Below are 113,226 nucleotides of genomic sequence, written 5' to 3'. Positions count from 1 at the left end.
GCCCTTGGGGTCGCCCGCCGCCGGTGACGATGCGCGCGCCTTCCTCAACGCCTTTCTGGATGTAGCCCTCGACGCGATCACGCTGCTTCTCGCTGATCAACGGGCCGATCGCGGTCGCCGGATCATCGGGCAGGCCGACCGGCATTGCCGACGCCGCGGCGGCGATCTTGTCGACGACTTCGTCGTAACGCGATCGCGGGGCCAGAATGCGAGTCTGCCCGATGCAGGCCTGCCCGGCGTTCATCAACCCGGAGAACACCAGCATGGGCAGCGTGGAATCGATATCGGCGTCTTCCAGGATGATCGCCGCCGACTTGCCGCCGAGTTCCAGGGTGCACGGCTTGAGCTTCTCGCCGGCGATCTTGGCGATCTCCTTGCCGACCACGCTGCTGCCGGTGAAGGTGAACTTGTCCGGCTCCGGGTTCGACGTCAGCGCGCGGCCGGTCTCCGGCCCGCCGGGTACCACCGACAGCACGCCTTCGGGCAGGCCCGCTTCGGCGAACAGTTCGGCCAAAAGGTTGGCCGACAGCGGTGTCTCGGCGGCCGGCTTGAGCACCACCGTGCAGCCGGCCAGCAGCGCAGGTCCTAGCTTGTTGCATGCGAGGAAGAACGGGACGTTCCACGCCACCACGGCCGCGACCACACCGATCGGCTCCCGCAAGACCAGGGTCTGGCCGTAGACCCCGTCGCGCACCTCTTGCCAGGGGAACTTGTCGGCGGCGTTGGCGACGAACTGCAGCGCCGAAACCCCGGGACCGAACTGCAGAATATCGATGATGGGGGCGGGCTGGCCGGTCTCCAGCCTGAGCAGGTGCTTGAACTCATCGGCGCGTTCCTCAACCGCCGCGGCGACCTTGGCCAGCACCGCCTGGCGTTCGGCCGGGGCCATCCTGGGCCACGGCCCCTCGTCGAAGGCTTTGCGCGCGGCCGCGCATGCGGCGTTGACATCGGCTTCGGCCGCCAGCGGAACCTGGCCGACCTTCTGGCCGGTGGCCGGCGAGAAGACCTCGATGACCTCGGATGTCGACGGTTCGGTCCACACGCCACCGATGAAAAGCCGAGCGTAGTCGGTGGTGGATGTGGTCGATGTGTTACTGGTCATGACACGCCTTCCGGTCATTGGATCAACGAATCCTATTGTGCTACTTGGTTATCAGATTGCAATACGGCGCGGGCAAGGTCGTTGATTTCCTCGACGGACCTCGGTCCGACCACCACCATGGTGACGCCGGACCGCTCCCACGTGGCGAGCTGTGCACGGACATAGTCGATGTCACCGACGATGGCGGCGTCGTCGACGAGCTCGTCCGGAATGACCGCGGCGGCCTCGTCTTTGCGTCCTGAGCGGAACAGCTTGGTGATGTCGTCGACGACCCGTTCGTAACCCATCCTCCGGTATAGATTGGCGTGAAAGTTGGTGTCCTCAGAGCCCATCCCGCCGAGGTACAGAGCCAAGTAGGGTTTCATTACGGCCAGTGTGCCCGGGCGATCGTCGGTGACGACAACTTGTGCGGTGGCGCAGATCTCGAAGTCGGCGCGGCTGCGCCGAGCGCCCGGACGTGCGAAACCCTCGTCGAGCCATTCGTTGTACATCGGCGCCAGCCGCGGACTGTAGAAGATCGGCAGCCAGCCATCGGCGATCTCGGCGGCCAATGCAACGTTTTTGGGGCCTTCTGCGCCCAGCATGATGGGAATGTCGGCACGCAACGGATGGGTGATCGGCTTGAGTGCCTTGCCGAGTCCGCTGGTCCCCTCACCAGACAGCGGCAACGGATAGTGTGGACCACTGCTCGTGACCGGCGCCTGACGTGCCCACACTTGGCGAACGATGTCGATGTATTCCCGAGTGCGCGCCAACGGCTTTGGGAAAGGCTGGCCGTACCATCCTTCAACGACCTGCGGCCCCGACACCCCCAACCCGAGGATGTGCCGGCCGCCCGACAGGTGGTCGAGTGTCAGTGCGGCCATCGCGCACGCCGTTGGAGTGCGCGCGGACAGCTGCACCACCGACGTGCCCAACCGCAACGTTGTGGTGTGTCTGCCCCACCACGCCAATGGTGTGTAGGCGTCCGAGCCCCACGCTTCGGCGGTGAACACGGCGTCGTATCCGACACGTTCGGCGGCGGCGACCAACTCGGCGTCGTTCGATGGCGGTTGGGCACCCCAATACCCCAGCTGCAGACCGAGCTTCACCAGCACCACCCCTGCGGCACCATGACGTCGAGGTGCCTCACTTTGCGTTGAACCGTACGGGCATCGCGGTGATGCCGTTGATCCATCCGTGCCGCATTCGCGTTAGCGGGCCGGTTATTTCGATGTCTGGAAGGTAGTCGGCGATCATGTTGAACATGATCGTCAGCTGTTTGCGCGCCAGGTTTGCGCCGATGCAGTAATGCGGCCCGTTTCCGCCAAATCCCAAGTGCGGGTTGGGCTCGCGCTGAATGTTGAACGTGAAGGGCTCATCGAAGACGTCCTCATCGTAGTTGGCCGAGCTGTAGAACAATCCCACTCGCTGACCTGCTTTGATCCGCACATGCCCGATTTCGGTATCCCGGCGCGCCGTGCGTTGGAAAACATGCACGGGGCTTGTCCAGCGGATGATCTCATCCGCGGTGGTTGCCGGACGGGTCCGCTTGTAGAGCTCCCACTGCTGGGGATGGTTCAGCATCGCGACCATGCCCGCCGACGTCGCATTTCGGGTGGTCTCGTTGCCGGCAACCAGCAACAGCAACATGAAATAGCCGAATTCGATTTCAGTGAGTTCATCACCGTCGTCGTCAATGGCGACTAGCCGCGAAATGATGTCGTCGGCGGGGTTCTTCTTACGTTCTGCTGCAATCTCATACGAATAGCCCATCAGTTCCGTCATCGCCAGCATGGGATCCTCGACGCAGTCGGGATCTTCGGCTGCCATGATCACGTTCGACCAATGGAACAACCTCTCATGGTCGGCCTCTGGGAAACCGACCAGATCAGCGATGGCCTTCAGCGGCAGCTGGTGAGCGACATCCTCAACGAAGTCACCTTCGGAATTCTCTGCTGCGGCCATGACGATCTCGCGGGCAGCCTGGGTCAGCCCGTCCTCAAGCTTGGCTACGCTGCGCGGCGTGAAGAGCCGCGAGATCAGCTTGCGCAGCCGCGTGTGCACCGGCGGGTCCGAATTGTGCATGAGGATTTTGGCTGTCTCCAGCTGCTCGGCCGGTATGTCGTTGGCGTACCGCATCACGCAGCCATTGAGATGCGACGACCACCTCTCAGGGTCGCGTGAAATCTCCCGAATGTGAGCATGTTTCGAGATCACCCAGTACCCGCCATCGCGGAACCCCCCGCCTCTGTCGGGGTCCTGCGCGTTCCACCACACCGGCGAGGTCCGCCGCAGCCGCGCGAACTGCTCCACGGGCAGCCCGCGAGCCAGCAAGCCGGGATCGGTGAAGTCGAACCCGTCGCCGAAGTCGAGGTCGGACTGCACTTCCGGTGATGTCGTCATGATGAGAGCTCCTGAGCCGGCGCTTGCTACGCGTCTACGGATGGGTGACAGCTGCACCTTGTCCGAGTTAGCTTACATCACGTAAGGTAACCGTGAGAGACCGCACAACGCAACGATTGGGAACACGGAACTTGACCAACGATCCCCTGCACAGGCTTTTCGACCTCAAAGACCGCACGGCGATCATCACCGGCGGAACCCGCGGCATCGGCCTGGCCATCGCCGAGGCCCTGGTGAGCTGCGGCGCGAACGTAGTCGTCGCAAGCCGGAAAGCTGAAGCGTGCGCCGCAGCGGCCGACAAATTGCAATCCCTGGGTGGCGGCAACGCATTGGGGGTACCCACCCACCTGGGCGACATCGACGCCATCAACCGACTGGTCGCCGCCACCGCGCAAGAGTTCGGCGGCATCGACATCGTCGTCAACAATGCGGCCAATGCATTGGCGCAACCGCTCGGTGAAATCACCCCAGAAGCCTGGTCGAAATCCTTCGCGGTGAATCTGCAAGGCCCGGTATTCCTGGTCCAGGCGGCCCTGCCCTACCTACGGGAGAGCCAGCACGCCGCGATCCTCAACGTCGTCTCCGCCGGGGCCTTCATCTTCTCGCCCATCGTGTCGATGTACTCGGCGGCCAAGGCCGCCATGGTCTCCTTTACCCGGTCCATGGCCGCCGAATTCGCCGCGCAGGGAATCCGCGTCAACGCCCTGGCCCCGGGATCGGTCGACACCGACATGGTCCGCGGCAACCCGCCGGAGTTCATCGATGCCATGAAGGCCTCCGCGTTCATGGGCCGCATAGCCGATCCATCCGAAATGATCGGCCCTGCACTGCTATTGGTCTCCGACGCCGGAAGTTTCATCACCGGTCAAACCATCATCGCCGACGGCGGCATGGTGGCCCGCTAACCGCCCACCCAAGAAAGGCCCAACATGACTGTTGACAGCGCAACGACGCGCGAGGCGAACAAGCAGACGTTACGGCGAGCGATGAGTGGCATCACCGCCCTCGATACCGACGCCATCCGGGCCGAACTGCACGACTCCGCGATACTGCAGCTGCCCTTCGAACCTGCGGTGCCCGACTCTGACCGCGAAGGCTTCCTGCAGCTGCTGTCGATGATGTTCGTAATGTTCAAGCAGTTCACCATCACCATCACCGACATTTACGACCTCGTCGACCCGAACATGCTCGTCGCGCGCTACCGCAGCGACGCCGAGGGCCGCGACAAACCGGTCAGCTACCAGAACGAGTACATCGGTGTCTTCCACTTCGTCGACGGAAAGATCACGCTCTGGCTGGAATACGCCAACCCGGAGGCCTCCCATGCCGCGATAGCCAAGTTCGCCGACGATGTTCCCGCGGTCAGCGTATGAGCGCCGACCCTGGCCCCCCGGCTACGCGACCGGCCATCGACATCGAGTACCTCGACGACGGCGCCATCGCCGTCGTCACCCTCAACCGCCCCCACCGCCGAAATGCCCTGGACGCACAAACTTTGGCGGAGCTGCATCGGCTACTGGACACTCTCAACGGGGATCCCGCCGCGCGGGCGGTGGTCATCACCGGCGCCGGCGACGCCTTCAGCGCCGGTGCTGACATCAAGGCCCAACCCGACGATCTGCGCGACACCTCGGCCACGCCGCAAACCGCCCTACACGCCGCAGCCACCTCGAGGGTGGCCATCACGCTCTCCGCACAGGAACTGATGGCCTCGGCATTCGAGAAGATCCACCGGCTCCGGCAGCCGGTGATCGCTGCGGTCAACGGCTTCGCCCTCGGCGGCGGCTTCGCGCTCGCATTGGCCTGCGACATCCGCTACGCGGCCCCCCAGGCAACTTTCGGGGCGATCTTCATCCGGCACGGTGTCTCCGCATGCGACATGGGCACCAGCTACCACCTGCCGCGCCTTATCGGTGCATCGCGAGCGGCCGAACTGATGCTCACCGGGCGGGTCTTCGATGCCGCCGAGGCCGCGACGATAGGCCTAGTCCTGGATGTGGTTGAGCGGGACGATCTGCTCGCCACCGCCGTCGCCAAAGCGCGCGAGATCGCCCGCCATTCGCCGCTGGCGGTCTGGATGACCAAGGAAACAATGTGGCAGACCGTCGATGCGCCGAGCCTGCGCCACGCCCTCGACATGGAAAACCGCACCCAGGTGATGTGCACCGCCAGCGGCGATCTCGCTCAATCCTTCGCCGCCTTCCGTGAAGACGGCACACCCAAGTGGACGCCGCTGTGAGCGGCTTCAATCTGTCAACGCTGTTCAACGCAGTCGCAGAGGCGATACCCGGCCAGACGTTCGTGATCTGGCGTGACAAGCGCCTTACCTACCGCGACGTGAACTCTCGCGTCGACGGCATAGCCCACTACCTGCGCTCACAAGAACTGGGCTGTCGGATCGAACGTGCCGATCTCGCTGACCACGAATCCGGCCAGGATCATCTGGCCCTATATCTGCGCAACGGCAACGAGTACCTCGAAGCCATGCTCGGCAGCTACCGCGCACGGGTGGCACCGTTTAACTGCAGCTTCCGCTATGTGGAGAGCGAACTCTATTATCTGCTAAACGACTCCCAAGCCGCGGCGGTTGTCTACAACGCCGAGTTCGCCCCGAGAGTTGCCGCAGTCCGCGATCAGCTGCCCACTCTCAAACACCTCATCCAGGTCGAGGACCAATCGGGAAATCCGTTGCTGCCGGGCGCCGTTGCTTACGAGTCCATCGTCGACACGCCGCCACCAGCATCGCCGATGCCCGACCCGACGGGCGATGACCTCTACGTCCTCTACACCGGCGGCACCACGGGAATGCCGAAAGGTGTGCTGTGGCGTCAGCACGACATCTTCGTGTCGGCCATGGGTGGTCGGCCCCACAGCTCCACAGTGCCGTTCACGTCCTATCACGACATCACCGAACAGGCCTGCGCCGCAGCGGGATCCATGTCGTTTCTGTTGCTGCCCCCGTTGATGCATGGCGCCGCGCAGTGGATGGCATTTCAAGCGATCACTCTCGGCGGCCTTCTTGTGATCCCCGATCGAGTGGACCGACTGCAGCCGGCAGAGGTGCTGCGGTTGGCCGAACGCGAAGGCGTGCGCTGCATTCCGGTCGTCGGCGATGCGATCGCCCGCCCCTTGGTGGCAGAGATACAGGCCGGTGACTATGACCTATCCAACGTGCTGTTGGTGACCAATGGCGGAGCAGCGCTCTCCCCCACCGTCCGCGACGCGTTGAATGCCGTGCTCCCGCAAGCGGCGTTGCTGGACGCCGTCGGTGCATCGGAATCTGGAAGCCAGATGAGCGTCGTGATATCGGCAGACCATAACGACGAGGTGTCCGTGTTCACCCCGCAGCCCGATACCGCGGTGCTCGCCGAGGATCTCAGCAGCGTCCTAATCGGCGGCACAGCTGGCGAAGGCTGGTTGGCCCGGCGAGATTACATCCCACTGGGTTATTTGGGCGACCGCGCCAAGACCGACAAAACGTTCCCGACGGTCGACGGTGTCCGCTGGTCGGTCCCCGGCGACCGCGCAAGAGCGCTGCCCGACGGCCGCATCGAGCTGCTGGGCCGGGATTCGGCGACGATCAACTCCGGCGGCGAGAAGATCTTCGCCGAGGAGGTCGAGCGCGCAGTTGCCTGTCATCCCTCTGTCTACGACGTCATCGTCGTGGGACGCCCATCGCAGCGATGGGGCAGTGAAGTCGTGGCAGTGGTTCAACTCGTCGACGGCGCAGAACCGACCGACGCCGAACTGCGCGAGGTCTGCGCGCAGCACCTAGCCGGCTACAAAATTCCGAAATCCTTTGTGCGGACCACGAAGGTCGTGCGATCCCCGGCGGGAAAGGCCGATTACCGCTGGGCTGAACAGGTGGCCGCCCGTGACACCCGCACACACCACGACGACCGCGACACCGCCGCGGCACTTTGAGGAGCAACAAATGCCACCAATCATCAACTACGAGAACAAGACTGTCGTCGTCACCGGCGCGGCAACTGGCGTGGGCGCCGCGCTCGTCGACAGACTGCGAGCCGCGAACGCCGGGCAGATAATCGCCCTCGACATCAAGCCATGCAACGGGCCGGTAGACCAGTTCATTCTCACCGACCTATCCGATCCATTCGCGATCGACGACGCTATTCATCGACTTCCCGACAGCATCGATGTCCTGTTCAACAACGCCGGTGTCGCGGCAACACTGCCCCTGCGGATTGTCATGGGCGTCAACGTCCTCGCACCGCGCCGACTCATCGCAGGCCTTCACCAGCGGATGCCTCCGGGCAGCGCCATCGTCAACACCGCGTCGACCGCCGGCGGCGGATTCATGGAGCGACTGCCGCAGATACTCGAATTGCTTGCCATCGACGACTGGCACCAGGCGCTGGACTGGGTCGACGCACACCCCGGGCTGACCCAAAACGCCTACGGGTTCTCCAAAGAGTGCGCACAGGTCCTCACCCTGCTGCAGGCTACGCCACTTGCCAAGCACGGCATCCGCATCAACAGTGTATGCCCGGGGATTATCGACACCCCACTGGTCGCCGACTTCCAAATCACCATGGGCACACCAATTATCGACTGGATGGTCAGCCAAAGCGGCGGACGAAGAGCCGCGCCAGCCGAAGTCGCTGACGCTTTGGCTTTTTTGGGCTCCGACGCCGCCAGCTACGTCAACGGAACCAACTTGCTCATCGACAACGGTTTCTCAGCGGCCGTCACCACCAACCAGATCGACTACTCGAGCATGCCAGCTGTCGACGCGCTGACCAACGCACCGGCCTAACCACCGTGCGGGCATCGATAGCGCCTTGGCCACCGAGTTGGTAATCCTTCATGTCCGTTAATATCAGTACCCCAACGTATTCGACGCCAGCCTGCCGGTGCTTTCGTACGAGTTCGAGGAAAAACCCGCTGACGTGTACCCGCGAATCCAGGCGGCGCAGCGGCAGGCTCCCATCGCTCTCGGGCCCTACGGACCCGAGTTCTGTCGTATGAGCTCGCGCGAACAGTTCTCCGGGACACACGGTTTCAGATTCCGCCTGGCTTGAGTCTCATGCTGCAGGGAATTACCTCGGGTCCGCTGTGGGACAAGATCGCCAACAGCCTGTTGTGCTTGGAGGGCGATGCGCACCGCCGCCTCCGCAGCCTGGTATCCAGAGCATTCACTCCGCGTGCAAGCGAGCGTCTGTACGAGACGATCGTGTGACGTTGTCGAGAGGCAGCGAAGATGACAAGACACGCCGCGCTACGTTGACAGAACTTCGGCGTGTCGCGGAAGCCTGTTAATCTTCGCTGCAAAAGCGCAGGTGAACGCTTTCTGGAATCAGATCAGCCGTGGCCGTCTGCCGCCATTCGGCTCACAGCCCGGAGAGCGTCGTGGCTCGATTGTCGGTGAGCTCTTGTTGACTGTTTCACCGACCAGCGCATGCGCTGGCCAACGCTCAGGTCGACCATGCGCGCGAGAGGATGCAAGACGTGACTGGAGGCAATCAGTCCGCTTTCGGGTATCGGTACCAGTATCTAGTCACGATCGAGCGATTTCTCCGGTACACACTCGGGACTGCCCCGCGACCGTCTCGGCCAAATAGGTGCGATCGCTCTTCATGTCGAGCCGACGACGCTGGCACGCGAGGGCGTCGCGCGGGATGAGGACATCATCGACTTCGCGATCGAGTTCGACAGCGCAATTGCAGAGCGAGTCCAGGTTAAGGGATCGAGTAATCCCGAGGCGAACAAGCCTTTTCACGGCGAAGCAGACGACGTTTTCGGACGCCTAGCCGGCGAGACTGCCGCACACTCGGTGCTTCTGACGAATCGCTCCTTGGGGCCGGGCCTTCAAGGTAAGTGCTCGCAAGCCCTAGATGCTGACGCTGTCGAACAATGGCATTACATCGGCCACGAGTACGACGATGCCGTCACCGACACAGAAGCTACGATCATCGTCGACAAGCGCTCGATTGAAGCAGTCACCGAGTCCCTTGACCTAACCTCTCAGGTCAGAACAGCTAGATCGCAGATCTTAAGTCGAGGGTAAGTCTCCCTGCCAGTCCTCGACTACCCGATCGATAACACATCGCCGGGCGCCTCCAACGCGATGCGCTGCATGAGCTCGGCGATACCAGCATCGGGCCGACACGCGAACGGCACGTCGACGAACATCGAATCCACACTGGGGCCGTAAAGACCGACTTGCTCGAATAGCACCTGACGCTTCACGCTCGTAACGGTGCGCTACATATTTACACCTGTCGTCGAGGTTGCGCAGGTGCTACTCGTCGCTCCCGCCACCATCCTTGGTGTTTGCCGCGCAGACCGCAGGCAGAATGAGCGTGTCGATGACCTGCCGGGCGAAGTTCGCGTCGACCCTCTGACCGTTGATGACCCGCATCAGCCCCAGCCCCGTCAAGGTGTCGGCGATGAGGGACCAGTCCCGGTCGGGTCCGACTTCGCCGCGGGCCGCGGCCTGTTGGAGGATGGCCGTCACCACGCGCCTGCCCTTCGGCAGCATCAGGTCGTCGAGGGCTGAGGCGAGTTGCTGATCGTGCACCGCCTCCATCGCCACTCGCAGCACCAGATCGTTGGAGATCAAGTCGTCGTCGGTACGCGCGACACGTTCAACCAACGCGTCGAAATCGCCGGTAAGGCTGCCGGTGTCCGGGACATCGTCCTCGACGAGGTCGGGCCGCCAGTACACAAGCGCATCGGTCATCAACGCGGCCTTCGACGACCAGCGGCGGTATATCGCGGCTTTACCGACACCGGCTCGCGCCGCGATGTCGTTCATATTGGTGTCGTTGTACCCGTTCTCGGCCAATGCGGCCAGCGCGGCGTTGAGGATCGCGGGATCGCGCGATCGATCGAGCCGGCCTTGGGTACGTTGGCGCAGTTTCGATTCGGCGTCTGCCTGACATCCCGATCCACCGACCAACACTCCATCACCACCCTGCCTGACCAGTCCGCGACACTGACGCGGTCGTTGCCATGGGCGCGGTGTTGTCGTCGGCCGGCGGTGGTTCGGACCCGCTGCGGCCACGCCTGGTGATCTCAAAGGTGTTGAGCGGCCACCAGAACCAGCGGCCCAGCGCCGCAGCGATCGATGGCGTCATGAACGCCCGCACGATCAACGTGTCGACAACCAGGCCGATACCGATGGTCATGCCGAGCTGACCGACCACGCGCAGGTCGCTGACGATCATCGCCATCATGGTGAAGGCGAACACCAAGCCGGCTGCGGTGACCACGCGTCCGGTGGCCCCGATGCCTCGGATGATGCCCGTGTTGAGCCCGGCGTGTATCTCTTCTTTGAAGCGCGAGACCACCAGGAGATTGTAATCCGAACCCACTGCCAGCAGGATCACCATCGACAACGGGATCACGATCCACTGCACGCCCAGGCCCAGGATGTCCTGCCAGAGCAGCACCGACAAACCACACGCGGTACCCAAGGATGCGGCCACGGTCCCGACGATCACGAGGGCAGCCACCACGCTGCGGGTGATCAACAACATGATCGCGAAAATCAGGATCATCGCTGCGATGATCGTAATCGCGAGGTCGGTGACGACGCCGTCCTGCATATCGGCATACAGCGATGCGGTGCCGGCGAGTGAGACCTTCGCATTACTCAGCGGGGTGCCCTTGAGGGCGTCTGCGACCACACCTTTGAGGCCCCGAACATGTTCGATACCCTGCACCGAGGCGGGGTCGCCCTGATGGGTGATGATCATACGGACCGCCTTGCCATCGGGCGACATGAACATCTTCATCCCACGTTTGAAGTCAGGATTGTCGAACACATCCGGTGGCAGGTAGAACAAATCGTCATTCTTGGCCTGATCGAAGTACAGACCTATCTCCGTCGCGCCTTTGGCCAGCTCCTGTTGCTGGGCCTGGGTGCCGGCCTGGGTGCTGTGGGTCGCGATCATGAAGTCACGCATTTTTGTCATCGAGTCGATGGTTTTCTGCAGAACTGGCAACATCTGCGGCAACAAATGATCCAAACGGTCCAAATCGCTAGTGAGACCTTGGATTTGGTCGGCAAGTGCGTCGATCCCATCCAGTGTGTCGAAGATTGACCGCAGTGAAAAGCAGATCGGGATGTCGTAGCAGTGCTTTTCCCAGTAGAAGTAGCTGCGCAGCGGGCGGAAGAAATCCTCGAAATCGGCGACGTTCTGGCGCAATTGATTGGTGATGTCCGCCATCTCGTGGGTCCTGCCAACCATGCTGTGCGTGACTTCGGTCATCTCTCTCGTGATGGCGTACATGCGTTGCATGTTGGCGATCGTCCTGCTCAGCTCATCGGCCTGTTCGAGCATCTGCGCCGAGCTGTCATTGTTGAACTTTGCGGCCTGCAGAGTGCCGGCGTTCTGTGCGCCCAGCAGGAATGGGATAGAGCTGTGCTCGATCGGTGCGCCCAGCGGGCGGGTGATGGTCTGGACCCGATCGATGCCCCGCATGCGAAAGACGTTCTTGGCGACCTTTTCGATCACGAGCATGTCCGCGGGGGTGCGCAGGTCATGATCGGCCTCGAGCATCAACAGTTCGGGGTTCATGCGGGCCTGGGAGAAATGGCGATCGGCGACGCCCATGGCCTGGTTGGCGGGCATATCGGCGGGGGTGAACTTCTGGTCGTTGTACTGGGGCACGTACGTCATCAGGGCGACGAAGCCCACGATGGCGATCACGCAGGTCACCAAGACGATCGGAATGGGCCAGCGGACCACGGAGGTACCGACCTTGCGCCAACCCGGCGAGGAGACCACGTTGTGCTTGGGATCGAGCCGACCGAACTTCGACGCCACCGTCAGGACCGCGGGCGCCAGCGTCAGGGCTGCGGCGATGATCACCCCAACCGCGATCGCGCAGGGCAGGCCCATGGTCTGGAAGTAGGGCAGCGTGGTCATGGTCAGGCACAAGCAGGCACCGACGATGGTCAATCCGGAACCCAGGATGACGTGCGATACACCGCTATAGGCGACATAGAACGCGTCTTCGGAATCGAGGCCTTTCGACCTTTCCTCGTGATATCGCCCGAGTAGGAAAATCACATAGTCTGTTCCTGCGGCCAAGGACAGCATGGTCACCATGCTCACCGCGTACGGGGTCAAGCCGATGACGTTCAAGTTGCCTGCCGTGGCCGTAATACCCTGTGCGGCAAATAGTTCCAGACCGATGATGCCCATGGACACGAGCATCGTCACGGCGGAGCGGTAGATGACGAGCAACATTGCGATGATAACGCAGACCGACACCACCTCCATGGTCGCCATGCTTTGATGCCCGGCCACGCTGGTGTCGGCGTTGAGCACGGTATTGCCGGCGACATGGGCCTTGATACCCGGCGGTGCGGGTACCGAGGCGACGATGTCACGCACCGCTGCCACCGACTCGTGGCTGGGTGTCGTGCCCTGGGGGCCATTGAGGAAGATCTGCACGTAGGCGGCCTTGCCGTCTACGCTCTGCGAGCCCGCCGCGGTCAGCGGATCACTCCAGAAGTCCTGGACGTTCTGCACATGCTTGTGATCCGCGTTCAGTTTGGCGACGATCTTGTCGTAGAACTTGTGCGCGGCATCACCGAGCTTGTCGTGGCCCTCCAGCACGACCATTGCCGTGGAATCCGAATCGTACTGCTGAAACACCTTACCGATGTGCAGCATCGCCTGATACGACTCCGAATTGGTGGGGCTGATCGGCACTGAACGCGTTGCCGCGACAGCATCGAGCGACGGGGTCAGGATGCCCAGACCCACCGCCACCAGAACCCAGAACACGATGATCGGTAACGAGAAGATCCGAACCATCCGACCGATGAACGGACGATGGGCCTTGGTGTGCGCGTTGCTCATTCGCTCGCTCCTCGCTCCTCGTGCCTCGGAGCGCATCGTCGGCTCGCGTTGCTCATACGGATTTCACCAAGCAGTAGATGAACGGTTTGATGGTGTCGGCGCTCGCCCGGTCGTCGCGCACCTTGCCGTCGACGGTCACTTGACACCGAAGGTCGTGGGTGTTGCGATCGCCCTGGGCCAGGATGTTGGCCGACATCGACGGCAGCGTCGTCACGATCGTGAACGACCAAGGCAGCGGGGTGTTTTCGATGAGATGGGGTTGGCCGTTCTCGTCGAGGTAGTTGAGGTTCGCAGTCCCGCCCGTCCCGGTGATCTCGTATCTGATGTGCTTCGGATTGAAGTTCGCGGTAATTCCGGAGCCCTCCGCCAAATTCGGGCCGTGATGGCCCGTGGACTCGCGAATGCGGGTAATCGCATACGCGCCAACTGCCACGACGACCACAAGCAGCAGCGGGATCCAGAACCGCTTCAACACTCGAAACACCGCGCGCGTTCCCCCAGCTCTCTCGTTTCGTTCAGACCAGACGCAGGACAATCGGGTTCAGGCGAGAAGATGGGCCGCCATCGCTATGGAACTCGAGTTCCGAATCTGCGACGGTCATTACCGTACCCCATTCCGCCAACCAGTCCTTCGCAAAATGCCGAACATCCGCTGCCACCTTGGCTTTTCGTCGCAGCGAATGGGTACACCCCGGACGGCGACAATCGCCGAAACGCCGCCCGGCACACCCCCAAGGCTTGGCCGGAACTCAAGTTCCGAGAGGGGGCTGTAGGAACTATACAGCACGGGCAGACGGTTTTCTCGCCAGAACCCTTAGTCCGGAGCCAGGCGTCAACGTCACACCCAATTCCCACGTTCGGACAATCACGTGCGAGCGGCGGTCTGGTCGTCACGTCGAATGCCGGGACAGTTTCTGAGTGAGTACGAGAAGGTTGACTCAGTAATAGGTACCGGGCGCGGCCGCTCCGCCTGGCGGTTGGTAGCCAGCGGCTGAGTTCCGCAGTTGCCATATCAGCTCAGGGCAAAGCAAATTGACCGCATACGAAACCAGGTAATTAGCCGCGAACTCGTCGTTGGGGGTGACGTCACTCTTGACGTCGCCCATGACGTGTCCATAGTCCTCGCCACGGCCGACCTTGTCGCAAATTCCGTGGCCGTAGCTGAGCGCGTCAGTGTTAGGGAATCCGTAATGCCGCCGCACCACCACGTCGTAGACGTACTCGACCTCGGGCGCCGGAGCGGCAGATGCCCGCGGTGATGACGTCAACAGGAGGCCGCCGACGACAACTGTGCCGACGGTCAAGGCGACCGGCGATTTCCAACTCTTCATGGCTGGCGGCTCGAATGAGTGGCCAGCGTTCCCGGAGTCGGCCGATGAAAGGCCGACGTGTTGACGACCGAGCTCCGCACGGCTATCGACATAGATCCAGACGTTAAACTATATAACGGATAAGATCCAGGCCCGCCACCATACAAGTCCAGTCAGAACCGACTGACTCACCTCAAGTTGACACACCGTGCTGACGCTGCAGATGTGACGCCCGAAGTGTGGGGCGAACAATCTTGCCGGCACTGTTCAACGGCAGCTCGGCGACCGAATACCAATACTGCGGAATTTTGAAGCCGGCGAGCTTGACACGGGCGAAAGACCTTAGCTCTTCGGGCGGTGGCGGGTGAGCCAAGTCCGTCGGAACTACGAACGCGGCCAGGGTTTCTCCGAGTCGCATCTCTGGCACGCCCACAACGCCGACCGCCGCAACCCCGGGATGGGCGCTGAGCACATTCTCGACTTCGAGCGGATAAATGTTCTCCCCACCACGAACCACCATGTCGTGTCGACGACCGCAAAGACGGAGATAACCGTCAGCATCCACCACACCCAAATCCCCGGTGTGCAACCATCCATCGGCGGAATGGGCGGAAAGATGCGCCGCAGCGGCGAACACTTCGCCGATTCCTGCCGGGTCCGGCTGGTCGATCTCCAGGCGAAGGCCGTCCACCGGCCGGCCGACGGTAGACAGAATGTCGGGATCCTTGACCGCGGCCAACCGGTGGTCCGCTGGGCCCAAGCTGGTGATCGGACTGCCCTCGGTTTGGCCGTAGAGGCTGACGATCGCGACGTCGGGCAACACGTCAAGAACGCGTCGCAACGTGTCGACGGTGATCGGCGAGGCACCGTAGATCAATGTCTTCAGCGGAACCGCGTCAAGAAGCCCCTTGCCGAGCAACATCTCGATCATGGTCGGAACGAGTAGGCAGTGGGTGGCACCGAGTTGCTTCAGGCTGTGCCACCAATCGAAAGAGAATCTGCTGGTACAGATTACTGCCGCCCCGGCCGTGAGGGCCACCAGGACGTTGCCCAATCCCCCGATGTGATGTAGCGGTGAGCCGGTCGCATAGCGGTCGTCGGGGCCAATCCCGATCAGGCGACGCAAAAGCGTAGCGCGAGCGTCGAGCACTGGATCGGTCAGCGGTACCCGCTTGGGGACTCCGGTAGTTCCCGCGGTGTGCAAGTAGATCGCCGTGGGGCCTGGTTCTGGCTGCAACGGACACCCCGACACCGGCAAGAAAGGTATCGTCATCGCCCGTATCCCAACGGCTTCAGCAACCTGCCGAGCCGTCCCGGCGAACGCGTTTTCGGCGAGAAGGACCGGCGAGCCGCTCCTACCCACCGTTTCGGCCAACTCCGCAACGGTCTGCCTCGGTCCGAGCGGAGCGAGCGGTCGGTTGACGGCGGCACCGCCGAACAGAAGTGCCAGCGCGTGCGAATTAGTGGTGAGCAACGCAGGAATCGGCTGACCTGACTGCGCGTCGAGGTCGACGAGCAGGTCCGCGGCCGCGACCGCCTTTCCGATCAGTTCGCGACCACTGACAGGGCCCACCTCACCTATGACAGCCGCGCGTTCACTACGTTCGTGGACTGCGCAAATCCGCTCTAGCCACGTCATGCGAGCGCTTGAACCGCACTGGGGTGAGTATCTATCAACGTCTCTCCTCACGGTTTTGCCAAAGCGATAAATAGTTTACTGTTTGGGTAAAATGACGCGAAGGAGGGCACGGCGACGTGCGGATCATGGTCACAGGCGGGAATAGTGGCGTCGGGAAGGCGACCGCCCATGCGATGGCCGCCGCCGGCCATGAAGTGATGATCGCTTGCCGGACCCCGGCGAAGGGGTACGAGGCCGCTTCGTCGATGCCCGGCGACGTCGAAGTGCGGGAACTGGATCTGGCCGACCTCACCAGCGTGCGCAAGTTCGCCGACACCGTGGATTACGTCGACGTGCTGGTCAACAACGCCGGCGTGCTGGGTTTGCCACTGACCCGCACGGCCGACGGCTTCGAGGCTCACATGGGCATCAACCATCTCGGCCATTTTGCGCTCACCTGCCTGCTCGGCGACCGGATCCGCGATCGGGTCGTCGCGGTCGCAAGCACCAACTACAACACCGCCCGCATGCACTTCGACGACCTCAACTACCACCACCGCCGCTACAACCCGTGGTCGGCCTACGGGGAATCAAAGCTGGCGAATTTGTTATTCGTGCGCGAATTGGTCGCCCGAGGCAAGACCGCCTACGCCTCCGACCCCGGCATGACGGACACCGGAATCACCCACAACGGTTCGGGCGTACTGCAGTGGGCCGGTCGAGTGCTCTCGCCCCACATCGCTCAAAGCCCCGCCGACGGGGCGCGCTCGACCATTCAGGCGATCACCACGACCCTGCCGAACGGCACCTACATCGCGCCGCGCGGCCTGATGCACCAGTGGGGCACACCGAAGCCCACCAAACTCAGAGACAAGGCGCGCGACGCGGACAGCGCGCGACGGTTGTGGAACATCTCTGCCGAGCTGACCGGTTGCGAGTGGCAGGATGGCCGTCCATGACCGTCGAGCGCCTGCTGCCGACAGCCGACGCACGCAAGCTCGTGCGGCTGGCCGCCGACGTCGCTGACAAGGTGCTCGATCCGATCGTCGACGAGCACGAAAAGAACGAGACCTATCCCGACGGCGTCTTCGCGACGCTGGGTGAGACGGGGCTATTGACATTGCCGCACCCGGAAGAATGGGGTGGCGGCGGACAACCCTACGAGGTATACCTTCAGGTTCTCGAGGAACTGGCAGCTCGATGGGCCGCAGTCGCTGTGGCTGTCAGTGTCCATGTGCTGTCCTGCCATCCGTTGATTGCGTTCGGCACCGACGAGCAACAACAGCAGTGGCTGCCGACCATGCTCGGTGGTAACACCATCGGTGCCTACAGCTTGTCCGAGCCGCAAGCCGGTTCCGATGCAGCCGCTCTGACCTGCAAGGCCACCGCGACCGACGGCGGTTACCGCGTCAACGGCGCCAAGGCCTGGATCACCCACGGCGGCATAGCTGATTTTTACAGCCTATTCGCTCGCACAGGCGAAGGCGGACGGGGTATTTCGTGCTTCCTGGTCGATAAGGGCACCGACGGCCTCACGTTCGGCAAACCCGAGGAGAAGATGGGTCTGCACGCCATCCCGACGACTACGGCACACTACGACAATGCGTTCATCTCCGAGCAACGTCGGATCGGCGCCGAGGGCCAAGGCCTCCAGATCGCCTTCAGTGCACTGGATTCGGGCCGTCTGGGCATCGCCGCGGTAGCCGTCGGACTGGCGCAGGCCGCGCTCGACGAAGCGGCTTCTTACGCCCAGCAGCGAACCACGTTCGGCCGCAAGATCATCGATCACCAAGGTCTGGCGTTCCTCTTGGCCGACATGGCCGCCGCGGTCGACTCCGCTCGCGCCACGTATCTGAATGCTGCGCGGCGCCGAGACGCGGGACTGCCGTACTCCCGCAACGCCTCCGTGGCGAAACTGATCGCCACCGACGCCGCGATGAAGGTCACCACCGACGCCGTCCAAGTCTTCGGCGGCTACGGATACACCAGGGACTACCGTGTCGAGCGCTACATGCGCGAAGCCAAGATCACCCAGATCTTCGAGGGCACGAACCAGATTCAGCGGCTGGTCATCGGTCGATCGTTGGTCGGATCATGACCTATCAACGCCCCCAATTGCGCTTGGCACCTAGTCCAACCGCGGAGTCGCGGCCGTTCTGGACGGGCGGGCGTAACGGCGAGCTGCTGATCAGCCGGTGCCACAATTGCGGCCACTTCTTCCACCCGCCCGGGCCGGCCTGCTGGCGCTGCAGAAGCACCCACGTTGCGCCGGAACCCGTTTCGGGGCGAGCCACCGTGGCGGCGTATACGGTCAACCGCCAGAATTGGATTCCCGGTTACGAACCGCCTTACATTGTGGCGATGGTAGAGCTTGCCGAGGAGCCCGATACCCGACTGATTTCCAACGTGGTCGACGTCTCCCCGGACGAGATCCACGTTGGGATGGCCGTCGAGGTTTTCTTCGAAGACTGGACCGCGCTCTCGGGCGAGGACGACAGTCGCGCGTGGTTACCGCTGTTTCGCCCCGTCAAGAATTGATCATTCCGCTGGGCCAGATACTGCTAATGTGACAGTCAACTGTCAAACCGTCGGTTAGGACGCGACATGACCAGCCAAGCCTTACCCGTCACCCTGCGGTCTCCCGAGGACCTGACTCCGGCCGTCCTGACCTCGCTGCTGCGTCGCCACCGGCCCGCGGTGACGGTCACCGATGTGCGGGTCCAGAGCACCTGGCAAGGGACCACCTCACACATCCACCTCGACGTGGACTACGCCGACGACGACACCGACTTGCCATCAAAGCTTTTCGTCAAGACACAACTTGGTACGGTGCACGATCTTCCTGCCGCGGTCGACGAGTCGCTATCGGAGGGCGGCGGCGGGACGGTTCTGCTGGATGACGAGACGACGTTCTATCGCAATCTTCGCGACGACCTCGACGTCGAGACCATGACGACCTACTTCGCTGAACATCTCGACGGCCCGTCACAGTTCATGGTGATCGGCGAAGACATCACGATGCGCGGAGCGCGGGTGCCCGACGCGGTGGCCGGTCTGCCCGTCGAGCAGGTCGACGAGCTGTTGGCGACGTTGAGCCGCGTGCACGCCCCGTTCTGGGCGAATCCGAGGCTCGATGCGAGCGGCGACCTGGCGTGGCTGCAGCATCCCGTCACCGGCGGGTTCGCAGAATTCCTGCGCACCAACGGTTTCGCGATCATCCGCGCGTTCGTCGACATTCCCTATAAGCGGGAGCTTCTCAACAAAACCGGTGCCGACATGGACGCCATGGAGGCGGCGTTCTGGACCCTGCAGGACCGGGTGGCTCACGAACCGATCACGCTGCTGCATGGGGATCCGCACCCACGCAACACGTACGTTCTACCGGACGGCCGCGTGGGGCTCCTGGACTGGCAGTTGGTGCGACGGGGTTCGTGGTCCCATGACGTCGGCTACGCGTTGATCGGCGCGCTGTCGCCTGCTTCGCGTCGCGAGCACGAGCGTGAACTCCTCGACAATTACCGCGGGCGACTGCTCGACGCCGGCGTCTCGTCGGTGCCAGACCGCGAACAGATGTGGAGCGCCTATCGGCAGAGCCCGGCGTGGGGGTTCTGCATGTGGGCAATCACGCCCGACCAGATGTATTCGGTCGAGGTCGTGCGCGCTGTGCTCGGCCGCTTCGCCGAGGCCTATGCGGATCTCGGCACCGGCAAGTTGTTGAGCTGAGGAACAGCACCAACTTCCTTGGTCGTCGGCCACGTCGACCGGTCACCGGTGCAGTGGCGCAAGACATTTGGCGCGCAATCCTCGAAGTTCGGCCCTATCGGTTGTTCCAGACGGTCTCCGGCCTGGCCTGCAGCAGGTGAACCTCGCCGTCGGCGTCCACGGCCCACTCAACATCCACGGCGTACCCGGCGTTCTGCTCGATTTGTAGGGCGAGGCGTGCGACCTTGAGCAGCGTGTCGTCATCGATGCTGGGTGCATCACCCTCGCCGGGGGCGAGATGGACAATTCTGACCGCCCCGTTTTCGTACCGATGAGCGCGAGTCTGGCGCGCAATCTTTCGCTTGCGCACGCACATGCGGGCCTTGTCGACCCAGGCGCTATCGGATTCCACGTCGCCATTGACCACGCCTTCACCCAGGCCTAGGGCCGACGCGACAAAGATCTGGCCACGGTCTCCCGTCACCGGCTCCAACGTCATCGTCACGCCCGCTGCGACTGCCGGCACCATTCGCTGAACAACGACCGCCATCGCCACGTCAACGGAAGCCACGTTGAACCGCCGGCGATACGCGATCGCCCGCGGTGTGTAAAGACTCGCCCAACAACGCACAACGGCCTCGAGCAGCGCGGGCGCACCCTCGATCCACAGATAGGTATCTTGCTGACCGGCAAACGACGCCTCGGCCGTGTCTTCGGCAATCGCGCTGGACCGCACCGCTACCGGCCCGCCACCCATCTGGGCGTAAGCCTCCACAACTTGGACAGCGAGGCTCTCCGGCAGGGTGACTTGGTCGAACAGCGTCATGGTTGCCGCCGACCGGTCCCGGTCGGTGCCCGTTGTCGCCAGTGATTCCGCGATGCGTGGCGCGACTCCTGCGGCGGCAACTGCCTCGCGGTAGGCGCTCACAGTGACGACAAACCCTGGCGGAACCGACAGACCTTGCTTGGTCAGCGCCCCGAGGCCGGTAGCCTTGCCACCGACCTCGTGACTCAGCTCCGGACTGCACCGATGCAGCGGAAGAACATGCGTCGCCATGTGTTCCGGCCGGTGCGCACCTTCTGCCGAACCCCGGCGGTCAACCGCGCCGACGGGCTTTTGATCAGTTGTCATCGCGGGCGCCTACTTGATCACGAATTCCGGTATGCGATAACCGGTGTCACCGAGGTCGACGATACGCATCTGCACCGGCTGCCCGATTCGCACGTCGGCTGGATCCGCGTCGATGACCGCGTTGATCCGCAAGCCCGGCTGCTCCACCAGTTCGACGAGCCCGACGACATACGGGGGCACCCGACCGGGAACGAGGGCCTGGCGCACGACGATGAAGCTGAAAATTGTGCCGTCCCCACTGACTTCCTCGAAGTGCACGGGGCCACCGGTGTACCGGCTGCGCTCCAACGGCGGATGGATCCATTTCCCAGTGTCGTCGCAGCGGCATAACATCAACGAACCGTTCTTCAGACCCTCCCAGTAGGGCGCCGAATCGGGGTCAGGCACCGGAATCGGTGCCGCCAACGCTGGACTCGTCATGGCTTCTCCCTGCTGTAGACGTTGGCGCCACCGAAGGGCCCTCCACCGGCAGTGACCAGCGCGAGCTGGGCATCGTCGACCTGACGCACGCCGGCAGCGTGGCGGAGTTGCAGTGCAGCCTCGTAATGATGGTTGAGGCCGTGAATGTAGCCCTCGGACAGCAGCCCTCCATGCGGGTTCACCACCACGTCACCGCCGTAGGTGGCGCGCCCGGTCGAGAAGAACTTGCCGACTTCGCCTTTCTCGCAGAAGCCGAAGCCCTCCATGGTGGCCATCACCGTGTAAGTGAAGCAGTCGTACATGCAGGCCAGATCCATGTCCGACGGACTCAGGCCTGTCTTTTCCCAGATCTTGGGACCCGCTGTGCCGGAGTACATCTCGGTTGGGTCGTCCCACTCGCTCCAACCGGCGCCGCCCTGCGAATTCGACGATCCGACCAGCCACATCGGGGGCTGCTTGGTATCGCGGGCGATGTCCTCGCCGACAATCAGCACCGCCACCGCACCGTCAACCTCGGATGTGCAATCCAGTACCCGGAACGGTTCGTTGATCCAGCGGGCGGCCAGATAGTCATCCATGGTCAGCGGTTCGCGTCGCAGCGCATGCTCATTGGGGCCCGCGTGGCTTCGTTGAGTGATCGCGATCTGACCGAGATCCTCACTGGTTGAGCCGAACTCGTGCTGGTGCCGACGGGCCCACATCGCGAACCACTGCGGCGGCACCATGAAACCGGAGGCCGTGTCGAACTGGTCGTGGTGCTGGACCCGCATGGGTCCCTCGATGTGACCGAACCGATAGCCGGAGCGTCCGTTAAGCGACCGATACACCAACACGGCCTTGCACATACCGGCCTCGATGACCGCGGCAGCAGTGGCGATTTGGTCAGCCACGAGATTGCCGCCACCATACATTGCGTTGGCCCAAGCTAATTCGTCGATGCCCAGCGCCCAGCCGACGTAGATCGGCTGTTCGGAGTCGTTGGCCATGAAAGTGCAGATACCATCGACATCGGCCGCCGTGAGTCCGGCATCGGCGATGGCGTCGCGGCAGGCAGCCACGGCCATGCCGCGGGTCGTGCGGCCGGAGTTGCGGGAATACTCGGTACGGCCGATCCCGACAACTGCACAAACCATATGTCTCTCCGATCTACTTAGGTGCCGGGTCGCGTGGCAGGCCCAGAATGCGTTCGGCGACCAGGTTTCTCACAATTTCCGACGTGCCGCCCGCGATCGTCAGGCACCGGCTGAACAGATAGTCGTGTACGACGTCGGGTTCCTCTCCGACCAGGATGGCCCGGTCGGCAATTCGCAGCGCCAACTCTGCCACCCGCTGAGCGTGCTCGGCCCCGAACAATTTGGCGATGTTGCCTTCGACGCCGGGCCCGGCGTCGAAGACGGCTCGGGCGGCCTGTCGCAGATTCAGCGTGGCCAAGGTGTAGGACTCGATCAGCAGCGCACCGACCTCGCGGGCGATGCCAGTGTCACCGGGCCGATGGCGGGCCAGCAGATCGATCAAAGCGCCGGCGGTCATGGTGACCGAGCCGCCGCCGATCGACACGCGCTCGTTGCCGAAGGCAGCCATCGCTACACTCCACCCGTCGTTGACACCGCCGACCACATCACGATCGGGCACGAAAACGTCGTCGAAGAAGACTTCGTTGAATAGCGTCTCGCCGGTGATCTCGGTGAGCGGGCGAATGCGCACGGCCGGGTCGGCGAGGTCGATGATCATCGCCGTGATGCCTTTGTGCTTGCGCACGTTCGGATCGGTGCGCACGGTGGCCAGACCGCGTTGGCAGTTCACCGCATCACTGGTCCACACCTTCTGACCGTTGACCACCCAGCCACCGTCGACCCGACTGGCCTTGGTAGCAACCGCCGCCGCGTCCGAGCCGGCGCCAGGCTCGCTGAACAGCTGGCACCACCGCAGGTCACCCTCCAGGCTCGGCCAGATCAGTCGCTCGACTTGTTCAGGACTACCGTGTTGCAGCAGCGTTGGGACCACCCATTCACCGAGACCAAGACTGGGTTTATCCAAACCGTCCAGGGTGTCCTCGATGATGAGCTGCTCTACGCTGTCGGCGACCCGGCCGTACGGAGTGGGCCAATGTGGTTGAAGATAACCGCTGCGCGCCCAGAGCCTTTGGTGATCGTCGGCGTCGGCCGCCTCCAGTTCTGCCCGGAAATCCAGTGCGGCCTGGCGATACTGTTCGGCGCCCTCGGGCAGGTCGACCGACTGGCGTCGGCGAACGCCGTCGCGTTGCAGCGCGATGACTTTGTCCCGCAACGCATCCTGGTCGCCGGCGAAGGTTTGCAGGACGGTAGCCCGTCTGATGTAGAGGTGAGCGTTGTGCTCCCAGGTGTACCCGATGCCGCCATGCACCTGCACGTTCTGCAAGGCCACCCGCTGATAAGCGGTCAACGCATGTCCGGCCGCCATGGTCGCGGCCAGCTCGGCCTCCGCACCATCGGCACGAGCCGCGTCCCAGGTCGCGGCGACTGCGAGTTCGGTGTCGACAAGCATGTTCGCGCAATGATGTTTGACTGCTTGAAACGAGCCGATAGTTCTGCCGAACTGCTCGCGGCCGGCGGCGTAAGCCGTCGCCATCTCGGTGCACGCGCTCAACCCGCCAACCGCCTCGGCTGCGGCCAGCAGTCGAAGGATCCGCGTCGCCGTCCCAGCCGCGCCCGGGAGGATCTCGAGTACCGGTGCCGAGTTCAGGCCGAGTACCACCACCGGGGCCAGCAGCCGATCTACCGATTCGATAGTCCGAACGCTGACGCCCTCACCGGCTGCCAGCAGCACCAGGTCGTCACCGGCGGGAAGCAGAAACAGGTCCGCACCTGACTCGGCCAGTGCCGGTACCGCAGCGGCAGTGACCGCCGAATCCCTAACGACAGCACCGCCGTCGGTGCCGATCCCTGTGATCACGTCACCGGACACCAGCCGCGGCAACCACCGTTCCCGCTGCCCGTCCGTCCCGACTTCAGCGATCACCGCAGACACTGCGACCGTGGGCAGGAAGGGTCCGGCCATCGCCGCGCGGCCCAGTTGCTCCAACACGATCGTCAGTTCAGGCAGACCGTAACCCTGGCCGTCGAATCGTTCGTCGATATGCAGGCCAAGCCAGCCGGTGGAGACCATCTCTTTCCAGAGTCCGTCGGTGGACCACCAGCGGTCGCTCTTCTCACGGTCGAGCAGGATCCGGCGGGCGCCCGCGGTGCCGGCACGCCCGGCGACCATTGCGGCCGCTACTTCGGCGAGGGCGCGATGATCTTCGGTGATCGCCAATGGCATCAGCGGCTCTCCAATCTGCTCACCAGGGTGTACCGAACCGCTCGCGGCATGTCAGCGATGTGGCCGGGCGGCGGCGAGGCGGTGAGAGCTTGCGTCCGGGCAGACCGACATAGACTGCGGCCATCGGGATCAGATTCTGTGGCAGTTCCAACAGCTCCCGCACCTGATCGACACCAAACGTGGTCAAGCCGGTGGTCAAACACGAACCGTAGCCAAGGTCGGCGGCAGCCAGAAGCATATTCTGCACAGCCGGGTAAATCGACGGCGGCGCATAGATCTCCGGCACCCGGTCCGTATCAGCGCATACCACGATGACCACCGGCGCCGCAGCGAAACCGCCTTTACTGCAACCGAACTCGAGGTCAGCAACCAATGCCTTGTCTTCGACGCTCTGCTTGACGAAGTCACCTCCGCCCGCGTTCCATGTTTCTGTCCACCACGCCGCGAGGAGAGCGCGGTTGCGGTCGTCGCGGACTACGATGAACGTCCAAGGCTGGGTGTTTTCCGCGCTCGGTGCGTGCACCGCGGCGGCGAGCATCTGCTCGACGTCGGAATCGGGTACCTTGCCGTCCGGATCAAAACGACGACACGCGCGTTGAGCGTGGATGACAGCAAGTAAGTCGCCCACTAGCTGTCCGCCAGAACGCGTTTGCCGCGTGGCGCCCATCCGGTGAGAGAGATGGTGGTCAGATCGAGCCACTCCCCTAGTGACAGCGTTCCGGCCATGACCCGTTTCAAGAATTCCGCCATCACGACGTCGGGTTCGTTGTCCAGCTCGTAAATCACCATGTAGCGGTGCGTCGGCGGCGGCAACTGAGCGGGCAACTCCTGGTCATCCGGGACTTTCAGTTCGACGATGTCGTAACGCTGGGCGGCAACAACTCCCGGGACGTCGAGAACCTCCGGCAAGTGCTGAGCGTCGTACCACTTGTTGAAGGTGTCATCTTGACCCTCGATCGGGTTGGTGAGCGCTATGAACAGATTCGGAGCCACGTCGGATACCTTTCGCAACGGCCGGGATCACCTCACACTATGACAGTCAACTGTCATAGTCAACGCGGCGGCGGGCCGGTGAGACTCGACCTCTCGAGGTAGGCGTAGCCGGTCTCCCCGCCCCACGTCACCTCGGCCCAGCTGACGGTGTAGGCCTGTGCCGGATTCACCAGCCCATAGGGCAGGCCGTCGGCCATCGACATCCACAGCGATGAGCAGACGGTGGCCTCGATAGGCTGACCGTCGAGCTTGCAGCCAAATTGCTCACCGTCGCGCTGCAACACCGCCGGCGGCGGAATCTCCTCCAGTGTCACGTGTCGCAGTGAACCGTCGGTGACCGCGTAAGCACCCTGCAGCGTGATACGCCCGTCGCGGGCCCAATACCTGCAGAACCCGAATGCGCGGCCGCTGGGCATGACTCCCCCGGCGATGACGTGGCCGCCCCAGTCGCTGAGAGTGTCGGCCCCGCGTGGCCCACGCGAATGATCGCGCCAGCCACCACCATCGAACCGGAAGGTCTCCGATCCTACGGTCACCTCGCCGACGACACGGGTGAGTTGCTCGTAGTGTTCTCTGGCCCAGCTCTGTTCGGCGATTCCGGCGCCCGAGTCGGTCGGCGGACCGGCCTCGGCGTCCCACACCGGAGTCACACCGTGCACCTCCAGATCCAGGCGAACGTGGGTCTTCGGCCCGTCGGGCAATGGTGCGGAGCGCATCGCGTCATAGGGAGACCGCAGACAGAATCCGTCAAAAGTAATGTGCCATTTCACGAACGGCTCTTCACACCGGAAAGCCAGATTGGCTCCCGCGGGCCGGCGCTCGGGCACAGTGCGGTGATACGCCCACATGGACAACACTCCCTGATCCGCGGGCAGCGCGATGAGGACGCGGTCCTCCCACATCTCCCACATGTCGGCAACTGTGCCCAGATGCAGCCACATGCCGATATCGTGCCCAGGGTCGTAGGGCGTGAATAGCAGATTCTCGGTCCAGCCCGGCACCGGCGGGCAACTGGTCACGACTTGCTCTTTGGCCGCGGGCAGACCCGAAGAGAGCGCGCTCACTTCTGCACCGCGGACCGGGACCGGGCCAGCACCGCGATCTCACCGGTGGTCCCGTCCACCCGCACGAGGTCGCCGCTGCGTAATGCCGTGGTGCCGTTGCCTGTTCCGACCACGCACGTGATACCGAGCTCGCGCGCGACGATCGCCCCGTGACTGGCGGGACTGCCGATGTCGGTTACCAGGGCACCCGCCAGCGAGACCAAGGCGGTCCAGCCAGGGTCGACGAACTTGCAGACCAGTACCTCGCCGTCGTCGAGGGTGTCTTGGGATTCCGGGTCGACCACCACTCTTACGATGCCTTCGAAGATCCCTGGGCCTGCGGGAGTTCCGCGAATGACGGCATCTTGTGCGGGCGGCGCGGCCGATCTTTGGATGGCCTCCGGCATCCCGGTGAAAACCGACGGCACCTCAAGGCTCCGGTACGCCTCGCGCCGGGTTCGGCGAAACTCCACCAATTCGCGCACGTTCGCGGGCAGCGGAGCCAGCAGTTCGTCCACGGTCAGGTAACAAGCGTCGTCAACCCGATCCAGCGTCCCGGCGTCGACCAGCTCAGCACCGAACCCGCCGGCTGCCGCGCGGCATCCGTCAACGGCGGTCAAGAACGCGGCCTTGGTCAGTTCTACGGCTCGCACCTGAGCCCCCGTCGATGCCAGCAGGCGACACACTAACAGGCGTCGCGCCGCGGGAAGCGTTGAGAGCAAGTCGGCCTCGGCTTTCCGGCGCGTCGCGGCTGCACGTTCTGCACGCACCGCCGGGCGGTCGGACTCGGGCCTGCCGCTGTGCGCGGCGGCCGCACGCAGGACCGCGTCTGGGTCCTCCCGCCACGAATGACCGATCACATTGCCCTCGTTAGGACCATGAAAACCGTGCCGAGAAACAAACTCGTCCAACGTGATCCGGCCGTGCCCCAACGACCACACGTCATCGGCCAATTCGGTTTCGATCACGCCGCCATACCCGGCCAACAGCGCCGGCACCAGATCACCACGACCCGCCTTGACGGCAATCGATTCGACCTGTGCGCGAAACACATTGAGGATGAGACGAGTACGAACATGCACCCGCATCGCCGCACTGAACCGGTAGGAGGAATCAGTGAGCAGATTGCGCGGGTCAGGCCATCGTCCAGTTAGTACGGTTGCCCGCCACCAGTCCATCTGGCGCTGGTGTAGGCGGCGCGGAGCAGACCGCGCTCGTGCCAGCACCAACGGCGCCTTGACGATGACTGCCGGTAACCGGCGGGGGTCGCTACGGGTCGGAGCCGCATCAGGCCGCACTGCGCCCAACAAGTCGCGTTCGAAGTCATCCCCGGTCATTCCGGGCAGCAACCCGGCGAGTTCGCGGGCGCGATCGACATTCATAGCCTGTCTGCCGAAGAAGCAGGCTGTGCTCCACTGATTCGGGTCGTCCGGTACCCGAAGTGCCGATGACCCCAGCACTCCGAAGTCGTAGAGGCCGCCGCGGGAAGCGAACTCGACACCGGTCCCCCAGAGTGACCAGCACAGCGGAGAGAGGATGTCCGGCGTCGCTTCGCCAACGTTCGTCAGAGTCCAGAGGCGATGGGGTTCGCTCCTGCCCCGGATCGGATCGGTCAAGGGCACCTTAGGGCCGGTGTGCATGGTTCTCCTAATCGTATCGCTTGACAGTAGACTGTCATATCACCAGCCGATTGTCGCACCAGACTAGCTGCCAATTCCGCCAATTTGAATCCTCGAACGCAGCGGACTCAGGTCTTGACGGGTGACAGTAGACTGTCATAATGGGCGAGCCGGGACCCAGGTACGATCGGGTCGCCAGTCGGCGCTCCGCCACCGGGCCATGAAATCGGAAGGCGCCAGATGAGATTCACCGTGTACCTCCCCAACTGCATGCACGTCGCCGCGATCACGCAGCCCTGGGAACACCAACTCACCGGCGCCCACATCGCGCGAGTTGCCCAGCATGCCGAGCAGCTGGGCTATTCGATGGTGTTCCTACCCGAACACTTCCTCACCCCGAGTGGTCACGTCGCGTTGTCCGGCGACCACTACTTCGACGCCACCACCGCCCAGGCCTTCGTCGCGGGCGCAACTTCGACGATCACCATCGGATCGATGGTCACGATCTTGCCGTTGCACAACCCGATCATCGCCGCGAAACAGATCGCAACGTTCGATTGGCTCAGTGGCGGTCGGGCCCAGACCACTGTCGGTGTCGGTTGGCTCAAGGAGGAGTATGACGCGATCGGCGTCCCCTTCTCCCAGCGTGGCCGCATAGCGGACGAGTGTCTTGAGGCGATGTTCGAGTTGTGGCACAGCGATTCGCCAAGCTTCGACGGCGACTTCGTCAAGTTCGACGACATCGCGTTCGGGCCCAAGCCCATCTCCAAGCCCCACCCGACGGTGTGGATGGGTGGGGACGCCGACGCGGTGCTGCGCCGCGCGGCTCGGTTCGGTAACGGCTGGGCACCATGGCTGACCAAGCCCGACGAGCTGCCTGCCAAGATGGACTACCTACGCTCGCAGCCCGGGTTCGACGACCGGCCGTTCTCCCTGTTCTACAGCCTGGCAGTGCTGTCGATCGGTCAGGAGCACACCGTCGTCGACGACCCCAATGCGCATTTTGGCCAGAGCGCCCAGCAGGTCATCGACAACTGCAACATGCTGGCCGAGCGCGGCGTCACGGATACCTGGGTGAATCCGCCAGAGCTGAAAGGTCTTAACGCCTACCTCGACCATATGCAATGGGTAGCGGAGGAAATAATCCCGAAGGTCGGCTGAGCCTTAGCGGCAGCCGCCAGATTACTGGCGCCGCGCCGACGGCGTGATGCACAGCGGTACCGATTGCAGGGACATCGTCCCGGTCGGCCACGGCATCTGTGGCGGCTTGCCCAGCGCAAGAGTGTATTCGGGGATGCGTGAATGCCACTCCTCGAGGATGAGGCGGAGCTCGAGACGCGCCAGGTGTGAGCCGAGACAGCGGTGCGGTCCACGCCCGAAAGCGAAATGCACGGCCTTGCTGTCGAGATGAATCTCGTCGGCGTCCTCGTATCGGCGCGGATCGCGGTCGGCGCTGCCATAACTGAGCATCACCGTGGTGTCCTTCGGCACCAACCTGCCTGCCACTTCCACCTCCTCGGTGGTGACACGTGGCGCGAACGGTACCGGGCCGTCGACACGCAGAATCTCTTCGACGAACGCCGGAATGAGTGTGAAGTCGTGCGCGATACGCCGGCGCATCTCGTCGTCGGCCGCCAGCCGGGCCAGGGAGAACCCGACGGCAGAGGTGACGGTATCGAGGCCGGCCAGCACGAACATGAAGCACAGACCCAGGATTTCGTTGTCGGACATTCCGCCCTCGTCGGTGTCCTGGATCAGCTGGGTGAGCATGTCGTCACCGCTCGCATCGGCGCGCCGCTCGGCGATGTGCTCGGTCAGATAGCCGAATAATTCCAGCGCATGAGCCATCACCTCCGGGGTAGCCTCGGTGCTGCTCGGATCAGTGAACTGCAGAATCGCATTCTTCCACTGCACCAGCCGGTCGCGGTCGGCCATGGGCAGCCCGAAGAGTGTCAAAAAAACCTGCGAGGGAAACGGTGTCCCGAGATCGGGAACCACGTCGCACTCGCCGCGAGCAACAATCGCGTCGATCAATTCGCCAGCCTGCCGGCGTAACTCGGGCTCACGCTCGGCCATCTTCTTCGGACTGAAGAACGGGTCGAGCATGCGCCGGAAGCGGGTGTGATCTGGTGGATCAATCGCGATCGGTACCAACGGAACCGGACTTCCCAGCCGGTCAAAAGCCCTTGCCGAAGAGAAGATTTCAGGCTTCTTCGCCGCAAACTCGACAGCCTCGGCGCTGGTGAGCACGATCTCCTCGCCCGAACTCACCGCCTCACCGGCCTCCCGCAGCTCGCGCCACCCACGCGTGCGGTCTTCCGCAAAGGGCAGATCGTTGATGTTGAACGTTCCGGTTGTGCCGAGCTCGGTCATCGAGACGGAGATCCTCTCTACCCCGCGCCAGCCGGCGCTTGGGTCGTTTGACAGTCAACTGTCATAAATTGGAAGTATCGTTGGTGCAACGGCAGGTGTCAACGATGTGCCGTCACCCGTGATCGTTGTACTGTCGGGACAGTCGTACGCAGGAGGAGGTTGGGCAATGGCCCGGGGCGACCGATCACCGCGCGACGCGCACGCGGACCGGGTCCGCAATGCTCTGCTCAACGCCGCCCTGAACCTGTTCAGCACGAACGGGTACGACGAGACCACCACGGACCAGATCGCGGAGAGCGTCGGCGTCTCACCGAGAACCTTCTTCCGCTACTTCCCCACCAAAGAGTCGGTGCTCTTCTTCGGTGAGTACGACTTCATCGACGCGGTCAGCGGCGTTTACCTGGCTCAACCGGAGAAGGCATCCGATTTCGAGGCATTGGCCAATTCGTTCGCTCTGCTGGCGCCGGGCCTCAAGCGCATCCGCAAACGGATCGCGCAATACCACGACGCCGTTGCATCGTCGCTGGTGCTGCTGGGCCGCGAGCGTAAAAACCATGAGGCCAACGCCGAGACCGTCGCCAAGGTGATCGCCGAACGACGCCGATTGCCGGCACCCGACAGCGAATGCCGGCTCTTGGCGGCTGTCGGCATGCTCCTGGTCGAGCGCGCCCTCAACCAGTGGCTGTCAACACCGGGTCGCTCGCTTGATGACTTGATCCGCCAGGAATTCGCCGCGCTACCCGCGGTCCTCAAATAGCCGTAGCCTAACGATCGGCCATCCGGGTGCCATCGGGGCAGTGGCGGGGCGTCCCCGGTCCGCAGTACTGAGTACGCAGATAGCTTGGATAAGTTTGGGTCGGACCGGCGTAGAAGCCGGCGAGGTTCACCGGCACGTCGTACACACCGATCGCCACCACGTGCAAAAAGCCGGTCACCGCCAGCACCCTGAGCAGTCCTCTGATCCCTGGCCCGGCCCACCGCAACGTTTCCACGCCCGCCTCGACCCGGATTCTGCCGTCATGGTTGCGGAAAAACATCAGCGCGCCACTCGAGCTCAGCACCAGCGACCACAGGATGGGGCCGTACAGCGGAATCTGCACGGTTTGACCCGCCCACAACGTGACGCCGGGAATCGACGCCGGGTAGCCGAGCAGACCGTGGCGCACGGCAAAGATCTCGAGCGGGAACTCGATCACGTACACCGTGAGCCAACCGGCACAGAAGGTGCGGACGGGTCCCAATGTCGGCCACCTGTTCCGGGCCCGACCCATGCCCCAGCGGGCGAGCGAGCCCATGGCCAGCGGCATCCAGACGTAGATCATTCCGATCATCAGCACAGGTTCGGCCATCAGTCGACCGTCGGGGCTGAGCCAGCCGGGGATGTTCTGCGTCCAGTTGCCGAAGTTGACCAGCCCGGCGTTGTAGAACAATGCCGGCTGAAACCAGTTGATCAACGGGTCGTGCCACCAGGCGATCGCCGAGCCGATCACGATAGCGGCTTCGACACAGAGTTGACGCTCGTGGATGCTCTTGCGGACTACGTAGACGATCGCGATCAACGCCAGTATCGGACAGCCGATCTGGAAGGCGGTCATCGCCAAACGAGTGGCTCCGGGGATCGGGTCCGGCCCCGGATTCACCGGTGTCGCATTGCCAGACGCTATCCAAGAGATGTAGACGTAGGCGGCGATGACGACGAAAACCGCACCGACGCTCGACCAGAACAGCACCGGCCGAATAGTCTTGATCCGCGCGGGCTCGATGGCCGGCGACTCTGCCTTTTCAGGCGACTTCAGATCCGTCACTGCGCAACTCCTTTGGCACGACTAACCAAAGATGACAGTTCACTGTCACAGTGTCAACATCCTGCATCGGATGCCAGATGCGGCTATCGGTACAGGCGATTCATCAGTGCAGCGGCGTCAAGTTCCTCGACGGCCGCACCGGCCCGCCGAAAGGCGGCGTCGGCATTCTGTTGCGCCTGCAGACCGGGCCAATTGATCGTCATCGCCGTGGCATCCCAGGCTTCGGCGGCAAAAAGGCGATACCGGTCGAACGCGGCGTCGAAGGCCGGTACGTCCTGCACTCCACCGGCGCGCAGACCTTCCAGGTACTGCTCGATGAGATCGCGCTCCGCTGAACGGCGCATCTCGGGTTCGAGGCCAGTGGTCATCCAGTAGGACACCTCCCGTAGCCCTGGCCCTCGCCAAACCACTTGCCAGTCAAGAAGTCCGGACCATCCATCAGCCCACGCGAAGGTGTTGCCCAGATGCGAGTCGCCGTGCAACAGGGTCAACGGCCCGGACTCGAACTCCCGGTAGTACGCATCGGCGTGCCGGTCGAGAGCCGCCGCGACAGCGCGCACCGCGGGCGTCACCTCGGGACGTTCCCGGCGCAGCGCGCCGCGGCGCCCACGAGAGTAGAACGTCTTCAACACGCCGTATCCCGGCCGGGTGCTCCACGTTCGGATCCAGGACAGGTCCCCGACCAACCGCGGGCTCTCCCAAAATCGGGCATGCAACGTCGCAAAGGCGTCGATCAGTCCCTGCGCGTGGCCGATGTCGCACCTGTCGGCCAATGCGTACGGCCGACCGCCGGCGGCAACGACATCCTCGACGAGCACGATCAGGAATCGAGCTCCCACCCCGGCACGCGCATACCAGGAGCGCGGGGTGACGCCGCCGAGTTCGTCGGCAGCCTCGTTGTAGAAGCGTGCCTCGTTGACGGCCATTCCCAACGCCGCCACCATGGTGCGGTTCTTTGCCGACAGCGGGGTGCTCTTGAGGAACAGATGCTCGGGCAGTCCCGCCGCCCGACCCGCGTCGTTCCATTCAACCGCCATGCGCCGACGGTCTGTCGTGCCCGTTGTGCCGTCCAGCGGTGAAATCCGCTGCGCCACAGCACCTGGCGTCGTGCCTGCTAGGTGTTTCGTCAACCATTCGGCGGTGACATCCGCTGCTGACGACGGGCCGGATCCGGGCAGTGTCGGCAAGACTGCGGCGACAAGCTCCCCCGCCGCGGTGAGATTCGCTGCCGCCGCACTGGCACGGTGACGCAGCGTTCGAGTCGACATACAGCGACGCCCCCATCGCAGATTCTGGTGACAAACCAAATATAGTGAACTAGGTTACACACGTACGAAGAACGTGATGGAGCCCGATCCCGCCCTTGCTTGCTGAGAGGCAACGATGCTTTTCGCCATGTCACAGCTGGCGCCACCGGCGACCCTCCATCCATCCGGTGTCTGGTTCTTCAACTGGGTGATACCGATCGCCGGCAGCATTTTCATCGTTCTGACGATCGCCGATGTCATCCGGCGGCGTCGCCTGACGTGGGGGTTTCTGTTCCTGTTCAACAGCCTCGCGGTGTACTGGATGGAGACGATCGGTGACTGGGGCCAGATGCTGTTCTACAGTCCGGCTTTCGCACAACACCATCTGCTCGAGTGGCTGCCGATCAAGACGCCCAACGATCCGTTGTTCATGCCATTCGCGTACGCGGTGTATTGGGGAGTGCACGCGATCCTGGTGCTGTGGCTGAGTCAATGGGTATCCACGCGGTTCGGCTGGAGCATGCTCAAATCCATGCTGGTGCTTGCGATTCCGGTCAACTACGTCTGGGACTTCGTGGTCGAGGGCACCGCTACGGCATTGGGTTGGTGGACATATGATCCCGGCATCGGACCCGTTCTCCAGTGGGGCAACGGGGGTCGCATCACGCTGCTCTGGACCATCGGCATCATGTGTGTGTGGCCCAACCTGATCGCCTACTGGGCCGGTAAACCGCCGGTTCGCGGCCTCAACCATTTCGAGCGATTCTGCCGCTTGGATCGTTTCACTGTCCCTCGGACCGGGTCGCATCCGACCGGCCACGCCGAAAGTCGGGGCGGAACGGCCTTGGCTGCCAGGCAAGCGGTCTTGACCAAACAGCAAGAATTCGACGGTTACCTCAACTACGACGTGGTGATTCCGCGGTGGCGGTTCGAACTCATGCGGCTCGGCGCGTGGTTCATCGTCTTCCAAGTCACCTTCTTCGTCTTCCTGATCATTCCGCTGGTGGTGTTGCGCACCGTGACCGGCGCCGACAGCCCCTACGTTCCGTGATCCGAAAGGAGTCGCGGTGGCAAGCGACCGCATGAAAGATCTGGCCCCCGAGTTCTTCCTGCCTCCGCAGACCGATGCAGCGCTGCGCCGAGAGACCGTCCGTCTTGTTGCGGCATGCGTGGCGTTCATCGTGATTCTCGGCGCCGTCGTGGCGCTGACGCAAGGCATCGTCATCACGGTGTGATGCCATGGCCGGACGGCGACTCATCTAACATTGGTGTCACTTCAAGCGAAGAGGTGATGAGTGTGACGTCGGAGCGTTTGGTGGTCTGCGCGAGCCACAGCCCGGGCAAGGAACGCGATGTCGAACACGCCTTCGGTCGCCGGTTCCGCTCGGCACTGACATCAGCGGCCGAGCAAGCGCAGAAGTTCGATCCCGACGTCGTCGTTGTGTTCGGCGGCGACCATCGTCGGGCATTCCGCCACGTGGTGCCCGCCTTCGGGGTGGCGCTGTCCGCGTCGATTCTGGCCGAGGGCGGCCATCCGTCCGGCGACCTGGATGTCCCGTCCACGTTGGCACGCGAGCTGTGTGAACACCTGCTGTCGGCCGGGTTCGACGTCGCCGCATGTCGGGACATCGGGCTGGATCACGCGTTCGCGCAACCTGTTCGGGACTTACTCGGGGAGTTGGCCATCAAGCCGGTGATCCCGGTGCCGGTGAACTGTGCCACAGCTCCGCTGCCCAACGGTCGCCGGGTCGCTGAATTCGGCGCGGAAGTCGGCCGGTTCCTAGACGGGATCGCAGAGCGGGTGCTGGTGATCGGCACCGGAGGGTTGTCACATTCACCGCCGAGTCTCGAGGCCGACACCTACGACCTCAGCGACGAAGACCGGGCGCGCATCATCGCCGAGGGTATGGCGGACGCGCGTACCAAGATCCGTCCCGATTGGGACGGCGAAGTGTTGGATGCAATGTCGACTTGGGATGTCGCCGCGTTGGTTCAACTCGTGGACACCGCCCACGCCCGCGCCGGTGCGGGCGCCAACGAGGTCCGGACCTGGCTTGCCGCCGGCGCGGCAGGTGGCGGCCGGCCGGTCACGCCGTTGGTCTACGAGCCGGTGCCGGAATGGATCACCGGAATGGCCGTCGCGGCCTCCCACCTGACCAGTCCAGCCGTCATCTGACACTGCGTACACATAGTTTTTGGGTACGTAATATGCTATTCGGATTGAAGACCACAAACTAATATCGTTCTTCTGACATCTTCGTCATATCATCCGGAGGCACCGCATGACGAATGCCCCGTTGGCGGGCATCACTGTGGTGAGCCTCGAACAGGCAGTCGCGGCGCCATATGCGACCCGCCAACTCGCGGATCTCGGCGCGCGGGTGATCAAGGTCGAGCGACCGCAGGGCGGCGACTTCGCCCGTGGCTACGACCGCGCTGTACACGGCGAGTCGAGCTATTTCGTCTGGCTCAATCGCGGCAAAGAGTCGTTGACCGTAGACGTCAAACAACCCGAAGGCAGACGCATCGTCCATCGTCTGCTGGAAAGCGCCGACGTGCTGGTACAGAACCTGGGACCGGGCGCCGCGGCCCGGCTGGGATTGGACGCCGAATCGGTTTCCCGCACGCACCCCCAGACCGTTACGGCCACCATCAGCGGCTACGGTCAGGACGGCCCATGGAGCGACCGCAAAGCGTACGACCTCCTTGTACAGGCCGAGGCGGGACTTTTATCGGTGACCGGCTCGCCGGACGAAGTGGCGCGCACCGGTGTATCGATCGCCGATATCGCTGCCGGCATGTTCACCTTCTCCGCGATCCTCACCGCCCTCTACACGCGCGCCACGACCGGTGCGATACATCCGGTATCAGTGTCGTTGTTCGACGCGTTGGTCGAATGGATGTCCCAACCGCTCTACTACGGTCGATACGGTGGAACGGCGCCGAAACGTACGGGCGCGCGACATCCAACGATCGCTCCGTACGGCCCGTTCACGGCGGGCGACGGCGGAACCGTGTTGCTCGCCGTACAGAACCCAGCCGAATGGCAACGGCTCTGCGAGACCGTCTTGGACAGAGCGGGTCTCGTCGCCGACCCGCGATTCGCCACGAATCCCGATAGGGTGGCGAACCGCGACGAGTTGGAGGCGATCATCGCTGCGGCGGCCGCGCGGCTGAGCGTTGAAGAGCTCGAGAAGCGCCTACAGACGGCCGGCGTGGCACATGCCCGGATGAATGATGTGGACCAATTGTGGCTGCATCCAGTGCTCGTCGGCCGGGACCGGTGGCAGGAGGTTCAGACACCGGGCGGTCCGGCGGCCGCGCTGCCGCCGCCCGCTGCCTTGGCCGGCGTCGATCCGTTGATCGGCGACGTGCCCGCGCTGGGTGAGCACAGCCGAAAAATATTGTGCGACTTGGGATATTCGATGAATGCGATCGATCAGCTGGTCGCCCAAGGTGTTACGACCGCATAGCGGAGCCCGTTTTACTTCTTGCGTCCGAAGAACCCGCGGCGGATGCAGGTGATCAACACATCAATGAGTTCGTCGTCGTTGATCGGCTCGGGCAGATCGAGGGCCGCCTGCGGCACACGGGTGACCAGCGCCCGTAAGATCAGCGCCGAGACCACCGGATCGAACGGGTACCGATCCGCTCCGCGGATCAGCATCCTGGCCGCCCCGACGTCCATCTGCACTTGTCCGTTCTCGCCGATGCTGACGATCGTGGGATCGTCGGCGGCGCCCTCGGCCCACGCCTCGATGCAGCCCGAATACTTGTCATAGAACTCGACGTAGGTGCCCAGCCAGGGCCGCAGCGTAGACGTTTTGCCCACAGGATCCAGTTCGGCGATCCGGTCGGCGAACGCCATTCCTGCGCTGTAGATTTCGGCGGCCACGGCAGCGAGCAGATCTTGCTTGTCTTTGAAGTACTTGTAGAACGTGCCTCGCGCCACGCTGGCCGACTCGACGATGTCGTCGACACTGGTACTGCGGTAGCCGCGCGCACGGAATTGAGCGGCGCCGGCATCGGCCAGAGCATTCACCGTGATGACGGCACGCTTACTGAGGCTGGCGGTGCGCTCGCTGACCGACAGCCCCGAAACGTCTGGCGCCGGAGGCACTTCGAGCGCGTCCACGTCCGCAGCCGGGTCTGCGCTGGCATGCAGACCTAACGACGTCAACACCGACCGCGGCGTATCGGGGAACAACATCAGCTGCAGGAACACCGACAGCGTGTCAACCGCGTCCTTGGCGCTGCGACCGTAAGCCCGGTCGGTGTGCACGAACAGATTGAGGCGGTGCACCAGCGCGGTCATCGTCATGGCCGCGACCTCCGGGTCCAGCCCCGTCAGGCCGGAGGCGGCGAGCCGCTCGGCGATGCGATGGTTGTAGCTGCGCACGAAGCGGGTGATTTCGGGACGCACCTTGGTGTCCGACGAGGCGATCGCCGTCCACTGCACGAACATGGTGGAGTACTTGTCGAACACCCAGCTCCACTCGCCCAGCCACCAGTTCAGATTGTCGAAACCCACCTCGTCCGGCCCGAGCGCGCCGATGCGGCGCGCCACCCGGAACAACGCGCCGCCGCATTCATTGAGCAGCTCCAGAAAAATCTCGTCCTTGCCGTTGAAGTACTGGTACAAGGTGGCCCGGGACACCCCCGCTGCCTTGGCGATCGCGTCGACCGACGTGTCGAAGTACCCCAGCCGACCGAACAACTCCAGCGAGACCTCGGCAATCCGGCCTCGGGTGCTGGCACCGCGAGCGCCCACAGCGGGGCTGGACGGGCCGTAACTGGCCCTGCGGACGATCGAGGCTTCGGACATGGCGTGTTAAGCCTATGGCCCATCTGGGCGGCCCGCGTCGCGCCCAGCGGCGTTTCTCGGAACGAGGAACTCAGCGGAGCCCGCAATTGCGATCCCGCCCGTCTGTCGTGCGGCCGTCAACTCCACGCTCACCCGGTCGGCGTCGGCTTCTGCCGACACCGCGGTCACCGTGCCGGAACAGGTCAGCACGTCGCCGGGCCAGACCTGCTCGCGGAAGCGGACACCGAAACGGCGCACGCAGCGAGCGCCCAGCCAGTCGGTGGCGAACCCGGCCAGCAGTGCCGCAGAGAACATGCCCTGCGCGAACACCGAGGGATAGCCTGCGGACTGTGCGAGCTGATCGTCGTAATGCATGGGGTTGAGATCGCCCGACGCGCCCGCATAGCGGACAAACATCTGCCGGGTCAGCGGCCCAAAATCACGGGCCGGCGCACGTGCGCCGACACTCACAGCAGTGGTGGTCACCGTCATTGCTTCGCCGCCGTCTCGATGAAGGTGGCTTTGGCCTCGGCGACAAGTTCTCCCTGCGCGTTGCGATATTCGGTGACCACAGTGGCGAAACGCATGGTGCCCCCGCGCCTGCCGGGCTTCGAGTAGCGATCGACGATCCGCTCCTGCGCGGTCAGCACGTCACCGGCGGCGGGCGGAGCGGCGTGGAAGGTGTATTCCTGCTCCCCGTGCAGCAAGCGCTTGCGCTCGAACCCCACGTCCACCCTGGCGCCGGCCGGCGCCCAGCGTCCGCCGCTGGTCAGGAACGTCGGCGGGATGATTGCGTCCGGACCGCGATACGCCGGATCGTCACACAACATGGCTTCGGCGAACTCGGCGATCTTGCCGCGTTCCACCACCAGCTCCCATGGCCGTCCGGCGCTGTCGTCAGCGACACTGTCAGGCGAAGCGTTCATAGTGACCAATAGTGTCAGAAAAAATACAGCACTGGAACAAAATCCTCGCTTCACGGCCAATGAACCGCTTGTCCAAAGATGACATAGCTGCCAGAATCGGTGGCCATGGTCGAGTTGGCGGCGAGCTATGTCGCAGGCAAATGGGTGTCGGAAGCGCACGCCGCGACGCTGGATGTGATGTCGCCGAGCACCGGCGAGCTGCTGGGCACCGTGGGCCTCGCCGGCCGGGCGGACGTGGATTCCGCGGTCGCGGCCGCCCGCGGCGCCCTGCCGGCCTGGGGGCGGGTGCCCGCCGCCGATCGCGGCGCGGCGCTGGGCCGACTCGCCGACGCGCTGAACGCCCGCAAAAGCGAACTGGCTGACCTGACCACCGCGGAGATCGGCTCGCCGCGATCCTGGAGCACGTTCGGTCAGGTCATCACCGCGGTCGGTGTCCTGCGCGCCTACGCGTCGATCACGCCTGACTATCCCTTCTCCGCCACCCGTCCCTCGATGACAGGCGGCACCGTCGAGGTGCGTCAGCTCCCTGTCGGAGTGGTGGGCGCGATCGTGCCCTGGAACACGCCATTGTTTATCGCCGCGTTGAAACTCGCTCCGGCCCTGGCGGCCGGCTGCACGGTGGTGCTCAAGCCGGCGCCCGACGCCCCGCTCGAATTCGGTGTGCTAATGGAGGCGATCGAGGAAGCCGGGCTGCCCGATGGAGTCGTCAACGTCGTCAACGGCGGCGCTGAAACCGGCCAGCTGCTGACCGAACATCCGGGTGTCGACAAGGTCAGCTTCACCGGCTCGACGGCCGTCGGCGCCAGGATCGCAGCGTCGTGCGGCTCCCGAATCCGACGCTGCAGCACCGAACTGGGCGGCAAGTCGGCGGCCATCGTGCTGCCCGACGCGCCGCTGGAGACGACGGTGTCAGGTCTGGTCGCCGGCGTGATGGGCAACAACGGTCAGCTCTGCGCTGCCCTGACGCGAATCTTGTTGCCGCGCAGCCGCTACGAGGAATTCGTGACCGCACTGACTGCCGCCGTCGCCAGGCTGATCGTCGGGGATCCCGCCGACCGGGCCACCGACATCGGCCCGCTGATCAACGAGGCTGCGCGCGACAGGGTCGAGGGGTTCCTGCGGCGCGCGCGGCAGGACGGCGCCACCGTGCTGATCGGCGGCGAGCGCCCCGACCGCCCAGGGTGGTTCGTTTCTCCCGCGCTCGTCGCTGCGACCAATGACATGGAGATCGCCCGCGAGGAGGTCTTCGGACCGGTCGCGGTCGTGATCGCCTACGACGACACCGGCGCCGACGACGCCGCTGAGGCGGTGTCCATCGCCAACGACTCCCGCTACGGCCTGGTGGGTGCGGTGTGGTCCGCCGACGAGGAACGGGCGGCCGCAGTGGCGGCCCAACTTCTGGTGGGTTCGGTGGCCGTCAACTCGACGGCGGTGCTCGACTTCGCCAGCCCGTTCGGCGGATTCAAGCAGTCCGGCATCGGCCGCGAGGGCGGCCCCGAGGGCATCGCCGGGTTCGTCGAACATCAAGCCATCATTCGTTGAGCCGGAAGGGTTTTCACATGCACACCCAAGCAGCGGTGCTGTTCGAACGCAACACACCCTGGTCCATCGAGACGATCGAACTCGACGCGCCGAAGGCGACCGAGGTATTGATCGAACTGCACGCTTCGGGCATGTGCCACTCCGACGACCACCTCGTCACCGGCGACATGCCGATCCGACTGCCCTGCATCGGCGGTCACGAGGGTGCCGGCGTGGTCAAGTCCGTCGGCGAGCACGTGGCGTGGCTGTCGCCGGGGGACCACGTGGTGTTCAGCTTCATCCCGTCGTGCGGCCGGTGCCCCTCATGCTCGACGGGACACCAGAGCCTGTGCGACCTTGGCGCAAAGATCTACTCGGGCATGCAGATTCACGACGGAACCGCCCGCCACCATCTCGGTGGCGAAGACCTCGCGCTGGCCTGCGGTGTCGGCTCGTTCGCCCACCACACCGTGGTGCATGAGGCGAGTTGCGTGAAGATCCCGGACCACTACCGCCTCGACCTGGCCTGCCTTCTCGGCTGCGGCTTCATCACCGGGTGGGGGTCATCGGTCTACGCCGCCGACGTCCGGCCGGGCGACACGGTCGCCATCGCCGGGGTCGGTGGCATCGGCGCCGCGGCAGTCCAGGGAGCGCGGCTCGCGGGCGCCCGCACGATCACCGTCATCGACCCTTCGGAGTACAAGCGGGCCGAAGCGGTGAAGATGGGAGCCACTCACACCGCGGCGGACTGGGACGAGGCGAAAGACATTGTCGCCGAGGCTACCTGGAACCGCGGCGTAGACAAGTTCATCTGTGCTATGGGAGTCGGTGACGGCCGACTGATCGGCCGGGCGTTGGCCATGACGGCCAAGCGTGGCCGTCTGGTTGTCACCAACATCCACCCGATGCTGGAACGCGAGATCCGGGCCAATCTGATGGACCTCACCCTGACCGAGAAGCAGATTGTCGGAACCCTCTACGGCTCGGGCAATCCCCGTGCCGACATCCCGAAGATCCTCGAGCTGTACAGCGCCGGACAGGTGGACCTCGAATCCATGGTTACCCGCACCTACCCGCTCGAGAAGGTCAACGACGGCTACGCCGACATGCACGCGGGCGCCAATATCCGTGGCGTACTGATCTATCCGCCCGCCGAGGGACTTCTCGCCGGAGAAGGTCGTGACCAGTAGACGTCTCGCGGGCAAGGTGGCGCTCGTGACCGGCGCAGCCAGGGGTCGCGGTCGAAGCCACGCGCTGCGTTTGGCGTGGGAAGGCGCAGACGTCATGTTGGTGGATCTCTGCGACAACATCCCGTCGTGCGACTATCCACTCGCGACGAGCGAAGACCTCGACCGCACCGCTACCATGATCGAGAAGCTCGACCGAAAAGCACTGATGTATCGGTGCGATGTCTGCGATCGAACCGAAATGGAGAGCGCCGTCGACACCGCGGTGCGGCAACTCGGCGCACTCGATGTCGTCGTCGCCAACGCCACCATTGCCCCGACCCAGCCGGACGCCCCAATCGCAGCCTTCATAGACACCTTCGACGTCGACTTCATCGGCTTGGTCAACACTTTCAGCGCCGCGATGCCCCGGTTGGTCGAAGGCTCTTCCCTCATCGCATCTGGTCCCACCTTCTCCCCGCAAGGACCTTTTCTCGATCGACCGCAAGGACTCGGTGGGCCAGCATATGAGCTCGCTCAATCGATGGTCTCGCAGTACGTGAAAACGCTGGCCAAACAACTAGCACCACAAGGCATCCGGGTAAACACCGTCAGCGGTGCGGAGGATGCCGGCGATGTGCGGCGTGCCGGGCGGTTGCATCGGCCCGTCATGCTCGACGTGGATTGCAGAGGCAATCACGCTGGCGCGGCGTCGCTTTCGACGATGCTATGGCCAGCTGCGACCTGGGCTGACACTGACGCATCCGCTGCGGTGGCGTTCTTGGCAGCGGACGAATCACGAGCGATAACCGGCCGACACGTCACGGTCGACGCCGGCTCGTCCCTCAACTAACTCCGACGACAAGCACGACACCCGAGCGGCTCAGGTCGACGCCTTCCAGTTGGTGGTCGATGAGGTGAATGGCACACCTAGTTTGGCAAGTATCCACGGCGGCAAGCGTTTTGGCATCGGCAAGGGTACCGATCGGGCGCCTCGCGCCTCGAGCAACGCTTCGTACGCGGTGGTATCGCCGCTGAACGGTTGTCCCTCACCGGCGATGAACCCGTACAGTTCGCATCCCTGAGGGCCGGCCTCCCAAGGTCCGAACACGTCCCCCCACTCGAGCATGATGTGCGTACCAGCGCGGGCGACTACGTCACTGCAACGGATCTCGCCAGCCAGAATGAAGTTGCTGTGATCGCCGGTGTGGCCGTGCTGCGAGGAGATGGCACCCGGGTCCCACTTGTTCCAGAACGCGAAGTAACGGGGAGAAAGCTCGATCCACTTCTCCCAGATCGACGCCGTGCGACCATCGGCGAACTCGTAACGCAGCATTTCCTCGGCCGGTACATCGTCGAGATGCTTGATCGACGGTCCACCTTTCATCGGTCAGTTCCCTTCCTTTGATTGCTCGACCCGCGCCTCAGGCCTGCACGGGCTCCCAACCACCGCCTTCAGATGAACGATGCGCAGCATCGATCACCGCAAGCGACAGCAACCCGTCCTCGAAGGTGGCCGCGCCGCTGGGCCCCCCGTCGAACGCGGGCAGCCAGTCCTGCAGCATCAAGGCCATCGCCCGGCTGGCGTGCCCCGCCAATCCCCCGGGCAACCGCTCGGGGTGTGCGGGCTCGCGTTCATCGACCGTCAGGGGACTCAATCCCGCATCGGTGGCGGCGCCGAGACTGTATGCCGCGGAACGCAAGTCGCCGTCGCCGATGATGGTGCCATCGGAACCGAACAATTCGAGGCGATAGTGATCGGCGTGGGCGCCCATCACCGAGAGGCTCAGAATGGCGGTCGCCCCGGACTCCATGCGCATCAGCAGCGCCGCGGTGTCGTCGGCGGTGACGGGCAGGGTCCCGCCGTCGGGCAGTTCACGGACGGGATCGCTGGTACGGACCTCCGCGCACACCGACACCGGGCGCCCCAGCAGACTGCACAGGAAGTCCAGGTCGTGCACCAGCATGCCGGCCAGATACCCGCCGCCCTGCTCGCGGTCGTACATCCAATGGGCCTGCAGCGGATGACTCGGATGCCAGTATGACGCGCTGCGGCTGACCCGCGCGAGGTACTGCGAGCCGAGGAAGCCCGAGCGCACCCGGTCCGCAACGGCCAACCAGTCCGGGTTCCACCGGTTCTCGAAACAACAGGCAGTGGGCAGCTTGGAATCGGTCGCGGCACGCACCATGTGGCGGGCCGCTTCGAGGTCGCCCGAAAGCGGCTTCTCGCACAACACGGGCTTACCCGCCGCCAGTGCGGCGATCGTCATTTCGTGGTGTAGCACGGTGGGAGTCGCGACCGAGATGACGTCGAGGTCGTCGCGGGTAACGAACGACTGCCAATCGGTGGAGGTCTGTTCGATGCCCAGTTTGGTCGCCGCACGCTCCAGCCGATCGGGTGTACGCGCACAGAGCGCGACGGGCTCGAAGCCCTTCGCCGCCCGGAAACCGGGCACCTGCACATGCGCGCCCCACCCGACGCCGATGATGCCGACCCGTAATGTCATGCGCTCTCCTCGACCCGTTCGTCCACCCGTTCCCGCTAGTGACACTAATGTTAGATACCTGTCGGGTTCAAGGGTCCGACCCAGAGGCATTCAACGATATCTACCAGCACCCCGCCATTGCCTATAAGTGACATGGGTGCCAGAATCGGGTGCTGTGGGCGCAATCGACACCGAGGAGCAGCAGTTCGCACCGCTGATCGATCTGCGGTGGTGGCAGGAGCGACCCGCTGATCGGAGCGAGCTCTACCGGCGCCTTCGCGAGGCCGGCGGCCCGGTGTTCGTCCGCACCAACCGACCCGACTCACCGCGGCCCCGCGGGTTCTGGGCGGTCGGCGCCCACCGCGACGTCGTCGACATCAGCCGCCGCCCCGCCGACTTCAGTTCCGGGCAGGGCACGCAGATTTTTGACCAGACCGCCGAGATGCGCGAATACCGCGGCTCCATCATCGACATGGACGATCCCGAGCACATGAGGTTGCGCAAGATCGTCTCGCGGGGCTTCACTCCCCGCATACTCTCCGAACTGCGTGGCCTGGCTGAAGAGACCACCGCCGAAATCCTCGACGAGATGCCCCGCACGGGTGAGTGCGACTTCGTCTCGTCGTTCGCGACGCTGCTGCCGCTGCGCATCATCGACAACATGCTCGGCGTTCCACGCGAACACGAACAGTTCATCCTGCGGGCGACCAACATCGTGCTCGGTGCCTCGGACCCCGAGTACGTACCCGACCAGACCGTCGCGGGTATCGGGGCCGCCGTCACCGAGATCAGCGAGCAGCTGATCGAACTGCTTAAGCGAATCGCCGAGGACCGCATCGCCCATCCCCGCGACGACGTGATCAGCAAGCTGGTCACCTCCGACGAGGAGAACCTCACCCCGCAAGAACTCGCGAAGTTCTTCATCCTGCTGGTCGGCGCGGGCAATGAGACCACCCGCAATGCGCTGACCCACGGGCTACTCATTCTCAGCGCGCACCCTGAGCAGCGCGACCGCCTGCTGGCGAACTACGACGAGATGGCGCCCGCCGCGGTCGAGGAAATCCTGCGGTATGCCAGCCCGGTAATCCACTTTCGCCGCACGGTGACCCGCGACGGGGTGACGCTGACCGACGCGCAGGGCGAGGTCACCCATACCTTCAACGCCGGCGACAAGGTCGTGGTCTGGTATCCCGCCGCCAACCGCGACCCAGCGGTCTTCGACCAGCCGGAGCGCTTCGACATCGCACGAAAACCCAATAACCACATCGCCTTCGGCGGCCCGGGACCGCACTACTGCCTTGGCGCTCATCTGGCCCGGTTGGAGCTGAACGTGGCGTTCGGAATGCTCTACGCGCGCTACCCGGACATCGCCGCCGCGGGCGAACCGGTCATGCTGAGGTCGAACTTCGTCAACGGGATCAAGCACCTGAAGGCCACGTACACACCATGAACACGCAGGCAGCAATTTTGTCCGACGTCGGGGACGGCGTCATGACGATCACCTTGAACCGGCCCGAAGCGGCCAACGCGGTACGTCCCGACGACCGCGATGCCCTCATCGCGTTACTGGCCGCCGCCGACGCCGACGAGAAGGTACGCGTGGTGGTGCTGCGCGCCAACGGCAAGCACTTCTGCTCCGGCGCCGACGTCGGATCGCTGGCCGAACGGCGAGCCAAGAGCGAGAAGCGGGTGTTGGAGCCAACCCGGCGCATCATGAACGGCGCCCAGAAGTTGGTGGCCAGCGTGTTGGACTGCAATAAACCGGTGATCGCAGCGGTGCACGGCGCGGCAACGGGCCTGGGGGCCCACGTGGTGTACGCCTCCGACCTGGTGATCGCCACCGAAAACGCCTACTTCGCAGAGTCGTTCGTCAAGCGTGGTTTGGTCGTCGACGGTGGCGGTTGCTATCTACTACCCCGTCGCATCGGCATGCAGAAGGCCAAGGAAATGGCGTTCTTCGGCGAAAAGCTCTCAGCCACCGAAGCATTCACGCTGGGACTGGTGAACCGGGTGGTCGGCGCCGCCGACTTCGACGCCACGATCGCCGATTTCGCCGGCCGGCTGGCCGCAGCGCCGACCTCGGCGATCGCATTCACCAAGCGGCTGCTCAACGACTCTCCCGACACCGACCGCTCCGGCGCATTCGTCGCCGAGGCCATGGCGCAGGAGATCCAGTCGTATTCGCACGACTCCACCGAAGGTGTCCAGGCGTTCATGGAGAAACGACCGACCGAGTTCACCGGGTGGTAGAGGTGGCCCGCGCTGACATACCCACGATCGACGCGGCCAGCGCTCCCTACTGGGAGGCCGCCAGGCGGGGTCAATTGCTGATCGCCGAATGCGCGGGGTGTGGCAAGGTCCACCACTACCCGCGCCCGTTCTGCCCCTTTTGCTGGAGTGAAGACGTGCGGCCGATAAGGGCGAGCGGAACCGGCACGCTGTATACGTATTCGACTGTCTACGTGAATGATCTGGCGCCGTTCAAGGAGCGCCTGCCGTATGTGGCCGCGATCGTCGAACTGGCCGAGGGGCCGCGGCTGATGACGATGATCGAAGGCGCCGACGGTGACCACCTTCGGGTCGGGATGCCGGTGACCGCGGTATTCCGCCCGGTCGACGACACCGATCCCGACAGCCCATTCCTGACGGTCTTCACACCTAGCGAGGAGAGCCCATGACCGGACTGCTCGACGGCAAAGTCGCCCTGGTGACCGGGGCGGGGCACGGCATCGGCCGCGGCCACGCACTCGAACTCGCCAAACACGGCGCCACCGTGATCATCAATGACCTGGGCACCAGCTTGTCCGGCGAGGGCACCGGCAAGGTCGCCGACGAAGTGGTGGCAATCATCGAAAGCCGCGGTGGCACCGCGGTTTGCGACTTCAGCGATGTCGGCGACGAGGAGCAGGTCTACCTCGCCGTCGAGCGTGCCTACTCGCAGCTGGGGCGGCTGGACATCGTCGTCAACAACGCGGGAATCGTTCGCGATAAAGCGATCTGGAACATGACCGCCGACGATTTCGACCTGGTGATGCGGGTGCACGTTCGCGGTAGCTGGCTCACCAGCCGCGCGGTCGCCCGCAAGTGGCGCGCGGAATCGAAGGAATCCGGCGGAAAGGTCTACGGCCGCATCATCAACACCACCTCCGGCGCCGGTCTGCACGGCCACTTCGGGCAGACCAATTACAGCGCCGCGAAGGCCGCGATCGTCGGCCTGACCCAGACGCTGAGCCTGGAGTTGGCGTCGATCGGCGCCACCGTGAATGCAATCAGCCCGGGTGGGCGCACCCGAATGTCAGCGTCCATGCCGGGCGCGCAGGCCCCGATCGAGCCCGATGAGCGCGCCGAGGACGAGTTCGATCCCAAAGATCCGTCACTGGGCTCGCCGGTAGTGGCCTGGTTGGCCAGCCCGGAGGCCGGTCACGTCAGCGGTCAGGTCATCCGTGCGATGGGCGAACATCTCCAACTTCTCAAGGGCTGGCATCCTGTCGCGTCTGTCTCCAATGGTGAAAAGCGCTGGGATGCTGAGAAACTCGGTACCATCATGGCTACCGACGTGTTCGGCACCCGCAACACCGGGCTGCGACTCGGCGGCTGAGCGCGATGGCAGACATTGCGGAAGTCGAGCGGGAATTTCGGCGCTACTTCATGACCGGCCCGGTGCTCGAGGACTGGCAAGCCTGGGCACACCTATTCACCGACGACGCAACGTACTTCGACCACTTCTACGGAAAGTTCACCGGTCCGGCGGAAATCACCAAGTTCCTCGAAGGGACGATGGGCGCCGCACCGCAGGTCTACAGCCCGCTGGTCTGGTACGTCGTCGATGACACGCGGGTGGCGTACAAGGTGCTCAATCGCGCCGACAATCCACAACCGGGCGGAGCACCCATCGACTTCCCGTCCTATCAATTCATCGAGTACGCCGGCGGTGGCAGATGGCGTTCCGAGGAAGACGTCTGGCTGCTGCCCGAGATGAAGGGCTTCGCTGCTCGCTACGCGGCCGCCGAGGCCGCACACCCGCAGACGCTCGAACAGAAGCTCCGTCGCGATGATTGGGGTTCGTGGGTGGACTGGGCGCGCCCGGAGCCGGGACACAAAGCCGCCCCGTCATGGCTGGATAAGGTCGGCTTCACGCCATTTTCCGGCATTCAGGACATCGACTTCGGGGTCCGGTCACACTGACGCCCGGTGAGTGTCATTGCGACTGGTGGCCCGTCCTCAGCCCGCCCGCGCGAAGAGGGGGCCGAGCCGGTCGGGTGTACTGCCATGCAAGATCAACTCGTCGACCCCCGCCTCTCGGTAGCGGTGGAATACCTGGTGGCAGGCGGACACCGATCCGATCGCCGCCGCGTCGCCGGTCCATGCCGCGGGCAACAGCGATGCGACCTCGGTGAGTTGCTCCCGGGTGAGCACGGAGTCCGCCGAGCCTCTGATCCCGTCGAGCAGGGGATGGGATCGCAATCGACTCAACGGCTCCGGATCCCATCCGTTGACGGCCGCCAGTCGTTCTCCGAAGCCGGGAATCTGGTAGTAGGTCACCGCGCGGGCGCCGACGATCGCGAGTTCCTCGTCGGCAGGGAGTTCGCAGGCCACTACCACGGTGGCGTATACCCGCACGCTGCCCGTCGGCCGCCCAGCCGCGCGTTCGGCGCGGCGGACGAGCTCAACCGATCGGCGCACGGCGGGAGTGGTCAGGAACGGATGCAACAGCACCCCGTCGAAGTGACGGCCGGCGAGCGCCAGGCCCTTGGGCCCGATCGCCGCGAAGACCACTGGTGGCACCGGCTGATCGGGTAAGTCGTTGAGCCGCAATGACGGGTAGGTGCCCGCGGGTCCGTCGTAGCGCACCTTCTCCCCCCGGCACAGCCGACGGAAGATGTCGGCGTGGTCGACGATCGAGGCGTTCGTGGAGCTCGGCAACCCGACGGCCTTCCACATGGCGTCCACCGAGCGGCCGACGCCGAGGACGAACCTCCCGCCCGAGAGCGCCTGCACCGTCATCGCCAGCGACGCCAGCAATGCGGGATGCCGCGATTGCAAATGTGTTATACCCGAGGCGATTCCGATTCCCGACGTGACCTGGCTGATCGCGCCGGCGATCACGCCGAGGTCCTTGGTACCCCACCGCTCGCTGAGCCACACCGTGCGCAGGCCGAGACGCTCGGCGGCCTGCGCCTGGCCGATCACGGCGCCGGAATCGGTGACACGTCCGGGAAGCACGTAGGCCCCAAGCGCCGGACTGCTCAACCGACTGTTGTCCATGACCGCTATTCTGACAGTAGTGTTCAGTACTTGGGGCAAGGGGTTCTTCAGATGGCGTACACCTCGACGCGCGGCGACGTCGGCGACCGGGTGGGCGAGGTGCTGCAGGGTTGGTTGCCTCTTCGGCTGGCGGCTGTGGAAGCGACAGCCTTCGTGGTTTCCGATTTCACCGCTCCGCCAGCCGGTTATTCCGGGCGAACGGTGTTCTTCACCGCCGCCTGGACCGACCGGGCCGGCGTGCGCCATGCCGAGGATCTGGTGCTGCGCGCACAGGCAGAAAGCCACCAGTTGTTCACCGTGCCCGACGCCCCGCGACAGGCCGAAGTGATGCAACGACTTGGCGCGCAGGGGATTCGAGTTCCGCACATCGTTGGCATCGAACGCGACGCCGCGGTCCTGGGGTCGCCGTTTTATGTGATGCGCCGAGTGCGGGGGCGCACACCGTCGGATGTTCCGAGTTGGCACAAGCGTGGCTGGACTGTCGACCTGTCCGCTGCCGATCGGGGGCTGTTGTGCGACAACGGACTACGCGCACTCGTCGACGTGCACCGCGTCGACGACCCAGAGACGTTGCGTTTCCTCCGCGGCGCCGGCCAGACCCGTACGGCATTGCAGCGCTACCTCGACAAACTCGGCGGCTGGTACGAGTGGTGTCGCGCCGATTTGGTGGTCGGTGCGGATGTGCTCGCACAGGCCCTGAAGGTGATTCTCGCCGCTGCGCCTCACACCGATGCCGAGACGGTGATGTGGGGCGACGCCCGGGTCGGAAACATGTGTTTCGGCGACGACTTCTCGGTGGTCGCATTGTTCGACTGGGAGACCGCAGGCACCGGGCCGCCGGACATCGATCTCGGTTGGTGGCTGATGTTCGAGCGTTTCCTCTGCGAAGCACTGGGATTCACTCGCCTGCCCGGAGTACCCGACGACGTCGAGACCGTCAGGCGCTATGTGCAATTCGGCGGGACCTTGACCGGCGACATCGCCTACTACCAACTGCTGGCCGCCTTCGTGTTGTCATTGATCAACAACCGACTCGCCCGGCTTTTGGTGCGCGACGGGCTCGATGCGGCCACAGCTCGCAGCTACCCGCAGACCTCAGTCGCGTTGGTCGAGCGGTATCTCGGCCAGATCTGACACTGCCTTCCATGCGACAGCGCTAAAACTGTGCCATGCCCTGATCAACTGACAGCCGAGTCGCGGTCACATAACGCGACTCGTCGGAAGCTAGCCAACATACCGCTGCCGCAACGTCTTCCGGCTCGCAGGCCCACTGCGGCAGGAACGGCGTGCCCATGTTGTTCAGTGCGGGGTTGGTGTCGATGGCGGCAAACAGCGCGGCAATCATGTCGCCACCGCCCATCGGCGTATTCACCGGCCCCGGGTGCACGCTGTTGACCCTGATGTCGTGCTTGCCCAGTTCTGCGGCGAAGGCCCGCGCCATGCCCGTCACGGCATGCTTACTCGCGGTGTAGTGCACCATATACGGCTGTACCTTCACCCCGGCATAAGAGCTGATCAGAATGATCGACCCGCCCCGGCCACCGTCGATGATCCGCTGTGCGCCGGCCATCACCGTGTTCCACGTACCAGTGACGTTGACGTCCATGATGTCGCGGAACGACTCCGGGGTGATCTCGTTCCACGGTGACGGGATGCAGATTCCCGCATTGGCCACAATGACGTCCAGTCGCCCGTAGGCCTCGACACCCGCGTCGACGGCGTGCCGCAGCGCGTCCAGATCGCGGATATCGGCTGCGGTGGCCATGATTCGGCCACCTGCGGCCTTCACCATCTCCACAGTCTCGGCGAGGTCGTCGGGGGTGGCCGATGGATAACGTACTGATTGGGGTAGCGGGCCGGCTAGGTCGACGGCAATGATGTCGGCCCCTTCTACTGCCATTCGCACTGCGTGTGCGCGGCCCTGTCCCCTGGCGGCCCCGGTGATGAACGCCACCCTTCCCGCGAGCCGACCCGTCATCAGGGTGTCCCAACACTCGCGCGGTCCAGGACTAACGGCCCCTCCCCTACAGCGGTGCCCAACAGTCCGAGTTCCACACCCGCCACGGCCGCGGCCTCGCGGCACGCCGCGATGTCTTTGCGCAGGAATGGGCCGGCCAATTCGGCGAACCGGTCCATCCCGCCGATGCGGTGCGCCTGCTCGGCCGCATGGCTCCTTGCGCTGCACACCTGCAGCGTGGACAACAGCACCTCCGGTGCGACCCCCAACCGTTCTCCCAGTTGCGTTGCCGCGGCAAGGAGCTGGGCGTTGGCCGCAAACAACAAATTGTTGATCAGTTTGAGCGCCAGCGCACTGCCCAGCACGCCGGTCGCCACCACGGGATCGGCGTAAGCGGCCAGAATCGGCGTGACGGCGCTGACAGCATCACTCGGTCCGCCGACCAGTACGGTCAGTGCGCCTGCGGCGATGTCTTCCGCGGTGCCGCTGACCGGCGCGTCCACCACTACCGGCGCCGCGGGAGAACTGTCCCGCAACGCCTCGAGGGTAGACAGTGTGCCTGTCGTGTGGGACACGAACACGCAACCCGGCTTCGCGTTAGCGATGAAACCGGCTGCGCCGAACCCGGTTTCGCGCAGCTGCGCGTCAGAGAACAGGCACGAAATGAGGACATCGCTGCGGCGTGCCAGATCGGCGACCGAATCGGCCAATGCCGCGCCCTTCGATTCCAGTCGCTGGCCGGCCTCCTCGCGCCGGGCGTAGACCAGGACATGGTGGCCGGCGCCGAGTAACCGCTCGACCATGGGCTCGCCGAGTTGTCCGGCGCCAAGGAATCCGACGGTGTTGGGCACTGCGCTAGTCAGGACCAGGTCAGCTTCAGCGAATCGACGCCGAACACTTGACCACCGTGCTCGATAGGTTGCCCGGAGACCTCGTAGTCTGGAATGCGCTTGTGCCACTCCTCCAGCACCACCGCTAGCTCTTGTCGCGCGAGGTGGGAACCGAGGCAGCGGTGCGGCCCGCCGCCGAAGGATAGGTGACGTGTGACGCCACGGTCGAAGTTGACCGTGCGGGCATCGTCATAGGCCGATTCGTCCCGGCCCGCGAACGCGAGCGAGAACGACGCCATGTCGCCCGCCTTAACCGGGCATCCGTGAAAATCCATGTCTTGGCTGGCCTTTCGCGCCGTCTGCACGATCGGGTAAACCCGAAGGAGTTCCTCCACAGCCTTCGGAATGAGCTCGGGTTCGGCAACGATCCGTGCGCGGTCGGCCGGATGGGTGGCCAGGTGCAGCATCGCGTACGACAGCTGGTTGGAGACTGTGTCGAGCCCGGCCATGAACAACAGCAGGAGACAGTTGAGCAGTTCCAGGTCGTTGATGGGTTCGCCGTCGAGCGTCCAGTCGATGGCCTTGCTGACGATGTCGTCCGCATGCGGGTCACGATTCTCGCGCCGCTCCGCAATCAGGCCGGAGAAGTAGCCCATCACATGCGTCATGCCTTCGAGTCGGGCCGCGTTGACTTCCTCCCCTGCCCCGCTCTGGTGCAGGATCATGTCCTCCCAGGCCAGGAACTTCTCGAGATCCTCGACGGGCATGCCCATGATCGTCAGGAAGACCGTCGACGGGAACACCCGCGAGATCCGCGTCACGAAATCGCACCCACCCTCGCCTGCTACTTCATCGATCAGTCGCGCGGCCAGCTTCTGCTGCGCGTCGCGCAGGCCTTTGACGCGGCCAGGCGAGAAGTACTCCGCCAGCACATGACGCCATTTGGCATGGTCGGGCGGGTCGAGCATGATCGGGATCCACTTGTACGGCGGCTCTGGATCCGTCGGCACGATCACGCTGCTGGACCAAAGCTCCGGGTGCTGGAGCCCGTCCAAAATCACCGAGTTGTCGGTGAATACCCAGTAGTCCATATCGGCCTCGGTGTTCCGGAAGACCGGTCGGGCCTCGTCCTGGCACTCGTCGAGCAAACGGAAGTGAGTCAGCGCAGGCGAGTCCGGAGTGTTCATGTCGATCTGCTTCATGGGACACGTTGCCGTGGGCTGATTCTGGATCATGATGTCCTTCCGTGCGGCTTCGAACGGGCGCGAACTCCAAGCACTCGCGGCTCGCATACTACGACAGTCCACTGTCAATCTGGACCGATTGGGGCGACGGGTCGAAGAGAACTCGTCAAACTAGGTTAACTATGTCGTGTGACGGACGCAATACTCCTCGACATCCGCTGGGACTGTCAACGGACGGCGAAGCCGGCGTCGAGCGGCCACGCGGTGCCGGTGATAAAGTTCGCCTCGTCGGACACCAGGAACGCCACCGCGTTCGCGATATCCTCGGGCATCAGGACCTGGATGGGCAGCGCGTTCTGCATCGCCGCGACCGCCGTGTCGTTGGCCGCCAGCAGCTTGCCCATGGTCTCGTTCATCACCATTCCGGTGGCGACTCCGGTTGGATGGATGGTGTTGACGCGGATCGAGTACTGCGCGAACTCGTTCGCCCACACCTGCATCAGCCCGACCAAGCCGCGCTTGGCCGCGGTGTAGGCCTGTCCGCCAGCCCGATCCGTGCCGGTGCCCTTGAGTCCGGCACTCGACGACGTCAGCACGATCGATCCGCCGCGTCCACCGTCGATGAGGGCTGGGATCGCCGCTTCCACGGTGTTCCATACACCGATGAGGTTGACATCAATGATGTCGCGGAACGTCTGCCGCCGGTCGCCGCCGGGGCCAAGTCGAATGACGCCGGCGTTCGCGATCACGATGTCGAGGCGTCCGAACTCGGCGAGTCCGTCGGCCACTACCTGCTCGACGGCGTCAGCGTCGCGCACGTCGGCCTGCCGGGCGACGATGCGTCTGCCCTCCTTCTCGACGAGCTTGACGGTTTCGTCGAGGTCGTCGGGGCTGGCGTTGGGATAGTCGATGGAGTCGATATCGCGGCAGATGTCGAGCGCGACGATGTCCGCACCGTCTGCCGCGAGTCGGACCGCATGTGCGCGACCCTGACCGCGGGCCGCTCCGGTGATGAAGGCGACTTTGCCATTCAGATTTCCCACGCGTTTGGCTCCTCTTGTTTCAGTTGGCAACGCTGCCGGTATGAATTCTTGCTTGCCGCAGGCCTTCCTGCGGATCGTCGACTTCGACGTCCCAGTCGCCGCACGAGCACGTACAACGGAAGTGACCATTGACGGGCAGGATCGCCTGACCGTCACAAGATCCGCCCGTGTTGGCGATGCTGGTGAGGAACTCGAGGGGCTTCTCGTGCAGAGCGCTGTCATCGGACACGGTGTTACTCCTTATCCTGATCGACGACGCGAAAGACGGGCAGCAGCCAGCCGTCGGCGATCGGTGAGAAGTCAACGTGGACAGGCATTCCTATCGTCACGTCGGCGGGTGCGATGTCGACCACGTTGGAGACCAGCCGCGCACCGGGTGCGTCCGGCAGGTCGAGGACCGCCGGCACCAACACCAGATCCGGCATGCCGGGAAAACCGTGCACCACGGCGAAGCTGTAAACGACGGCATCGCCGCTGAGGTCGACCCAATTTACTTGTTTCGATTGACAATTGGGGCAAAACGGTGTCGGGGGCAACCGAAAGGTCTGACAGTCGCCGCACTGCGGCGCCACCAACCGCCGTTCCTTCGCGGCGATCCAGAACGGCTCGGTGTCCTTATTGACCGCGATCCGCACGTGTTCGCCCGGAATGGTGGTGGCCAGCGTGACCGCCGCGGTACTCATGCGGCGCGTCCCAGAATCAGCCCGCTCACTGGCAGGCTCGCCGGCCCACCCGTGATCAGGGCGAGTTCGGCGTCGGCGACCTGGTTGATGGCGGTGCCGCGCATCTGCTCGACTCCTTCCACGATGTGGGTCATTCCGATGATGTAGGCCTCGGAGAGCTGGCCGCCGTGCGTGTTGACCGGAATCGAGCCGCCGTCGTACCGGATCGCTCCGCTTTCGACGAACGTGCCGCCCTCCCCCTTGCCGCAGAACCCATAGTCCTCCAGCTGCATGAGCACCATCGGGCTGAAGTGGTCGTAGAGCAGTGCTACGTCGATGTCGGCAGCGCTGATACCGGCCCGCTCGTAGAGCCGTTTGGCGATGGGTGCATTGCCCGAGGAGGCGAAGTATTCGTCGGGCATCCCCATCCAGGCGAAAGCTCTACCCCAGTCGCGGACACCACCGTGGGCGGCGGCGACCACCGGCACCGGCGGTTGCTTCAGATCCTTGGCACGATTCATGCTGGTGGTGATCACGGCCACGGCACCGTCGGTCTCCTGACAGAAGTCGTAGAGGCACAAGGGTTCTGCGATCATCCGCGCATTGAAATAGTCGTCGAGCGTCAGCGGTTGGCGGTGCATGGCCTTCGGTCTGTTTGTCGCGTTGGCCCGCGTGGAGAGTGCAATCTCTGCGAATGCCTCGCGGCGGGTGCCGTAGAGGTGCATGTGCCGACGAGCCATGACCGACATCAGATGTCCCGGGCCGAACAGCCCGGACGGCTGAAGGAAGGAATTGATCGGATCGGGCTCCAATGCCGAAAACACCGATCCGAGACGCTGTTTCGCCTGCTGCAGCGCCATCACCGTCACCACCACCGAGGCATCCCCGGCGACGATTGCGGCCCGCGCCAGCCCGATCGCACCCGCCGAGCCGCCGCCGCCGGAGGTCAGTGCGGCGGTAAACCGGACTTCCGGAATCCCAAGGGTCTCAACGAATTCAGCGGTGTCCATCTTTTCGGTATAACCGGCACTGGCGCCCGAATAGTAGGCGAAGCCGTCGACGTCGGTGATGCGAAGGCCTGCGTCCTCACACGCGGCCAGGATGGCCTCACCGGCCAGCTCGGTGATCGACTTGGGCAGCGAGCCGCCGCGCTTGTAGTAGGGCGTGGCGCCGACACCGACGATGGCGACGTCGCGAAGCCCTGTTGTGTTCGCCACGCGCTCAGGAGTTTTCGACCGGGATGGGTGGCACGTCGGGGAACAGTTCGTAGAACGTGCCCTGCGTGATGCGCAGCCGCGTCTCATCGCTCACGCCGTCGAAGAGCCCCTTGAGGGTGTCCTGGGTATGGCCGAAGGTACCCTCCATGTGCGGGTAGTCGCTGCCGAACATCACGTTCTTGTAGCCCATGTGCTCGTACGCGGCGACCGCGGTCTCGTCGTGCTGGAATGACGCGTATACCTGACCATAAAGGATCTCCTTGGGACTGCGAGTCAGCTTGGGCCGCACCGCCATATGGTGTTGGCGGTAGCCCTCGACCATCCGGTCACCGAGGAACGGCACCCAGGTGGCGCCCCCTTCGGAGATCAGCACCCGAAGGTCGGGGTGGCGGTCCAGCGCGCCGGAGGCGACCATCTTCATCGCCGCCCGCTGCCCTGAGAAGGTGGTCTCGGCGTAATTCATCACCGCTCCGCCCGGCCCGCGGTACACCATGCCCGCCCCGCCGCTGGCGCCACCGACCGTCATGTCGACCGGATCGGTGCCGATGTGGAACGCGATCACCATGCCCGCTTCCTCGGCCGCCGCCCAGAACGGTTCCCACTCCTTGCGATGCCAGTCCGGGGCGCTCGGGTGGGGTGTCGTCGGCAAGAACACCGCCTTGAAGCCTTTGCCTGCGGCCCAATGCAATTCCTCGACTGCGTCTTCGACGATCAGCGTCGACACCTGGGCGGTCACCACATAGCGAGGCGACACAGCGCAGATCTCCTCGAGCGCCCACTCGTTGCTGGCCCGCATGCATGCCTTGAGAAGTTCAGGGGTGCGGAAGGTCGAGCCCCACATGCCCAGCGAGGGGAAGATCACCTCACCCCAGACGCCCTCCTTATCGAGATCACCGAGCCGCGCCCGCGCGTCCCGGATCCCCTGCGGCTTCATGCTCTCCTCGATGAAGGCCTCCATCGCCGATGACGGCAGCTTGCGCCGGAAGATCTGCCCGTCGACCGAGACGGTCTCGTACTCCCCGTCGGGATCCTTCTCGGCGTGCGGCGTCAAGTCGGCGAGCGCCTTCGGCAACCGGGACTTCCACAGATCGTCGGGCTCTAGAAAGTGCGAGTCACCAGAATTCGTCCAGATCATGCTCATTGGCCCTCCACGGATCCGTCGCTCATTCGAATGATGCCAGCTGCTCCGACGCAAGTCCAGTATTTTTAATGACTAGCCATTACTATTTGGCTTGACGGGCGACGCCGGTAAAACTGAGGCGGACTGGAGGAGGCCCATGCCGGAGCTGGGAACTGAGTCGCCCGCGGGCGAGCGGAGGCGCAACGCATCGGGTGAGTCGACCCGGGTGATGTTGATGGAGGTCGCCGAGCGGCTGTTCGCCACCCGCGGCATAGAGGCGGTCACGCTGAGGGAGATTCAGCAGGCGGCCGGGCAGTCCAACACCTCGGTGATCCGCTACCACTTCGGCTCTCGCGAGGGCCTGATCCGCGCGCTGATCGCCTACCGCCAGGCGTCCCTCGGGATCGACCGCCAGGAGATGCTCGCGCGCATGCGCGAGCAAGGCAAGGAGGCAGACCCCCGCGCCGTGGTGTGGCTGCTGGTGCGGCCGCTGGCCAACAGCATCGCCGCGGGCGAGATGTTCGCGCCGTTCCTGGCTCGGCTCATGGAGGATCCGCGCGCACGCAGCGATTACTGGCCGGATCACGTCGACGATGAGTGGACCCAGGAGAGGCTGGAAGAACTGGTCGACGCCGCGCTGCAGGACCTGCCCGAACGGATCCGGCGCGGCCGAACCTTCCAGCTCTACATCAGTCTGATCAACGTGCTGGCGGCATCCGCCCGCTCCGGGCACGGACTCAGCGAAGCGCAGCTGCACAATTACGTGGACACCTGGGTCGGAATGCTGACGGCACCGGTGTCCTACGAAACCCGCGGGCTGATCGCTGAGCACGACTGAGTCGTCAACTACCGCCGACGATCTCTTTGGCTCTCAGGTCGGCGATCGCCGCCTCGTCCAGCCCGATTTCGCGCAGCACCGCATCCGTGTGCTGCCCGACGGTGCACCCGGCGTCGGCCCGTGTCCGCGATCGCGAGAACCGGCACAGCGGTGCGAGCCGACGATGCTCCTCGAAAATCGGGCTGTGGGCGTCCACGGCATAGCCTGCTTCGTAGCACTGGTCGCCCTGCAACACCAACTCGGAATTGGCCTCCACCACCTCGACGCACCCAACGTCTTGAGCCGACAATTCGTGCTCCCACTCCAGCTTGGTCTTGGTTGCGAAAACCGTTGTCAGTGCGGCGATTAGCTCTTCGTCGTACTGCGTGCGAGATTCGGCGTCGGCAAAGCGCTCCTCGGCGTGCAAGTCGACGTACGGTGACATCGCTTTGGCCAGTGCCGGCCATTCGCGCGGCAATGGTGCGGCGAGAAAGACATAACCGTCGGCCGCCCGGTACATCCGGTACAAGGCATTCATGCCGAAAAACTGTTCGTCGGCGGGCGTTTCGGCGGGTCGGGACGCATAGCTCGCGTTGTAGGCGATCAACGCCTGCTGCACAGTGCCGAGCATGGTCGTGACCACCTTCGTCAACGTCGTGCCGCGACGCTTGGCGTACAACGCGACCAGCAGCGCCGAACCGACACCGTGCGCCGCGATGCCGTCGGACTGAACGGCGGGGACAGCTCCGCCGGAGTGGAGTTTGACCGCCCGCCGGTGCAAGTCGTCCAGGTCGGTGGGTGGCTGGCCCGTGTCGTGGCTGTCGACCTGCGCCAGGCCGGACGCCGCACCGACCGACGGCGCGTAGGCCGCGCGATGTGCGAACGGTCCGTCGACCCCGTAACCCGAGGTCGTCACGAACGCCAAGTCCGGATTGACGGCCCGCAGCGAAGCTTCGTCGATCTTCGCTCGTTCTGCGGCTTTCCCGCGGAAGCACTGCAGCACGACGTCGGACCGCTTGGCCAGTTCGTACACCAGCTCGAGGCCCTCGGGTCGGGTGAAGTCGATCGCAATACTTTCCTTGCCCTGCAACACTTTTGCGCCGCCCGCCTCAGGGAATGCGACCAGGTTGCGGATGTTGTCGCCGTCGAGCGGCTCGACCTTGATGACGCGAGCACCCAGGTCGGCCAGCAGGGTCGCGCCGTACGGTCCGGCGAACATGCTGCCGAACTCCAGGACCGTCACACCCTTCAGCGGCGGGTCGTCGTGGGCTTCCCGCGGAGCGGGCAGGGCGGCGCCGCCCACTTGATCGAAGGTGACTGAGTCGTTGTCCTCGCCGATTCGCGGGGCCGGCCGAAGCCGGGTCAGCGGTTTGCCGTCTGCATGAATAAGGGTCGACGGCTGTCGTACGGGTCCGAGATCGGGGTCGATGACGGTGGTGGCACGCCCTTCGTGCGCGGTCTGCGGGTGGTTCAGCGAGTCTTCGGGACTCCGGAACAGCTCGCCGCTCAGGTCGAGGTTCTCCGTCATGGCCTGCTGCCATTCGGCGAGGGTGCGGGCGCCGACCCGTTCGATCATGATGTCCCACCACTGCATGCGAAGTTCGGGGGTCGGCAGCATCGGAAAGCCCTGCCACTTCGGATCGGCGAGCTCCCCGAGCAGGTCGAGTTCGGTGAGCCAGGCGCTGATCAGCTTGGGCGACACCTGAGCGAACTGCAGCCAGCGGCCGTCCTTCGTCGGACACACCAGCAGTGCATAAATGAGATACGCCTGGGGCCGACCCTGATCGTCGTATGCGGCGTCCATCGGTTCGAAGGCGCCCGGATACCGTTGCAGCACCATCTCGTAGAACCAGTTGTAGGGATCCATCGAACCCATGCCGGTCACCAAATTGGTCTCGACGGTTTGGCCGCGCCCACTGCTCTCCCGCTCGAGGAGCGCGGCCAGCACACCTTGAACAGCGGCATGGGCGGCGCCCCACGACGCATAGGTGAACGTAGTGAACGCCGGGCCGGGCCGCGGCGCGAGGCCGCGCTTCTCGTGCATGACGCCGGTCTTGGCCATGACCAGCGCCTCCCAGCCCTTGTAGTCGCGAAACGGCCCGGTCGAACCCCACCCCGTGATCGTCGCCACGACGAGTCGTGGGTAGGCCTTCGACAGCGCGTCGTGAGCAAGTCCGATGCGCTCGGCGGTGGTCGGCCGCAACGTATTCACCATTACGTCGGCACGCCGCAACAGAGCACGCAACCTCTCGAGGTCAGCGTCATTGTGGAGGTCGAGGGTCACGCTGCGCTTGCCACGCAGCAGCGCTGGCCAGCCAGCTAGATCACGCAGCGGACTGCCGTCGGGCGGCTCGACCATGATCACCTCGGCACCGCAGTCGGCGAGAAACTGCGTCGCCTGCGCGCCGGGCAGCGTCGTCGACAGGTCGACCACCACCAGGCCGGCCAGCGGCCCGTCCGACGCGACTTCCGACATGTTCGCTCCCTAGCGCCTGCGGGCGGATCTCATGAAGACGTGAAGTGACGCACGCCACGTCAGCATCGCAGCGATCAATATTAATGTCAATGTATTAGTCTTGCGGGATGACGGAGACCGAAGACGCGGAGTCACGGGGCGGGTTCCCGCCGATGCGTACCTGGCAGGAGCCGACGGTACGCAGCCCCGGTGGGGGCGCCGAATACGGCGACATGATCGCGGCGCTGCGCGATTTCCTCGACGATGTGGCCGCGGCCGCTCCGGACGCGGCGACCACCCTGGCGCTGACGAACGACTTGAGCAGCTGGGCCGAACGGCTGGCCCAATCCGCAGTCCCCGAGCGACGACAGATCTTCGCCCGCCGGCTCGACCTGCCAGGACGCGGACAAACCATGTCCCCCAACTTCATTCCGACCGCGGGCGACCATGAGAAAGTCGAGGGGTCGGTGACGTTCGGCCGGTATTTCCTGGGGGGCGGTGGAGCTGTCCACGGCGGGGCCATCCCGCTGTTATTCGATGAAGTGCTTGGCCGCCTGGCCAGTAGCGGCGGCCGTGCGCCTGCGCGAACCGCGTATCTACACACCGACTTCCGGTCCATCACACCCGTCGGTGTAGAACTCGCGGTGCGGGCGTGGTTCGTCGGCGAGCAAGGGCGCAAGCGGACTCTCCGTGCTCAACTCACCCACGGGGACACGCTGTGCGCCGAAGCCGAGGGCCTGTTCATCGAGCTGCGCCCCGATCAACCATGAGTCGCCTCAGCCTGGCGGTCGTTGACGTTGAATATCCCCGTCGTGCAACCTAATCAGCTCACGCAGGGCAATCCGGTCAGGCTTGAGCATCGCTGTCAGTGGTAGCTCATCGACGATGAGAAGCTCGTCGGGCGCCTTGTAGTCAGCCAGTTCGCCCGCCACATGAGTTCGCAACTCGGCCAGCGTCGGCGGCCTGGCGGCGTCCGCCGGCACGACACAAGCGACGCCAATCTCTCCGATCACCGGGGCCGAACGCCCAACCACGGCTGCTTGTTTCACGCCCACGTGACCGGCAAGTACCCGCTCCACTTCACCGGGATGCACGTTGTAACCGCCGCGGATGTACATGTCGCCGCCACGTCCGACCAGGGTGAGGTTGCCGTCGGCGCCGAGCGCGCCGACATCGCCGGTGTGCAGCCAGCCGTCTTGTAGCACCTCTGCGGTGAGTTCCGGGTTACGCCAGTAACCACGCATCACGCAGGGACCACTCACCTCAACAACGCCGTCGGGACCAATGCGTACGTCCATTCCCGCCGCGGGCCGGCCCACCGTCCGGAACTGAATCTCAGGGGCGTCGTCTGGTTCGGTGCCGCTGATGGTCGGGCACTCGGTCATCGCGTACCGCACGACCAGCGGAACCCCGATGCCCTCGGCGACCCGCCGCACCAGTTCAGGGGGCGCCGGAGCGGTGGCGACGACCCCGATCCGCAAGTGCGGCAACGCCTGCGGGCTCACTCCATCGACATCGAGCAGCTTGGCCCACTGGGTCGGCACGGCGCCGGCAACGGTGACCCGCTCGTCGCGGAGCACGTCGAACATGCCCCGGGCCGACCATGGCGTCGGGGGCACCACCAGTGTGCTGCCCCACACCAACTGATCCCAGAGCTTGAACATGTAGCCAGCGTGGGCGAACGGCGTCGATGTGAGGCGCCGGTCGTGGGGCGCGCTCATCACCCCCGCCGCTGCCGCGCCCGCGGCCAGTCGGTCGGCATCGAAGGCCGCACCCTTCGGCGTCCCCGTCGTGCCACTGGTGAAGATCAACGCAACCAGGTCGCGGCGGTTCAGCTCCACGGCAGGTGGTGCCGATCGCGACGTGTCGCTGCACAGCGCATCCCGCGGCAGCAGCCGGTACCCGGTGTCGGGTAGCGCACCGAGATGCTCGTCGGCGACGATCAATGCTGGATCAGCTTGCTGGAGAATCGATTCGATCTCCCGACGACCGAGCCGCGGGTTCAGCCCGGTGGTGATCGCGCCGATCATCGCCGCAGCGGCGTAACACGTCGCATAGTCGATACCCGACGGCAGCCACAGCGTGACGACGTCGCCCTTGCCTACGCCGAGGTCGGCGAACTGCGATGCCACCCCACGGGCTCGGCCGATCCAGTCCGCGAACGTGATTCGGGCGCCGGGCTCGACGTAGGCCTCACGGTCACCGTGCACGTTAGCAGCGCACTCCAGCATGGACCGTGTGTCGCTGACGTCAGAATTCAAAGGTGCGCGCACCGGCTACGGCTCCTCCGCGCCGAGAATCATTGTGCCGCTAGAGCAGAACCAGCCGCCGGTGCCGCTGACGCAGGCGATCCGGGCGTCGGGCACCTGCCGCGGCCCGCATTCGCCGCGCAACTGGCGCGCGGCCTCGACTAGCAGGAACAACCCTCGCTGACCCGGGTGGCACGCCGATAGTCCACCGCCGTCGGTGTTAGTCGGGAGTTCGCCGCCGAGGCGCAACGAGCCTTTCTCGACGAATGGGCCGCCTTCCCCCTTGGGGCAGAAGCCGAGGTCCTCGAGGGTAAGCAGCAACATGTAGGTGAACGCGTCGTAGATTTCAGCGACGTCGACGTCGGACGGGGAGATCCCGGCCCGTGCAAAGGCCAGCGGCCCGCTCACTGCGGCCGGCCCGACTGTGAGGTCGTCCCACTGGGAGGTGAGCATGTGCGAGGTGGTCTCGCCCGAGCCGAGCACCCATACCGGCTTACTACGTAAATCCTTCGCGCGTTCCGCGCTGACGAGGACGGCGGCCGCGCCCCCGTCGCTGCGAATGCAGCAGTGCAGCTTGGTAAACGGGTCGGCGATCATCGGTCCGCCGAGTACGTCGTCGATGGTGATCGGATCGCGGTAGTAGGCCTCGGGATTGTCGGCCGCGTTGAACCGCGCGGACACGGCGACCTCGGCCAGCTGCTCGATCGTGGTGCCGTAGGTGAACATGTGCCGCCGCGCGGCCATGGCGTACTTAGAGATCAGGGTGTGGCCGTAGGGCGCTTCCCACTGCAGTGGCCCGCGTGCGCCCCAGTTGATGTTGGCCCCCCGCAATCGCTTTCGAAGATCCGAGCGGGCGGTCGATCCGTACGTCAGCAGCACCACGTCGGCGTGCCCGCAGGCGATCGCGTCGGCCCCGTGAGCGGCCATCACCTCCCACGACGCTCCCCCGACCGCGGTGGAGTCGATCCAGCGCGGGCGCAGCCCCAGGTACTCGCCGACATCGACGGGGGGCAGTGTGCCCTGACCGGTGGAGGCCAACCCATCGACGTCATCGGGTGTCAGTCCGGCGTCGGCCAGGGCGCGGCGGCTGGCCTGGGCGATCAGCTCGTAGGGCCCCTTGTCGTCGACCCGGCCGACGTCGGACAGGGCGACGCCGGCGATGGCTACGGCCCCAGCGGTGCCGCTCACTGGGCGCGGTCCTGGGCCAGCAGCTCGGCCAGCACGTCGGTGGGCTCCCCGAACAAGTGCCGAAACACATGGGCGCGCTTGAGATACAGGTGCATGTCGTTCTCGAACGTGTACCCCATCCCGCCGAACACGTGGATACCTGCGGCCGCATTGTCGACGGCCGCCGAGCCGGCCACCGTGGCGGCCGACAACACCTGCAGCAGTGCGTCGGCCCGCCCATCCGCCAGCGCGATCGCGGCGAAGAATGTCTGCGCCTGTGCGGCCTCGGCAGCGATCTCCATGTCGACGCAGGCGTGCTTGATCGCTTGGTGCACGCCGATCGGTTTGCCGAACTGCTCACGAGTCTTAGCGTGTTCGGTCGCCGACGCCGCCGCGGCCGCGGCCAAGCCGGTGAGATATCCCGCCGCGAGCACCATGGCGCGCCCCCAGATCCATTCGTCATCGGCGGGCAACCAATACACCGGCTCGGCGGATTCGACTGTGGCGGAAGATATCCGAGTACCTGGGTCGGCTGCGGCCACGGGTGTCAGCGGACCGAAGGAATCGATGTCGACCAGCGCGGCACCGCTGCGGGCCACCAGCAGGGCGTGCGAGGCACCCGCCGGTTCGAACAAATCGAAAGTGCCTTTAATGGACCCCGCCGGGCGCACGTCGCCGTCGCCACGCAGCACCGCCAGGGCCACCGACGCCACCCCGGAGCCGATCCGCTGCGCCAGCGCGTCGTCGCCACAACGGGCAGCCACCCGGGCACCCAGCGTGCATGCCAGAAACGGCCCCGGCGCAAGCCGCTTGCCGAGTTCGACGAATAACAGTGCCTCGTCGTCGAAGGGACGGCCCGAGCCGCCGAACTCCTCGTCGAGTCCGAGGGTGAGCAGGCCCAACTCGGCGGATTCGCGCCACAGCGACTCGGGTATCGGCGCTTCCGCGTGGCGATTAGCGCGGATCCGTTCAACCGGCATCCGATTGGCGAGGAATTCTCCTGCAGCCGTGATGATTTCGAGTTGCTCAGCTCCGGGCAGCAGATCCACCGTCGTGTCCTCTCATCGTGGCAGCCCCAGCACGCGTTCGCCGACGATGTTGCGCTGAATCTCCGACGTTCCGCCACCGATGGCTTGGGAGAAGCTGTAGTAGTAGTAACCGACCCAGCCGTCGACATCCCACCGCGACGAATACCGGACCGAGGCGGGACCGACGACATCCATCGCCAATTTGCCGATCTCCTTGGCCAATTCGGCGTACATCAACTTGACGATCGAACCCCGCGGGCCGGGCGTCTCAGTCTTCATGGCCTCGCAGATGTTGGTGTAGGTGAGCGCCCGCAGCGACGCCACCGAGGCGCGGGCCCTCGCCAGCCGTCGCGCGATGTCGTCGTCGGCGATGGCGGGCCTGCGGCCGTCCGGCCCGACGTGGTCGCGCGCATAGTCGATGAGGTCCTCAATGATCTTCGCCAGCCGCACCTGGTTGGCGGTGAACGCGGTGCCACGCTCAAAGGACAGCGTCGCCATCGCGACCGACCAACCTTCGCCCAGATCGCCGACCACGTTGCTCAGCGGAATCCGCACATCGTCGTAGAACACTTCGCAGAATTCCGAGCCGCCCTCGATGGTCTCGATCGGGCGGACGTCGATCCCCGGGGTGCTCATGTCGCAGATCACCCAGGTGATGCCCTTGTGCTTGCTGCCGGTGTTGTCGGTGCGCACCAGCAGTTCCTGGTAGTCGGCGACGGTGGCGAAGCTCGTCCACAGCTTCTGCCCCGACACCACCAGGTGCTCGCCGTCGATCACCGCCTTGGTGCGCAACGCCGCCAGATCCGATCCGGCGTTGGGCTCGGAGAAGCCCTGACACCAAATCACCTCACCACCAAGGATTTTCGGCAAGTGGAATGACTTCTGTTCGTCGGTGGCCCTGGTGATCAGGGTTGGCCCGGCGTGCGAGTTACCGACGAAGCATGCGTCGATGCCGGGGAATCCCCGCGCGGCGTACTCCTCGTACCAGATCAACTGCTGAAGCAGCGTCAACCCCTTGCCGCCGTATTCGGTGGGCCAGGCGATGCCGGCCCAGCCGCCTTCGGCCTGAGTGCGTTGCCAGGCGAGGTCGTATTCACGGATACCCGCGTCGTCGCGTGGGCGCGGTTCGGCCGGTTTGTTCTCGTCAAGCCACGTGCGGACCTGGTCGCGGAACTCGAGCTGGTCAGGCGTGAAGTCGAGGTCCATGATCCGGAATTCTAGGTGACGCCAGAGTCAGAAACAACGCGTCGGTCATCGGCTGCGATACCTCGCGGCCAGTTCTTCGGCACCGCGGGCCAGCAGTGCCACGTCCGCCCCGACGAGCACGAAGCTCGCACCGGCCGTCACGTAGCGGCGTGCCAGCGGTTCGCTGAACGCATTCACCCCGGCGCGCTTGCCGTGTTCCACGATGGTCGCCAACGCGGTTTCTATGGTGCTCACAATCTCTGGATGCTCCGGCCGCCCAAGTTTGCCCATCGAGGCGGCCAGGTCGGCCGGACCGATGAAGACGGCGTCCACCCCGTCGACGTCGGCGATCTCGCCGAGCTGCGCCAGACCGGCCACACTCTCCACTTGGACGGTCAACGAGACCGTTGCGTCGGCGGTGACAAGGTAGTCAGAAATTCGGTTCCAGCGCGACGCCCGGGCCAACGCGCTGCCGACCCCGCGGATGCCCTCGGGCGGGTAGCGCGTGGCGACAACCGCCGCGGCCGCTTCGCCCGGGCCATCGATCATCGGAACGATGATGTTCTGCGCGCCGATGTCGAGCAGTTGCTTGATGAACACCGGGTCGGCAGACGGCGGACGCACCAGGACGTCGACGTCCGGGTAGCCGGCCAGCACCTGCAGCTGCTCGAGCGTGGTGCGCAGATCGTTGGGCGCATGCTCCTGGTCCAGCAGCAGCCAGTCGATTCCGGACCCCGCGCAGATTTCGGTGACGTAGCCGCTGCCCGAGGCCACCCACATGCCGATCCGCGGGTCGCCGTCGCTGATGCGCTGCGTCCACCGGTTCGTCACGATGCCTCCGAATCGAACGTCACCGACACCGTGCCCAGCGGTCCATAGTCGGCGACGAAGCTGTCCCCCGGCTCGGCGAACACTGGCTTGGTGAACGATCCAGACAGGATCACCTCACCGCGTCCCAGCGAAACACCATGTGGAGAAAGGTGATTCGCCAGCCAGGCCACACCGTTGCCGGGATGGTTGAGCACCGCCGCGGCCACCCCGGACTCCTCGATGGTGCCGTTGCGCAGCAGCAAGGCCGCCACCCAGCGCAGGTCGACGTCCAACGGGCGGAACACCCGCCCGCCCAGGACCAGACCGGCGTCCGCGGCGTTGTCGGCGATGGTGTCGACGATGGTGCGCAGATGGCCCGTCTCGGGATCCGACATCTGCACCCTGGCGTCGAGGATCTCGAGCGCGGGAGTGACGAACTCGGTGGCCCGCAGCACATCGAACAACGTGACGCCCGGGCCGGATACCTGCTCGCCCAGCACGAACGCCAACTCGACCTCGACGCGAGGACGGATGTAGCGGCCTAGCGGTATGCGGCCGCCGTCCTCGATGAACATGTCGTCGAACAACGCGCCGTAATCCGGTTCGTCGATCGACACCGCCCGCTGCATCACCTTCGACGTCAGGCCGATCTTGCGGCCCTTGACTTCCCGTCCGTCGGCGACCTTCAACGCCACGAGTGCCCGCTGCACCGCGTAGGCGTCCTCGATGGTCATCTCGGGATAGTCGAGTGACAACTGCCGGATCGGCGTGCGGGTCTGCTCGGCCTCATACAGCCGCCGGGCTATGTCGGCGAGCTCATCCTCGGCGGGTCTGCTCATCTGGTGAGAAACTCGATCGCCGCAGCGTTGAAGGCCTCGGGATCCTCAAAATGCGGCCAGTGCCGCACCGAGGGCATCTCGAACACCTCTGAGTTCGGGATCAGGTCCGCGATGGTGCGCGCGGTGTCCTGATAGACACCGTGGTCCTTGCCCGAGGCCACGATCATCACCGGTGCGGTGATGCTGCGCCACTTGTCATCGGGAATCAGGTTGCGGTTGCGCACCTTCTCGTCCTGCAGGATCAGCAGCCGGTCAATGGTGTTGCGGGTGTCCTCGCGCCGATAGACGGCCTGGCGCAAGCCGATGAGATCGGGCAGGCGATTGGCTTCATCGGCGATCAGGTGGGCGAACACGGCGTGCAGCGATTCCCACGTCGGCTCATTGACCGCCTTGGTCCGTTCCGCCCGAATGCGCGCCATATTCGACGCCGACGCCTCCCGTCCGGCCGGCGACATCAGGATCACCCTGTCCACCCGGTCGGCGTGGCCGACGGAGATCGCGGACGCAACGAACGCGCCCAGCGACATGGCGATGAAGCTGGCCGACGTCATGCCGAAGTGGTCCATCACCCCCAGCACGTGTTCGACGTAGACCGCGATCTCGTAGTCGTAATCCGGCTTGTCGGAGAACCCGTTGCCGACCATGTCGATCGCCACGCAATGGAAGTGCTGCGAGAGTGCGGCGAGGTTGGGCGCGAACGTCTCCCAGTGCCCCCCAGTGCCGTGCAGCAAGATGGCGTGCGGCTTGTCCGGGTCGCCCGCCTCCGCATAACGGGTACGGACGGGCACGCCATTGACTGTGATGTCGACGAACCCCTGCCGGAACTCGAGCTCCTTGAGATACATCCAGACGGAGCGATAGTTCTCCGTGTCGACCCGGCTCACGTCGACCGCCGCGGCCGGTGCTTGTACTTGGCTCATCTCGCCTTCCCGCATCTGGAATATCTGACACATCTGTCATCTAGTGCTGACGTCGGTCCACCCGTTCCCCATCGTCGCATGAACTGTATGTTCCCATGTGAAGAACGGCTCACACCACTTGGCCCGCACGCAATACGTCAGTCGTCATTCCGTCTTATTTCATTGATTCTGACACTTGTATGCGGTAATACTGAGCAAGTGAACACTCCGGCCGGACGCCGCGTCCTCGCCGATCTGGTCAACGAGTTCGCGGCCGTGCGGTTGTCGTTGGACGTCAACGGCAACGGCCCCCGCCTGCTCGTCGAGGACCTCGAGGGCGGAGAGCAGGTCTTCTTGTGTCCCTTGGAGTTGGCCAGTTTCACGTTGGCCACCCCCGAAGACCGCGAAGAGTGGGTGCGGGTGGGCAATTATCGCGGCGAACGCCGGCCAACGGAGCGGCCATGAGTGCCGCCGAAGCAGACCTGGTCGGCCTGGGCATGACCGCGATGTCGCTGCGTCCGGGCGCGACACCGCTCGAACTGGCCGTCAAGGCGAGCGACGCCGCGCTGATCGACGCCGGACTCGGGCGTGCTGACGTCGACGGGATCCTGGTCGGCTCGTCTCAGGGTGTCCGGCCGGAACGGCTCGGGGTCGGCTTCGCGGCCGCGGCCGGCTTCGCGGACCTGCGCCTGCTGGAACACGTCGAGATCAAAGGCGCCACGACCATCGCCATGATCCAGCGCGCGCGCCACGCGATCCTTTCCGGTGAGGCGGCGACCGTACTGTGTGTATTCGCCGACGCACCCTTGGTGGCCGGCCGCGGCGCAGGCTCGACTTACGCACACAGCGGCGGCAACGTCGGGGTGCGCGGGCTGGAGCGGGCCTCGGGGCTGCTTGGCTCGGTGCCGACGTATGCGCTGCTGACCCAGCGCTGGTTGCACGTCACCGGCACCAGTACCGACGCGCTGCGCTCGGTGGCCATCACAGCGAGGGATTGGGCGCGCGGCAATCCCGACGCGGTCAACAGAGAGCCGCTCGACGACGCCGACTACGACTCTTCCCCGATGATCGCCGAACCGCTTCGGCTGCTGGATTGCGCTCGGCCGGTGAACGGCGCGGTCGCTGTCGTGCTCACCGGGCGGCCCTCGGTCGGCGGCGCCCGATTGCGGATCCGCGGCACCGGGCGCGAACATCCGGTACGGCGCCGTCGTGCGGGAGCCGAGTCGTGGTTCGGCGGCGGTGGCCGCGCGGTGCAGGACGCCCTCGAACAGGCCGGCATGGTCCGGTCCGACCTGCACGTCGCCGAACTGTACGACCCGTTCTCGATCGTGACCCTGGTGCTGCTTTCCGAATACCAGCTCACCGGTGACGTTCCCGCGGGTGTATTCGTGCGCGACGGCAACACCGGGCCGGGCGGCGCGCTGCCGACCAACACCGGCGGTGGCCAGCTGTCCGGCTTCTACCTACAGGGCATGACGCCGTTGGCGGAGGCGATGATTCAGCTGCGCGGCACCGGCGGGCAACGTCAGGTTCCCGGGGCCGCGGTCGCGCTCGTCGGCGGTATCGGCGGCCGCTTGGACCACCATGCCGCGCTGGTGCTGGAGCGCGCCGCATGACGGCCACCGCGGTCGAGGACTGGCTGCTGGACAGCGCGCTGACACCCACCGCCGACGACGACATCCTGGCGCCGCTGTACCGGGCGGCCGCGCGCGGCGAACTCGCGATGCCGTTCTGCGCGACGTGCGCCCTACCACTCGAGCTCGACCAAGAGGTCTGCGACAGTTGCGGCAACACCGAACGCGCTTGGCGCACGGTCGATTTACGCGGGACGGTGCACGCCGCGACGCTCATGCATCGGCGCGAGCCCGGCCTGGTGCAGGGCATGGTGCCCTACCCCATCGTCGACGTCGAGCTGACAAGCGGGCACCGGATAATCATGACCACCGTGCAACCCACGGACACCGCTCCGCATATCGGCACGGCGGTGCGCATCGGTTTCCGCCACCTCGGCGACGTCGCCATCCCGGCCATCGACATCCTGGAGGACCAGTGACGACGCTTGAATCCCCCGCTGCGACAGACACCTTCGACGTCGGGTCCGTCATACGCAGCGACCGCGTGCACGGCAGCGTGTACACCTCCGCCGAGATCTTCCGCCGTGAAATGGACACCATCTTCAAGACCGGATGGGTCTACGTCGCGCACGAGAGCGAGGTCAGCGAGCCAGGCGACTACCTCACCCGGATGATCGGACATGACCCGGTCGTCGTGGCGCGCGGCAAGGATGGCGTGGTGCGGGTGGTGCTCAACCGCTGTACGCACCGGGCCAACAAGCTGTGCAACGCCGAGAAGGGCAACGCCAACTCGTTCCGGTGCCCGTATCACGGCTGGACGTTCAGCAATACCGGTGCGCTGCAGGGTGTTCCGATGCGCGAAGGTTACGGCGAGGCATTCAACCAGGTGCGCGCTGAACTGGGCCTTGCCCAGGCACCCCGGGTGGACAGCTACGGCGGATTCGTCTTCGCGTCGCTCGCACCCGAAGGCATCTCGCTGCCCGAGCATCTCGGCAAGGCGACGCGCGCCATCGACCGGCTGCTGAATCTGTCCCCCACCCGCGAGATCGACCTGCGGGCCAACTGGATGAAGCACTTGCATCACGCCAACTGGAAGATGGTGGTAGAGAACAACGTCGACGGCTACCACGCACTGTTCACCCACGCCTCGGTGTACGACGCGATCAAGCCCGCGAAGGTGTCGCACGTGCCGACCAAGGTCGACGTGCTGGTCCGCGACCTCGGCAATGGCCATTCCGAAATCGACTACAGCGACGAATACCGCAAGCTTGACCAGGAATTCGTCTGGTACGGCCGCATCCCACGGGCCAAGCTCGCCGATTACGTCGAGGCACTCGAGGGTGCGTACGGCCCCGAGCAGGCCCACGACGCGCTGGTGGTGGGCCCACCACACACGTTGATCTGGCCGAACCTTTTCCTCGCCGAGATGAACGTCATGTTCGTCGAACCGCAGGCCCCCGACCGCACCATCGCCTACACCACTGCGGTATTGATACCCGGCCAGGATGAGTTGAACGAGCGCACGCTGCGCCGTTCCGAGGGGGCGATGGGCCCGGCGGGATTCCTGATCGCCGACGACGGAGAGATCGGCATGCGCAACCAGGCCGGGCTCGCGGCGGAGCTGCCCGAGTGGCTCATGCTGGCCCGCGGCATGGAAAGCGATGTCGACGACTCGACAGGAATCATCAACCGGGACAAGAGCGCCGAGACTCCCCAGCGCGGTTTCTATTCACACTGGGCCTCGGTCGTCGGCGGGGCGGCGGGCGCATGACCGTCAACTCCGAAGCCCAGGCACGTCCGGCGCTACGTCCGCTGCCGGACCCCGAGGTCATGTCGTTTCTGTATCTGGAGGCGCGGCTGGCCGACGAGGGCCGCTACTCGGAGTGGGAAGCGCTGTGGGCCGATGACGACGACAGGGTCGAGTACCGCGTCCCGATGCACCCCGACGACGACCCCCGAACCACGCTGGCCTACATCAACGACAACCGGCGGCGGATCAAGAGCCGGGTGGCCCAGCTCAACACCGGCAACCGGCACTCCCAGACGCCTCCGTCGGTAATGCGGCGCGTGGTCTCCAACAGCGAGGTGGTGGACGCGGGCGCCGACACCGTCACGGTCGAATCCAACTTCGCGTTGTTTGAATACCGTGTGCGGCAACGCTTCTGGGCTGGCCGGGTAGTCCACACGATTCGCTTGTCGCCGGACGGCCCGCGGCTGATTCGCAAGATCGTGCACCTGATCGACGCAAGCGGCCCGGTCGAGACACTCGCCTTCCTGATTTGAACGGACTTCATTTGATGCTCATCGGTGACATCGCAACCAACAACGCCCGCCGCTACCCCGACAAGCGTGCGCTGGTCGACGCCGACCGGGCGCTCACCTGGTCACAGGTCGACGAGCGGGCCCGTCGGCTCTCCAGCTTCCTGATCGGCCGTGGGCTGGCGCCGGGTGATCGGGTGATGGTGATCGCGCGCAATTGCCTCGAATGGCCCGAGATCTCGTTCGGCCTGGCCAAGGCCGGGCTGATCACGGTACCGGTGAACATTCGGCTGGCGCCCGACGAGGTCGCCCACGTACGCGACGACTCCGGCGCACGAGCGGTGATCATCCACGCCGACCATGTGGAGAAGTTCCTGGGCGAATTGACCGAACTGGGGCTGATATTGGGCGTGGGTGCCCGCTCTACGCTCGGCACGAGTGAGTTGGTAACCGATTACGAGACGGCGCTGGCGCAAGCCCAGCCCGGCGCCGGGCGCCGCGACATCACGCCGGACGACGTGGCATTCATCCTGTACACCAGCGGCACCACCGGTCGCGCCAAGGGCGTGATGCACACCCACCGCGCCCTGCTCTACCAGGCGGCCGACACCAACCTCGTGACCGAAGCCAACCGCTCCGACGTCATGCTTGCGACGACGCCGTTCTTTACCGCGGGTGGCATGGTGCGCACTGTGTCGTGGCTGTATCTGGGCCAGACCATGGTGATCCACCAGAAATTCGACCCGCAGGCCGTGATCGACGAGATCGAGCGCAGTGCCATCACATTCACGACGTTCATCCCGACGATGCTGCACCGGACGCTGGCGATCCTCGAAGACGGCCCACCGCGGGACATGTCGAGCCTGCGGCGCATCTCCTACGGTTCGGCCCCCGTGCCGCCGGGCTTGGCGCGTAAGGCCATGGACCTGCTCGGCTGCGACCTGCAACAGCGCTATGGACTCACCGAATGCGGCGGACAGGCAACGATCCTCACGCCCCAGGATCATCGTGACATCGTCTCTGGCAGAACCTCGATCGCGACCTCATGCGGGCAGGAAACCCCGATGTGCGTGATCCGCGTCATCGACGTCGACGGCGAAGATGCCCCGCCCGGCGACGTCGGCGAAATCGTGATCACCAGCCCCGCCAACGCGATTGGCTACTGGAACCGGCCCGAGCAGACCGCCGAGACGTTCCATCCCGATGGGCTGCGCTCCGGCGACTTGGGCTACCTCGACAAGGAGGGCTACCTCCATATCACCGGCCGGAAAACCGATCTCATCATCTCCGGCGGGTTCAATATCTACCCAGCGGAGATCGAGCGGGTACTCGGCCAGCACCACGACGTGGACATGGTGGCCGTGGTTGGGGTGCCCGACCCCGAGTGGGGTGAGACGCCGGTGGCCGCCGTGATTCCCAAATCCGATGTCTCCGACCAGGACGCTCTGGCCGCCGAACTCGCCGCGTTGTGCCGCGCGGAATTGGCCGGTTACAAGCAGCCGCGGCGATTCGTGTTCTGGCGCGAGTTCCCACTGGGCCCCGCGGGCAAGATTCTCAAACGCGAGATCGCTAACCAGGTGAACCACGTCGGCGAGTCGGGTGGGAAGATGCCGGTGTCCACCGGATCGACCGAGGAGCGAACGTGAACAAGCAGACCGACCTGGCCACCATCGAATTCCAGGTGACCGATCACGTCGCCACCGTGGCACTCAACCGCCCCGAAAAGCTGAACAGCTTCACCGAACAGATGGCCGCCGAACTGGCTGCAGTCTGGGCCCGAGTCCGCGACGACGAGGACATCCGAGTCGCGGTGCTGTGCGCCAACGGCGAACGGGCGTTCTGCACCGGCATCGACGTGACCGAGGGCACCTGGTGGAAGCACCAACCGATCTTCAACCAGGAGGATCCGGGTGAGCTGCTGGGGCCGAAGGCGCACAAGGTGTGGAAGCCGGTGATCGCGGCGTTGCACGGCATCGTGGCCGGCGGCGCCATGTACTTCGTCAACGAGTGCGACTTCTCTATCTGCAGTGAGACGGCCACGTTCTTTGACCCACACGCCAATGCCGGCATCGTCTCGGCACTGGAGCCGATGGGCATGCTGGCCCTCGGCGTGCCCTACGGGGAGGTGATGCGCTGGGCGCTGCTCGGCAGCGAGGAGCGGATGTCCGCGCAGACCGCTCTGCGAATTGGGCTGGTGACCGAGGTGGTCCCCGACGATCAACTACGCGTCCGTGCCTTCGAACTCGCCTCCGAAATCGCCACACGCCGACCTAATGGTGTTCAAGGCACCGTTCGCGCGATGTGGGAGGCCCGCGATCTGACCCCCAGCGTGGCCGCCCGACACGGCAAGTTCTTCACCGACCTCGGCAATGCCGGAGCCAGCCCGGACTCGTTGAATAACAAGAAGAAACCTCGAACTCGATGAGGACGCATGACTGACACGGCGACCGAGACGTTGGTCCAGTTCGACCTCTTGATCGGAGGCGAAGCATCGCCCGCCGCATCGGGATTGACCTACGACAGTGTTGACCCCTTCACTGGCAGGCCCTGGGCACGCGTGCCCGACGGCGGGGCCGCCGATGTGGACCGCGCCGTAGCCGCCGCCCGCGCTGCACTGAATGGACCGTGGGGCGCGCTCACTGCGACCGCGCGTGGCAAGCTGCTGCGGCGACTCGGCGAGATCATCGCGCGCGAGGCCGAGCAGCTGGCCGAACTCGAGGTGCGTGACGGCGGCAAGCTGGTTCGCGAAATGGTCGGCCAGATGCGGTCCCTGCCGGACTACTACTTCTACTACAGCGGGCTGGCAGACAAGCTGCAGGGCGACGTCATACCGGTGGACAAGCCCAACTACTTCGTCTACACCCGCCATGAACCCGTCGGCGTGGTGGGCGCGATCACGCCCTGGAACTCACCGCTACTGCTGTTGACCTGGAAGTTGGCCGCCGGGCTGGCCGCGGGTTGCACGTTCGTCGTCAAGCCCAGCGACCACACCCCGACGTCGACACTGGCTTTCGCAAATCTGTTCGCCGAGGCCGGTTTCCCCCCGGGCGTCATCAACGTCGTCACCGGCTGGGGCCCGGAGACTGGTGCCGCCCTGGCATCGCACCCGGGTGTCGACAAGATCGCGTTCACCGGGTCGACGGCTACCGGCATTAATGTTGGCACGGCCGCGATTCAGAACATGACCCGGTTCTCCCTCGAACTCGGCGGCAAATCGGCGCAGGTGGTGTTCGCCGATGCCGACCTCGATGCCGCGGCCAACGGGGTGATCGCCGGCGTGTTCGCCGCCACCGGCCAGACGTGTCTGGCGGGCTCGCGCCTGCTGGTAGACCGCAGCGTCGCCGACGCCCTGGTGGACAAAATCGTTGCGCGGGCGGCGACCATCAAATTGGGTGACCCGAAGGATCCGGCGACCGAGATGGGCCCGGTATCCAACCAGCCCCAGTACGAGAAGGTGCTGTCGCACTTCGCTTCTGCTCGGGAACAGGGTGCGACCATCGCCTGCGGCGGCGAGCCCGCGACAGAGCTCGGTGGCTACTTCGTCAAGCCGACGGTGCTGACCGGTGTCAACCCCTCGATGCGTGCCGTCGCCGAGGAGATCTTCGGACCAGTGCTGGCGGTGATGAGCTTCGCCGACGAGGACGAGGCCGTCGCCGCGGCCAACGGCACCGAGTTCGGATTGGCCGCGGCGGTGTGGACCAAGGACGTCCACCGCGCGCACCGGGTGGCCGCCAAGCTGCGGGCCGGCACGGTATGGATCAATGCGTATCGCGTTGTTGCGCCTCATGTTCCGTTCGGCGGCATCGGCTACAGCGGCATCGGGCGAGAGAACGGCATCGACGCCATCAAGGACTTCACCGAGACCAAAGCGGTGTGGTTGGAACTGTCTGGGGAAACCCGCGACCCGTTCACGCTCGGCTGACCCTAATCCGATCGACAAAGGGGATACACATGACACTCGACCTCGCGGCCGCCGATAAGGTGCTGGCCGGACTGCGGCCATTTCCGGTGGCGGTCACCACGATTGACGGCGGTTTCGCTAACGGGCTGATGTCGCTGTCGGCCGGCTCGGCCAGCATCGTGCCGGAATTGCCACGTGCGACCGTGAGCCTGACCAAATACAACAAGACGCACGACATGCTGGTCAATTCCGGCATTTTCGTGATGCACATGCTGTCGGCCGCTCCGGACGAGATCGACAAGTCCATGGAGATCCTGATGACACTCGGCGGCAGCTCGGGCCGCGATGGCGACAAGCTTTCGAAGCTGCGCACGAAGCCGGGCGTCACGGGAGCTCCGATCCTGCTCGACGCGCACAGTTACGTGGAGTGTCGCATCACCGGGTCGCTGGACAATGACGAGAACACCATCTTCGTCGGTGACGTGGTCGCCGCGGAAGTGTTCAGCTCCGCGCAACGGCTGCGGATCGGTGAGGCGTGGGGCAAGTTGCCGCACGAGTGGATCGAGCAATACGAGGCGAATCACGAGCCGCAGCTGCAGAGCGCACGGGACCTGCGCGCGGCCGCAGCGGCGCGGGTCTGATGGCCGAAGAACCTTCTGGCGCATGGCAGCTGCCGGAAGAGTTGGTGATGCTGCGCGACACGGTGCGGCGGTTCATGGATACCCAGGTTCGTCCGGTTGAGGATAGGCTGGACCACGACACGGTCGGCCTCCCTCGCGAACAGCTCGTAGAGTTGCAGGCCAAGGCCAGGGAGCTCGGACTGTGGTCGCTACAGACGCCCGAGGAGTTCGGCGGTGCCGGGCTCAGCGTCCTCGGCCAGGTCGTGGTCGCCGAAGAGGCGGCGAAATGCCGGATGGGAGCTTTCTTTCCGGCCCTCGGCGCGTTCGGTGGCAACCCGCCCAACGTTATGTTCAAGGCATCACCCGAGCAGTTCGACAAGTACGCCAGACCCGTCATAGACGGCACCATGTCGAAGGCGTACACCGCCATCACCGAGGCCTCCGGCGGATCTGACCCGGCGCGGGCGATCAAGCTCAGGGCGGCGAGGGACAACGGCGCTTACGTACTCAACGGCTCCAAGATGTGGATTTCGCACGCCCCGGATGCCGATTGGGGGGTGGTGTACGCCCGCACCGGCGAGGGGCGCCAGGGTATCTCGGCGTTCATTCTTGAGAAGAACACCCCCGGAGTCACGTTCAGCCGCATCCCCGTGATGGCGTCTTTTGCGCCGTACGAGTTGCACTTCGACAATGTGCGGATACCCGCGGACCGACTGATCGGTGCTGAGGGACAGGGCTTTTCACTGGCAAGCGAGTTTCTCGTGCATGGTCGCGTCGTGTACGGGGCGGGGCCGATCGGCATCGCGCAGAGCGCGCTGGACATGACCTGCGAATGGGCCAAGGACCGAGACGTGTTCGGGGGCAGGCTGGCTGACAAGCAGGGCATCAAGTGGATGCTGGCGGATAGTGAGGTGGACCTGCGCGCGGCGCGGCTGCTGATGTACCAAGCCGCCTGGAACGCCGATCTCGGACGCGATGTCCGGGTGGACGCGTCGGTGGCCAAGATGTTCGCAACCGAGGCCGCCTATCGAGTTCTGGACCGATGCATCCAGATTCACGGGGCGTTGGGAATCTCCACCGAATTGCCGCTGGAGCGATGGTTTCGCGACCTGCGGGTCAAGCGGCTCGGCGAAGGCGCCACGGAAGTGCAGCGCGAGATCATTGCTCGATCGCTGGTGCGGTAGTCGGCCGTAACGGTAGGGAGAAAAAAGTGCGCTTCAACCTGATGTTCCCGATGCGGGCCGTCAAGCACTGGAACCGCTGGAGCGAAGGCGCTGGCGTCGGCGACGTCGCACGGTTGGTGGAAGAAGCCGGCTTCGATGGCTTCTCGATGTCCGAACACCCGTATCCGGACCGGGAGTGGTTGGCCCGCGGCGGCCACCACGCTTTCGATCCATTCGTGTCGCTGAGCTTCGCTGCGGCTGCCACTACTCGCATCCGGTTGATGACCTACATCCTGGTCTCGGGATATCGGAGCCCCTACCTGACGGCAAAGGCCGCCGCGAGTTTCGATCTGCTCTCCGGCAGTCGGTTCACGCTCGGCACCGGGGCCGGCTACCTGAAGTCCGAATTCGAGGCGCTGGGCGCCGATTTCGTCCGGCGAGGCGTGCTGCTCGACGAGGCAATCGCGGCGTGGAAGGCGACCTGGGCTGGCGCCGACCACGATGGGCCGGAATTCGGTGTGAGTGGTCACATCGCGCTGCCACCGCCGTCGACGACGGGAGGTCCGCCGATCTGGATCGGTGGCAACGGCGCGGCCGCGCAGCGCCGTGTCATCGAGGTCGCCGACGGCTGGATGCCGATGGCCGCGTCGGGCGAAATGGCCGCGATCACCCGCGCCCGCCCCCTCGAAGACATCCACACGCTCGGCGAGTGGATCGCAAAGGTGAACAAGCGACGGGCGGAGACCGGGCGCGGTGCCGCCGACGTCGCCTTCGTCCCATTCGAATCAGACCAGCTCGCCAGCGGCGACTGCGAGAGATTCTGCGCCGCAGTACAACCGCGACTGGACGACTACGCTGCGGCGGGCGTCACGTGGATCACCATCGAGCCGGCCAGCAGAAGCTTCAGCGACTTCCGCACCGACATCGATATGCTGAGCTCCCAGTTGATCGACCGATGAAGGGCTCCACGATGGCGCTGCCCGATCTCGTGCTCGTCCACGGCGGTGAGCACGCCGCCGACTGCTGGGAGTTCGTGGTCGCCGAATTGCGGCGTCAAGAGCCAGAATTGCGCACCCTCGCCGTGGACCTTCCCGGCCGCGGCCGTACGCCAGGAGATTTGGCGACGGCCACCATCGGCGGGTGGGTGGACTCCGTCGTCGCCGACATCGATCGGGAAGGCCTAGGCGACATCGTGATAGCGGGCCACTCGATGGCAGGGGTGACGGTCCCCGGCGTCGTCACCAAACTCGGCTCCGCACGGGTGCGCGAGATGGTTCTCGTCGCCGCGTTCGTGCCCAGTCAGGGGCAGGCGATCGTCGACACCTTGAGCGGTCCGCTGGCGGCCTTCGCGCGGTTCGCCGCTCGAGGCGGCAGACCATTCAAGATTCCAAGCGCTGCCGCACAGTACGCGTTCTGCAACGGCATGACGAAGCAACAGCGTCGGCTCGCGATGTCGAGGTTGTACACCGAAGCGGCACGAATTCCCGCAGAACCAGTGGACCGCAGCGGGTTTCCCGACGACGTGCCACGTACCTGGGTGTTGACCACCCGAGACCGCGCCCTGTCGCAAAAGTCCCAGCGTGCCAGCATCGCCGCCCTCGGCGGCGTGCATGAGGTGATCCCCGTCGACGCCTGTCACGACGTCATGTTCAGCCACCCGGAGCGGTTGGCAAAGATACTTCTCGAGCGCTGCCGACTGCGACAGAGGGTCCGATGACAGATTCTTCATCCAACGCGGTGCCGACGTGCTTCTTCGTCACTGACGGGAAGAGCTTTGTCCCAACCCGTTTGGCGCGCGGGCCGTGGGGTCCGTCGATCAGCGGCAACTACGTCGGCGGGTTGCTGGGACGCGCGGTCGAACAAGAAGTCGATGACGTCGACCTTCAGCCCGCCCGGCTGACGGTGGATCTGCTGAGGCCGGTGGCGCTGCAACCCTTGCAGATGCACACTTCGGTTGCGCGCGACGGCCGGCGACTTCGAGCGGTCGACGCGGTCATGACTCAGAACGACGTGGTGGTCGCTCGCGCCAGTGCTTTGTTCCTTCGCCGCAGCGAGCATGCCGTGGACACGGTGTGGACGTCGCCGATCAGCATGCCCGCAGTACCGGCGGAGCCCGACGTGTTGGCTGACGATGTCCCGATGGTGTTGCATTCGTTCGGCCGGGACCCGGTCGCGGGCAGTCCGGGCGTCGGGGTCACCGAGTGGCGACACCATGGGCAGAAGTTCGTCTGGCTGCGGGAGACCAAGCTGCTCGTCGACGACGAGCCCCTGTCACCCTTTACTCGAGCCATCATGGCCGGGGACGTCACCAGTTCATTAACCCATTGGGGCACGCAGGGTTTGCAATTCATCAACGCCGACTACACGATCACGCTTAGTCGCTTGCCGAAAGGCGTCTACATCGGATTGGCGTCGATGACGCACTACAGCCACGCAGGGGTCGCCACCGGCGTGGCGACGCTGTTCGACGAAAAAGGGCCCATCGGCAGCGGTATGGCAACGGCATTGGCGAACCCGGGATTCACGCCACCACCGTCGATAGTGTGGACCTGACCAACGCTCAGGTGATGGCACCTTCGATCTTCAGCTCGATCAGCTCATGATCGTCGATGCCCAGCTCCCGCAGCACCTCGTCGGTGTGCTCGGCGAACATCGGCGCCCGGGTCAGGTGGGCGGCTGCCTCATCGAACTTCACCGGGTTGGCCACCAGCCGCTGTTCTTTTCCCTGAGCGTCCCGAAGGTCGGCGATGCGCCCGTTGGCGATCAACGACTCGTCGTGGGCGACCTCCCACGCGTCCTGCACCGGAGACCACTGGCCCCGTAATAGACTCAGCAGCCGCGTGCAATCGTCGAAGGTCCGCGATGCGATGGCGTCGGCGAGCAGTGCGGTGGCCTCATCGGCGTGTGCCGCCAACGACTCGAGCGAGGCGAATCGCTTGTCCACGGCGGCCGCCTCGAGTCCGAAGAGCCGGCAGACGGATGTCCAGTACCGGGTGGGCTGAAGCATCGAGAGCTGAATGAAGCGCCCGTCCGAACATCGGTAGGCGCCGGTCAGCGGGTTGCCCGGCGCCTGCGTCCGCTGGTCGATCTTCGGCAGCGGACAGCCATACAGCATGGCGAGGTTGACGCTGGACTGGTTGGCCCACGCCCCGACCGCCAGCAGCGACACGTCGATGACGGACGTCTGCCCAGTCGTCTGCCTGCCGTAGAGGGCGGCGGCGACCGCGCCCGCGATGGTGATGCCGCCCATGTTGTCGCCGAATGCGCCCGCCGGCATGCCCGTCGGCACCTCGGATTCCGTCGGCGTGACCCCGTCGGCGTTGCCGGCGCGCGCCCAGAAGGCCGTCGCGTCGTGTGCGCCCGTCTCGCGATCGGGCCCTTCGCCCCCGAAGCCGCTGCCCGCGACGTAGACGATCGACGGATTGATACGCCGTACCTCATCCAGGTCAATCCGTAGTTTCGCCCGCGCCTGGGGCAAGAAGTTGGTCAGGAAGACGTCGCTGCGCCTGACGAGTTCCTCGAACACCGGCCGAGTCTGCTTCAACGCCAAGGACAGTCCGACGCTGCGCTTGCCGCGGTTGGGGGCTTCGACCGTGGGCGAGAACGAGACTCCCGGCGTGGTCGCGGAGCGACCGGCGACGGTGACGAGTCCCCGCTGCGCATCCCCGGTGACCGGGTTCTCGATCTTGACGACGTCGGCGCCCCAGTCCGCGAGGACTGCGCCCGCCGAAGGCACGAAGGTGAATTGCGCGACCTCGAGGACGCGCACACCGGTCATCGGTTTCTGCATCCGCTCACCTCTGTCCTGCCGGCCACGCCGCCTCCGTACCAACATAGGTTACTAGGTAAGCAATGTCGAAGTCTACTATCGACCCAAGATGTCCATGGAATTTCCACCGCAGATCGGACAGTCGAGGAAATCGTGCCGCGGACGTTGCAGCGATTCGGTCGACTCGATGTCGTCGTTATCAACGCGGGATTCGGTTCTCCCGCACCGGCCCTCGACGAACCGATCGATGCCTTCCGACGAACACACTCGAGGTCAATCTGGTAGGGGCCTTTCATCTCGCCAGGCTGGCCGCTGCGCCCATGATCGCCGCGGGTGAAGGCTCGATCATCAACATCTCGTCGATACTCGGCCTCGTCGCCGCGTGGCCGATACCGGACGCCGCCTACACGTCCTCAAAGGGCGCGTTGATTAGCCTGACACGTGACCTGGCTTGCCAATGGGCGCGCCATGGGGTGCGTGTCAACGCTCTGGCGCCGGGCTTCTTTCCCAGCGAAAGCTCAGCCCCTATGACCGAGGACGAGGCGAGCCAGCGCTATCTGCACACCGGGTGCCCGATGCGGCGAATGGGTGAACCCGGCGAGCTCGACGGAGCTCTGCTCTTTCTCGCATCGCGCGCCTCGACATACATGACCGGCCAGGTGTTGACCGTGGACGGCGGCTGGACAGCGCACTGACGATGCGGAAAAGCGTTTAACCGTCCGAGAAATGCTGGGCACGCAGTTCGGCCCTGCGTACCTTGCCCAGCGACGTACGGGGCAGGGCATCGACGACGACCAAGCGTTCGGGCACCTTCTGCTTCGCCAGGCCGGCGGCGGCGAAATGACCTCGTAGCGCGTCGATGTCAAGTCGCTCATCGGGCTTGAGCACAACCACTGCCGCCACGATTTCGCCCAACCGGGCGTCGGGCGCCGCGACCACCGCACACTCGGACACCGCTGGATGTGCGGACAGCACGTCCTCGACCTGAGTCGAGGAAATCGTCTCGCCGCCCCGGATGATGATGTCCTTGATTCGGTCCGTGATGATCAGCCGGCCGTCGGCGTCCAGGCGGCCCAGATCCCCGGTGCGGAACCACCCGTCGTCGGTGAAGGCCTCGTCGTCGAGCTGAGCGTCGCGATAGCCGACAAATTGCTCCGGACCGCGCACCACCACCTCACCATCGGTGTCCGCGGGCGCCTCGGAACCATCAGCAGCAAGGATGCGCACCACCGAACCTGGCATTGGCCTGCCATCCGTACACAACAAGGCTGACCGGGGCTCGCCTGTGTGCGCCCCGCTGACAGTCGGATGCTCAGTCGAGCCGTAGGAGCGGAACGTCGCGATTCCCGCGGCGGCGGCTCGCGCACCGAGTTCCTCGGTCACGGGCGCCGCACCGACGAGGAACTCCCGTAATGTGGCGAGTTCACCGTTGGCACAACCGAGTTCGATGATGCCCTGCAGATGAGTCGGGACACCAGCGGTCGAGGTGACCCCGAAGTCGCGAATGACCTCGACCGCGCGTCGCGGATCCCATTTCGCCAAGAACACCGTCCGCGACCCGGACAGCAAGGCGCGCAACATGCTTCCCACTCCCGCGATGTGCCCGGGTGGAAAGCTCACCAGCGACACGTCATCGGGTGCACCGGCAATCAGCGCGGGCATCGTCGCCTGTTCGGCGAGCACGGTGTTGTGCGTGTGCTGGACGCCTTTGGGCGCCGAGGTGGTGCCCGACGTATACATCAGCAGGCACACGTCGTCGGACTTAACGTCGGGCCGCACATACCGCTCGGATCGCACGTCCGACCACACCAGCCAACCCGGTCCAGGCTCGGCGTCCACCACTACGACGTGGCGCAACACTGAGCCCAACGCTGTTGCAATGGATTTCGTGGCGGTGATCAGCACCGAAGCCCCGGACTGCGTGACGATGAAACCGACCTCGCCCTGCCCATAGATGTGCACGATCGGCACCAACACCGCGCCACTCAACAGCACGGCCTGATAGGCGATCGCACATTCCACTCGGTTGGTCAGCTGCACCGCCACCGCGTCCCCCGGCCGGACGCCGAGGCGCGCAAGACCCGCCGCGAACGTCACCGCAGCGTCGTGGACATCGGCGACCGTCACGCTGAGCACCGAGTCCGCCGAGACGAACTCGACCGCGGTCGAACCGCACTCGCGCGCACCCGCTTCGAACGCGTCGATGCACGTCCGTGACGAGAACCACCCCTCCCGATACCAACCGCTGCGCAACGCGGCGTAGTCGAAGGACATAGGGGCTAGCTACTCGACCCGGCTGCGGATCGCCTCGGCGAGTTTGCCGGGCGCATCGATCATCACGAAGGTTGAGCAGTCGGGGATTTCGGTCAACGTGGCATGCGGGAATGCATCGCGCAGGCGACGGGCGTGGTCGAGGGGGAACAGCTGATCCTCGGTGCCCCATGTGAGGACGACGGGTCGGTCGAATGCCTCGATCGCCGGCGCGGCGCGCAATGTCAGGGCCGGATCCAGTGAGGCGGTCACCGTAACGGCATCGCGGCGGGCCGCTGCGCTGGTGGCGAAGGCTCCGAAGATCTCCCGCTGCCGCTCGGGGGTCGGAGGGTGCTTGGACACGGCCTTGAGGAAGAAGGCCTGCCCCGGCCCGGTGGCCAACAGGCGCACGACTCCCCCACCCAATGTGGAGCTAAGGCGGCACAGCTTCACGATCTGAGCGAACGAACCGGGCGGAAAGTGTTCGTAGCTATCGCAATTGGTGAGCACCAGCCGGGCGATCCGGGATGTGTCCAGAGCGGGATCACCCAGCGACGCCAGCACCAGGCCGCCACCGGTGTCGTTGGCCACCACGGTGACGTCGGTCAGATCGAGGGCCTCCATGAAATGGACGATGCGGCGAGCCGCCGCCTCGGCGCCCAGGTCGGCTCCATCGGTGGGTGTGCTGTGCGCGCCCAGCGGCCAGGTCGGCGCGACGCAGCGAAACCCATCACCGAGTTCGGCCACGACGTCGTTCCACAGGGCCCCGGTCACGTAGACGCCGTGCACGAACAGGACAGTGGGTCCTTGCCCCGCGTCGGTGTATTCGATGTCCAGGCCGTCTACTCGTACCTTCGAGGTTGTCACTTCAGCTCTCCTTTAATCAGTGCGCGGATAATCAGTGCCCGCGAAACTCCGGGGCGCGCCGCTCACGGAAAGCGCGCGCACCTTCCCTGAAGTCCGCGGTGTCGATCAACGCCAACTGCCCCTCGGCTTCGATTGCCTGTACCGGCTCGAGTCCAGTTAGGGTCGCCGCGAACAGCGCCCGCTTGGTCCAGCCGAACGCCAATGTAGGACCGCCGGAGACCGACCGCAGCACGTCGGCGAGCACAGATTGATAATCGTCCGCACCGGTGAGATGCGAGATCATCCCCCACTCGAACGCGGTTGCAGCGGAGACTCTTTCAGCCGTCATCGCCATACGCGCCGTGCGCGCTCGCCCAATCAGCCCTGGCAGCAGCGCGGACGCGCCACCGTCCGGCATCAGTCCGACACGGGCAAAGGCCAATTGAAAGTACGCCGATGGCGCGGCCACCACCAGATCGCAGGAAAGCGCGAGCGCACAGCCGAATCCGACCGCCCCGCCATGTACGCCTGCGACGACCGGTTTGGGTAGCGAGGTGATCACCCGAACCAGGCGGTTGGCGGCATCGGCCGCGCCGGCGGTGTCGCCACCGGTGAGGTCTCCGCCGGAACAGAACCCTCGCCCGGCTCCGGTAAGCAGCACTGCGCGGACTGAGTGGTCCGCATCGGCGCCGCCGATGTGGGCCGACGCCTCGTTGAGCATCGGGGTGTCGACGGCGTTCAGCTTCTCCGGCCGGTCCAGCCGGATCCGCAGGACCGCGCCGTCGTGGTCGACCGAGACGCCGTTCACCACAGCGGGATCACAGCCCGAGGTCGCGTCCGATGATGTCCTTCATGATCTCGGTGGTGCCACCGAAGATCGTCATGATGCGGTTGTCCATGTAGTCGCGCGCGACCCGGTATTCCGTCATATAGCCATAGCCACCGTGCAACTGCACGCAGCCATCGATCACCTTCTTGGCGGTCTCGGTGCACCACCACTTGGCCTTCGACGCCTCGACCGCAGTCAGTTCTCCGTCCACGACCGCCTGAAGGCACCTGTCGATGTACTGCTCGCCGATCTCGAGTTCGGTGTCCATCTCGGCCAACAGAAATCGGTTGTGCTGGAAGCTGCCGATTGACTGGCCAAAAGCCTTGCGGTCCTTGGCATATTGCAACGTCTGGCGCCAGGTCTCGCGGGCACCGGCGATGGCCGAGATGGCGATGGACAATCGTTCCGACGGGAGGTTGTGCATCAGGTGATAGAAGCCACGTCCCTCTTTGCCCAGGAGGTTCGCCGACGGCACCCGCACGTTCTCGAAGGCCAATTCCGCGGTGTCCTGGTAGTGCAGTCCCATCTTGTCGAGCTTGCGGCCGCGGCTGAACCCCTCCATACCCGCCTCGACGACGAGCAACGTGAACCCTTTGTGTCCGGCCTCGGGGTCGGTGCGGCAGACCACTACCACCAGATCGCAGTTGATGCCGGACGAGATGAACGTCTTGGCGCCGTTGATGATCCAGTCGTCGCCATCACGGACGGCCGAGGTGCGGATACCGGCCAGGTCGCTGCCCGCCCCGGGCTCCGTCATCGCGACGGCGACGATCAGTTCGCCGCTGATGATGCCCGGCAGCCAGCGCTGTCTCTGTTCGTCGTTGGCCAACGACGAGAAGTACGGGCCCACAACGTCGTTCTGCAGGCTTAGAGATGGCCCCGGCCCTCCGTAGCGGGCAATCTCCTCGCCGATGACCGCGTTGAAGCGGAAATCGTCGACTCCGCCACCGCCGTATTGCTCCGGCATGTTGAACCCGATCAGGCCGTATTTGCCGGCGGCGACGAACGCTGAGCGGTCGACCAGCCGGTCGCTCTCCCACCGCTCGGCGTTGGGCACGAGCTCACGATCGATGAACTGCCGGACGGTCTCGCGGAACGCCTCGTGCTCCGGCTCTAGAACCAGTCTCTTCATGTGTTGGTCTCACTCTCCATACAGTCGTCGCATCTCTTCACCGACCTTGCCAGAAACCCGCGAAACGACCTGCGCGCCGCGCCTCCGCAGATCAGCATCCGGGATTGGCAGCACCACGGCACCGGTCGTCTTGGACGGCAGCAAAACCTTCGCGTTGCCCCGCGTAGTCTTTTCGTCCCGCTGGCTGGTGGCAAAGACGTCCAGTGACACTGGGTCGTCGGCCCCGTCACCCTTCGCGGTGACCGTTCCGGTGCAGCGGTGCACGTCTCCGTGGTAGTTGAAGCCGCGCATTTGCAGGTCCATCTCGGCCAGCCAGCCGTCGTCACCGATCCAGTTGGTCAGCAGGTGGCTCACCCACGCGGCGCGCATCTGGCCGTAGTCGTACGGAGCCGGAATGCCCAGGGCCTGAGCGCGTCCGGCGTCCCAGTGTAGGCGTTGCACGACGTCGGGGACACCATAGTCATCCGGCTGGTAGAAGGCGGGCATCCGCTTGCGCAATTGGTGGGCAAACTTCAGCGGCCCCACACCGTAACCACCCCAGCCCCACCCCATGTGCATGGAGATGATGTCGACGACTGTCAACGGGCCCTTGATGATTCCCGGAAGCTCGTCGCCGACCGAGACGTCCTCCCACCATTGCGGATCAGCGCCTCGCCGCCGTTCTGCCTCGTACTCCTCCTCGACCTGGGCGAACTCTTCGGGAGTCCAGTGTTTGCGCTGGATGTTCTTGAGCTTGCCGGACTTCTTCGAGCCCTGACGCTCGGCGTTGATGTAGGACTCGTCGCGGGTCGCGATCGGGTTGCCGTCGATGTCGACGTAGAGATACCGGTAGGTTTCCTTGACCGAACGCCCACCGGAGAATTCGCTCTCCTTCACCTGAACGTCCAGCGTGTAGTTCTCCGCTAACACCGGCCTACCGGCGTAGATCGGGCGATACCACGTCCACTTCACCCCCGAGTAGTACTTGCCGGTCCCGCGAAACAGCCCGCGGAACAACTTTTTTCGCTCCGGATCGGTGAACTTCGGGGTCTGATCCAGGCCCGTCGTGATCGGGAAGGTCGGCGACGCAATCTGTCCGTGCCAGCGCGTCGACGGTCCGTACGTCGGATCGTGGAACAGCGGGTTGTCGTCACCGCACCCGAACGCAAAGTGCGTGATGGCGTCGGCCGACGGCAGCTTGTGCCACGCTTCGTCGCGCTGGTGGACGGGAATGCCGATCTGCCCCTTGGCACGTTCGATGTCCTCGTCGGTGATGCGGCCCTCTTCGGCGGCCGCGTCGGCGCTGTGCTTTTCCGTGGTGGTCATCAGTCCTCCTAGAACTTCAGCATGGCGCCGGCGTCGACCTTGAACTGCAGGCCCGTCACATACCGGGACTCGTCCGAGGCCAGGAAACAGACCGCGTTCGAGATGTCCGAAGCCTCGACGTAAGGGATGGGCATCGCCTGCATGGCGGGGAACGCCAGCAGGGCGTCGTCACGGGCCGGCGCCTCAAGGTCCGGTCGGAACTGCCGGTACATCGGCGCGCTGTTGAGCATGGACGTGTTCACGTTTGTGGGGTGAATGACGTTGGCGCGGATGGATTTTGACGCCAGCTGCGCGGCGAGCTGCAGGGTGTAGGAATCCACCAGCTGCTTGGCGTAGCTGTAGCCCGCGCCGCCCGGGCCCTGGGGGCCGCCCGCCCCCGGGGGCTGTGCGGCCGCGATGAGGCCTGCGACCGACCCGGTGGTGATGATCGACGCGCCGGACTTCAGATAGGGCAGCGCGGCGTGGACAGTGTTGACGACGCCGACGAAGTCGACGTCAAAGGCATCGGCGAAGGCCTGAACGGGCAGATTGGCGCCCAGCGGACAAATGCCGGCGTTGGCGACAACAACGTCGAGTTTGCCGAATTCGGCTATCGCGTTGGCAAGTTCGCGGCTGACCGCCGCCCGATCCCGGACGTCGACCTCGGCGGTGTAGGCCTTGCGGCCCGTCTTCTCGACCTCCAGACCGGCTTCTTCGAGATCACGCGATGTCGCCAGCGCGTACTCGTTGGTCTCGATGTCATGACAGATGTCGAAGAGGATGACGTCAGCACCCTCCTCGGCCAGCTTGACGGCGTGGCTGCGGCCCTGACCGCGGGCGCCTCCGGTGATCAGAACGACTTTGTCCTCAACGCGACCCATGCTCAACGTGCCTTCCATACAGGTAACCGCTTCTCTGCGAAGGCCAACGGACCTTCCTTGGCGGCGTCCTCGGATTTCAGGAGCGCCGTGAACTCGCGAGTCGTGTGCTCCCACTTCGGTTCCTCCGCGGCGATGATCCCCTCGTCGGCACCGTAGGCGACCCGCTTGCTGGCTTGTACCGACAAAGGCGCGTTGCACGTGATCCGCTCGGCGAGTGCCAAGGCTGCCTCCACGGCGGTACCGTTGCGTACAACCTTATTGATCAGGCCCCACCGCAAGGCGTCGGAGGCTGTCATCGGCTCACCTGTCAACACCAGCTCCAACGCGACCTTGCGCGGCAACTGTTCGACGATCCGGAACACTCCGCCCGCCCCGGCGATCAGGCCGCGCTTCACCTCAGGCAGCCCGAAACTCGCACTCTCGCAGGCGATCACCAAATCACTAGCCAGAGCGAGCTCGGAGCCGCCACCGAGTGCGGTGCCGTTCACCGCGGCGATGGTGGGTTTGTCGATGAAGTGGTGCACGTAGCCGGCGAAGCCCCATTCGGGGTGCTCGGCGTGGTAGAGGTTCTCACCCCGGGATATGGCCTTGAGATCCGCTCCGGCACAGAATGACTTGTCGCCGGCACCGGTGATGACGACGGCCCACACCTCGGGATCGCGCTGCGCCTCGTCGAGCGCGTCGCCGACGGCCGTGCTCACCGCCCCGTTGACGGCGTTGCGGGCTTCGGGCCGGTCGATGGTGATGAGCGCGACGTTGCCCCGCCGCTCGACGACGGCGGCTCGGTTGGTCTCCTCTGTTATTGCTTGAGCCATGTGTCTCCTTCCGATCGGATTGGCATTGACAGAATTTCAGCCTCTCGCGGCCGGTTGAACCGTCGGCATGCCAAGGTCCTCGAGCATTTCGATCAGACGCCGCCGATCGACCTTGAGCGCCGCTCCGCGAGGCAACTCGTCGACGACGAAGACGCGGGCAGGCACCTCATAGGGTGTCAGCGTGGCCCGGCAGTGCTCGCGCAGCGCGTCTGGGTCGGTCGCCATCCCTGGGCGCAATTCGACTGCGGCAACGGGGATCTGACCCAGCCGTTGGTCCGGCACGGGCGCGACAGCGGCATCGGCAACAGCCGGGTGCGCGCGCAGCGCGCGGGCGACGGCCTCGGGGGATACCTTGAAGCCACCGCGCACGATCACGTCGTCCGCGCGGCCGTCGATGTAGAGGAAGCCATCTTCATCGAGATGCGCGAGGTCACTGGTTGTGATCCAGTGCCCGGCTCCGCCGGCCTGGGGAGTGGCGACCTGCAGCCTGCCGGTTTCATTGACGCCGAGGACCGCGCCGTCCTCGCCAACGATCTGCAACTGCACGCCCGGAAAGGCCCGTCCGACACTGCCTTTTTTGTCGACCCACCGCGCGTGGAAGTCCTTGACGGTCCATCCGGCCACCGCGCCGGAGAACTCGGTCGCGCCGTAGACGACGAGGATCGGGATGCCGTACCGCTCGAAGAACGCATCGACCAACGCCGGGTCGACGGCGGCGGTACCCGCATTGATGGCGCGGATGCTCGCCAAATCCTCCCGTGGGATGTCGGAGTCGAGTACCGATCGCATGGCCGCCGGGGGCAGTCCGGCCACCGCGGGCCGATACTGCTTCACCACGGCGTACCAGCCCGGCACCGTGAATCGGTCGAGCATCGCGATCGGGCGGGCCGCAACCAGCGACTGCAACAACGACCACAGCCCGCCGATGTGCACGATGGGCAACGTCACCAGGCCGACCGTCCCGGTCAGCGGTGGCTTGGCTCTGACGTCTGGGCGATCGTTGTGCCGCAACGCCGCAGCCAGCGATGCCTCAAGCTGGTTGCGGGTCAAGGGGATTCGCTTCGGGGCACCCGTCGTGCCCGAGGTCAGCATCTCGATGGCTACCTCAGGGTCGCCGCCGACCGCTTCCTTGGTGCCCCATGCCTGTTGCGCGAGTTCGCCCGCGTCGAGCCTCCAGCCGGTCGCGCCGAGATCGGCGACGGCACGGTTGAATACCTCGTCGGACCACAACTCTGACGGCGCAAGGACGAAGGAGACGTCCGAGGCCGCAAGGTCGTCACTCAACCGTTCTGGTGGCTGCAGCGGGCTGATGGTCACCAACGTGCGTCCGCCCCGGAAGATGGCGATGAGCGCCGCGACGGACTCCATTCGATTGGCGAGCACGACGGCGACTCGGCCGCCGGCCTGACAACCGGCGACGGTCAGTTCCCGGTCGATCCGCTCGATCAGTGACCGGACGGAACCCCACGACGCCCAGCTTCCATCGCACTCCAGCATGCGGTCGTGGTCGTTGGCGTCCCAGAGCCGTCCCAGCGCATCGTCAATGCTCGTCATCGTGACTTTCCGGGTCGACTTCGGCGGCGGATGGCCGTTCTCCTGAAACTAGTGGACATGGTTTACTAGGTCAACTTTGTGAAAGGCGTTTGCGATGGACTTCGGCTTGACGGAAGAACAGGATCAACTCGCGGCGGCCGAGCGGGCCTGGCTCAGCAAAAACGACCCCATCGCCAGGGTCCGCGCGACGCTGGACTCGGCTGCAGTCACCGTGGATCCCGAGGCACTTGCGCACGCGGCGGAATCGGGTCTTCTGGAGCTGCTCACTCCCGAAATGGGCGGCACCCACGTGGATCTCGCGGTAGTGGCCGAGGAGCACGGGCACGCCGCCAGCTCGCTCCCGCTTGCCGATCTGAACATCGCGGCGTGGCTCCTCGACCACGTCGACTCGCCCGTCGAGGACGGCACGCTGACCGGGTTGGCGCTGGGTCCTGACGCCGGTCTCGATGGCGATACGCTGCGACTGACAGGCGTTACCCGCCCGGTGCCGATGGCCGCCGATATGAACGCCGTCGCGGTGGCAGGCCAGGCGGGAGACGGCGAGTATCTGGTGGTCCTCAATGCCCCAGCGCTCTCCGGGATGTCGACGCTCGATCTGAGTCGATCGTGGGCACGCCTGGACCTCGACGCGACGATTGCCGACTGGACGCAGTTGCCTGTCGGCACACTGGCACAGCTGCGCGACGCGTTGGCGGTGTACCGGGCAGTCGACGCGCTGGGCGCGGCGGCCCGACTGCTCGACATGACGGTGTCTTACGTCGGGCAGCGCGAGCAGTTCGGCGCGCCGATCGGCTCGTTTCAGGCCGTCAAGCATCACTGCGCCGACATGGCCGTCGCAGTCGAGGCCGGCCGAGCCACTCTGTGGGCCGCGGCTCTCGCACTCGACACCGCGTCGGCCGCCGCACGGTCTCGCGCCGCATCCGCGGCAGCAGCGTACACGAAGTCCGCTGCCGCCAAAGTGGCCGGAACGGCGCTGCAGGTGCACGGGGGCATCGGATTTACCTGGGAACACGATCTGCATCTGTTCCTGCGCCGGATCAAGGTCGACGAGGCCTTCAACGGGAGCGTCGCCGAACACCGCGCGGCGCTGCTCAGCGCCTGACATTCAGCGCCGATCCCGCGGCAGTGCCAAGCCCCGCTCGGCGATCAGGTTGCGCATGATTTCCGAACTGCCACCGGCAATCGTGTAGGCCCGGGCGTACAGCCACTCGTCCTGCCAGCGACCACCGTCAAGGACATCCGGGTCCCCCTCCACCAACACGCCCGCCTCGCCGCCGAGTTCGACGGCGAAGCGCGCCATCTCGAGGTTCAACTCGCTGAACATCAGCTTGGCCATGGCACCGTCGTGCATGCGTTCGGTGCCACGCAGCCAACGGCTCAGGTTGGCGTATGTCAGCGCCGAAAGCGCCTCCACCTCGGCGCTGAATTCGCCGATCCGATCACGGATCCGATCGCTGTCGATCGCGGGACGACCGTCGAGGGTGACCCGCGAGGCGAGTGCGACCAGTCCATCGATGGCCAGCCTCAACTTGACTACCGCGGCGCCCACGCTGGTGCGTTCATGGCCCAACGTCGCATTCGCGATCGCCCAGCCCTGCCCTGGCTCCCCGATCATGGCCTCAGCAGGAACCTCGACGGAATCGAAGAAGACCTCGTTGAAGTCAGAGGTGCCGGTCAATTCACGTAGTGGGCGGGCCGTGATGCCTGGGCTGGCCATGTCGAGGATGAACGCACTGATGCCCTTGTGCTTGGGGGCGTCGGAATCGGTGCGCGCCAACAGATATCCGTAGTCGGCCCAATGTCCGTCGGTGGTCCACACCTTCTGCCCGTTGACTGTGTAGGTGTCACCGTCGAGCACCGCGCGGGTGCGCAGCGACGCCAGGTCGCTTCCCGCGCCCGGTTCGCTGAACAATTGGCACCACAGCTGTCGGCCCGCGCGGATCTCGGGCAAGTGCCTACTCCGCTGCTCATCGGTGCCGTAGTGGATCAGCGCATGCGATGCCAGCGCGTTGCCGCTCGGCACACCCGGCGCCGCGGCCCGGGCCAGCTCCTCGCTCACCACGATGGCGTGTTCAGCGGAACGGTCATCGCGGCCGCCGAACTCCACGGGCCAGTCGGCGCCGACGTAGCCGGCTTCGAACAGGCGCGCCGTCCAGTCCTGGAGCGCCTTTAGCTCGGCTTCGTTCTCGGCACTGCGCACGCCCGCACGCGGCGGGATGGGCGGTGCATGGTCGGCGATGAACGCCCGCACCTCGGCGCGGAAGGCCTCCATTTCGGGACCCATTCCGTATTCCACGTTGTCGTCTTCCTGTTCGATCTGACGTCTTAGCGGCTCAGCGCCAACAGGTCACCGGCCGCCCGGTCTCGCAGCGCGTCGGCACGGCCGATCAACACAGCGTTGGCCTGAGCGCGGCGCAGCAGCAGGTGGATCGGGTGCTCCCAGGTGAAGCCGATGCCGCCGTGGATCTGCAATGCACCCTCGGTGGCGATGACGCCGGCGTCCAGCGCGGCCGCGGCGGCCAAATCCGCCAGGTATGCCGAATCGTCGTCGACCTCGGCCGCTGCCAGTACCTGGCTGCGGGCACCCTCGATGGCAACCAGCATGTCCGCACACCGATGTGACACCGCCTGAAAGCTGCCGATTGCTCGGCCGAACTGATGCCGTTCGGCGGCCCACTGAACAGCCATCGCCAGCGCGCGCGAGGCAACCCCAACGGAATCCGCCGCCACGGCCAGGACCGCGTGGCGGCGCGCGGCGCCCAGCGCGAGGGCGACGTCGTTTCCGTCGGCGATCACCTCGCCCTCGGCGGCCGTCAACGTCACCGAGCCGATGGTGGCGGTCAGATCGAGCGGCTGATGGGCCGTGATGTCGACGCCTTCGGCGGCGGCATCGACGGCCAGCAGAACCTCACCGCCGCCGGCGACGCGCGCTAACACCAACAGAACCTCGGCGTGTGGTGCTCCCGCCACGATCGGGATCACACCGGAAAGGCCCGCGCCGTCCCACTCGGGCACATCGGGGCCGCTGGTCACCCAGCCGCTGTCGTTGACGGGTACGGCGAACACGGCCGCCGCGCCAGCCGTGATCCGCTGCACCAAAGCCTTTGCACCACAATGCAACGCGACGTCGAGCGCGGTCGCCGTCGGCACGAGCGGCGCAGGCGCCAATGCCTTCGCGGCCTCCTCGATGGCGGCGTACAGCAGACGGGGCCGGGCGCCCGCGCCGCCGAGGGATTCGTCGACCGCAAGACCCGGTAGCCCGAATTCGGTGAGCGCCGACCACACTTCGGGCTCTGCCGCATCGATGGGACGCTTGCGGTCGAGCAATGAAGCCACGTTCACCTTGGCCTGCAGTGTCGCGGCCAGCACCTCGCGCAGCTCGCGTTCATCCTCCTCGGGCGCGGCCAATGGTGCGCCGGGCGTGACGGTGGCCGCCCGGGCGCCCTCGCCGCGGTGCGACGGTAGTCCGAGCACGCTCTCAGCGATGGTGTTGCGTTGAATCTCCGCGGTTCCCGCGCCGATCGTGGTAGCCCGGCTCATCAAGTAGCCGAACGTCCAGCGCCCGTCGTCGACCGCGTTGGGTGCGCGGCTGCCGAGCGCCGCATACGGACCCGCCGCACGCAGGGCGAGCGCGTGCATGTGCTGCTCGAACTCCGACTTCACCAGTCGGTTCACCGATGCCACCCCGCCGGGATCCTCGCCGCGCAACACTGCCGCCAGTGCGCGGGCGCTGTTGGCGGCGATGGTGCGGACCCCCGATTCCAACCGTGCGATGTCCTGGCGAACCAAGGGATGGTCGTCAAGCCCTTGGGATACAACCAGATCGATCACCCGGTCGACCGTGCGCCGGTATTTGAACTCGTCAGCCAGAAAAGCGGTGGCCCGTTCGTGGCCCAGCGACGTGCGCATGATCGACCACCCTGCGCCCTCATCGCCGACCACGTTGTCGACCGGCACCGCCACGTCGTCGAAGAAGACCTCGGCGAAGTGTGCCGCGCCGCTGATGTCGCGCAGCGGACGCACGGTGATGCCCGGGCTGTTCATCGGGATCAGCAGGTAGGTGATGCCGTCGGATGGCTTGTCGCCCGAACCCGTTCGAACCAGCGCGAACATCCAGTCGGCGCGGTCGGCCATCGTGGTCCAGACCTTCTGACCCGTCACCCGGTACACGTCGCCGTCGCGGACCGCGCGGGTAGACAGCGACGACAGGTCACTGCCCGCCCCGGGCTCTGAAAACCCTTGACACCAGAACTCATCCGCGCGCAGCAACGGTGTCAGGAATCGAGCCTTCTGCTCCTTCGTGCCGTGCGCGATGAGCGTCGGGGCGAGGATGAACGACAGCGGACACGGGTGTGGCGGCGCCCCCGCCTCCGTGGTCATCCGGTAGTAGTCCAGCTGATCGGCCAGCGGCAGGTCCAGTCCGCCGACGTCGCGCGGCCACCCTGGGGCGGCAAGCTTGTGATCGACGAGTTCGGCGTGCCAAGCGCGGGCCAGCTCGATGCGGTCAGGCTTGTCACCGGACCGCGCGACCTCCGCCTGGCGGCGGCCGAATTCGGCGAGGAGCAACTCGAGGCGGCCCCGCCAATCAGCTGTCTGCATGCCACTCCACAAAGTCAACTTGGTTAACTATGTCTGAGTGTGCCGGTTAGGGCAGCCGATTGGCAAGCAAACCGATTAGTCGTCTTCGAGAATCAGGGCGAGTTCGGGGCATGCGGCGACCCCGTCCCGGGTGAGTTGCTCGTCTTCCGGCCGCACCTCATGCTCCTCGAGGATGGAGTAGCCGGAGTCGTCGATCGGGAACAATTCCGGGTCGACGGCGTAGCACTGGGCGTGACCCACGCACTTCGCCTGCTCGAGCCGAACCTTCATACGACCTCCTTCGCTAGACCGCTGCGGTGAAGCACGGTCTCGTCCAAGCTGTCAAGCATAAGACTAAAGCTTTAACTATTTAGAGAGACCTGCATGTCTTATGCTTTCTGACACTTATGTCTATCCTTACGGTGAGCATATATGCTGTTTCAGTGTGTATTCAGAGTTATAAACTTTGTATTACTCACCTGATTCTGACAGATCTGATCAATATGGAGAAACGATGACATTCGCACTCAACGACGAAGAGACCATGCTGGTCGATACGGTGCGGACCTTCATCGACCGCGACGTCAAGCCCACAGTCCGCGAGGTCGAGCACGCAAACGAGTACCCGGAAGCGTGGATCGAGCAGATGAAACGCATCGGGATCTTCGGGCTGGCCGTCCCAGAAGAATACGGCGGTTCGCCGGTGTCGATGCCCTGCTACGTAGCGGTGACCGAGGAGCTTGCCCGCGGCTGGATGAGCCTGGCCGGCGCGATGGGCGGACACACCGTGGTCGCGAAGCTGATCTCGTTGTACGGCACCGAGGAACAGAAACAGAAGTACTTGCCGCGCATGGCCAGCGGAGAGATGCGGGCCACGATGGCGCTCACTGAACCTGGCGGCGGCTCGGACCTGCAGGCGATGACGACCACCGCTCGCGCCGAGGGCAACGAGCTGGTGATCAACGGGGCGAAGACCTGGATCAGCAACGCCCGAAAGTCCGGCCTGATCGCACTGCTGTGTAAGACCGATCCACAAGCGCAGCCACGCCATAAGGGCATTTCGATCGTCTTGGTCGAACACGGTCAAGGTCTCACCGTCTCGCGCGACCTCCCCAAGCTGGGCTACAAGGGCGTTGAGAGTTGCGAATTGTCGTTCGACGACTGCCGCGTACCGGCCTCCGCGATCCTCGGCGATCACCCGGGCAGAGGATTCGCGCAGATGATGAAAGGCCTTGAAACCGGCCGTATTCAGGTGGCATCACGGGCACTGGGGGTTGCGACCGCCGCACTCGAGGACGCGCTGAAATACGCGCAGCAGCGGGAGAGCTTCGGTCAACCGATCTGGAAGCACCAGTCAGTCGGAAACTACCTGGCTGACATGGCCACCAAACTCACCGCGGCACGCCAACTCACCCGCTACGCCGCAGAGAAATACGACGGCGGCGAGCGGTGCGACATGGAGGCCGGGATGGCCAAGCTGTTCGCATCGGAGGTAGCCATGGAAATTGCGCTCAACGCCGTCAGGATCCACGGTGGCTACGGCTACTCCACCGAGTATGACGTCGAGCGCTACTTCCGCGACGCCCCTCTCATGATCGTCGGCGAAGGAACCAACGAGATACAGCGCAATGTCATTGCCGCGCAGTTGGTCTCGCGAGGCAAACTTTAGACGCCGGCGAGTTGCCGATCGTCGGATTTCACCCGCGGGAAGTTGAGCATCCGGCGGGCGTTCTCCTCGACGATCAGCCTGCACTCGTCATCGGGAACGTCTGCAAGCACCTCAGCGGCCCGCTTGCGCGAGTTCGGCCAGTTGGAATCGCTGTGCGGGAAGTCGATCTCGAGCATGATCCGGTCTATGCCGATGCTGTGCCGGTTCTTCAGGCCGTGCTCGTCGTCGATGAAGCAACCCCAGAAGTGCTTGCGGAACAGATCGGAGGGCCGGGTGTCGAAGTCAATCTTCTGGTAGTAGCGGTGCCGCTCCCACACGTAGTCGGTTCGCTCCAGGATGTAAGGCACCCAACCGATGCCGCCTTCGGCCAGCGAGATCTGCAGATCAGGGAACTGCTGTAGCTTTCCCGAGAACAGCAGGTCGACCGTGGACCACATCAGGTTCGTGGAGAACAGTGCCGTTGCGACCGCGAAGGGTGCGTCGGGCACCGCCATCTGACCGGGGACCGGCTTGATCGTGGAGAACGAGAAGCCCGGCACGAAGGAGCCGGACCCGAAGTGCAGCGACACCGGCATCTTGGCGTCCGAGCAGACCTGCCACAGGCCGTCCCAGTGATCGGAGTGGAACGACGGCAGGCCCAGCGGCACCGGACTGTCCGGGAACGAAATCGTACGCGCGCCCTTTGCGGCGACACGCTCTGCCTCGGCCACACACGCGTCGATGTCCCAGGTCGGCAGGATCGCCAGCGGGATGTAGCGCTCGGGCGCCACCGCGCACCACTCGTCGATGTAGAAGTCGTTCCACGCCTTGACGCACAGCAGCGCCAGGTCCTTGTCCTCGGCACGCTGGAACGTTCCGCCGCCGAATCCGGGGAACGACGGGAAGCACAATGCCGACTGCACACCGTCGAGGTCCATGTCGGCGACCCGCGCGACCGGGTCGTAGCAGCCCGGAATCATGTCTTCGTAGCGGACGGGATCCATACCCCACTCCTCCGGCGGTTTGCCGGCGACCGCGTTCAGGCCGATGGTCGGAAAGACCTGCCCGTCGTAGTGCCACAGATGCATACCGTTTTCCTCGACGATGCGGGGACCCTGTTCGAGGTATTTCTGCGGCAACCGGTCCTGCCACACCCGCGGGTGCTCGACCAAGTGGTCGTCGACGGACACGATCTGGTGGTCATCCTGAAGCGGCATGATGCTCCTTCGCATCTGGCGAGCTGTCGTAATTTTTCTGACGTACCGTCTTGTTTTCTGACGGTTCGTCTCACAGACTATATGACGTACACCACATTCGTCTAGCCGTTGAGAGGCGCGACATGGAATCCACGGACCCGTCCGACGACGACGCAGGCCGGGACAAGGTCGACGAGGACGATCATGACCTGTTGACCTTCGGCGAAGCGGGCGAACGGCTCCGCATCGAGATCGCCGCGGCCGCGAGCGAGGTGCAACGTCTGCGGGAATCTGGGCCGGTCGAGGCGCTCGAAAAGGCAGAGGCCCGCCACGAGGCACTGAGGTCGGCTGCTGCCCGCAACAGCGCGCAGCCCATCAACGACGCCAACTTCGAGAAGTTCTTCGGCTATCCGGGCAAGGCCAAGCGCAACCTGCCCGGAGCACCGTAGGCCCGATGACAACCGGGTCGGCGCGCACGGATACTTCTCCCATGGCACGCACTCCCGACAAGCTGCGGCGACCCGGCTATGCCCCCGTCGCCAATGCTGGTGTGGGGCGCCGTGGACTGCACACCCGCGACCGCATACTCGGGCGCGCCGCAGAGGTGTTCCTGGCCAACGGGTTCCACGCCACCTCCCTTGACGCCATCGCCAAGGCGGCTCGCGCCTCGCGTGCCACCGTCTATCAATACTTCGCGGGCAAGGAGGAGATCTTCCGCGAACTGAGCGCGTTGGCCGAGCACGATGTACTCGAACACAGCGAACACCTCAGTGGACTCGGCCCGACGGTCGACGGGATGAACGCGCTGCACCGCTGGCTAGTCGAATGGGCGGACATCTACGACGCCCACGCCGCGGTGTTCGCCGAATTCCCGGGCATCGGCACGGCCACCGGGTTGGCCGTCATCGATGCCAGCTCGGCCGCCGACCGGTTCCATCAGACGGTCACCGACCGGCTGCGGCGGACGCGCCTGCGGGATCTGGAAGCCGATGATGCGGCCGCCGCACTGGGGCGGATCCCCCACATGGTTCATCTCTACCGGTACCGGGCGATGTTCCCGTTGCCCGATCGGGCGACCGTCACCTGGTCGTTAACCGCCGCGTTGCAGCTGATGCTGTTTCCCGAAACCCCAGCCGACGTGCTGCAGGCGGCCGCACCGCAGGCAACAAACGGGCGCGCGCGAACCCCGCCGGGCGCCCCCGGCAGTGCCGCGGCAACAACACCGGCCGTCGAGGCATCGGGCTCACCGATTCCCCAGGATGTGCTGTCGGTCAGCTCGGCTTTGTTCGCCGAGCGCGGCTACTACGCCGTGGGCATGGAGGAGATCGCGGCCGCCGCCGATATCAGCCGCGCGACCTTGTACCGGTACTTCAGCACCAAGGACAAGATACTGGCCGAGCTGACCCGCCGGGCGGTCGCCGAGATCGAGGAGCACGCCGCCACGCTGCCCGCGATGGCCCCGGATTCGCTGACCGAGTGGATGCTCGGCTATGTCCAATTTCATCGCACCTACCGCGGCGTGATCCGGGCGTGGTTCGACGGCACGGTCGCAGAACAGCTCTCCGACGCCGATGTCGAGCACGGCATTGGCGCGATCTTCCACGCGGTTGCCGCGCTCCTGTCCACTGTCGACCTCCCGACCGGCGTCGACACAGATGTGGCGGGCGCGGTCTTTGTGGCGGTCCTGGGCCGGATGTCCGAGCCGACCGGGGCAAGCGCGCCGGACAGCGACGAGCGGGCCGCAGAGTTGATGGTCAAATTGTTGCGCCGTGCGCTTCTGCGCCCCTGAGGTCGGCGCGCAGTCGCTTCTTGTCCACTTTGCCGCTGGCCAGTACAGGCAGATCGGCGACCAGCATCAGTCGACGAGGCACCTTGTAGCGCGCCAGCCGTTGCCGCACGCCCTCTTGCACCATTTCCAGGGTCGGCGACGCACCGCTGCGCGGCACCACGACGGCACAGACCGCCTCGCCCCATCTGTCGTCGGGCACCCCGACGACAGCGCAGGCGGCTACCCCGTCAACCGCACTGACCGCATCCTCGACCTCGGGCGAATAGATGTTCTCCCCGCCGCTGATGATCACGTCCTTCTTCCGGTCCATCAGATAAAGCAGCCCGCGCTCATCCAGTCGACCCATGTCCCCGGTGTGACACCACCCGTCTCCCAAGGTCGCCTCGGTGGCCGACTCGTCCTGCCAGTAGCCGCGGAACATCGAGTCGGAGTGCACGATGATCTCGCCTGCCTGCCCTACGGGCACGTCACGGCCCGCGTCATCAACCACTCGCACCCGCGTGCCGGCAAATGGGAAGCCAACCGAACTCAGCCGCTCGGCACCGTCGGGTTCGTCGAGGACGTGCAGTTCGCGGGGCAGTCCCGCCACGATGACTTCCGTCTGCCCATACAGGTTGAGGAAACCCGCGGCCGGCAGCACGCCGAGCGCCCGCCGCAGGACCGCCGCCGTCATCGGCGCGGCCGAATAGACCACCGTGCGAACCGATTCCACCGCCAGGCGATCACTCACCTCATCAAGCAGTGCGCTGAGCATGACCGGCGCCAGGTGCAGCACCGTGATCCGCTCGTCGGCGATCAGCCGCACCGCATCGGCCGCATCGAATTGTTGCTGCAGCACCACGGTTCCGCCCCGAGCATGCAGTCCGCCGATGATCCCGAGCGCACCGAAATGAAACATCGGCATGTTGATCAGCCCGCGATCGGTTCTGCCGCAACGCATCTCGTTGTTCATGGTCAACACGACGCGGCGCATTTCCCGCTGTCCGAGGATGCAGCACTTGGACGCGCCGGTCGTGCCGCTGGTGAACAGCAGGTACGCGATGTCGTCTGGGCGGGAGGCGAATTGCGGCTCGCCGGCGCGGCCGCCTTCGATGAATCGCTGGTAGCCGATGATCCCCGCCGGAGCGTCTTCCCCGATGGTCACCAGCATCGGCCCCGACGGCACGTCCGCTGCGATATCGCCGATCACCGGCATGAACTCCTCGGCGCAGAACACGATCGAGGGGGCGACGCGGCGCAGCGCATCGTCTATCTCCGGTGCCGAGAGCCGGAAGTTGATGGTGGCCATGATGATTCCGCTGAGTTGGGCGGCCGCGTTCAGTTCGCCGAACTCGATGCTGTTGCGGCTCAACACCGCGATGTGGTCCTGGCGCCTCACCCCTGCCGCGGCCATGGCCGACACCAATCGGACTGCGCGGTCCCGTAATTGTGCGTGGGTCACGGTGCGCCGGCCGTGCCGGTAGGCGACGACGTCGGGAAAGCGGACCGCGTTGTCGGTCACGATGTCACCGAGCGTCAAGTCGTCGACCGCGGCCATCGATTTACCGGCTGCTCAACAGCATCGACCCGGCCACCGGGCCGCCGCCCACACCGACGGCCACCACCTCGGGAGTGCGGGGTGCCTGCCGATCGCCGCCCTCGCCCCACAACTGCACACATGCCTCGTGCAGGAAGCCCATTCCGTGCAGCCGACCGCCGGAGAGTTGCCCGCCACTGGTGTTGATCGGCAGCGAACCGTCCAGGGCGATGGACGAACCGTCGCCGACGAATTCGCCGACCTTGCCGTGCTCGCAGAAGCCCATCGCTTCCAGCCACATGACGGTCAGGAAGGAGAAGCCGTCGTAGAGCTGGGCCATGTCGACATCGGCGGGAGTCAGCGTGGTGTGCTCCCAGAGCGTGGTCGCCGAATCATGGGCGGCCATCGTGGTGATGTCGCGGCGCTGATCCCAGGTCGCCCGCTCGAACATGCCGGGCCCGACGGACTCGACCGTCAGCGGGTGTCGCGGCAGGCCGTTGGCGGCGTCACGGCGGGAGACGATCACGGCGGTGGCGCCGTCGCAGGGCACGTCGCAGTCGTAGAGGCACAGCGGCTCGGAGATCATCCGCGCACCGAGGTAGTCGTCCATCGTCATCGGTTCGCGGTAGACCGCATCGGGATTGAGTCCGGCGTTGGTGCGGGCGTTGATCGCGATGCGGCCGAGGTGCTCGCGGGTCAGTCCGAAGTCGTGCATGTAGCGCTGGGCGGGCATCGCCAGCCAGTTCGCCGCCGACAGTGCGCCAAAGGGCGCCGTCCATTCCAGGTGCGGGGGCAATTCCCCGCCGCCGAACAGCACCGAGGCCCGACCGCCGCCGGCCTGTTGCGCGGCGGTGGACTCCCACACCGACCGGTAGACCACGACATGGTTGGCCAGCCCAAGGCTCACCGCCATACAGGCCTCGATCGCCGGGCCGATCTGCCCCGCGGTCTCCATCGCCGAGACGTACCAGCGGGAGCGCAATCCGAGTGCGTTGCGAACCTCCTGGATGGTGGCGCCGGAGAATCCGGCGTCCGGCACACCCGGTCCCGGGTAGCTGGCGATCCCGTCGACATCATCGACGCTCAGCCCGGCGTCGGCGATCGCCCGCAGCACCGCCTCGAGGGTGAGGTCCAATCCCGTCCGGCCCAGCCTGCGGCCGACCTGCGACTTACCCGCTCCGGTCAGGACGGCTTTGCCGTCGAACGGGCCACTGGTCACCAGACGAACCTAGCGATCAGTTCGGCAACGGCGGCCGGTTTGTCGACTCCATCGATCTCGACGGTGTGACGCACGGTCAGGTTCACGGTGTCGTCGGCGACCTTGGTGGCGTCGGCGAGGTCGGACCGGACCCGGATGCGGCTACCCGCAGTGACCGCGGACAGGAATCGCACTTTGTTCAGGCCGTAGTTGATGCCCATCTTGGCGTTCTCCACGCGGTAGTTGTCCTTGCTCACCCCGGGGATGAGCGAGAGCGTGAGGAAGCCGTGCGCGATCGTTGCGCCGTAAGGGCTTTCGGACTTGGCCTTCTCGACGTCGACGTGGATCCACTGGTGATCCATCGTGACGTCGGCGAAAGAATCGATCCGGCTCTGGTCGATGTCCACCCACCGGCTGACCCCGAGTTCCTCTCCGATCGTCGCGAGCGCATCGTCCACGGACTTGATCACCTTCACCGCTGCTCCCAACGTCACCTGTGCCGACATACCGATATCTATTTAACGGTATAGACTGGCCTCGCTCGTCGGGCAAGCAGCCCGTCAACTCTGACGATCTTGGGAGACACATGGCCACCACCACGTCCCGCGCAGCGATCGTGGCCGCTGCCCGCACACCGATCGGAACGGCGCGCAAGGGCACGCTGGCCAACATGCCTGCGATCGAGCTCGCCAAACCCGTCGTGCAGGCCGTCGTCGAACGCTCCGGACTGGACGCGGCGGACTTCGACGACCTGGTCTTGGCCGAGAGCATGCAGGGCGGCGGCGACAGTGCCCGCTACATCGCGGTGGCCCTCGCCATGCTCGACATTCCCGGGCTCGCCGTGAACCGCCAGTGCGCATCGAGCCTTTCGGCCATCGCCGTGGGCGCCGGGCAGATCGCGTCCGGGATGAGCCGCGCCATCCTGGCCGGCGGTATGGAGTCGCTGTCGACCGGCCCAATCATGCAGAAGCGCAAGCTCTTCACCACAGGCAAGTCGCCCGAGGATTACGCGCAGTGGTTCCCCGAGTCGCATCCGCCGACTGCGGAAGCGCCCGCCATGGACATGTCCATCACCGTCGCGCACAACTGCAACCTTCAGTACGGGATCACGCGCGAGGACCAGGACAAGTGGGCGCTGCGCAGCCATCAGCGTGCGATCAAGGCCATCGACACCGGAGCGTTCACCGACGAGATCATCCCGCTCCAGGTGCCCCAGGCCGACGGCAGCGTGATTACCTTCGCCGAGGACGAGCATCCACGGCGCGGGAGTTCGATGGAGTCGCTTGCCGGGCTGAAGGTGCTGCATCCTGAGATCGAAGGCTTCACCGTGACGGCAGGAAACTCCTCCGGGATCAACGATGCCGCGGCGGTGGTCGCGCTGGCCAGCCCGGACACCCAGCAGGATGTGCTGGCAAGCGTGCTGTCCTGGACGCAGGTCGGACTGGACCCGACGCGGACCGGCAGCGGGCCGATCAAAGCTATCCCGAAGGCGCTCGAGTTGTCGGGCCGCAAACTCGAGGATGTCGCACTGTTCGAAATCAACGAGGCGTTCGCCGCTCAGGCGGTGGCGTGTGCGCGCGAACTCGGTCTCGATGAGGAGATCGTCAACGTCTACGGCTCGGGCATCAGCCTGGGCCACCCGATCGCCGCAACCGGCGCCCGCATGGTCACGTCAGCGATCTACGAATTGCGCAGGCGCGGTGGGGGTATCGGCGTGCTGTCGATGTGCGCCGGCGGTGGTATGGGTGCCGCGATGGTCATTGAGGTGGCCTGAGATGACCGCACTGATCACCGAGGGACTGTTCCGGGTCGACGGCGGCCGTGCGGTGCTGTTCGCGTCGCGCAGGCGTTCGTCGGGTGCGGTGAAGTTCCCGGCAGAGCGGCCCGAGCTGTTCGACGGCGACTCCGACATTCAGCAGGACATCGAGCCGATCGAATTGTCCACCGCGGGAACGTTGTACACCTATACGACGCAGGAATTCCCGCCACCGCTGCCCTACAAGGGCAATCGGGATCCAAAGGTGTTCCAGCCGTATGTGGTGGGCTTCGTCGAGCTGGCTGAGGGCGTGCTGGTGGAGACGCTGATCGTCGACGCGACCGCCGACGAACTGCGGATCGGCCAGCGCCTGGTCTCGACCACCACCACCCTGGAGACCGCCGACGGTCAGTCGCTGGTGACGTTCGCATTCCGACCGGCCGAGGCGAGTTAGAGTCCATCCGGTGACGGACCTGGGCTCTCCGCAATTCGGGCTTCATCCCCTGCACGGCGTGCACGAACCCACGACCGGCAATCCGCCGCGCCGGCCGCGATCTGCGCGCCGGACCACGTCGATCGACATGACCCGCGACGAGGGCTCGCTGGACCCGGTGTATCTGAGTGGGCGGGCGCGCGATCTGTGGACAGCCGGCGACGAAACGGCGACCGAACTCGGCTCCGCGACACTGTCGGCCACCATCGAGCTGGTCGCCCGCGTCGTCCGTCACGTCGAGGTGACGCCAGCCGTCGTCGCGATGTCTCGACTGGCTGGCGCACCCGCGATGAGCGGGTTCCGCGCCGCGGCCGACGAGGTGGCTCCCGAGCTGCGGCACGCCCGCGACCTGCGCTACACCTTGCTCGATGACGTTCCCGTCGCCACGCTGATCTCCGGCCATGCGCTGTCGGCGTCCAATTTGCTCGGCGATGTCGCGAAGTCCGGGTACTACCTGCCGGTCGCGGACCAGTGTGCCGGCTTCGCGACCGGGGGTCTGCTAATGACTTCGTTCGAGGCGGGCGATCCGGTGATCGTCACCGGCCCAGCCGCTCCCGACCTCGACCACGGCCAAGATCCTGGGGACCCCTGGGCCTGGCACGAAGTGGCGGCCTTGCCGCGCCACGCCATGCGCCGTAGACGGCGCGTCGACGTCTATGAAGAGAGCGCTCGGCGGGTCGGCATCGATGCGATGTTCCGCGACACCTACGTGCGCGGTGACGGGGTGGAGACGATCATCCACGAGTACACCCTGGACGCCGTCGTCGACACCGAGACCGGCGTGATCGCCGAATCGCGGGCCACACCGCGGGTGCTGCCCTGGCAGGAATGTCCGGGAGCCGTCGCCAGCGCTGCGCGAATCAACGGAATGACGTTGCAGGAACTGCACTTTCGTGTGCGCCGAGAACTATCGGGCACCAGTACGTGCACCCACCTCAACGACCTGCTGCGCAGCGTCGCCGACGCTGAGGCGTTGATACACCTAGTGAAAGCAGCCTGAGCGCGTCAGCGCGGGCCGGGCGTCGCGTCCCCCAGCTCGTCGGGTTGAGCGGGAGGTACAGCGGCCTTCGGCTTGGTCGCGTCGTCAACCTCGTCGATGTCATCGAGGGACGCCTCGTCGGTAATGGGTTGGCTGGTATCGAAACCTGACATGGCTACTGAATAGCCAGAATCCCGGCGCTCAATCCTCTAAGCGTTGGCGAACGAGAACGTCCGTGTGCGGCTAACCGTCAGCGTGGTCACGTGATTCGCTGCGGGTGGCCAGATCACTGTTCCCTGCGAGATCACACCGCGAATGTCCCGATAGGCGGTGAATGTGTCAGCCACCACGGACGCCTGGATTTCAGCGCGTTGTGCGGCCTCACCACTCACACCGTCAACGATGACGGCGATTGTGGCGGAATCGAAGTCGACCACCCGCGCCGGTAGGGCCAGCAGCTGGCCGTCGGTGTCGACGACACAGATCGCGCCGGACGGTCCTTGCGCCAAGAACTCGGCTAGTTCGTCCTCGGCCATCGCAATTGGGCCGGAGCTGCGCGGATTAGGCACGTCGATTGGGGAGATCGGCGGCGCGGATCTGGTTGAGCGTCAGGCCGATGAAGCACCGCTTGCCGCTGAGGAGGCGGTCGCGGACGTTCGTCACGACCGCCTCCGGCACGCGTTGATCCGGTGAGCTTTCGCCGATGAGTTCGTCGACCTCGGCTGCGGACGGTTGGTAGACGGACGCATGACCACAAACAGAGACCCAACCCTCGTGGTCGCCGACCAAGCAGGCGACCTCGGGAGCGGAGCGCAGGTGCCGGACCTTGGCGCTCTTGGCGTAGGTGGCGAAGTAGAGGCAGCGGGTGGCGGAACGATAGGCGACCGAACGCATGGCGTAGCCGATCGGACGTCCGGCGCCATCGCGGCAGAAGAGAAACACGCGGTGGTGGGCATGGAGGAGCTCGATGACGTCCGGCGCGTCGAGCGACAGCGGGGTCACGACTCGAGAGGCGTTGCCATCGCGACGATCATCTCCGCGACCACCGCGATCATCTCGTCGCGGTCGACGGCCACGGTCTGCCGGTGCACCGTGTGCCAGGCGCGGTCCAGCAGCCCCATCACCGCGACGCCGATGACGTCTGGCGAGTGCGTGCCGTTTCCGGCAATCGCCTGGCCAAGCTTCCACGACGCCCGAGTCACCATGCGGTTGCGGGAGTTCCGGAAATCGTCGTCGTCGGGCGCCGACTGCGCCGAAGCGAGTACGAACGCACCGTGGTGATCCATGTAGTCGAAGTAATGACCGACCCAGGCCCGGATATCGGCTGGGCCGAACGCTGCGTCGGCCTCGGCCCATTCCCCGATGACGGCTAGGGCTTCGCGGTAGGCGTTCTTGCCGAGGACGTTGAAGATCTCGCGCTTGTCTTTGAAGTAGGTGTAGAAGCCGGCCCGAGAGATGCCACACGCCTCAGTGATCGCATTGATCGGCGTGCCCGCGTAGCCGCGTTCCAGAAACAGACGGCGACTGGCGTTCAGGATCGCCGCGCGGGTGCGCTCACCGCGGGTGGGATCCGATTCCCGTTCGGTGGCCGAAGCCGAGGTCACCGTCATGCGGCGACTTTATATGACAGTATCGTCAACTGCAATCAATGCACCTATTGGACAAATCGTGGCTCTGAATCATCCGAACTTGACACAAGTGTCAAGTTCGGCGAAGCTCATAGCCAAGCCCAAAGTCGAGTAGCGAGAGGCACCACGATGACGCAGTTCACCGACGCACCGATCTTCGATGCCGATCAGCACATGTATGAGACACCCGACGCGCTGACGAAATATCTGCCGAAGGAGTTCCAGTCCAAGGTGCAGTTCATCCAGATCGGCAGGCACACCCGCATCGCGATCCTGAACAAGATCACCGACTACATGCCGAACCCGACGTTCGAACGGGTCGCGGCCCCCGGCGCGCACGAGAAGTTCTACTCGGGCCAAAACCCCGAGGGTCTGTCGATGCGAGAGATGTCCGGCCGCGGCATCGACACCCCCCCGGGAGCACGCAACCCCGAAGACCGAATTGCCGAACTCGACCGCCAGGGCGTCGACGCATGCCTGAACTACCCCACGCTGGCCAATCTGGTCGAGCATTCGGCCGCCGAGGATCCTGACCTGACGGTGGCGATCATCCATGCGCTGAACCAATGGATGCTGGAGCACTGGGGGTTCAGCCATGCCAACCGCGTCTACTCGACACCGGTACTCACCCTGGGACTCGTCGACGAGGCCCGGCGCGAGCTCGAGTACATCCTCGACAACGGGGCCAAGGTCGCGCTGATCAAGCCGGCGCCGGTGAATGGCTACAAGGGGTGGCGCTCCCCCGCGCTTCCCGAATTCGACCCGTTCTGGCGCGACGTCGAGGACGCAGGCCTGCCAATCGTGTTGCACGCCAGCCAACCTCCGCTGCAGGAGTACATCGACAGGTGGGAGCCGCCGTCGACCAGTAGCGCGTTCGAGATGTCGGCGTTCAAGTGGACCGCGCTGGGCCACCGAGAGATCGCCGACATGTTGACCAGCCTGATCTGCCACGGCACGTTGACCCGATTCCCGAAGCTGCGGATCGCCAGCGTCGAGAACGGCAGCGCATGGATCAAGCCGCTGTTCGACGACCTGCAGTCGACATACGGCAAGATGCCGCAGAATTTTCCCGAGCATCCGCACGACGTGTTCCGACGCAACATCTGGGTCAGCCCGTTCTGGGAGGGTTCCGTGGCCGACGTCGTGCAGACCGTCGGATGGGACAAGGTGATGTTCGGCTCGGATTGGCCGCACCCCGAAGGCTTGGCGGAGCCAAAGCGCTATTGGCAGTATGCCGAGGGTATGGACGAGCGTCGCACCTATGACTTCATGGGTGACAACGCCCGTCGCTTCATGGGGCTGCCGATCGCCAACCCTGACCCGGAGGCCGTCAAGCCCCCGCAATTGGCGAACGCCTGAGGTACACGCAGCGCTAACGGCCATTTAGTAAGCACGGCTAACTTTTCGGGTAGGCTCGGAATAGCTCGTTTTGCCGAGAGCCACGAAAGGGACCGTGATGGCCAGAACCGACAATGACACGTCGGACATCAATGAGAGCGTCGGCGCTACCGCGTTAGGGGTTGCCGGCGGGCGGGCCGCGGAGACCAACAGCGCCGATCCGCTGATCAGCGATCCCTACGCAAAACTGTTCCTCGAAGCGGCCGGCGACGGCATCTGGCGGGTTTATCTGGACGATGAGTTACCGGCCGAATTGGTCGGTGCCGATCCACAATTCGAGGACCGGATGCAGGCGATGCTGGGCTATACGGCGTGCCGGACGAAGTTCTTCGACGACTACTTTCTGGCGGCGGCCGGCGAAGGCATCCGGCAGATCGTGATCCTGGCGGCCGGTCTGGACTCACGCGCCTGGCGACTCGCCTGGCCGGCAGGGTGCGTGGTCTACGAGATCGATCAGCCGAAGGTGCTGGAATTCAAGACCGGCACCTTGAAATCGCATGCGGTCGACTCGATCGCTTCTCATGTCAGCGTCGGCATCGACCTCCGTCTGGATTGGCCGAAGGCACTGGCGCAGGCCGGGTTTGACGCGTCGGCCCCGACGGCGTGGTCGGCGGAAGGGCTGTTGCCCTATCTAACAGCCGATGCCCAGGACCTGTTGTTCGATCGAATCCAGTCGCTCAGCGCTCCCGGGAGCCGTGTCGCGGTCGAAGCGTTCACCAACGAGTTCTTCAGCCCAGAGAGTTTCGCGCGCCGCGAGGAGCAGACGGAACGCTACCGACAGGCCGCAATCAAGCTGGGCGGCAAAGACATCACCGAGTCTGGCAACCTGCTCTATGAAGAAGAGCGAACCGAGGTCGTCGACTGGCTGCAAGCGCATGGCTGGACTGTCACCGCTGCAACGAGCGCCGAGGATCTGATGGCCGCAAGCAACCGAGCCGTCCCGGTGGGCCTCGATGCCGCCGTCCCGGAAAGCGTGTTCGTCGAAGGCCGGCTGCGCTGACCCCACCGACCCGCCCGATATGCTAAACGGCCTGGCCTCGAGGCGGCGGCCACTCCCCACTCGCTGTCAGTCGCTGGCAGGCAGCGGCTTGGCTTCCTTGAGCACCAGCGGCGTCGCCCCGACGCTGAGTGAACCGGCGCCGGCCTTGGTGACCAGCACCTCGGCGTCGCCGTCGTCGACATACCGCTTGCCCATCGTGGTGCCGTCGGCGAAGGCCGGGTCGGGCGCGGCGTCGGCGGGCCGCTCGGCGTCCAGCGGCAGCATGGGCCGGCCCCCGCAACGCAGATCGTCGAGGCTCTCAGCGGCTTTGACGACGATCACCTGGGTGTCACACACCTGGCTCTGCAGGCGCGTGCCGTTCTTGATCATGTCGGACTCCTTGTTGTTGTCTGGGAGACGGATTCAGTGCTCGGCTGCCGCCGGCTTGAGGTCTTCGAGGATCTCCCGGCGCAGCACCTTGCCGGTCGGCGTGGTCGGCAGCTCATCCCGGAACACGATGCGGTCCGGCGTGCGGGACCCGCGCAGCTTGCTGCGGGCGAACTCGCGCAGCCGCTCGGGTGTCCGCGCGGTGCCTGACTCGGGCACGATCACCGCTACGATGGCCTGCCCCCACTCGGCGTCATCCAGGCCGACGACGACAACCTCGCGGACGTCGGGGTGCTCAATGAGCACGTCCTCGACCTCCGACGGGGCGATATTTTCGCCGCCGCGGATGATGGTGTCGTCGGACCGCCCTCCGATGAACAGGTAGCCATCCTCATCCAGCATCGCGACGTCCCTGGTCGCGAACCAGCCGTGGTCATCGAGCACCGAACCGATCTCGGTGTAACGGCCCGAGACCTGAGGGCCGCGAACGAACAGCTCACCCGTCTCGCCCGGCCCTAGTACGGTGCCGTCCTCCGCGCGAATCTGCACCTCGATGCCGGGGACCGGTCGACCGACCGAAGTCAGTCGACGGGCGACGGCGTCGTCTCGCGCCTCGTGGGCCAGGCGATGGTCGTCGGGTGTGAGCACCGCAATGGTCGAACTGGTCTCGGTCAGCCCGTAGGCGTTGACGAAGCCGACCTGCGGTAGCAGGTCGAGCGCCCTTCGGACCAGGGGTCGCGCCACCTTCGATCCGCCGTATGCGAAGTTGCGCAGCGTCGGAAGCTCGGCAGACTGCTCCTCGAGGACCGCCACGATGCGGGACAGCATGGTCGGCACCACCGTTGCGGTGGTGACCCGCTCGTCGCGGACCAGTCGAACCCATTCGTGCGGATCGAACCGGCGCAGGTACACGATCGCCCGTCCGGCATACAGGTTTGACAATGCGGCCCCGACCCCCGCGATGTGATATGGCGGGACGCACACCAGCGCCGCATCGGCGGGATCGGCGGAACCAAATTCGACAGTGCCCGTGACATAACTGGTCAGGTTGTTGTGAGTCAGCTCAACGGCTTTGGGCCGCGACGTGGTACCCGAGGTGAACAACACGACCGCCACGTCGTCGGGGTCGGCGAAGACCGAGACGGGCTCGGTGGATCGCGCGGCCTCGATGAACTCGTCGGACGTCATCACCGGCTGGCCGAAACCGGCCACGATGTCGCGGTACTCGGCGTCGACCACGACCAACGGCGAGGGCAGCCGATCGATGAGTTCGCGCAGCCCCTCTGGAC

Annotated in this window: 113 protein-coding genes and 1 pseudogene (2 of these 114 only partly in view); 50 read left to right on the top strand and 64 right to left on the bottom strand. The window is 65.0% G+C overall.

The genetic code is table 11. The features are described from left to right. The 3 genes in view from MTY59_RS08985 to MTY59_RS08975 are tightly spaced (at most 37 nt apart) and all read right to left on the bottom strand, a layout consistent with a single transcriptional unit that may run on beyond the window. Nucleotides 1-1,102, bottom strand: the 5' portion of a protein-coding gene (locus MTY59_RS08985) for an aldehyde dehydrogenase (protein ID WP_221045340.1). The gene continues 380 nt to the left of window position 1, outside the view; 1,102 of the gene's 1,482 nt are visible here — the first part of the coding sequence; it begins with the start codon at nt 1,100-1,102; its stop codon lies off the left edge, out of view. 32 nt (nt 1,103-1,134) lie between these two features. Then, nucleotides 1,135-2,193, bottom strand: a complete 1,059-nt coding sequence (locus MTY59_RS08980; protein WP_221045339.1) for an LLM class F420-dependent oxidoreductase — start codon at nt 2,191-2,193, stop codon at nt 1,135-1,137. A 37-nt stretch (nt 2,194-2,230) separates the two neighbouring features. After that, nucleotides 2,231-3,487: a cytochrome P450 gene (locus tag MTY59_RS08975; protein ID WP_221045338.1), complete on the bottom strand. Its 1,257-nt coding sequence runs from the start codon at nt 3,485-3,487 to the stop codon at nt 2,231-2,233. Between the two features lie 131 nt (nt 3,488-3,618). Between MTY59_RS08975 and MTY59_RS08970 the strand changes: the two genes are divergently transcribed. The 6 genes and pseudogenes from MTY59_RS08970 to MTY59_RS08945 form a co-directional block, all read left to right on the top strand. Next, the gene (locus MTY59_RS08970) at nt 3,619-4,392 is read left to right on the top strand and encodes an SDR family NAD(P)-dependent oxidoreductase (protein ID WP_221045337.1); all 774 of its coding nucleotides are present in this window, start codon (nt 3,619-3,621) and stop codon (nt 4,390-4,392) included. A 24-nt stretch (nt 4,393-4,416) separates the two neighbouring features. Next, nucleotides 4,417-4,860 (top strand): nuclear transport factor 2 family protein, encoded by a 444-nt coding sequence (locus MTY59_RS08965; protein ID WP_221045336.1) that lies wholly within the window; start codon nt 4,417-4,419, stop codon nt 4,858-4,860. After that, nucleotides 4,857-5,726 carry an enoyl-CoA hydratase/isomerase family protein gene (locus MTY59_RS08960; RefSeq protein ID WP_221045335.1) on the top strand — a complete coding sequence of 290 codons (870 nt, stop codon included), beginning with the start codon at nt 4,857-4,859 and terminating at the stop codon, nt 5,724-5,726. Before MTY59_RS08965 ends, MTY59_RS08960 begins: the two co-directional genes overlap by 4 nt. Next, entirely contained in the window at nt 5,723-7,411 is a 1,689-nt protein-coding gene (locus MTY59_RS08955) for an acyl-CoA synthetase (RefSeq protein WP_250160767.1), read from the top strand. Before MTY59_RS08960 ends, MTY59_RS08955 begins: the two co-directional genes overlap by 4 nt. Before the next feature lie 10 nt (nt 7,412-7,421). Beyond that, entirely contained in the window at nt 7,422-8,264 is an 843-nt protein-coding gene (locus tag MTY59_RS08950; RefSeq protein ID WP_221045333.1) for an SDR family oxidoreductase, read from the top strand. A gap of 91 nt (nt 8,265-8,355) precedes the next feature. Continuing rightward, nucleotides 8,356-8,681: pseudogene (locus tag MTY59_RS08945) on the top strand (cytochrome P450); the annotation flags it as partial. An 854-nt stretch (nt 8,682-9,535) separates the two neighbouring features. Here MTY59_RS08945 and MTY59_RS08940 read toward each other — a convergent pair. The 6 genes from MTY59_RS08940 to MTY59_RS08915 form a co-directional block, all read right to left on the bottom strand. Continuing rightward, nucleotides 9,536-9,697 (bottom strand): hypothetical protein, encoded by a 162-nt coding sequence (locus MTY59_RS08940; RefSeq protein WP_221045332.1) that lies wholly within the window; start codon nt 9,695-9,697, stop codon nt 9,536-9,538. Nucleotides 9,698-9,749: 52 nt separating this feature from the next. After that, on the bottom strand, nt 9,750-10,412 hold the full coding sequence (locus MTY59_RS08935; RefSeq protein WP_221045331.1) for a TetR/AcrR family transcriptional regulator: 663 nt from the start codon (nt 10,410-10,412) through the stop codon (nt 9,750-9,752). 4 nt (nt 10,413-10,416) lie between these two features. After that, a complete protein-coding gene (locus MTY59_RS08930) occupies nt 10,417-13,326 on the bottom strand; it encodes an MMPL/RND family transporter (RefSeq protein ID WP_221045330.1) in 2,910 nt (969 codons plus the stop codon). 52 nt (nt 13,327-13,378) lie between these two features. Beyond that, a complete protein-coding gene (locus tag MTY59_RS08925; protein ID WP_415822158.1) occupies nt 13,379-13,801 on the bottom strand; it encodes an MmpS family transport accessory protein in 423 nt (140 codons plus the stop codon). A gap of 463 nt (nt 13,802-14,264) precedes the next feature. Then, a complete protein-coding gene (locus MTY59_RS08920) occupies nt 14,265-14,657 on the bottom strand; it encodes a DUF732 domain-containing protein (protein WP_221045328.1) in 393 nt (130 codons plus the stop codon). Nucleotides 14,658-14,829: 172 nt separating this feature from the next. Next, entirely contained in the window at nt 14,830-16,275 is a 1,446-nt protein-coding gene (locus tag MTY59_RS08915; protein ID WP_221046340.1) for a class I adenylate-forming enzyme family protein, read from the bottom strand. Nucleotides 16,276-16,391: 116 nt separating this feature from the next. Here MTY59_RS08915 and MTY59_RS08910 point away from each other — a divergent pair, with 116 nt between their 5' ends. From MTY59_RS08910 to MTY59_RS08895, 4 genes are all read left to right on the top strand, one after another. Then, nucleotides 16,392-17,213, top strand: a complete 822-nt coding sequence (locus tag MTY59_RS08910) for an SDR family NAD(P)-dependent oxidoreductase (protein WP_221045327.1) — start codon at nt 16,392-16,394, stop codon at nt 17,211-17,213. Further along, a complete protein-coding gene (locus tag MTY59_RS08905) occupies nt 17,210-18,352 on the top strand; it encodes an acyl-CoA dehydrogenase family protein (RefSeq protein ID WP_221045326.1) in 1,143 nt (380 codons plus the stop codon). The genes MTY59_RS08910 and MTY59_RS08905 overlap by 4 nt, the downstream gene beginning before the upstream one ends. Next, the gene (locus tag MTY59_RS08900) at nt 18,349-18,792 is read left to right on the top strand and encodes a Zn-ribbon domain-containing OB-fold protein (protein ID WP_221045325.1); all 444 of its coding nucleotides are present in this window, start codon (nt 18,349-18,351) and stop codon (nt 18,790-18,792) included. Before MTY59_RS08905 ends, MTY59_RS08900 begins: the two co-directional genes overlap by 4 nt. A 66-nt stretch (nt 18,793-18,858) precedes the next feature. Continuing rightward, complete coding sequence (locus MTY59_RS08895; RefSeq protein ID WP_221045324.1) at nt 18,859-19,977, top strand: phosphotransferase; 1,119 nt, start codon at nt 18,859-18,861, stop codon at nt 19,975-19,977. 94 nt (nt 19,978-20,071) lie between these two features. Here MTY59_RS08895 and MTY59_RS08890 read toward each other — a convergent pair whose 3' ends face one another. The 8 genes from MTY59_RS08890 to MTY59_RS08855 all read right to left on the bottom strand — a co-directional run bounded on the left by MTY59_RS08890 (nt 20,072) and on the right by MTY59_RS08855 (nt 28,223). Then, the gene (locus tag MTY59_RS08890) at nt 20,072-21,013 is read right to left on the bottom strand and encodes a PEP/pyruvate-binding domain-containing protein (RefSeq protein WP_044488582.1); all 942 of its coding nucleotides are present in this window, start codon (nt 21,011-21,013) and stop codon (nt 20,072-20,074) included. A gap of 84 nt (nt 21,014-21,097) precedes the next feature. Beyond that, nucleotides 21,098-21,508 (bottom strand): Zn-ribbon domain-containing OB-fold protein, encoded by a 411-nt coding sequence (locus MTY59_RS08885; protein WP_036473878.1) that lies wholly within the window; start codon nt 21,506-21,508, stop codon nt 21,098-21,100. Further along, on the bottom strand, nt 21,505-22,641 hold the full coding sequence (locus MTY59_RS08880; RefSeq protein WP_221045323.1) for a thiolase C-terminal domain-containing protein: 1,137 nt from the start codon (nt 22,639-22,641) through the stop codon (nt 21,505-21,507). Before MTY59_RS08880 ends, MTY59_RS08885 begins: the two co-directional genes overlap by 4 nt. 13 nt (nt 22,642-22,654) lie before the next feature. Further along, nucleotides 22,655-24,805, bottom strand: coding sequence for an acyl-CoA dehydrogenase family protein (locus MTY59_RS08875; RefSeq protein WP_221045322.1), 2,151 nt, complete (start codon nt 24,803-24,805; stop codon nt 22,655-22,657). Nucleotides 24,806-24,824: 19 nt separating this feature from the next. Beyond that, complete coding sequence (locus MTY59_RS08870) at nt 24,825-25,433, bottom strand: nitroreductase family protein (RefSeq protein ID WP_202284241.1); 609 nt, start codon at nt 25,431-25,433, stop codon at nt 24,825-24,827. Continuing rightward, complete coding sequence (locus MTY59_RS08865; protein WP_044488583.1) at nt 25,433-25,798, bottom strand: DUF4286 family protein; 366 nt, start codon at nt 25,796-25,798, stop codon at nt 25,433-25,435. Before MTY59_RS08865 ends, MTY59_RS08870 begins: the two co-directional genes overlap by 1 nt. Nucleotides 25,799-25,857: 59 nt before the next feature. After that, entirely contained in the window at nt 25,858-26,862 is a 1,005-nt protein-coding gene (locus MTY59_RS08860) for a DUF7064 domain-containing protein (RefSeq protein WP_221045321.1), read from the bottom strand. Then, nucleotides 26,859-28,223 carry a PEP-utilizing enzyme gene (locus MTY59_RS08855; protein WP_250160765.1) on the bottom strand — a complete coding sequence of 455 codons (1,365 nt, stop codon included), beginning with the start codon at nt 28,221-28,223 and terminating at the stop codon, nt 26,859-26,861. The genes MTY59_RS08860 and MTY59_RS08855 overlap by 4 nt, the downstream gene beginning before the upstream one ends. Nucleotides 28,224-28,700: 477 nt before the next feature. On the opposite strand from MTY59_RS08855, the gene MTY59_RS08850 reads away from it, so the two are divergent. Beyond that, nucleotides 28,701-29,621, top strand: a complete 921-nt coding sequence (locus MTY59_RS08850) for a TIGR03619 family F420-dependent LLM class oxidoreductase (protein ID WP_202284244.1) — start codon at nt 28,701-28,703, stop codon at nt 29,619-29,621. A 21-nt stretch (nt 29,622-29,642) separates the two neighbouring features. Here MTY59_RS08850 and MTY59_RS08845 read toward each other — a convergent pair whose 3' ends face one another. Continuing rightward, entirely contained in the window at nt 29,643-30,833 is a 1,191-nt protein-coding gene (locus tag MTY59_RS08845) for a cytochrome P450 (protein WP_202284245.1), read from the bottom strand. Between the two features lie 166 nt (nt 30,834-30,999). Here MTY59_RS08845 and MTY59_RS08840 point away from each other — a divergent pair, with 166 nt between their 5' ends. Then, entirely contained in the window at nt 31,000-31,590 is a 591-nt protein-coding gene (locus MTY59_RS08840) for a TetR family transcriptional regulator (RefSeq protein ID WP_036473862.1), read from the top strand. A 7-nt stretch (nt 31,591-31,597) separates the two neighbouring features. Here MTY59_RS08840 and MTY59_RS08835 read toward each other — a convergent pair whose 3' ends face one another. Then, the gene (locus MTY59_RS08835; RefSeq protein WP_221045320.1) at nt 31,598-32,638 is read right to left on the bottom strand and encodes a spirocyclase AveC family protein; all 1,041 of its coding nucleotides are present in this window, start codon (nt 32,636-32,638) and stop codon (nt 31,598-31,600) included. A gap of 83 nt (nt 32,639-32,721) precedes the next feature. Then, a complete protein-coding gene (locus MTY59_RS08830; protein WP_237394120.1) occupies nt 32,722-33,675 on the bottom strand; it encodes a protein kinase family protein in 954 nt (317 codons plus the stop codon). 346 nt (nt 33,676-34,021) lie between these two features. Here MTY59_RS08830 and MTY59_RS08825 point away from each other — a divergent pair, with 346 nt between their 5' ends. The 4 genes from MTY59_RS08825 to MTY59_RS08810 all read left to right on the top strand — a co-directional run bounded on the left by MTY59_RS08825 (nt 34,022) and on the right by MTY59_RS08810 (nt 37,358). Next, nucleotides 34,022-34,936, top strand: coding sequence for a spirocyclase AveC family protein (locus tag MTY59_RS08825; RefSeq protein ID WP_202284248.1), 915 nt, complete (start codon nt 34,022-34,024; stop codon nt 34,934-34,936). Between the two features lie 31 nt (nt 34,937-34,967). Further along, the gene (locus MTY59_RS08820; protein ID WP_420029214.1) at nt 34,968-35,120 is read left to right on the top strand and encodes a DUF7156 family protein; all 153 of its coding nucleotides are present in this window, start codon (nt 34,968-34,970) and stop codon (nt 35,118-35,120) included. A 56-nt stretch (nt 35,121-35,176) separates the two neighbouring features. Next, nucleotides 35,177-36,061 carry a 3-carboxyethylcatechol 2,3-dioxygenase gene (locus tag MTY59_RS08815; RefSeq protein ID WP_202284249.1) on the top strand — a complete coding sequence of 295 codons (885 nt, stop codon included), beginning with the start codon at nt 35,177-35,179 and terminating at the stop codon, nt 36,059-36,061. A 106-nt stretch (nt 36,062-36,167) separates the two neighbouring features. Next, nucleotides 36,168-37,358, top strand: coding sequence for a CaiB/BaiF CoA transferase family protein (locus MTY59_RS08810; protein ID WP_221045319.1), 1,191 nt, complete (start codon nt 36,168-36,170; stop codon nt 37,356-37,358). Between the two features lie 11 nt (nt 37,359-37,369). Here MTY59_RS08810 and MTY59_RS08805 read toward each other — a convergent pair whose 3' ends face one another. Genes MTY59_RS08805 through MTY59_RS08795 form a run of 3 tightly spaced genes read right to left on the bottom strand, consistent with a single transcriptional unit; the run spans nt 37,370 to nt 39,615 of the window. Then, nucleotides 37,370-38,710 carry a TetR/AcrR family transcriptional regulator gene (locus tag MTY59_RS08805; RefSeq protein ID WP_221045318.1) on the bottom strand — a complete coding sequence of 447 codons (1,341 nt, stop codon included), beginning with the start codon at nt 38,708-38,710 and terminating at the stop codon, nt 37,370-37,372. 12 nt (nt 38,711-38,722) lie between these two features. Then, the gene (locus MTY59_RS08800; protein ID WP_044486462.1) at nt 38,723-39,181 is read right to left on the bottom strand and encodes a MaoC/PaaZ C-terminal domain-containing protein; all 459 of its coding nucleotides are present in this window, start codon (nt 39,179-39,181) and stop codon (nt 38,723-38,725) included. Then, nucleotides 39,178-39,615, bottom strand: coding sequence for an FAS1-like dehydratase domain-containing protein (locus MTY59_RS08795; RefSeq protein WP_221045317.1), 438 nt, complete (start codon nt 39,613-39,615; stop codon nt 39,178-39,180). The genes MTY59_RS08800 and MTY59_RS08795 overlap by 4 nt, the downstream gene beginning before the upstream one ends. Nucleotides 39,616-39,720: 105 nt before the next feature. Between MTY59_RS08795 and MTY59_RS08790 the strand changes: the two genes are divergently transcribed. The 3 genes from MTY59_RS08790 to MTY59_RS08780 are packed head-to-tail and all read left to right on the top strand — an operon-like array spanning nt 39,721 to nt 43,155. Then, entirely contained in the window at nt 39,721-41,157 is a 1,437-nt protein-coding gene (locus MTY59_RS08790) for an aldehyde dehydrogenase (protein ID WP_221045316.1), read from the top strand. 17 nt (nt 41,158-41,174) lie between these two features. Then, complete coding sequence (locus MTY59_RS08785) at nt 41,175-42,326, top strand: NDMA-dependent alcohol dehydrogenase (protein WP_221045315.1); 1,152 nt, start codon at nt 41,175-41,177, stop codon at nt 42,324-42,326. Then, nucleotides 42,316-43,155 (top strand): SDR family oxidoreductase, encoded by an 840-nt coding sequence (locus MTY59_RS08780; RefSeq protein ID WP_347881614.1) that lies wholly within the window; start codon nt 42,316-42,318, stop codon nt 43,153-43,155. Before MTY59_RS08785 ends, MTY59_RS08780 begins: the two co-directional genes overlap by 11 nt. A gap of 30 nt (nt 43,156-43,185) precedes the next feature. Here MTY59_RS08780 and MTY59_RS08775 read toward each other — a convergent pair whose 3' ends face one another. Together MTY59_RS08775 and MTY59_RS08770 are read right to left on the bottom strand one after the other, a co-directional pair. Then, the gene (locus tag MTY59_RS08775) at nt 43,186-43,689 is read right to left on the bottom strand and encodes a cupin domain-containing protein (RefSeq protein ID WP_221045313.1); all 504 of its coding nucleotides are present in this window, start codon (nt 43,687-43,689) and stop codon (nt 43,186-43,188) included. A 37-nt stretch (nt 43,690-43,726) separates the two neighbouring features. Further along, nucleotides 43,727-44,809, bottom strand: a complete 1,083-nt coding sequence (locus tag MTY59_RS08770; RefSeq protein ID WP_221045312.1) for a Gfo/Idh/MocA family protein — start codon at nt 44,807-44,809, stop codon at nt 43,727-43,729. A gap of 154 nt (nt 44,810-44,963) precedes the next feature. On the opposite strand from MTY59_RS08770, the gene MTY59_RS08765 reads away from it, so the two are divergent. From MTY59_RS08765 to MTY59_RS08745, 5 genes are read left to right on the top strand one after another with little or no spacing between them, the layout of a single operon-like run. Beyond that, a complete protein-coding gene (locus tag MTY59_RS08765; RefSeq protein ID WP_221045311.1) occupies nt 44,964-46,238 on the top strand; it encodes a cytochrome P450 in 1,275 nt (424 codons plus the stop codon). Then, nucleotides 46,235-47,038 carry an enoyl-CoA hydratase/isomerase family protein gene (locus MTY59_RS08760; protein WP_221045310.1) on the top strand — a complete coding sequence of 268 codons (804 nt, stop codon included), beginning with the start codon at nt 46,235-46,237 and terminating at the stop codon, nt 47,036-47,038. The genes MTY59_RS08765 and MTY59_RS08760 overlap by 4 nt, the downstream gene beginning before the upstream one ends. Continuing rightward, on the top strand, nt 47,032-47,466 hold the full coding sequence (locus MTY59_RS08755; RefSeq protein WP_221045309.1) for a Zn-ribbon domain-containing OB-fold protein: 435 nt from the start codon (nt 47,032-47,034) through the stop codon (nt 47,464-47,466). The genes MTY59_RS08760 and MTY59_RS08755 overlap by 7 nt, the downstream gene beginning before the upstream one ends. Then, the gene (locus MTY59_RS08750; RefSeq protein WP_221045308.1) at nt 47,463-48,386 is read left to right on the top strand and encodes an SDR family NAD(P)-dependent oxidoreductase; all 924 of its coding nucleotides are present in this window, start codon (nt 47,463-47,465) and stop codon (nt 48,384-48,386) included. Before MTY59_RS08755 ends, MTY59_RS08750 begins: the two co-directional genes overlap by 4 nt. Nucleotides 48,387-48,391: 5 nt before the next feature. Further along, a complete protein-coding gene (locus tag MTY59_RS08745) occupies nt 48,392-48,973 on the top strand; it encodes a nuclear transport factor 2 family protein (RefSeq protein WP_221045307.1) in 582 nt (193 codons plus the stop codon). 36 nt (nt 48,974-49,009) lie between these two features. Here the strand turns inward: MTY59_RS08745 and MTY59_RS08740 are convergent, their stop codons facing one another. Next, nucleotides 49,010-50,053: a TIGR03857 family LLM class F420-dependent oxidoreductase gene (locus MTY59_RS08740; RefSeq protein WP_221045306.1), complete on the bottom strand. Its 1,044-nt coding sequence runs from the start codon at nt 50,051-50,053 to the stop codon at nt 49,010-49,012. Between the two features lie 51 nt (nt 50,054-50,104). Between MTY59_RS08740 and MTY59_RS08735 the strand changes: the two genes are divergently transcribed. Continuing rightward, a complete protein-coding gene (locus MTY59_RS08735) occupies nt 50,105-51,187 on the top strand; it encodes a phosphotransferase family protein (RefSeq protein ID WP_221045305.1) in 1,083 nt (360 codons plus the stop codon). A 22-nt stretch (nt 51,188-51,209) separates the two neighbouring features. On the opposite strand, the gene MTY59_RS08730 is transcribed toward MTY59_RS08735, so the two are convergent. From MTY59_RS08730 to MTY59_RS08695, 8 genes are all read right to left on the bottom strand, one after another. Continuing rightward, the gene (locus MTY59_RS08730) at nt 51,210-52,031 is read right to left on the bottom strand and encodes a mycofactocin-coupled SDR family oxidoreductase (RefSeq protein WP_221045304.1); all 822 of its coding nucleotides are present in this window, start codon (nt 52,029-52,031) and stop codon (nt 51,210-51,212) included. Beyond that, on the bottom strand, nt 52,031-52,861 hold the full coding sequence (locus MTY59_RS08725) for an NAD(P)-dependent oxidoreductase (RefSeq protein WP_221045303.1): 831 nt from the start codon (nt 52,859-52,861) through the stop codon (nt 52,031-52,033). The genes MTY59_RS08730 and MTY59_RS08725 overlap by 1 nt, the downstream gene beginning before the upstream one ends. Nucleotides 52,862-52,869: 8 nt before the next feature. Beyond that, a complete protein-coding gene (locus MTY59_RS08720) occupies nt 52,870-54,042 on the bottom strand; it encodes a cytochrome P450 (protein WP_221045302.1) in 1,173 nt (390 codons plus the stop codon). A 209-nt stretch (nt 54,043-54,251) separates the two neighbouring features. Next, the gene (locus MTY59_RS08715; RefSeq protein WP_221045301.1) at nt 54,252-55,067 is read right to left on the bottom strand and encodes a mycofactocin-coupled SDR family oxidoreductase; all 816 of its coding nucleotides are present in this window, start codon (nt 55,065-55,067) and stop codon (nt 54,252-54,254) included. Nucleotides 55,068-55,086: 19 nt separating this feature from the next. Beyond that, nucleotides 55,087-55,296 (bottom strand): hypothetical protein, encoded by a 210-nt coding sequence (locus MTY59_RS08710; RefSeq protein WP_221045300.1) that lies wholly within the window; start codon nt 55,294-55,296, stop codon nt 55,087-55,089. Between the two features lie 4 nt (nt 55,297-55,300). After that, nucleotides 55,301-55,750, bottom strand: coding sequence for a Zn-ribbon domain-containing OB-fold protein (locus tag MTY59_RS08705; RefSeq protein ID WP_221045299.1), 450 nt, complete (start codon nt 55,748-55,750; stop codon nt 55,301-55,303). Continuing rightward, nucleotides 55,747-56,946: a thiolase C-terminal domain-containing protein gene (locus MTY59_RS08700; protein ID WP_221045298.1), complete on the bottom strand. Its 1,200-nt coding sequence runs from the start codon at nt 56,944-56,946 to the stop codon at nt 55,747-55,749. The genes MTY59_RS08705 and MTY59_RS08700 overlap by 4 nt, the downstream gene beginning before the upstream one ends. A gap of 4 nt (nt 56,947-56,950) precedes the next feature. Then, entirely contained in the window at nt 56,951-58,087 is a 1,137-nt protein-coding gene (locus MTY59_RS08695) for an amidohydrolase family protein (protein ID WP_221045297.1), read from the bottom strand. A 136-nt stretch (nt 58,088-58,223) separates the two neighbouring features. On the opposite strand from MTY59_RS08695, the gene MTY59_RS08690 reads away from it, so the two are divergent. After that, complete coding sequence (locus MTY59_RS08690; RefSeq protein WP_221045296.1) at nt 58,224-58,904, top strand: TetR/AcrR family transcriptional regulator; 681 nt, start codon at nt 58,224-58,226, stop codon at nt 58,902-58,904. Between the two features lie 4 nt (nt 58,905-58,908). Here the strand turns inward: MTY59_RS08690 and MTY59_RS08685 are convergent, their stop codons facing one another. Beyond that, on the bottom strand, nt 58,909-61,359 hold the full coding sequence (locus MTY59_RS08685) for a CaiB/BaiF CoA-transferase family protein (protein ID WP_221045295.1): 2,451 nt from the start codon (nt 61,357-61,359) through the stop codon (nt 58,909-58,911). Nucleotides 61,360-61,571: 212 nt separating this feature from the next. Between MTY59_RS08685 and MTY59_RS08680 the strand changes: the two genes are divergently transcribed. Further along, nucleotides 61,572-62,108: a hotdog domain-containing protein gene (locus MTY59_RS08680; protein WP_221046339.1), complete on the top strand. Its 537-nt coding sequence runs from the start codon at nt 61,572-61,574 to the stop codon at nt 62,106-62,108. Nucleotides 62,109-62,114: 6 nt separating this feature from the next. Here the strand turns inward: MTY59_RS08680 and MTY59_RS08675 are convergent, their stop codons facing one another. The 7 genes from MTY59_RS08675 to MTY59_RS08645 are packed head-to-tail and all read right to left on the bottom strand — an operon-like array spanning nt 62,115 to nt 69,536. After that, a complete protein-coding gene (locus MTY59_RS08675; protein WP_221046338.1) occupies nt 62,115-63,569 on the bottom strand; it encodes a class I adenylate-forming enzyme family protein in 1,455 nt (484 codons plus the stop codon). Between the two features lie 45 nt (nt 63,570-63,614). Further along, a complete protein-coding gene (locus MTY59_RS08670) occupies nt 63,615-64,775 on the bottom strand; it encodes an acetyl-CoA acetyltransferase (RefSeq protein WP_221045294.1) in 1,161 nt (386 codons plus the stop codon). Beyond that, a complete protein-coding gene (locus MTY59_RS08665; protein WP_221045293.1) occupies nt 64,772-65,803 on the bottom strand; it encodes an acyl-CoA dehydrogenase family protein in 1,032 nt (343 codons plus the stop codon). Before MTY59_RS08665 ends, MTY59_RS08670 begins: the two co-directional genes overlap by 4 nt. A gap of 12 nt (nt 65,804-65,815) precedes the next feature. After that, on the bottom strand, nt 65,816-66,988 hold the full coding sequence (locus MTY59_RS08660; RefSeq protein ID WP_221045292.1) for an acyl-CoA dehydrogenase family protein: 1,173 nt from the start codon (nt 66,986-66,988) through the stop codon (nt 65,816-65,818). A gap of 45 nt (nt 66,989-67,033) precedes the next feature. After that, a complete protein-coding gene (locus tag MTY59_RS08655) occupies nt 67,034-67,798 on the bottom strand; it encodes an aldolase/citrate lyase family protein (RefSeq protein WP_284145688.1) in 765 nt (254 codons plus the stop codon). Further along, nucleotides 67,795-68,616, bottom strand: coding sequence for a 2-oxo-hept-4-ene-1,7-dioate hydratase (gene hpaH / locus MTY59_RS08650; RefSeq protein WP_221045291.1), 822 nt, complete (start codon nt 68,614-68,616; stop codon nt 67,795-67,797). Before hpaH ends, MTY59_RS08655 begins: the two co-directional genes overlap by 4 nt. Beyond that, complete coding sequence (locus MTY59_RS08645; RefSeq protein WP_221045290.1) at nt 68,613-69,536, bottom strand: alpha/beta fold hydrolase; 924 nt, start codon at nt 69,534-69,536, stop codon at nt 68,613-68,615. The genes hpaH and MTY59_RS08645 overlap by 4 nt, the downstream gene beginning before the upstream one ends. A 198-nt stretch (nt 69,537-69,734) precedes the next feature. On the opposite strand from MTY59_RS08645, the gene MTY59_RS08640 reads away from it, so the two are divergent. Genes MTY59_RS08640 through MTY59_RS08580 form a run of 13 tightly spaced genes read left to right on the top strand, consistent with a single transcriptional unit; the run spans nt 69,735 to nt 81,585 of the window. Then, complete coding sequence (locus MTY59_RS08640) at nt 69,735-69,980, top strand: hypothetical protein (RefSeq protein WP_023860688.1); 246 nt, start codon at nt 69,735-69,737, stop codon at nt 69,978-69,980. Beyond that, entirely contained in the window at nt 69,977-71,131 is a 1,155-nt protein-coding gene (locus MTY59_RS08635) for a thiolase family protein (protein ID WP_221045289.1), read from the top strand. Before MTY59_RS08640 ends, MTY59_RS08635 begins: the two co-directional genes overlap by 4 nt. Next, the gene (locus MTY59_RS08630) at nt 71,128-71,568 is read left to right on the top strand and encodes a Zn-ribbon domain-containing OB-fold protein (RefSeq protein ID WP_221045288.1); all 441 of its coding nucleotides are present in this window, start codon (nt 71,128-71,130) and stop codon (nt 71,566-71,568) included. The genes MTY59_RS08635 and MTY59_RS08630 overlap by 4 nt, the downstream gene beginning before the upstream one ends. Next, on the top strand, nt 71,565-72,860 hold the full coding sequence (locus MTY59_RS08625) for an aromatic ring-hydroxylating oxygenase subunit alpha (RefSeq protein WP_221045287.1): 1,296 nt from the start codon (nt 71,565-71,567) through the stop codon (nt 72,858-72,860). Before MTY59_RS08630 ends, MTY59_RS08625 begins: the two co-directional genes overlap by 4 nt. Beyond that, complete coding sequence (locus tag MTY59_RS08620) at nt 72,857-73,372, top strand: aromatic-ring-hydroxylating dioxygenase subunit beta (RefSeq protein ID WP_221045286.1); 516 nt, start codon at nt 72,857-72,859, stop codon at nt 73,370-73,372. The genes MTY59_RS08625 and MTY59_RS08620 overlap by 4 nt, the downstream gene beginning before the upstream one ends. A gap of 14 nt (nt 73,373-73,386) precedes the next feature. After that, the gene (locus tag MTY59_RS08615; RefSeq protein ID WP_221045285.1) at nt 73,387-74,994 is read left to right on the top strand and encodes a class I adenylate-forming enzyme family protein; all 1,608 of its coding nucleotides are present in this window, start codon (nt 73,387-73,389) and stop codon (nt 74,992-74,994) included. Then, nucleotides 74,991-75,773 carry an enoyl-CoA hydratase/isomerase family protein gene (locus MTY59_RS08610; protein WP_221045284.1) on the top strand — a complete coding sequence of 261 codons (783 nt, stop codon included), beginning with the start codon at nt 74,991-74,993 and terminating at the stop codon, nt 75,771-75,773. Before MTY59_RS08615 ends, MTY59_RS08610 begins: the two co-directional genes overlap by 4 nt. A 6-nt stretch (nt 75,774-75,779) precedes the next feature. Further along, complete coding sequence (locus MTY59_RS08605) at nt 75,780-77,270, top strand: aldehyde dehydrogenase (protein WP_221045283.1); 1,491 nt, start codon at nt 75,780-75,782, stop codon at nt 77,268-77,270. A gap of 29 nt (nt 77,271-77,299) precedes the next feature. Next, nucleotides 77,300-77,890, top strand: a complete 591-nt coding sequence (locus MTY59_RS08600) for a flavin reductase family protein (protein WP_221045282.1) — start codon at nt 77,300-77,302, stop codon at nt 77,888-77,890. After that, nucleotides 77,890-79,053 (top strand): acyl-CoA dehydrogenase family protein, encoded by a 1,164-nt coding sequence (locus MTY59_RS08595; protein WP_221045281.1) that lies wholly within the window; start codon nt 77,890-77,892, stop codon nt 79,051-79,053. Before MTY59_RS08600 ends, MTY59_RS08595 begins: the two co-directional genes overlap by 1 nt. Nucleotides 79,054-79,094: 41 nt before the next feature. Continuing rightward, nucleotides 79,095-79,991, top strand: a complete 897-nt coding sequence (locus tag MTY59_RS08590) for a TIGR03619 family F420-dependent LLM class oxidoreductase (RefSeq protein ID WP_221046336.1) — start codon at nt 79,095-79,097, stop codon at nt 79,989-79,991. A gap of 11 nt (nt 79,992-80,002) precedes the next feature. Further along, nucleotides 80,003-80,749, top strand: coding sequence for an alpha/beta fold hydrolase (locus MTY59_RS08585; protein WP_221046335.1), 747 nt, complete (start codon nt 80,003-80,005; stop codon nt 80,747-80,749). After that, a complete protein-coding gene (locus MTY59_RS08580; protein WP_221045280.1) occupies nt 80,746-81,585 on the top strand; it encodes a thioesterase family protein in 840 nt (279 codons plus the stop codon). Before MTY59_RS08585 ends, MTY59_RS08580 begins: the two co-directional genes overlap by 4 nt. A 7-nt stretch (nt 81,586-81,592) precedes the next feature. On the opposite strand, the gene MTY59_RS08575 is transcribed toward MTY59_RS08580, so the two are convergent. Continuing rightward, nucleotides 81,593-82,822 (bottom strand): CaiB/BaiF CoA transferase family protein, encoded by a 1,230-nt coding sequence (locus MTY59_RS08575; RefSeq protein WP_221045279.1) that lies wholly within the window; start codon nt 82,820-82,822, stop codon nt 81,593-81,595. 62 nt (nt 82,823-82,884) lie between these two features. On the opposite strand from MTY59_RS08575, the gene MTY59_RS27660 reads away from it, so the two are divergent. Beyond that, nucleotides 82,885-83,496, top strand: a complete 612-nt coding sequence (locus MTY59_RS27660; RefSeq protein ID WP_221045278.1) for an SDR family NAD(P)-dependent oxidoreductase — start codon at nt 82,885-82,887, stop codon at nt 83,494-83,496. 16 nt (nt 83,497-83,512) lie between these two features. Here MTY59_RS27660 and MTY59_RS08565 read toward each other — a convergent pair whose 3' ends face one another. From MTY59_RS08565 to MTY59_RS08530, 8 genes are all read right to left on the bottom strand, one after another. Continuing rightward, complete coding sequence (locus MTY59_RS08565) at nt 83,513-85,075, bottom strand: class I adenylate-forming enzyme family protein (protein WP_221045277.1); 1,563 nt, start codon at nt 85,073-85,075, stop codon at nt 83,513-83,515. Between the two features lie 9 nt (nt 85,076-85,084). Continuing rightward, nucleotides 85,085-85,888, bottom strand: coding sequence for an alpha/beta fold hydrolase (locus MTY59_RS08560; RefSeq protein WP_221046334.1), 804 nt, complete (start codon nt 85,886-85,888; stop codon nt 85,085-85,087). Between the two features lie 61 nt (nt 85,889-85,949). Continuing rightward, complete coding sequence (locus MTY59_RS08555; RefSeq protein WP_221046333.1) at nt 85,950-86,705, bottom strand: enoyl-CoA hydratase; 756 nt, start codon at nt 86,703-86,705, stop codon at nt 85,950-85,952. Between the two features lie 10 nt (nt 86,706-86,715). Further along, the gene (locus MTY59_RS08550) at nt 86,716-87,858 is read right to left on the bottom strand and encodes an acyl-CoA dehydrogenase family protein (RefSeq protein WP_221045276.1); all 1,143 of its coding nucleotides are present in this window, start codon (nt 87,856-87,858) and stop codon (nt 86,716-86,718) included. 9 nt (nt 87,859-87,867) lie between these two features. After that, nucleotides 87,868-89,163 carry an FAS1-like dehydratase domain-containing protein gene (locus MTY59_RS08545; RefSeq protein WP_221045275.1) on the bottom strand — a complete coding sequence of 432 codons (1,296 nt, stop codon included), beginning with the start codon at nt 89,161-89,163 and terminating at the stop codon, nt 87,868-87,870. Nucleotides 89,164-89,171: 8 nt separating this feature from the next. Further along, nucleotides 89,172-90,023 carry a mycofactocin-coupled SDR family oxidoreductase gene (locus MTY59_RS08540; protein WP_221045274.1) on the bottom strand — a complete coding sequence of 284 codons (852 nt, stop codon included), beginning with the start codon at nt 90,021-90,023 and terminating at the stop codon, nt 89,172-89,174. Nucleotides 90,024-90,025: 2 nt separating this feature from the next. After that, nucleotides 90,026-90,838, bottom strand: a complete 813-nt coding sequence (locus tag MTY59_RS08535; protein ID WP_221045273.1) for an enoyl-CoA hydratase-related protein — start codon at nt 90,836-90,838, stop codon at nt 90,026-90,028. A 36-nt stretch (nt 90,839-90,874) separates the two neighbouring features. Beyond that, nucleotides 90,875-92,392 (bottom strand): class I adenylate-forming enzyme family protein, encoded by a 1,518-nt coding sequence (locus MTY59_RS08530; RefSeq protein ID WP_221045272.1) that lies wholly within the window; start codon nt 92,390-92,392, stop codon nt 90,875-90,877. Between the two features lie 94 nt (nt 92,393-92,486). Here MTY59_RS08530 and MTY59_RS08525 point away from each other — a divergent pair, with 94 nt between their 5' ends. Then, a complete protein-coding gene (locus MTY59_RS08525) occupies nt 92,487-93,494 on the top strand; it encodes an acyl-CoA dehydrogenase family protein (protein WP_221045271.1) in 1,008 nt (335 codons plus the stop codon). 3 nt (nt 93,495-93,497) lie between these two features. Here MTY59_RS08525 and MTY59_RS08520 read toward each other — a convergent pair whose 3' ends face one another. From MTY59_RS08520 to MTY59_RS08510, 3 genes are all read right to left on the bottom strand, one after another. Continuing rightward, nucleotides 93,498-94,688 (bottom strand): acyl-CoA dehydrogenase family protein, encoded by a 1,191-nt coding sequence (locus tag MTY59_RS08520; RefSeq protein WP_221045270.1) that lies wholly within the window; start codon nt 94,686-94,688, stop codon nt 93,498-93,500. A gap of 29 nt (nt 94,689-94,717) precedes the next feature. After that, on the bottom strand, nt 94,718-96,991 hold the full coding sequence (locus MTY59_RS08515; protein WP_221045269.1) for an acyl-CoA dehydrogenase family protein: 2,274 nt from the start codon (nt 96,989-96,991) through the stop codon (nt 94,718-94,720). 75 nt (nt 96,992-97,066) lie between these two features. Then, nucleotides 97,067-97,261 (bottom strand): ferredoxin, encoded by a 195-nt coding sequence (locus MTY59_RS08510; protein ID WP_221045268.1) that lies wholly within the window; start codon nt 97,259-97,261, stop codon nt 97,067-97,069. 223 nt (nt 97,262-97,484) lie between these two features. Here MTY59_RS08510 and MTY59_RS08505 point away from each other — a divergent pair, with 223 nt between their 5' ends. Further along, complete coding sequence (locus MTY59_RS08505; RefSeq protein WP_221046332.1) at nt 97,485-98,639, top strand: acyl-CoA dehydrogenase family protein; 1,155 nt, start codon at nt 97,485-97,487, stop codon at nt 98,637-98,639. Here the strand turns inward: MTY59_RS08505 and MTY59_RS08500 are convergent. Beyond that, nucleotides 98,636-99,835 carry an amidohydrolase family protein gene (locus MTY59_RS08500; protein ID WP_221045267.1) on the bottom strand — a complete coding sequence of 400 codons (1,200 nt, stop codon included), beginning with the start codon at nt 99,833-99,835 and terminating at the stop codon, nt 98,636-98,638. The two genes, MTY59_RS08505 and MTY59_RS08500, sit on opposite strands and share 4 nt — an antisense overlap. 122 nt (nt 99,836-99,957) lie before the next feature. On the opposite strand from MTY59_RS08500, the gene MTY59_RS08495 reads away from it, so the two are divergent. Both MTY59_RS08495 and MTY59_RS08490 read left to right on the top strand, forming a co-directional pair. Continuing rightward, on the top strand, nt 99,958-100,263 hold the full coding sequence (locus tag MTY59_RS08495; RefSeq protein ID WP_221045266.1) for an acyl-CoA synthetase: 306 nt from the start codon (nt 99,958-99,960) through the stop codon (nt 100,261-100,263). Nucleotides 100,264-100,304: 41 nt separating this feature from the next. Beyond that, nucleotides 100,305-101,603 carry a TetR/AcrR family transcriptional regulator gene (locus MTY59_RS08490; RefSeq protein ID WP_221045265.1) on the top strand — a complete coding sequence of 433 codons (1,299 nt, stop codon included), beginning with the start codon at nt 100,305-100,307 and terminating at the stop codon, nt 101,601-101,603. Here the strand turns inward: MTY59_RS08490 and MTY59_RS08485 are convergent. Genes MTY59_RS08485 through MTY59_RS08475 form a run of 3 tightly spaced genes read right to left on the bottom strand, consistent with a single transcriptional unit; the run spans nt 101,569 to nt 104,793 of the window. Beyond that, nucleotides 101,569-103,140 carry a class I adenylate-forming enzyme family protein gene (locus MTY59_RS08485; protein ID WP_221045264.1) on the bottom strand — a complete coding sequence of 524 codons (1,572 nt, stop codon included), beginning with the start codon at nt 103,138-103,140 and terminating at the stop codon, nt 101,569-101,571. The genes MTY59_RS08490 and MTY59_RS08485 overlap by 35 nt on opposite strands. Before the next feature lie 4 nt (nt 103,141-103,144). Continuing rightward, nucleotides 103,145-104,338, bottom strand: coding sequence for a thiolase family protein (locus MTY59_RS08480; RefSeq protein ID WP_046184236.1), 1,194 nt, complete (start codon nt 104,336-104,338; stop codon nt 103,145-103,147). Continuing rightward, nucleotides 104,335-104,793: a MaoC family dehydratase gene (locus tag MTY59_RS08475; RefSeq protein ID WP_221046331.1), complete on the bottom strand. Its 459-nt coding sequence runs from the start codon at nt 104,791-104,793 to the stop codon at nt 104,335-104,337. Before MTY59_RS08475 ends, MTY59_RS08480 begins: the two co-directional genes overlap by 4 nt. A gap of 110 nt (nt 104,794-104,903) precedes the next feature. Here MTY59_RS08475 and MTY59_RS08470 point away from each other — a divergent pair, with 110 nt between their 5' ends. From MTY59_RS08470 to MTY59_RS08460, 3 genes are read left to right on the top strand one after another with little or no spacing between them, the layout of a single operon-like run. After that, nucleotides 104,904-106,091 carry a thiolase family protein gene (locus MTY59_RS08470; RefSeq protein WP_221045263.1) on the top strand — a complete coding sequence of 396 codons (1,188 nt, stop codon included), beginning with the start codon at nt 104,904-104,906 and terminating at the stop codon, nt 106,089-106,091. 1 nt (nt 106,092) lies between these two features. Continuing rightward, a complete protein-coding gene (locus tag MTY59_RS08465; protein WP_221045262.1) occupies nt 106,093-106,527 on the top strand; it encodes a Zn-ribbon domain-containing OB-fold protein in 435 nt (144 codons plus the stop codon). Nucleotides 106,528-106,537: 10 nt separating this feature from the next. Beyond that, complete coding sequence (locus MTY59_RS08460; protein ID WP_221045261.1) at nt 106,538-107,566, top strand: DUF2889 domain-containing protein; 1,029 nt, start codon at nt 106,538-106,540, stop codon at nt 107,564-107,566. A gap of 5 nt (nt 107,567-107,571) precedes the next feature. On the opposite strand, the gene MTY59_RS08455 is transcribed toward MTY59_RS08460, so the two are convergent. From MTY59_RS08455 to MTY59_RS08440, 4 genes are read right to left on the bottom strand one after another with little or no spacing between them, the layout of a single operon-like run. Further along, entirely contained in the window at nt 107,572-107,718 is a 147-nt protein-coding gene (locus MTY59_RS08455; protein WP_197083422.1) for a hypothetical protein, read from the bottom strand. Between the two features lie 36 nt (nt 107,719-107,754). Beyond that, nucleotides 107,755-108,081, bottom strand: coding sequence for a hypothetical protein (locus MTY59_RS08450; protein WP_221045260.1), 327 nt, complete (start codon nt 108,079-108,081; stop codon nt 107,755-107,757). A gap of 25 nt (nt 108,082-108,106) precedes the next feature. Next, nucleotides 108,107-108,547 (bottom strand): pyridoxamine 5'-phosphate oxidase family protein, encoded by a 441-nt coding sequence (locus tag MTY59_RS08445; RefSeq protein WP_221045259.1) that lies wholly within the window; start codon nt 108,545-108,547, stop codon nt 108,107-108,109. Beyond that, nucleotides 108,544-109,155: a TetR/AcrR family transcriptional regulator gene (locus MTY59_RS08440; protein ID WP_221045258.1), complete on the bottom strand. Its 612-nt coding sequence runs from the start codon at nt 109,153-109,155 to the stop codon at nt 108,544-108,546. Before MTY59_RS08440 ends, MTY59_RS08445 begins: the two co-directional genes overlap by 4 nt. Before the next feature lie 147 nt (nt 109,156-109,302). Between MTY59_RS08440 and MTY59_RS08435 the strand changes: the two genes are divergently transcribed. Together MTY59_RS08435 and MTY59_RS08430 are read left to right on the top strand one after the other, a co-directional pair. Next, nucleotides 109,303-110,532 carry an amidohydrolase family protein gene (locus MTY59_RS08435; protein ID WP_221045257.1) on the top strand — a complete coding sequence of 410 codons (1,230 nt, stop codon included), beginning with the start codon at nt 109,303-109,305 and terminating at the stop codon, nt 110,530-110,532. 97 nt (nt 110,533-110,629) lie between these two features. Next, on the top strand, nt 110,630-111,571 hold the full coding sequence (locus MTY59_RS08430) for a class I SAM-dependent methyltransferase (protein ID WP_221045256.1): 942 nt from the start codon (nt 110,630-110,632) through the stop codon (nt 111,569-111,571). 66 nt (nt 111,572-111,637) lie between these two features. On the opposite strand, the gene MTY59_RS08425 is transcribed toward MTY59_RS08430, so the two are convergent. Both MTY59_RS08425 and MTY59_RS08420 read right to left on the bottom strand, forming a co-directional pair. After that, nucleotides 111,638-111,940 carry a hypothetical protein gene (locus tag MTY59_RS08425; protein WP_221045255.1) on the bottom strand — a complete coding sequence of 101 codons (303 nt, stop codon included), beginning with the start codon at nt 111,938-111,940 and terminating at the stop codon, nt 111,638-111,640. A gap of 33 nt (nt 111,941-111,973) precedes the next feature. Further along, nucleotides 111,974-113,226, bottom strand: partial view of a class I adenylate-forming enzyme family protein gene (locus tag MTY59_RS08420; protein WP_221045254.1) — the 3' portion only. The gene runs 247 nt beyond the window's last position; only the last 1,253 of its 1,500 coding nucleotides appear in the window; its start codon lies beyond the right edge, outside the window — the gene reads right to left on this strand; it ends in the stop codon at nt 111,974-111,976.

Origin of the sequence: Mycobacterium senriense (genome assembly GCF_019668465.1) — a bacterium.
In the GTDB taxonomy this organism is placed as follows: domain Bacteria; phylum Actinomycetota; class Actinomycetes; order Mycobacteriales; family Mycobacteriaceae; genus Mycobacterium; species Mycobacterium senriense.
Note: the sequence above shows the minus strand (reverse complement) of the source record. Positions and strands in the feature narration are given on the sequence as shown.

What these genes read in the sequence shown, in the direction of transcription:
- MTY59_RS08975 (WP_221045338.1), bottom strand. Translation starts at nt 3,487, where the DNA reads ATGACGACATCACCGGAAGTGCAGTCCGACCTCGACTTCGGCGACGGG.
- MTY59_RS08965 (WP_221045336.1), top strand. Translation starts at nt 4,417, where the DNA reads ATGACTGTTGACAGCGCAACGACGCGCGAGGCGAACAAGCAGACGTTA.
- MTY59_RS08960 (WP_221045335.1), top strand. Translation starts at nt 4,857, where the DNA reads ATGAGCGCCGACCCTGGCCCCCCGGCTACGCGACCGGCCATCGACATC.
- MTY59_RS08950 (WP_221045333.1), top strand. Translation starts at nt 7,422, where the DNA reads ATGCCACCAATCATCAACTACGAGAACAAGACTGTCGTCGTCACCGGC.
- MTY59_RS08930 (WP_221045330.1), bottom strand. Translation starts at nt 13,326, where the DNA reads ATGAGCAACGCGCACACCAAGGCCCATCGTCCGTTCATCGGTCGGATG.
- MTY59_RS08920 (WP_221045328.1), bottom strand. Translation starts at nt 14,657, where the DNA reads ATGAAGAGTTGGAAATCGCCGGTCGCCTTGACCGTCGGCACAGTTGTC.
- MTY59_RS08915 (WP_221046340.1), bottom strand. Translation starts at nt 16,275, where the DNA reads ATGACGTGGCTAGAGCGGATTTGCGCAGTCCACGAACGTAGTGAACGC.
- MTY59_RS08905 (WP_221045326.1), top strand. Translation starts at nt 17,210, where the DNA reads ATGACCGTCGAGCGCCTGCTGCCGACAGCCGACGCACGCAAGCTCGTG.
- MTY59_RS08900 (WP_221045325.1), top strand. Translation starts at nt 18,349, where the DNA reads ATGACCTATCAACGCCCCCAATTGCGCTTGGCACCTAGTCCAACCGCG.
- MTY59_RS08895 (WP_221045324.1), top strand. Translation starts at nt 18,859, where the DNA reads ATGACCAGCCAAGCCTTACCCGTCACCCTGCGGTCTCCCGAGGACCTG.
- MTY59_RS08890 (WP_044488582.1), bottom strand. Translation starts at nt 21,013, where the DNA reads ATGGCGACGCATGTTCTTCCGCTGCATCGGTGCAGTCCGGAGCTGAGT.
- MTY59_RS08885 (WP_036473878.1), bottom strand. Translation starts at nt 21,508, where the DNA reads ATGACGAGTCCAGCGTTGGCGGCACCGATTCCGGTGCCTGACCCCGAT.
- MTY59_RS08880 (WP_221045323.1), bottom strand. Translation starts at nt 22,641, where the DNA reads ATGGTTTGTGCAGTTGTCGGGATCGGCCGTACCGAGTATTCCCGCAAC.
- MTY59_RS08875 (WP_221045322.1), bottom strand. Translation starts at nt 24,805, where the DNA reads ATGCCATTGGCGATCACCGAAGATCATCGCGCCCTCGCCGAAGTAGCG.
- MTY59_RS08855 (WP_250160765.1), bottom strand. Translation starts at nt 28,223, where the DNA reads ATGAATGTCGATCGCGCCCGCGAACTCGCCGGGTTGCTGCCCGGAATG.
- MTY59_RS08850 (WP_202284244.1), top strand. Translation starts at nt 28,701, where the DNA reads ATGAGATTCACCGTGTACCTCCCCAACTGCATGCACGTCGCCGCGATC.
- MTY59_RS08845 (WP_202284245.1), bottom strand. Translation starts at nt 30,833, where the DNA reads ATGACCGAGCTCGGCACAACCGGAACGTTCAACATCAACGATCTGCCC.
- MTY59_RS08840 (WP_036473862.1), top strand. Translation starts at nt 31,000, where the DNA reads ATGGCCCGGGGCGACCGATCACCGCGCGACGCGCACGCGGACCGGGTC.
- MTY59_RS08830 (WP_237394120.1), bottom strand. Translation starts at nt 33,675, where the DNA reads ATGGCGGTTGAATGGAACGACGCGGGTCGGGCGGCGGGACTGCCCGAG.
- MTY59_RS08825 (WP_202284248.1), top strand. Translation starts at nt 34,022, where the DNA reads ATGCTTTTCGCCATGTCACAGCTGGCGCCACCGGCGACCCTCCATCCA.
- MTY59_RS08820 (WP_420029214.1), top strand. Translation starts at nt 34,968, where the DNA reads ATGAAAGATCTGGCCCCCGAGTTCTTCCTGCCTCCGCAGACCGATGCA.
- MTY59_RS08815 (WP_202284249.1), top strand. Translation starts at nt 35,177, where the DNA reads ATGAGTGTGACGTCGGAGCGTTTGGTGGTCTGCGCGAGCCACAGCCCG.
- MTY59_RS08810 (WP_221045319.1), top strand. Translation starts at nt 36,168, where the DNA reads ATGACGAATGCCCCGTTGGCGGGCATCACTGTGGTGAGCCTCGAACAG.
- MTY59_RS08805 (WP_221045318.1), bottom strand. Translation starts at nt 38,710, where the DNA reads ATGTCCGAAGCCTCGATCGTCCGCAGGGCCAGTTACGGCCCGTCCAGC.
- MTY59_RS08800 (WP_044486462.1), bottom strand. Translation starts at nt 39,181, where the DNA reads ATGACGGTGACCACCACTGCTGTGAGTGTCGGCGCACGTGCGCCGGCC.
- MTY59_RS08795 (WP_221045317.1), bottom strand. Translation starts at nt 39,615, where the DNA reads ATGAACGCTTCGCCTGACAGTGTCGCTGACGACAGCGCCGGACGGCCA.
- MTY59_RS08790 (WP_221045316.1), top strand. Translation starts at nt 39,721, where the DNA reads ATGGTCGAGTTGGCGGCGAGCTATGTCGCAGGCAAATGGGTGTCGGAA.
- MTY59_RS08785 (WP_221045315.1), top strand. Translation starts at nt 41,175, where the DNA reads ATGCACACCCAAGCAGCGGTGCTGTTCGAACGCAACACACCCTGGTCC.
- MTY59_RS08775 (WP_221045313.1), bottom strand. Translation starts at nt 43,689, where the DNA reads ATGAAAGGTGGACCGTCGATCAAGCATCTCGACGATGTACCGGCCGAG.
- MTY59_RS08770 (WP_221045312.1), bottom strand. Translation starts at nt 44,809, where the DNA reads ATGACATTACGGGTCGGCATCATCGGCGTCGGGTGGGGCGCGCATGTG.
- MTY59_RS08760 (WP_221045310.1), top strand. Translation starts at nt 46,235, where the DNA reads ATGAACACGCAGGCAGCAATTTTGTCCGACGTCGGGGACGGCGTCATG.
- MTY59_RS08750 (WP_221045308.1), top strand. Translation starts at nt 47,463, where the DNA reads ATGACCGGACTGCTCGACGGCAAAGTCGCCCTGGTGACCGGGGCGGGG.
- MTY59_RS08745 (WP_221045307.1), top strand. Translation starts at nt 48,392, where the DNA reads ATGGCAGACATTGCGGAAGTCGAGCGGGAATTTCGGCGCTACTTCATG.
- MTY59_RS08740 (WP_221045306.1), bottom strand. Translation starts at nt 50,053, where the DNA reads ATGGACAACAGTCGGTTGAGCAGTCCGGCGCTTGGGGCCTACGTGCTT.
- MTY59_RS08735 (WP_221045305.1), top strand. Translation starts at nt 50,105, where the DNA reads ATGGCGTACACCTCGACGCGCGGCGACGTCGGCGACCGGGTGGGCGAG.
- MTY59_RS08730 (WP_221045304.1), bottom strand. Translation starts at nt 52,031, where the DNA reads ATGACGGGTCGGCTCGCGGGAAGGGTGGCGTTCATCACCGGGGCCGCC.
- MTY59_RS08720 (WP_221045302.1), bottom strand. Translation starts at nt 54,042, where the DNA reads ATGAAGCAGATCGACATGAACACTCCGGACTCGCCTGCGCTGACTCAC.
- MTY59_RS08705 (WP_221045299.1), bottom strand. Translation starts at nt 55,750, where the DNA reads ATGAGTACCGCGGCGGTCACGCTGGCCACCACCATTCCGGGCGAACAC.
- MTY59_RS08695 (WP_221045297.1), bottom strand. Translation starts at nt 58,087, where the DNA reads ATGAGCATGATCTGGACGAATTCTGGTGACTCGCACTTTCTAGAGCCC.
- MTY59_RS08690 (WP_221045296.1), top strand. Translation starts at nt 58,224, where the DNA reads ATGCCGGAGCTGGGAACTGAGTCGCCCGCGGGCGAGCGGAGGCGCAAC.
- MTY59_RS08685 (WP_221045295.1), bottom strand. Translation starts at nt 61,359, where the DNA reads ATGTCGGAAGTCGCGTCGGACGGGCCGCTGGCCGGCCTGGTGGTGGTC.
- MTY59_RS08680 (WP_221046339.1), top strand. Translation starts at nt 61,572, where the DNA reads ATGATCGCGGCGCTGCGCGATTTCCTCGACGATGTGGCCGCGGCCGCT.
- MTY59_RS08675 (WP_221046338.1), bottom strand. Translation starts at nt 63,569, where the DNA reads ATGCTGGAGTGCGCTGCTAACGTGCACGGTGACCGTGAGGCCTACGTC.
- MTY59_RS08660 (WP_221045292.1), bottom strand. Translation starts at nt 66,988, where the DNA reads ATGGACCTCGACTTCACGCCTGACCAGCTCGAGTTCCGCGACCAGGTC.
- hpaH (WP_221045291.1), bottom strand. Translation starts at nt 68,616, where the DNA reads ATGAGCAGACCCGCCGAGGATGAGCTCGCCGACATAGCCCGGCGGCTG.
- MTY59_RS08645 (WP_221045290.1), bottom strand. Translation starts at nt 69,536, where the DNA reads ATGAGCCAAGTACAAGCACCGGCCGCGGCGGTCGACGTGAGCCGGGTC.
- MTY59_RS08635 (WP_221045289.1), top strand. Translation starts at nt 69,977, where the DNA reads ATGAGTGCCGCCGAAGCAGACCTGGTCGGCCTGGGCATGACCGCGATG.
- MTY59_RS08630 (WP_221045288.1), top strand. Translation starts at nt 71,128, where the DNA reads ATGACGGCCACCGCGGTCGAGGACTGGCTGCTGGACAGCGCGCTGACA.
- MTY59_RS08620 (WP_221045286.1), top strand. Translation starts at nt 72,857, where the DNA reads ATGACCGTCAACTCCGAAGCCCAGGCACGTCCGGCGCTACGTCCGCTG.
- MTY59_RS08615 (WP_221045285.1), top strand. Translation starts at nt 73,387, where the DNA reads ATGCTCATCGGTGACATCGCAACCAACAACGCCCGCCGCTACCCCGAC.
- MTY59_RS08605 (WP_221045283.1), top strand. Translation starts at nt 75,780, where the DNA reads ATGACTGACACGGCGACCGAGACGTTGGTCCAGTTCGACCTCTTGATC.
- MTY59_RS08600 (WP_221045282.1), top strand. Translation starts at nt 77,300, where the DNA reads ATGACACTCGACCTCGCGGCCGCCGATAAGGTGCTGGCCGGACTGCGG.
- MTY59_RS08595 (WP_221045281.1), top strand. Translation starts at nt 77,890, where the DNA reads ATGGCCGAAGAACCTTCTGGCGCATGGCAGCTGCCGGAAGAGTTGGTG.
- MTY59_RS08590 (WP_221046336.1), top strand. Translation starts at nt 79,095, where the DNA reads ATGTTCCCGATGCGGGCCGTCAAGCACTGGAACCGCTGGAGCGAAGGC.
- MTY59_RS08585 (WP_221046335.1), top strand. Translation starts at nt 80,003, where the DNA reads ATGGCGCTGCCCGATCTCGTGCTCGTCCACGGCGGTGAGCACGCCGCC.
- MTY59_RS08580 (WP_221045280.1), top strand. Translation starts at nt 80,746, where the DNA reads ATGACAGATTCTTCATCCAACGCGGTGCCGACGTGCTTCTTCGTCACT.
- MTY59_RS08575 (WP_221045279.1), bottom strand. Translation starts at nt 82,822, where the DNA reads ATGCAGAAACCGATGACCGGTGTGCGCGTCCTCGAGGTCGCGCAATTC.
- MTY59_RS27660 (WP_221045278.1), top strand. Translation starts at nt 82,885, where the DNA reads ATGTCGAAGTCTACTATCGACCCAAGATGTCCATGGAATTTCCACCGC.
- MTY59_RS08565 (WP_221045277.1), bottom strand. Translation starts at nt 85,075, where the DNA reads ATGTCCTTCGACTACGCCGCGTTGCGCAGCGGTTGGTATCGGGAGGGG.
- MTY59_RS08550 (WP_221045276.1), bottom strand. Translation starts at nt 87,858, where the DNA reads ATGAAGAGACTGGTTCTAGAGCCGGAGCACGAGGCGTTCCGCGAGACC.
- MTY59_RS08545 (WP_221045275.1), bottom strand. Translation starts at nt 89,163, where the DNA reads ATGACCACCACGGAAAAGCACAGCGCCGACGCGGCCGCCGAAGAGGGC.
- MTY59_RS08540 (WP_221045274.1), bottom strand. Translation starts at nt 90,023, where the DNA reads ATGGGTCGCGTTGAGGACAAAGTCGTTCTGATCACCGGAGGCGCCCGC.
- MTY59_RS08535 (WP_221045273.1), bottom strand. Translation starts at nt 90,838, where the DNA reads ATGGCTCAAGCAATAACAGAGGAGACCAACCGAGCCGCCGTCGTCGAG.
- MTY59_RS08530 (WP_221045272.1), bottom strand. Translation starts at nt 92,392, where the DNA reads ATGACGAGCATTGACGATGCGCTGGGACGGCTCTGGGACGCCAACGAC.
- MTY59_RS08525 (WP_221045271.1), top strand. Translation starts at nt 92,487, where the DNA reads ATGGACTTCGGCTTGACGGAAGAACAGGATCAACTCGCGGCGGCCGAG.
- MTY59_RS08515 (WP_221045269.1), bottom strand. Translation starts at nt 96,991, where the DNA reads ATGCAGACAGCTGATTGGCGGGGCCGCCTCGAGTTGCTCCTCGCCGAA.
- MTY59_RS08510 (WP_221045268.1), bottom strand. Translation starts at nt 97,261, where the DNA reads ATGAAGGTTCGGCTCGAGCAGGCGAAGTGCGTGGGTCACGCCCAGTGC.
- MTY59_RS08505 (WP_221046332.1), top strand. Translation starts at nt 97,485, where the DNA reads ATGACATTCGCACTCAACGACGAAGAGACCATGCTGGTCGATACGGTG.
- MTY59_RS08500 (WP_221045267.1), bottom strand. Translation starts at nt 99,835, where the DNA reads ATGCCGCTTCAGGATGACCACCAGATCGTGTCCGTCGACGACCACTTG.
- MTY59_RS08495 (WP_221045266.1), top strand. Translation starts at nt 99,958, where the DNA reads ATGGAATCCACGGACCCGTCCGACGACGACGCAGGCCGGGACAAGGTC.
- MTY59_RS08490 (WP_221045265.1), top strand. Translation starts at nt 100,305, where the DNA reads ATGGCACGCACTCCCGACAAGCTGCGGCGACCCGGCTATGCCCCCGTC.
- MTY59_RS08485 (WP_221045264.1), bottom strand. Translation starts at nt 103,140, where the DNA reads ATGGCCGCGGTCGACGACTTGACGCTCGGTGACATCGTGACCGACAAC.
- MTY59_RS08470 (WP_221045263.1), top strand. Translation starts at nt 104,904, where the DNA reads ATGGCCACCACCACGTCCCGCGCAGCGATCGTGGCCGCTGCCCGCACA.
- MTY59_RS08465 (WP_221045262.1), top strand. Translation starts at nt 106,093, where the DNA reads ATGACCGCACTGATCACCGAGGGACTGTTCCGGGTCGACGGCGGCCGT.
- MTY59_RS08455 (WP_197083422.1), bottom strand. Translation starts at nt 107,718, where the DNA reads ATGTCAGGTTTCGATACCAGCCAACCCATTACCGACGAGGCGTCCCTC.
- MTY59_RS08450 (WP_221045260.1), bottom strand. Translation starts at nt 108,081, where the DNA reads ATGGCCGAGGACGAACTAGCCGAGTTCTTGGCGCAAGGACCGTCCGGC.
- MTY59_RS08440 (WP_221045258.1), bottom strand. Translation starts at nt 109,155, where the DNA reads ATGACGGTGACCTCGGCTTCGGCCACCGAACGGGAATCGGATCCCACC.
- MTY59_RS08435 (WP_221045257.1), top strand. Translation starts at nt 109,303, where the DNA reads ATGACGCAGTTCACCGACGCACCGATCTTCGATGCCGATCAGCACATG.
- MTY59_RS08430 (WP_221045256.1), top strand. Translation starts at nt 110,630, where the DNA reads ATGGCCAGAACCGACAATGACACGTCGGACATCAATGAGAGCGTCGGC.
- MTY59_RS08425 (WP_221045255.1), bottom strand. Translation starts at nt 111,940, where the DNA reads ATGATCAAGAACGGCACGCGCCTGCAGAGCCAGGTGTGTGACACCCAG.